Here is a 111752-nt window from a genome sequence, read left to right as displayed (position 1 = left end):
GCCATACCTTACTCTCCTCACTTCGGGGCGCGCTTCAGCCGCGGCCTGATCATATGCAGGCCTAACGGTGCCACTTGATTATTCATTACACCAGTTCCCATTCGACGGTGAACAGCGTTCGCTCCTCGACCTGCTGCTGGAGCTGCGCTTCAAGCTGTCCGATCAAATCGTTGCGCTGCGCCTCAACTTCGTCCTGCCGGGCGAAAAGCTCGCGGCGCAGCTTGCTGCGCTTGGCTTCCAGTTCGCGCTGCTTCTTCTGCCATGACAGCTTTTCTTCCAGCGTCGGCGAGGTTGCGGCGGTGCGGCGCACTTCCTTGATCTCGCGGTCGATTTCCTTGATCTCCTGCTCCAGGCCGAGCTTCAGGTCATCCGCCCAGGCATCCAGCTTCTGGACTTCCTGCTCGAAGTAGCCGAGGTTGCGCTGGTTGATTTCCCGCAGGATTGCCGTTCGCCTGCTTTCAATATCGGCGGTCAACGCAGGAGACTCCGCGCTGTCGAGCAGTTCTGCGGGCTGCTCGGTGGCCGGCAGGCGCAGCAGTTTTTCCGGGTCGTCCTCTGCCAGGACAATGTCATCGGTGGTGACGGCCGAGACCAGAAGGTGCTGCTCCTGATTGCCCAGGGCTTCGACTGAAATCAGCTTGCAGGTGAGCCAGCCAGTCTTGCCGCGATAGGGCTCCAGGGTGCTGACTTTGGTGCCATATCCGTCGTAGTCGAACATCAGCCGCGCACTGCCCAGCTGGCGGGACTTGGCCCGTTCCACGACCCAGACGGCCAGCGGGTGATTGATACGGTACAGGTGCGCTTCGCCGGAGCGGCGCGGCAATTCGTAGCGGCCGAGGCTGAGGTCAGGCTCTGACAGACCTTGAGGCAAACGATGCAGGCTGAAGCCGTCATTGTCGAAACTGGCGTAATGGCCCAGTTCTGTGCGACTCAGCTCGATCAGCATGCGCTCGAAGCGGCTGCGGGCGTTTCGACCTTCGTCTGCCCTTATGCGTAGCTTCTCCTGCACCTCCTCGTCGAAGTTTTCCAGCAGTACCTGGCGTGTCTTGACCATCGCCTCGTTGATCTCGGCAGAGAGATCGAGCTGGAGCTGCTCAAAGCTGAACTTGATCTCGTCCGGGTCACGGCAGTTCTGGTAGATCTCGGCGATGCGGCGCTCGAAATCGACACCGGAGCCGATGGCACCCAGCACCTCGTCGCTCGCCCCAAACACACCTTCGAACAGCTGGAACTTCTGCGACAGCAGTTCGTAGACCCGCTTGTCCGCCTCGTTGCTGAGGTCAACGAAGTTCACAACCACTACGTCGTGCTTCTGGCCATAGCGGTGGCAGCGCCCGATGCGCTGTTCGATGCGCTGCGGGTTCCACGGCAGGTCGTAATTGATGACGAGCGAGCAGAACTGCAGGTTGATGCCTTCGGCCCCGGCCTCGGTGGCAATCATCACCTTGCCGCGCTCCTTGAAGTGCTCGACCAGTGCCGCACGGGTGTCGGCGGTCCTGGAGCCGGTGATGCGGTCAGTGCCTTCGTGGCGCTTGAGCCAATCCTTGTAGATCGCCTGCGCGCGCTGGTCGCTATTGGTGCCGTTGAAGAGCACGATGCCGTCGCCGTATGGCGTGTCAGCCAGCAAGTGGAGCAGGTATTCCTGCGTGCGCTTGGACTCGGTGAAGATGATGGCCTTCCGCGCCGCTCCAAGCCGGTCCAGTTCCGCAAAAGCCCGATCCAGCGCGGTGAGCAGCGCCTTGCCCTTGGCGTTCTCGCGGATGCTGGAGGCCAGCTCTTTGAAGTGGCGAAGCTCTTTGATTTCCTGCGCGATGGCATCCCGCTCCGAGCGGTTCAGCGCCGTAGAGCCGGGGCCTTGAACGCTCCATTCGTCCGCGGTTTCGTCGAGCGACTCGTAGTCCTCATCCAGTTCCTCGACGAGATCGGGGATTTCAGCCGTTTCGTCGAGCACTCCCTGAAGGCGCTTGGCCATCGTCTCCAGCGCACCTGCGATGGCGTGTGAGCTGGACGCGAGCAGCTTCCACAGCACCAGTGAAATCAGCTGGCGCTGCCCCTCGGGCAGAGCCTTGAGGTTGGGGCGGCGCAGGTAATCGGCGACGAGCCTGGACAGTTCCTGCTCTTTGCTCGTTGGCGTGAACTCCTGAACGATGGCCTTGCGCGCTGTGTAGGACACATAGGGCTGCACCTGTTTGCGCAGGGTGCGCTTGCAGATGGGGGCCAGCCGATTACGCAGGCCGCTGAAAGCCTGTTCCCGGCCAGTGAATTGCGCGCGGAAACTGTCAAGGTCTCCGAATACGCGGTCATCGATGAAGCTGACCAGTCCGTAGAGTTCAAGCAGTGAATTCTGCAACGGCGTCGCAGTCAGGAGCACCTTGGAGTGAACATGCGACAGCGCCTCTTTGAGAGCCTTGGCAATGACGTTGCTGGTTCTGTAGACGTTGCGCAGGCGATGCGCTTCATCGAGTACAACCAGGTCCCAGTCGATGCCTTTGATATCGTCAGCCTTTGCCTTTGCGAACTGGTAGGAGCAGATGACTGGACCAGAGGCGAACAGAAATGGGTTCTGTCGATCCTGCTTGCGAATTGCGTTGTAGCTTTTGGCTTCGAGAATCAATCCTTGCAGGCCGAACTTGTCTTGCAGTTCCTGGTGCCACTGCTTGCGCAGGTTGGCCGGGACGATGATGAGAACCTTGCGGCGTCGCTCGGCCCAACGCTGAGAGATGACCAACCCTGCTTCAATGGTCTTGCCGAGCCCCACTTCGTCAGCGAGGAGCACACCGCGCGAAAGGGGATTGCGGCAGGCGAAGAGAGCGGCATCCACCTGATGTGGATTGAGATCAACCTGCGAGTCGACCAGTGTTGAGGCCAGCGATTCCACGGAGTCACCTGTCGCGCGGCGCGTCAGAAGCCATGCGTAGTACTGGCTCTGATACTGCGTAAGGGGCTGTTGCATCAGTTTCCCCCCTCTACCTTGACTTGTTTCCACTTCGCCCCTCGCCCCTTGCCCATGGACTCGATCAATCCCTCTGACTTCATTGCCCGCAATACCAGCCGTACCATGTCCCGGCTCACGCCCGGGCAGGCCTCTTCGATCTCAGAGATCGAAAACGGCAGGCAGCGCCCCAGCACTTCCGCTCGCACCCGGTCGCCTTTACTGCCACGGCCACGTTCGATGGTGCCGACACGCTCCTCGAACTCGCGGTATGCCCGCAGCAAGGCACCCCAGAAGTAGTCGAGCCAAGGCTTTGCGTCGTGCTGCCCCTGGTGCCAGCCCTGCGAGCTGGCTTCCAGCGTCTCGTAATAGCTTTCCTTGGTATCTTCGAAGATGCGTTCCAAGCTGATGTAGCGGCCCACGGCATAGTCGAAGTGGTAGAGCAGCAGCAGGGTCAGCAGGCGGGACATGCGGCCATTGCCATCGGGGAAAGGGTGGATGCACAGGAAGTCGAGCATCGCCAGCGGCACCAGTATGAGGGGGTCGGCCAGGTGTTGATCCAGCGCGGTAGCGTAGCGCCCGGCCAGACCGGTCATAGCCATGGGTGTGAGGTGCGCAGCGACCGGCTGGAAGCGTAGACGTGACGTGCCGTCCGGGTGACGCTCGATGATGTCGTTATTGGTAGCCTTCCAGCGCCCGCCCGCCTGTGGCATGTAACGGTACAGCAGGGTGTGGAGTTGCAGCACAACACCCTCGCTGAAGGGCATGTGCGCGGCAGACTCGTGGATCAGCGCCAGGGCATCGCGGTAGCCGGCGATCTCCTGTTCGGAACGGCTCTTTGGCGTTGCGTTGCGGATGACCAGCGACTTCAACCGCGAGGGTGCGACGACAACGCCTTCCAGCCGGTTAGATGACTCGGTGGACTCCAACACCGCGATCTGGCACAGACCCTTGAGGGCTTCGGGCGACTGCGCGGCATAGAGTTGCTGCTTGCCCTGATACTCGCCCAGTGTGCGCAACGTGGCGGCCTGGGTGCCATCGAAGCGAAGCGCGGCAAGGTACTCGGGTGTGAGCGAGTGCATGGAATGTAGGCCCAGGCCGTCTAAATGGGGTAATCATAGCCATTAAATGGGGTACTGTCTCTACAAATACCCTGTTATCAGTCTCTGACTACTCCATTTCCTCAGCTTCTTGATTTTGACGTGCGCTTGCACCTCCTCGGCATTCGCCACCCTCATATATTTCCCTTTACTGGCAGACCTTGAGGATCAGGTCATACGTACGAGCGTATTCCAGCACCAGAATTTCGATCATTGAAGCCACCGAGCGACGCTCGCGATCAGCAGCCAAGCGCAGAAGTTGCTTGATCTCAGCGGAGGTGCGGATGGATAGGGTTTCGTCCTTCAGGCGTGACATGGCAGCGTCTCATCAGTGATGTCCCGCAAATGAACTGCGTTTTCCCTCCCCCCGCCATGATTCTCTTCAGGGGGGGCTGTCTTGCTTGAGGCTGCTCGATGGCGCGGCGCCTTAGCGGTAGCCGGCCTCACGGAGCGCTCAGCCTCGATGGCGATGGGATGCAGGGCATGCCGGCTGCTGGCCTGATTGGCTTGCCCGTAGTGTCGCCGTGTCTTGGCGCTGGCATGTCCCAGCCCCTGGCTGACTGAATCCGCTGCAGCATGCCGTTTCAGGTCGGCCGCCCATTGGTGACGCAGGCAGTAAGCCGTGACAGTGTGCTTGTGCTTCGGCCAGAGGCTACGTGCCAGCCGACGGACTTCGACGGTGAAGTTGACCGGGCTGTCAATGCAAACGAGCAATTCCCGCCGCCCCGCTAGCCGGATGCGCAGAGCCTCCAGCAATGGATGGGGATCGTGTGCGCCATAGGCGATCAAGCGGTGCGGCTGACCTTGATGCGCCTTGACCTTGGCGCCATCGATCTCGAACCTGATCTCGCCCATGCCGCTGCGCGGATTGTCCACCCGGCGAATGAGCACGCCGCGCCGCAGTTCTTCCGGGCGGCAGCCGGTCAGCGCGGCGACCAGAATTGCATCGGCATACTTGCCTTTTGCAGCGCGCTGATACAGTTGCTCGCGCCAGTCGCCGGGGAGGCCGCGCAAGGCTTGCCGCTTGCTGGCACGCTTGCGGCGCTCTCCGGGATGGCCGCTTTGCCGGGTTATATCGAACTCGCGCAGAAATGTACGCTGTTGTTGCAATTGGGCTTGGATGGCCATTACTTGCAACCTGTCCATAGGTCGAGTAGAGAGCGCGGAACGCAGGCTTTTCAGCTGCTCGACAAGATCGGCGTAGAGGCAGTAGCGAAGCGCTGCGACGCGCTTGTAGTAGGTTGTCGGACGCTGGGTGGCCGTGATTACTTCGGCCACCCCGCCTTCGGCGTAGCGAGCGCGCTGTAATAGCGTGCGGCCAAGCTGGCGATAGTCTTGCCTGGTCTTGCTACTCAAGCTGGCAAATTCATCGGCCGGAAGCATGGCTTGCATCTCGCGCCGGCACGATTCGATCAGCGCAACCATCTCATCCGCGTCGATCATTTCGTTCACCGTGGAACATCGCTTTCAAATCGGCGATGGCCTTTATGCGTTCAGCCTTTGCTTTTTGACGCTCGGCTTCTGACTGTTGCACAGGGGCGCGCAATTGCATTGCCTCCATCGCCTCCTGTCGGTTCTTTCGCCAGCGGACGATATTCGGCGCGAACTCAGGAATGAATTCCCCCGCGACAGCGCTATTCATCACGGCCAGCAACCATGAGCGGACGGAGCGGATGCCCGCATGCTTGCCACTGCCGGCCGCCGATAGCACGCCAGCCAATTCGTCAGCGGCAAGCTGTATCTGTTTGAATCGACCAGTCGTAGGAAAGCATTTACACATTGCTCGCGACGCTGAACGCCGTATCAGTCGCAGGCTGCCTCCGCTCTGGTGCGCAGCTCGGCGACGGCATCGGAGTTGGGAATATCTGGAGCCATGATCTTTGTGGTCATGCCTGTGCTTGCTCTTTCCATTCGTCCAATCTGTCCGCCCATTCCTGCATCATGGCGCGACGCTCATCGAAATAGGTGGCGTGGTTGTAGGTACGACGCACATTGTTCTGGTCAGCATGGGCAAGCTGCGCTTCGATGGCATCGGGACGGTAGCCCATCTCGTTAAGGCGGGTACTGCCGGTGGTCCGCGTGGCGTGTGGGCTATAAGCGCCACTCCACCCCAAAACCTTGAGCGCCTGGCGAAGCGATGCGGCGGACATAGGGGCGTTGCGATCATCCCGGCCAGGAAACAGGTGCTTGCGGTTGCCGGTAATGGCATGCAGTCCTTTGAGCATCTCCACTGCCTGTCGTGGCAGAGGCACGACGTGCTCCTTGCGTGCTTTCATGCGCTGCGCCGGGATACGCCAAACAGCCTTCTCAAGGTCAAACTCATCCCAGGCCGCCTCGGCCACTTCGGTCGGTCGCGCCAGGGTCCACCACATCAGTTGCATGCAATGACTTACCTGAAAGCTGCAGCGGTGGTTTGCGAAGTCGCTCAGCAGTTTGCCGATCTGCTCTTTACTCAGCGCCGGTTTGTGCTGGGTCTTGTTTGCTGGTAGCGCCTTGCGTACCGGCCAAACCGGGTCGCTGTCGGCTCGCAGGGTGGCGACGGCGAACTCGAATACGGCGGACATGGTGCGCCGCGCCTCGGCGGCGACCGTGGGGGCGCCACGCTTTGCTGTTTTCTGCAGGATGTCCAGGACATGGGCTGGCGTTATTTCGCGAACCGGCATATTGCCGATACTGGGGAATACCACGCGCTCCAGCATATCCAGACGGCGGTTCTTGGTGACATCTTCCCAGTCCTTTGTCTGCAGCCACTCCTTGGCGACGATCTCGAAGGTGTTCTTTGCTTCGCTGGCTTTCCGGATGCGGTCGAGCTGCCTTTGCTGCGCGGGATTGATGCCTTGCTTGACCAGTTTGCGTGCGGCCTCGCTGCGTTCCCTGGCTTCAGAGAGCGTAACAGCAGGGTATTCGCCAAGCGCAAACATGCTGGCCTTGCCATTCAGTGTGAAGCGGTATCGCCAAGCCTTGACTCCGTTGGGCTTGACTTCGAGGTAGAGCCCGCGCTGGTCATTCAAGCGGTAGAGCTTCTCCCTGGGCTTGGCGTTGCGGCAGTGCGCGTCGGTAAGCATGGTGGCTGACTCCTTGTCATGGCGACAGCGGCACTATACTCATTTATTCGCACGCCATCCAAAAACTGTACTCACCATCGTACTCAGGCATGCTTTGACTGCTCGGGAAACTTGGAGCAGCACCATGAAACAATAAAACCGCGCAACTGCGCGGTTTTATTGGGATTTACATACCTTCCCGGTGTTTCATGAAACATCAGGAAAACGGCTTGGCGACTCAGACGTTGAAGCGGAAGTGCATCACGTCGCCGTCCTTGACGATGTAGTCCTTGCCTTCCAGGCGCCATTTGCCGGCCTCCTTGGCGCCGGCTTCGCCCTTGTACTGGATGAAGTCGTCGTAGGAGATCACCTCGGCGCGGATGAAGCCCTTCTCGAAGTCGGTGTGGATCACCCCGGCGGCCTGCGGTGCGGTGGCGCCGACCTTGACGGTCCAGGCGCGGACTTCCTTGACCCCGGCGGTGAAGTAGGTCTGCAGGTTGAGCAGCTGGTAGCCGGCGCGGATCACGCGGTTCAGGCCGGGCTCTTCCATACCCATGGACTCGAGGAACATCTGCATTTCCTCGGGATCGTCAAGCTCGGCGATCTCCGCCTCGATCTTGTTGCACACCGGCACCACGATGGCGCCTTCCTCCTCGGCGATGGCCTTGACCGTGTCGAGGTGCGGGTTGTTCTCGAAGCCGTCCTCGGCGACGTTGGCGATGTACATCACCGGCTTGGTGGTCAGCAGATGGAAGCTGCGCGCCAGAGCCTTCTGCTCGTCGCCGAGCGTCTTCAGCAGGCTGCGTGCCGGCTTGCCTGCGGTGAGATGGGGGATCAACTGCTCGAGCAGGTTCTTCTGCGCCACGGCCTCCTTGTCGCCGCCCTTGGCGACGCGGGCGACGCGCTGCAGCTGCTTCTCGCAGCTCTCCAAGTCGGCCATGATCAGCTCGAGGTCGATGATCTCGATGTCGCGCTTGGGATCCACGCTGTTGGCCACATGGATCACGTTGTCGTCCTCGAAGCAGCGCACCACGTGGGCGATGGCATCCGTCTCGCGGATATTGGCGAGGAACTTGTTGCCCAGACCTTCACCTTTCGACGCGCCAGCCACCAGGCCGGCGATGTCGACGAATTCCATGGTGGTAGGGATGACCCGCTCCGGCTTGACGATCTCGGCCAGCGCATCCAGGCGTGGATCGGGCATCGGCACGATGCCGCTGTTCGGCTCGATGGTGCAGAAGGGGAAGTTTTCCGCCGCGATGCCGGATTTGGTCAGGGCGTTGAACAGGGTGGATTTGCCGACGTTGGGCAAACCTACGATGCCGCAGTTGAATCCCATGCTTGGTCCCTCGGAATAGGGGGTCAGGCCTTCTGGCTGTGCAGGGCCTGCATCGCCCGGTTCCATTCACCGGCAAGGATGTCAGGCAGCACGCCGAGGGCGAAGTCGATGCTCGCGTCCAGCTTTTCCTGCTCGCTGCGCGGGGCGCGGCCGAGGACGTAGCCGGTGACCAGGCTGGCGTGGCCAGGATGGCCGATGCCCAGTCGGAGGCGATGGAAGCCGTTCTGGTTGCCGAGCTGCGCGATGATGTCGCGCAGGCCGTTGTGGCCGCCGTGGCCGCCGCCGGTCTTGAGTCGGGCGACCCCGGGGGGCAGGTCGAGTTCGTCGTGAGCCACCAGAATGGCGTCCGCGGGAATACGGAAGAAGTTCGCCAGTGCCGCCACGGCTTGGCCGCTGCGGTTCATGTAGGTGGTGGGGACGAGCAGACGAACGTCGCGACCTTGGTGGCTGAACTTGCCCACCAGGCCGAAATACTTCTTGTCGAGGCTCAGGCCGACGCCTTTCAGGTCGGCCAGTCGCTCGACGAAAAGAGCCCCCGCGTTGTGCCGGGTCTGGTCGTATTCGGGGCCCGGATTTCCCAGGCCGACGATCAGTTGGACGGCAGTCACGACAGGGGCTCCCTCAGGCGGACGAGATTACTCGGCAGCGCCTTCTTCTTTGCGAGAGGCGTGGATGTTGGCGACCGGCAGGTCGTTGCCGTGGGCCAGGGCCACCAGCTCGACGCCCTGCGGCAGCTTCAGGTCGGACAGGTGGACGATCTGACCGACTTCCACGTTGGCGAGGTCGACTTCGATGAACTCCGGCAGGTCCTTCGGCAGGCAGGAGACTTCGACTTCGGCCAGGGTGTGGGAAACCTCACCGCCCTGCTGCTTGACGCCGATGGAGGTGGCTTCGTTGACGAAGTGCAGCGGAACCACGGCGGTCAGCTTGTGGTCGGCGACCACGCGCAGGAAGTCGGCGTGCATCACGAAGCCCTTGGCCGGGTGACGCTGCAGGGCCTTGATCAGCACGGACTCGGTGGTGCCGTCGATGTTCAGGGCCAGCACGTGGGTGAAGGCGCTTTCGTTTTCCAGCAGCTTGGCCAGTTCGTTGGCAGCCAGGCTGATGGACTGCGGGGCCTTGTCGCCACCGTAGACCACGGCGGGAACCAGGTTGGCGTTACGACGCAGGCGGCGGCTCGCACCTTTCCCCAGGTCGGAACGCACTTGGGCATTCAGGACGAAGTCGGTCATTTCATGTTCTCCAAAATAGCCAAACCGTCCTGCGCGCTTGCGACCAGCGCCGGACGGTTGGAGTGAGCCCTGTCAGAATTCCGGCAGGGCGGTTGTCGTCAGGGATGTCCCTTAGCGGAACATCGCGCTGATCGATTCTTCGTTGCTGATACGGCGGACCGCCTCGGCGACCACCGGGGCGATATCCAGCTGACGGATACGGCCGCAGGCCTGCGCCGCGGCGGACAGCGGGATGGTGTTGGTCACCACCAGCTCGTCCAGCATGGAATTTTCGATGTTCTCGATGGCGCGACCGGACAGCACCGGGTGAGTGCAGTAGGCGTACACCTTGGCGGCGCCGTGCTCCTTGAGGGCCTTGGCGGCATTGCACAGGGTGCCGGCGGTGTCGACCATGTCGTCGACCAGGATGCAGGTACGACCGTCGACGTCGCCGATGATGTGCATCACTTCCGAGTGGTTGGCCTTCTCGCGGCGCTTGTCGATGATCGCCAGGTCGACGCCCAGGGATTTGGCCACGGCACGTGCACGGACCACGCCGCCGATGTCCGGGGAGACGATCATCAGGTTCTCGAAGCGCTGGTCCTCAATGTCGTCGACCAGGACTGGCGAACCGTAGATGTTGTCCACCGGAATGTCGAAGAAGCCCTGGATCTGGTCGGCGTGCAGGTCGACGGTGAGCACGCGGTTGATACCCACCACGGTCAGCATGTCGGCCACTACCTTGGCGCTGATGGCCACGCGGGCGGAACGCGGGCGGCGGTCCTGGCGGGCGTAGCCGAAGTAGGGGATCACGGCAGTGATGCGCGAGGCGGAGGAACGGCGGAAGGCGTCGGCCATCACCACCAGTTCCATCAGGTTGTCGTTGGTGGGGGCGCAGGTCGGCTGGATCAGGAACACATCCTTGCCGCGGACGTTCTCGTTGATTTCGACGCTGACTTCGCCGTCGGAGAATTTGCCGACGGAGGCATCACCGAGAGGGATGTGAAGCTGACGAACGATGCGCCGCGCCAGATCGGGGTTGGCGTTCCCCGTGAAGACCATCATCTTGGACACAGCGAAGTACCTGTCGGCTGAGGTCAGACCTGGATGAGTCTAGAAAAGAAAATGGCAGGGGCGGCTGGATTCGAACCAACGCATGGCAGGGTCAGAACCTGCTGCCTTACCGCTTGGCTACGCCCCTGTATCGTGTCACTCCGCTGTTCCCGATGGCACCTTCTTCCCCGAAGGGAATGGCAGGGGCGGCTGGATTCGAACCAACGCATGGCAGGATCAAAACCTGCTGCCTTACCGCTTGGCGACGCCCCTGTGAAGAGCTTTCGAAACAACGAACTTCAGGCCAGTTCTTTGAGCCTTCGGTGCAGCATTGATATGTTGCAGCCTCGAGCTACAAAGCTCGGCAGAGTGGCTGGAAGTTGGCGGGCGACTTTATCAGCATCGTCCCGATTTGGGAAGCTCCCAAATACGCAAGCTCCAGTGCCGGTTAATCTAGCTGAAACGAACTTGTTCAACAAGATCAAAGCGTTACGAACTTCCGGGTAACGCTTCTCGACGACCGGCTGGCAGTCGTTACGACCACCCCCCTCAAGAAGGCTGCGCACTGTACTGGCCGGCGTATCCCTTGTCAACTCGGGGTCGTTGAATACCGCTGCGGTGCTGATCGCGACCTGGGGCACGGCGACGAGGAACCAGGGTTCCTCCAGCTCGACCGGCTGGAGCTTCTCGCCGACCCCTTCGGCGAAGGCCGCGTGGCCGCGCACGAACACCGGCACGTCGGCGCCCAGGGTCAGGCCCAGGGCGGCCAGACGGTCCAGATCCCAGCCCAGGCGCCAGAGACGCTCGAGGCCGAGCAGGGTGGTTGCCGCGTCCGAGCTGCCGCCGCCGATGCCGCCGCCCATCGGCAGGCGTTTGTCCAGCCAGATGTCGGCGCCGAGCCGACAACCGGACGCCTCTTGCAGGCGGCGGGCGGCGCGGACGATCAGGTTGCTGTCGTGGGGCACTCCGGCGATGGCGGTGTGCAGACGGATTTCGCCGTCCTCGCGCAGGGCGAAGCCCAGCTCGTCGCCGTGGTCGAGGAACTGGAAGAGGGTCTGCAGCTCGTGGTAGCCGTCGGCGCGCCGGCCGAGGATGTGCAGCAGCAGGTTGAGCTTGGCCGGGGCGGGCAGGACGAGCTGGGCGCTGTCGGGAATCGGACGAGCGGTCATGGTCAGTCGTGGTTCGGATGGGTGGATGAGCCGGGCGGAGACCTTACTGGCCGAGACGGCGCGGCTGCCAGTCCTTGATCACTAGGGTGACGTCGAGGTCGTGGCCGTGCAGCTTGATGCGCTGCGGCAGCCAGTAGCCGTTCTGCTCGGCGTAGCTCAGGTAGTCCACCTGCCAGTCGTCCTGTTCCAGGCGGGCCAGGCGGCTGTCGCCGTCGAGGGTCAGGCGGCTGCGGCTGTCCGGGGCGGGCAGGCCGCGCACCCACCAGATCAGGTGGGAGACCGGCAGGCGCCAGCCCATCTGCTCTTCCAGCAGGGCTTCCGGCGACGCGGCCTGGTAGCGGCCCTGGTTGGCCACCTCCAGCACCACCTCGCCGCGGTGCCCGGTCAGCCGCGAGGCGCCACGGCCCAGCGGGCCGGACAGGCGGATGTCGAAGTAGTCCCGGCGCTGCAGCCAGAACAGGGTGCCGCTGCCGGAGTCCCTGGGCGCGCGGATGCCCACCTTGCCGTTGATCTGCCAGCCGTCGAGGGCTTCGGTCTGCTGCTTGTGGGCTTTCCAGCGGGCTGGGTCGCCGTGGCCCTGCAAGGCTTCCTGGGGGGCGAAGGCGGCGCAGCCGCCCAGTACGGTGAACAGAACGATGGCGAAAAGATGCTTGAGGCGCATGGCTCAGAGGGTCTCGGCGCCGGTCAGGCGCAGCAGGGTCTTGCGCAGGATGCCGTTGTCGGGCTGCTTTTCCAGGGCCGCGGCCCAGACCTTGCGAGCCTCGTCCCGCTTGCCGGTGGTCCAGAGCACCTCGCCCAGGTGGGCGATCACCTCGGGATCGGGGTACAGCTCGGCGGCGCGGCGCAGCAGGCGCTCGGCCTCGGCGAGGTTGCCCAGGCGGTAGTGGGCCCAGCCGAGGCTGTCGAGGATCGCCGGGTCGTCCGGGTCGAGCTGGTAGGCCTTCTCGATCAGTTCCTTGCCTTCGTCGTATCGGGTGGTGCGGTCCACCAGGGTGTAGCCGAGGGCGTTGAGGGCCATGGCGTTGTCCGGTTCGCGCTCGAGGATGAAGCGCAGGTCGCGCTCCATCTGGCCCAGATCGTTGCGCTTCTCGGCCAGCATGGAGCGGGTGTAGAGCAGGTTGAGGTCCTCGGGGAACTGCTCCAGGGCTTGCTGGATGGTGTTCCAGGCGGCGTCGTACTGCTGGTGGTTGGACTGCGCCTCGGTCTCGATCAGGTACAGTTGGATGGCGTAGTCGGGCTGGCTGTCGCGGGCCTCGGCCAGGCGTCGGGCGGCCTCGTCGCCGCGGCCCAGCTTGAACAGCAGCTCGGTCTGGCGCAGTTGTGCGGAGAGGTAGTCGTTGCCGGCGCCGACTTGGCTGTACTCGGCCAGGGCGCTTTCCAGCTCGCCTAGCTCCTCGTAGGCGCGGCCCATGTTGAAGTGCGCGGCGTCGACGTGGCTCTGGCGCTCCACCAGCTCCTCCAGGTAGACGATGGCTTCCCGCCAGGCCTTGGCTTCCAGGTGCACCAGAGCCAGGGAGAAGCGCAGGTCGTCGTCTTCCGGCGACTGCTGGAGCAGGGTGGTGAACTGTTCCTGGGCGTCGTCCAGGCGGCCCCGTTCGACCAGCAGGCGTGCGTAGGTCAGGCGCAGGCGGCGCTCCTCGGGGTGCTGGCGGATGCCCTTCTTGAGTAGGGCCAGGGCCTCGTCGCTGCGCTGCATGCCCTGCAGCAGGCGGGCGCGCAGCAGCAGCGGGGCGACGTCGTGGGTCGCCGCCGGCTGGTCCTCGAGCAACTCCAGGGCTTCCTCCGGGCGGCCGTCCTGCTGGAGCAGCAGGGCCTTGCCGAACAGCAGCTGACCGTTGTCCGGGTAACGGGCGAGCAGGCGGTCGAAGCTCTGCAGCAGGCCGTTGCGGGTCTCCGGGTCGGTCTCGGCGGCGGACAGGGCGAGGAAGTCGAAGTGGGTGTCGCCCTGGCCCCTGAGGACTCGTTCCATGTATTCCATGGAGTCGTCGTAGCGACCGGCGCGGGCCAGCTGGATGGCTGCGGCGCGCTGGGCGTCGATGTTTTCCGGGGCATTCTTCGCCCAGATCAGCGAGGTCTCCAGGGCTGCCTGGTCGGAGCCCAGGTATTCGGCGATGCGGAAGCCGCGCTCGGCGACACCAGCGTCCTGGGTGGCCTTGGCCTGCTCGACGTAGTTGTTGAGGGCGATGTCGAAGCGGTTGCGCTGGCCGGCCAGCTCGGCGGTGAGCAGGGCGTACAGGGTGTCCGCACTGAACGAGCCGTAGCTTTCCGCTTTCTTGCTCTCGTCCGGTGCCGAGGCGGCATCTTCCAGCGGCGGGGTGCCGTCGGCGGAGGGCGAGGTGAAGGATTGGCAGCCGCCAAGGAGGGTCAGGGCGGCGAGCAGCGCAAACGATCTGTTCATATGAGCGTCAAAGGGTGACTAGCCAGCAGTCCGAGCATGATGACACAAGACGTCGGGCAAACCCATCGTGGCATGCAGGCTCCAGTCGGAATCCTTGATTAGGACAATCGGTCGCAGTGGTTGTTCTCGACAGGGGGACGTAGGAGAATTAGCGGCTTCCGATTTTCATCAGCGACTCTGCATGGCCTTCCTCGCCCTCGGTATCAACCATAAGACTGCCCCGGTGGAAATCCGCGAACGCGTGGCTTTCAGCCCCGAGCAGCTGGTCGATGCCCTGAAGCAGCTCTGCCAGCGCACCGCCAGTCGCGAGGCGGCGATCCTCTCCACCTGCAACCGCAGCGAGCTGTACCTCGAGCAGGAGACGGTGGCCGCCGAGCAGGTGCTGGCCTGGCTGGCCGACTACCACCAGCTCGATCTCGACGACCTGCGCGCCTGCGCCTACATCCATGCGGACGATTCGGCGGTGCGCCACATGATGCGCGTGGCCTCCGGGCTGGATTCCATGGTCCTCGGCGAGCCGCAGATCCTTGGTCAGATGAAGTCCGCCTTCGCCGTGGCGCGCGAGGCCGGCACCATCGGCCCGCTGCTCGGCCGGCTGTTCCAGGCCACCTTCAACACCGCCAAGCTGGTGCGCACCGATACCGCCATCGGCGAGAACCCGGTGTCCGTGGCCTTCGCCGCGGTGAGCCTGGCCAAGCAAATCTTCAGCGACCTGCAGCGCAGCCAGGCGCTGCTGATTGGCGCCGGCGAGACCATCAGCCTGGTGGCCCGCCACCTGCACGATCAGGGCGTCGGGCGCATCGTGGTGGCCAACCGTACCCTGGAGCGCGCCAGCCTGGTGGCCGAACAGTTCGGCGCCCGCGCGGTGCTGCTTTCCGACATTCCCCACGAACTGGTGAACAGCGACATCGTCATCAGCTCGACTGCCAGCCAGCTGCCGATCCTCGGCAAGGGCGCCGTGGAAAGCGCCCTGAAGCAGCGCAAGCACAAGCCGATCTTCATGGTCGACATCGCCGTGCCGCGCGACATCGAGGCCGAGGTAGGCGAGCTGGACGACGTCTACCTCTATACCGTGGATGACCTCCACGAGGTCATCGCCGAGAATCTCAAGAGCCGCCAGGGCGCGGCGCAGGCCGCCGAGGAGCTGGTCGCCGCCGGCACCGAGGACTTCATGCAGCGCCTGCGCGAGCTGGCCGCGGTGGACGTGCTCAAGGCCTACCGCCAGCAGGCTGAGCGGCTGCGCGACGAGGAGCTGGCCAAGGCGCGCCGCCAGCTGGCCAACGGCTCCCCGGCCGAGGAAGTGCTGGCCCAACTGGCCCGCGGGCTGACCAACAAGCTGCTGCACGCGCCCAGCGTGCAGCTGAAGAAGCTCTCCGCCGACGGGCGGATCGACGCGCTGGCCCTGGCCCAGGAACTGTTTTGCCTCGACGAAGGCCATCCGAAACCATGAAAGCTTCCCTGCTGAACAAGCTGGATACCCTCAAGGATCGCTTCGAGGAGCTCACGGCGCTGCTCGGCGATGCCGAGGTGATCGCCGACCAGAGCCGCTTCCGCGCCTATTCCAAGGAGTATGCGGAGGTCGAGCCGGTGGTCGAGGCGTTCCGTGCCTGGCGCAAGGTCCAGGACGACCTGGAGAGCGCCCAGGCCCTGCTCAAGGACAGTGATCCGGACCTGCGCGAGATGGCCGAGGAGGAAGTCGCCCAGGCCAAGGCGCAGCTGGTCGAGCTGGAGGACCGCCTGCAGCGCATGCTGCTGCCCAGGGACCCCAACGACAGCCGCAACGTGTTCCTGGAAATCCGCGCCGGTACCGGCGGCGACGAGGCGGCGATCTTCTCCGGCGACCTGTTCCGCATGTACTCGCGCTATGCCGAGCGCCAGGGCTGGCGCGTGGAGATCCTCTCCGAAAGCGAGGGCGAGCACGGCGGCTACAAGGAGGTGATTGCCCGCGTCGAGGGCGACAACGTCTACGGCAAGCTCAAGTTCGAGTCCGGCGCGCACCGCGTGCAGCGCGTGCCGGAAACCGAGTCCCAGGGGCGCATCCACACCTCGGCCTGCACCGTGGCGGTGCTCCCCGAGCCGGACGAGCAGCAGGCGGTGGAGATCAACCCGGCCGACCTGCGCATCGACACCTTCCGCGCCTCCGGGGCCGGCGGTCAGCACGTCAACAAGACCGACTCGGCGATCCGCATCACCCACCTGCCCACCGGCATCGTGGTGGAATGCCAGGACGAGCGCTCGCAGCACAAGAACCGCGCCAAGGCCATGGCCTGGCTAGCGGCCAAGCTGCAGGACATGCAGGACGCCGCCGCGCACAAGGAGCTCTCCGAGACTCGCCGCCTGCTGGTGGGTTCCGGCGACCGCTCCGAGCGCATCCGCACCTACAACTATCCGCAGGGGCGGGTCACCGACCATCGCATCAACCTGACCCTCTACTGCCTGGACGAGGTGCTGGATGGCGGCGTCGACGCGGTGATCGAGCCGCTGCTCAGCGAATACCAGGCCGACCAGCTGGCCGCCCTGGGCGACTGATCTCTCCAGGGGACGAGGGGTTGGTTGCGTCAGACCCTCGCCCCAACCCTCTCCCCGAAGGAGAGGGAGCCAGGCATAGGAGCCTCCCGTATGGCTACCATCCACTCCCTGCTCGCCAGCGCCGAGCTGCCGGATTCGCCGACCCCGCGGCTGGATGCCGAGCTGCTGCTCGCTGCGGCCCTTGGTAAGCCGCGCAGCTACCTGCGCACCTGGCCGGAGCGCGAGCTGGCGCCCGACGTCGTCGAGCGCTTCGCCGCCTGGCTGGAGCGCCGCCGGGCCGGCGAGCCGGTGGCTTACATCCTCGGCCGCCAGGGCTTCTGGAGCCTGGAGCTGGAGGTCAGCGCACACACCCTGATTCCGCGCCCGGACACCGAGCTACTGGTGGAGACCACCCTGGCCCTGCTGCCCGTCACGCCGGCGCGGCTGCTCGACCTCGGCACCGGCAGCGGAGCCATCGCCCTGGCCCTGGCCAGCGAACGGCCGGCCTGGCGGATCACCGGTGTGGACCGGGTGCCCGAGGCGGTGGCCCTCGCCGAGCGCAACCGCCGGCGCCTGGGGCTGGATAATGCCGAATTCCGCCAGAGCGAGTGGTTCACGGCGCTGGCCGGCGAGCGCTACACGGCGATCGTCGGCAACCCGCCGTACATCGCCGCCGGCGACCGCCACCTGGGCGAGGGCGACGTGCGCTTCGAGCCGGCCAGCGCACTGGTCTCCGGGGCTGACGGACTGGACGACATCCGTGCGATCATTCGCGGCGCGCCGGCGCACCTGGAACCCGGTGGCTGGCTGCTCCTCGAACACGGCTACGACCAGGGCGCGGCGGTGCGCGAGCTGCTCGGCGCCGCCGGCTTCCAGGCGGTGGAGAGCCGCCGCGACCTGGGCGGCCACGAGCGCATCAGTCTGGGACGCCGGCCATGACAAGCGAGGTGACCATGCTCACTGACCAAGAGCTGCTGCGCTACAGCCGGCAGATCCTCCTCAAGCAGATCGACATCGACGGCCAGAGGCGCCTCAAGGCGGCCCGGGTGCTGATCGTCGGCCTCGGCGGCCTGGGCTCGCCGGTGGCCCTGTATCTGGCCGCCGCCGGGGTGGGCGAGCTGCACCTGGCCGACTTCGATCAGGTCGACCTGACCAACCTGCAGCGGCAGATCCTCCACGACACGCCGAGCATCGGCCGGGCCAAGGTGGATTCGGCCATGGCCCGCCTCGCCGCGCTCAATCCCGAGGTGCGACTGGTGGCGCAGTGCGGCGCCCTGGACTCCGACTCCCTGGGGACGGCGGTGGCGGCGGTCGATCTGGTGCTCGACTGCTCCGACAACTTCACCACCCGCGAGGCGGTCAACGCCGCCTGCGTGGCCGCCCGCAAGCCGCTGGTCAGCGGCGCGGCGATCCGCCTGGAAGGCCAGCTTTCGGTGTTCGACCCGCGACGGGACGACAGCCCCTGCTACCACTGTCTGTACGGCCACGGCAGCGAGGCCGAGCTGACCTGCAGCGAGGCCGGAGTGGTCGGGCCGCTGGTCGGCCTGGTGGGCAGCCTGCAGGCCCTGGAGGCGCTCAAGCTGCTGGCTGGCTTCGGCGAGCCCCTGGTTGGCCGTCTGCTCCTGGTGGACGCGCTGGGCAGCCGCTTCCGCGAACTGCGGGTCAAGCGCGATCCGGCCTGCGTCGTATGCGGGGGCGGCCATGGCGAGTGACGCGCCGGTCGGCGTGTTCGATTCCGGGGTCGGCGGCCTTTCGGTGCTGCGCGAGATCCGCCAGTTGCTACCCGCCGAATCGCTGCTCTATGTCGCAGACAGCGGCCACGTGCCCTACGGCGAGAAGTCTCCGGACTACATCCGAGCGCGCAGCCTGGCGATCAGCGAGTTCCTCCTCGGCCAGGGCGCCAAGGCCCTGGTGCTGGCCTGCAACACCGCCACTGCGGCGGCGGTGGCCGAGCTGCGCGGTCGCTACCCGCAGCTGCCGATCATCGGCATGGAGCCGGCGGTCAAGCCGGCGGCGGCGGCTACCCGCAGCGGCGTGGTCGGCGTGCTGGCCACCACCGGCACCCTGAAGAGCGCCAAGTTCGCCGCGCTGCTCGACCGCTTCGCTGGCAACGTGCGGGTCATCACCCGGCCCTGCCCGGGGCTGGTGGAGCGAATCGAGGCCGGCGAGCTGAACGGGGCCGGCACCCGCGAGCTGCTGCGCAGCTGGGTCGAGCCGCTGCTCGCCGAAGGCTGCGACACCCTGATCCTTGGCTGCACCCACTACCCCTTCATCAAGCCACTGCTGCGCGAGCTGGTCCCGGCATCGGTGAGCCTGATCGATACTGGCGCCGCGGTGGCACGTCGACTGCGCCAGCTGCTCGCCGAGCGCGACCTGCTGGCGGTGGGCGGGGAGGGGAAGCTGCGCTTCTGGTCGACTGGTCGCCCGGAGGAAATGGCCGCGGTGCTGCCGCGCCTTTGGGGCGAGGCACTGCCGGTGGAAGCTCTGCTGGCATGAAGTTTGCCAGCGTGTCGGGCGAGTCCGTCTACTCTGATCGGATGTAAAAGCAGGCTCGCTTAGAGCGGCTGCCCCTATTTATACTTGGTGGCCGTTAGCCTGATTCCCTGACTTCACGAAGAAGGAAGTTATTTATGCAGTTTCGTTCCCTGGCTGCGTTGGCAGCATTGTCCTTGGGGGTCGCTGTTTCGGCGCAGGCCGCGGACGTGACGGTAGCGATTGGCCAGACCGGCGATTCGACCATGGCCTATCGTCTAGGCACCCAATTCGATTTCGGTACCAGCTGGCTGGAAAGCGACACCGGTCGCCTGACCGGTTACTGGGATGCCGGTTACACCTACTGGCAGGGTGATGACACCGCCAGCAACCACAGCATCTCCTTCGCTCCGGTGTTCGTCTACGAATTCGCCGGCCAGAGCGTCCGCCCCTACGTCGAGGCGGGCATCGGCGTGGCGCTGTTCTCCAGCACCGAGCTGGAAGACAACGACCTGGGCTCCTCCTTCCAGTTCGAGGATCGCCTCGGCTTCGGCCTGCGCTTCGCCGGCCAGGAAGTCGGTCTGCGTGCGATCCACTACTCCAACGCCGGCATCAAGCAGCCGAACGATGGCGTGGAGGTCTACAGCCTGCACTACCGCACCAGCTTCTGAGCCGGGCGGCGACCGCACGAGGCTGTCGCGGCAGTCAGAAAAAACCGGGCCCTGTGCCCGGTTTTTTCATGTCCGTGGCTCTAGCGCTGGTGCTCCAGCAGCCGGCGCGCCGCTTCCTGGCCGCTCAGCCAGGCGCCTTCCACCCGCCCCGACAGGCACCAGTCGCCGCAGGCGTAGAGCCCCAGGTCGGCGTCGGCCAGCACGCCCCACTGGTGGGCCTGGGCCGGACGGGCATACAGCCAGCGGTGGGCGAGGCCGAAGGCCGGTGGCGGTACGGCGCAGCCGATCAGTTCGGCGAAGGCCCCGTGCAGCTGTTCGATGATCAGCTCCTTCGATAGGTCGAGGTGCTGCTTGCTCCACTCGCTGCTGGCGTGCAGCACCCAGGTGTCCAGCGCGCCGTCGCGGCCCGGCTTGCTGCGGTTGCGGGCCAGCCAGGACAGCGGGCTGTCCTGGACGAAGCAGCCTTCGATGTCGGTCTCCAGCGGCCGCTCGAAGCCCAGGGCCACGGCCCACACCGGCTCCATGGCGACGCTGGCGGCGGCGCTGGCCAGCTTGGGGGCGGCGGCCAGCAGGGTGGTGGCCTGCGGCGCCGGGGTGGCGATCACCACCTGGCTGAAGGGGCCGTGGACCTGCCCTTCGGTGTCCTGTAGCTGCCAGTGGCGGCGGCCGCGGAACACCTCGCTGATCCGGCAGCTGAACTGCACCGGCAGGCCGCCGAGCAGGGCGCGAGTGATCGAGCTCATGCGCGGCGTGCCGACCCAGCGGGTCTGCTCGTCCGGCGAGTAACTGAGCCGGCCATCGCTGAAGTTGTAGAGGGACGGTGACCACTCGGCCACCCAGCCGCGGCTCTGCCAGTGCTGCACGGTTTCCAGGAAGCGGCGGTCGCGGGCCGTGAAGTACTGGGCGCCGAGATCCAGGGAGCCGGCATCGCTGCGCCGGCTGGCCATGCGGCCGCCGCTGCCTCGGCTCTTGTCGAAGAGTTGTACGCGAAGCCCGGCGCCGGTCAGGCTCTGGGCTGCGGAGAGACCGGCCAGGCCGGTCCCGATGATGGCGATGCACGAACTCATGGTCTACCTCGTCAGCTCATATATCCGGCTAGGTTTTAGACAGGTCCCTGGGCGCAGGTTGGGACGCCCTGGGCCGATCCGGCCTGTTCCGCACCTTGGCGCCCGGGGCATCGGCTCGTCCGGACCAGGCACGCGGTGGTTGCCTGAACCACGCTTTCCTCTATTCAGCCTAGGCCATGCGAGGAGGTTGCCATGCATATCTTGTTGACCGGAGGGACCGGACTCATCGGCCGGGCCCTGTGCCGCCAATGGACGGCACAGGGCGAGCAACTGAGCGTGTGGAGCCGTCGTCCGCAGCAGGTGCCGGAACTCTGCGGCGAGACGGTGCGCGGCATCGCTCGCCTCGAGGAGCTGGGCGATGCGCCGCTGGATGCGGTGGTCAACCTGGCCGGCGCGCCCATCGCCGACCGGCCCTGGACCCACAGACGCAAGGTCGAGCTGTGGGGCAGCCGGATCCACCTCACCGAGCAACTGGTGGCCTGGCTGGCCGCCCGCGCGCAGCGCCCGGCGGTGCTGGTGTCCGGCTCGGCGGTGGGCTGGTACGGCGACGGCGGCGAGCGCGAGCTGCGTGAGGACATGTCGCCGGTCTGCGACGACTTTCCCAGCCAGTTGTGCGGGGCCTGGGAGGAGGCCGCGCAGGCCGCCGGGGAGTTGGGCATCCGCGTGGTGCTGGTGCGTACCGGGCTGGTGTTGGCCCGCGACGGCGGCTTCCTGAAGCGCCTGCTGCCGTTGTTCCGCCTGGGGCTCGGCGGGCCGCTGGGCAGAGGCCGGCAGTGGATGCCGTGGATCCATCTACGGGACGAAATCACCGCGATAGATTTTCTTCTCCGCCATTCCGCGGCCGAGGGTCCCTATAATGCCTGCGCACCGCAAGCGGTCCGCAACAAGGCTTTCGCCCGCGCCCTGGGGCGCGCCCTGCACCGCCCGGCGCTGCTGCCGGTGCCGGCGCTGGCCCTCAAGGCGACCCTCGGCGAACTGTCCGGCCTGCTGCTCGGCGGTCAGCGTGCGGTGCCGGCCCGCCTGCTGGAGGCCGGCTTCACCTTTCACTACAGCGATCTGGACCGGGCCCTGGCCGACCTCCTGGGCCCGCACTGACTAGGAATGCGCATGACCGATCACGCTCTGCTGCTCGTCAACCTAGGGTCGCCCGCGTCCACCGATGTGGCCGACGTGCGGCGTTACCTCGATCAGTTCCTCATGGACCCCTACGTGATCGATCTGCCCTGGGCGTTGCGCCGCCTGCTGGTGTCGTTGATCCTCCGCCAGCGCCCGGCGCAGTCGGCGCATGCCTACTCGTCGATCTGGTGGCCGGAAGGCTCGCCGCTGATCGTCATCAGCCGCCAGCTGCAGGAAGCGGTGCGCGCCCACTGGCCGCACGGTCCGGTGGAGCTGGCGATGCGCTATGGCGAGCCGTCCCTCGAGGGCGCGCTGCGCGACCTGGCCGCCAGAGGCGTGCGCCGGCTGACCCTGGCGCCGCTCTATCCGCAGTTCGCCGACAGCACCACCACTACGGTGATCGCCGAGGCGCGGCGGGTGATCGAGCGCTTCGGCCTGGCCCTGGAGGTCTGCGTGCTGCCGCCGTTCTACGACCAGCTGGAGTACCTGGAGGCGCTGGTGGAAAGCGCCAGGCCCTATCTGGCGGGGGACTTCGACCACCTGCTGCTGAGCTTCCACGGCATTCCGGAGCGGCACATCCGCAAGCTGGTCAAGCGCATCGACCCGCACCACGACCTGAGCGCCGCCAGCAGCCGCGGCGTGCGTCCCGAGGTGCTGGCGCTCTGCTACCGCAGCCAGTGCCTGCGCACCGCCGAGCTGTTCGCCGAGCGCGCCGGCTTGCGCCCCGAGCAGTGGTCGGTGTCCTTCCAGTCACGGCTGGGCCGCGACAAATGGATCGAGCCCTACACCGACGCGCGCCTCGACGCCCTGGCCCGGCAGGGGGTGAAGAAACTCCTGGTGATGTGCCCGGCGTTCGTGGTGGACTGCATCGAGACCCTGGAGGAGATCGGCATGCGCGGCCGCGAGCAGTTCGAGACGGCCAGCGGCGGCCAGCTGCAGCTGATCCCCTGCCTGAACAGCGATGCGCGCTGGGCGGCGACCCTGGCGCGGCTTGCCGAGCGCGCCGACGGCGAGCTGTAGGGGGGAGCGGGCCGGCGGAAGCGCTTCCGCCGGCGCGAGGGGGTCAGAGGTCCGGGGCCTGGTCCGGGACCTTGTGCTTCCAGGTCTGGTGCCCGGGCAGCAGCAGGTTGAGGGCGATGGCCACCACGGCGCACAGGGCGATGCCCTTGAGGCCGAAGTCCTCCTGGCCGGCACCGGTGCCGATCAGCATGCCGCCGATGCCGAACACCAGGGTCACCGAGACGATCACCAGGTTGCGCGCCTCGGCCAGGTCCACCTGGTGGCGGATCATGGTGTTCATGCCTACCGCGGCGATGGAGCTGAACAGCAGGCAGAGGATGCCGCCCATCACCGGCACCGGGATGCTCTGCAGGATGGCGCCGAACTTGCCGATGAAGGCCAGGCCGATGGCGAAGATCGCCGCCCAGGTCATGATCTTCGGGTTGTAGTTCTTGGTCAGCATCACCGCGCCGGTGACCTCGGCGTAGGTGGTGTTCGGCGGGCCGCCGAACAGCCCGGCGGCCGAGGTGGCCAGACCGTCGCCGAGCAGGGTGCGGTGCAGGCCGGGTTGCTTCAGGTAGTTGCGCCCGGTCACGCTGCCCACCGCGATCACCCCGCCGATGTGCTCGATGGCCGGCGCCAGGGCCACCGGGACGATGAACAGGATGGCCTGCAGGTTGAATTCCGGGGCGGTGAACTTGGGCAGTTCCAACCAGGGCGCGGCGGCGATCTTCGCGGTGTCCACCACGCCGAACCAAAAGGCCAGGGCGAAGCCCACCAGCACCCCGCAGATGATCGGCACCAGGCGGAACAGCCCCTTGCCGAACACCGCCACTATCAGTGTGGTGAGCAGCGCCGGCATGGAGATCAGCAGGGCGGTGTCGTAGGCGATCAGCTCGGCGCTGCCGTCACCGCTCTTGCCCATGGCCATGTTGGCGGCGATCGGCGCCATGGCCAGACCGATGGAGATCACCACCGGGCCGATCACCACCGGCGGCAGCAGGCGGTCGATGAAACCGGTGCCCTTGAGCTTCACCATCAGGCCCAGGAAGGTGTAGACGAAGCCCGCGGCGACCACCCCGCCCATGGTCGCGGCCAGGCCGAACTGGCCCTTGGCGAGGATGATCGGGGTGATGAAGGCGAACGAGGAGGCCAGGAACACCGGCACCTGGCGGCCGGTGACCAGCTGGAACAGCAGGGTGCCGAGGCCGGCGGTGAACAGCGCCACGTTGGGATCCAGGCCGGTGATCAGCGGCATCAGGATCAGCGCGCCGAACGCCACGAAGAGCATCTGCGCCCCGGAGACCATCTGCCTCCAGAGCGGGTCCTTGAATTCATCCATGGATCAGGCGTCCTTCTGTTTGGTGCCGAAGATCTTGTCGCCGGCATCGCCGAGGCCGGGGATGATGTAGCCCTGCGCATTCAGACCCTGGTCGATGGACGCGGTGTAGATGGTCACGTCCGGATGGGCATCGCTGACCGCCTGGATGCCTTCCGGGGCGGCGACCAGCACCATGGCGCGGATGTCCTTGCAGCCGGCCTTCTTCAGCAGATCGATGGTGGCCACCATGGAGCCGCCGGTGGCCAGCATGGGATCGATGATCAGCGCCAGGCGCTCGTTGATCTCCGGGGCCAGCTTCTCCAGGTAGGTACGTGCTTCCAGGGTTTCCTCGTTGCGCGCCACGCCCACGGCACTGACCTTGGCGCCGGGGATCAGGCTGAGCACGCCGTCGAGCATGCCGATGCCGGCACGCAGGATGGGCACCACGGTGATCTTCTTGCCGGCGATCTTCTCCACCTGCACCGGGCCGGCCCAGCCCTGGATCTCGTAGTGCTCCAGGGGCAGGTCGTTGGTCGCCTCGTAGGTGAGCAGGGCGCCCACTTCCTGGGCGAGTTCGCGGAAGTTCTTGGTACTGATGTCGTGGCGGCGCATCAGGCCGAGCTTGTGGCGGATCAGCGGATGGCGGATCTCTCGGACGGGCATGGCAGGGTCTCCGGCAGACGGGCAAAAAATCGCCATAGAATAAAGCATTGGCCATGCCAGGCGCTGCGTCGACCGGACTGTCACGAAAAAAATCCTGTCCGGATGGCCAGGAAATGGACCGGCGGGCTTGCCCGCGGCTGGCCGGATCAGTACCTTTCGCGGTTTTTACCAAGCGTCCGGAAGCCACCCGCTGGCCCTTCCGCCGCCAGATGAGGAACGCGCCATGCCCGTCGATCTCGCCCACATCCGCCAGGTGATGGCGGAAGCCGACTGCCTGTATTCCGAAGCCGAGGTCGAAGCGGCGATCGACCGCGTGGCCGCCGCCATCAACGAAGAGATGGCCGAACGCAATCCGGTGGTGTTCTGCGTGATGAACGGCGGACTGATCTTCGCCGGCAAGCTCCTGCCGAAGCTCGGCTTCCCGCTGGAAATGTCCTACCTGCACGCCACCCGCTACCGCAACCAGACCTCCGGCGGCGAACTGTTCTGGAAGGCCAAGCCGGAGCTGTCGTTCATCGACCGTGACGTACTGATCCTCGACGACATCCTTGACGAGGGCCACACCCTGGGTGCCATCGCAGACTTCTGCCGGCGCGCCGGCGCCGCCTCGGTACGCATCGCCGTGCTGATCGACAAGGACCACGACCGCAAGGCGCGCCCGGACCTCAAGGCCGACTACGTGGGACTGTCCTGCGTAGACCGCTACATCTTCGGTTACGGCATGGACTACAAGGGCTACTGGCGCAACGCGCCGGGCATCTTCGCGGTCAAGGGCCTGTAAGGGCGTGGGACGTGCATTGAGCGCGGCGCGACGGCAGGGGTAAACTGCCGCCCCCTGAAGCTTTCGGCCGGAGTACGTGATGCGCAAAGACAAGAAACAGGTGATTGGCGAAGAGATCAGCGATGAGCAGATCAAACTGTTCCTCGCCGTCGAGCCGGCGGACGACACCCCGCCGTCCTTGCACAAGCTGATCAAGGCCTACCGCGGCCTGCGCGTCGACGACTTCGAGCGCTTCATCGGCTTCTTCGTCGAGGCCGGCTACGACCTGAACGCCAAGGACGCCAAGGGCAACGACTTCGTCGCCCTGATCCGCGACCAGCGCCAGGCCGCTCCCTATATCGAAATCGTCGAAGCCGCCCGTCGCTAAAGGCGCAATCGATCCAAGCAGGCCCGCGCGTGTCGCGGGCTTTTCGTTTCCGGGCTTCTAGACTGATCTGCCAGAGCCATTGTCGGTCGGGAGGTCGCCATGCAAGTCCAGCCCTACCTGTTCTTCAACGGTCGCGCCGAGGAGGCGCTGGCCTTCTATGCCCGGGCTGTGGGGGCGCAGACCACGTTCCTGCTGCGTTTCGGGGACGCCCCCGAACAGCCGTCGAGCGAGGCGTGCAACTGGCAGCCGGAGCAGATCATGCACGCCAATATGAGCATCGGCGACAGCCAGATCATGGTCTCCGACGGCGCCGAGCCGGAGGCCGGCTTCAGCGGCTTCAGCCTAGCCATCTCGGCAGCTACCCCAGAGGAGGCGCAGCGTCTCTACGACGCGCTCGCCGAGGGCGGCCAGGCCACCATGCCGCTGCAGGAGACCTTCTGGGCCCTGTCCTTCGGCATGCTCACCGACAGGTTCGGAGTGAACTGGATGGTCAACTGCGAGCGGCCGAACTTTCCCGGCTAGACCTTCCCGCAGACATGAAAGAACCGCCCCGAGGGACGGTTCTTTCTGGGGGGGGGCGGGCTCAGGCAGTGACCGCTGCCGGGCTGGTCAGTTCGAGCAGCTCGTTGCTGCGCGCGCTGACCTCGTGGTACAGCTTGGCGTCGTCCTGCAGAGCCTTCTCGCGGGCCGGGAAGATTTCCGCCAGCTTGGCGCTCCATTCGTTGCCGCGGTGGGCGAAGCAGCGCTCGATCAGCTGCAGCATGATCGACACGGTCACCGAGGCGCCCGGCGAGGCGCCCAGCAGGGCGGCGATGGAGCCGTCGCCGGCGGACACCAGCTCGGTGCCGAACTGCAGGATGCCGCCTTTCTTCGGGTCCTTCTTGATGATCTGCACGCGCTGGCCGGCGATCTCCAGGCGCCAGTCCGCCGGATTCAGGGTCGGATAGAACTTGCGCAGGGTCTCCAGGCGTTGCTCCTGGGACTGCATCACTTCCTTGATCAGGTAGCGGGTCAGGTCCATGTTGTCGCGTGCCACGGCGAGCATCGGGCCGAGGTTGCTCGGGCGTACCGAGAGCGGCAGGTCGAGGATCGAGCCGTGTTTGAGGAACTTGGTGCTGAAGCCGGCGTAGGGGCCGAACAGCAGGGACTTCTTGCCGTCCACCACGCGGGTGTCGAGGTGCGGCACGGACATCGGCGGTGCACCCACTTCGGCCTGGCTGTAGACCTTGGCCTGGTGGCGCTCGACCACTGCCGGGTTGTCGCAGCGCAGCCACTGGCCGCTCACCGGGAAGCCGCCGAAGCCCTTGCCTTCCGGGATGCCGGAGAGCTGCAGGAGCGGCAGGGCACCGCCGCCGGCGCCGAGGAACACGAAGCGTGCCTGCACTTCGCGGCCGGCGCCGCTCTTGGTGTCCTTGATGGAAACGCGCCAGCCGTCGGCGTTGCGCTTGAGGTCGGTGACCTTCTGGTTGCAGGTGACGGTGGCGTTGCCCAGGGTGGCGAGATAGGCCAGAAGCTGGTTGGTCAGGGCGCCGAAGTTGACGTCGGTACCGCCTTCCACACGGGTCGCGGCGAGACGTTCGCTGCCGTCGCGGCCGTCCATCATCAGCGGCATCCAGGCCTTCAGGGTGGCGAAGTCCTCGCTGTACTCCATGGCGGCGAAGGCATGGTGCTGGCGCAGGGCCTCGTAGCGAGTCTTCAGAAAGGCGATGTCCTTGTCGCCGCGCACGAAGCTCAGGTGCGGAATGGGGTTGATGAAGTTCTTCGGCGACCCGAACACGCCTTTGGCGATCAGGTAGGCCCAGAACTGCTTGGACACCTCGAACTGGCTGTTGATGTGCACAGCCTTCTTGATGTCCACCGAGCCATCAGCGGCCTGCGGGGTGTAGTTCAGCTCGCAGAGGCCGGCGTGGCCGGTGCCGGCGTTGTTCCAGGGGTTGGAGCTCTCCACGGCTCCGGATTCCTGCAGCTCGACGATCTCCAGCTTCAGGGCCGGGTCGAGTTCCTTGAGCAGGACAGCCAGGGTGGCACTCATGATGCCGGCGCCGACCAGCAGGGCATCCACGGTTTCGATGTTCTGCGCCATTAACGCTTCTCCGGGAATTTCAGCACTAGGGGGGTGTCATGCCGGCCGCTCAGGAGCGGGACGTGGATCGACAGGGGTGCCGGGGAGCCGGGGGAGGGTTATCAGCGCACTGTCCAGACGCAAAACTGTTCATTTCTCGCCACACTCTTTTGAAGTTGTACAAACCCGTTTCTTCACGCTCTTTTGGAGACGTGAACCTCGAAAAGTCGTGCGCAGGCACTGGCGGCCATCGGGACTCGGAGGGCGGGTACGCCGGAGCGACGGGCGCAGCGCGGAGGCAGCACGAAGTGGGCGGCTCTCTGTGGGCTGTGGGCGGGGACGTGGCTGATGCTCTGCTCAGCAGGTCGGATGCGGGGCCCGATCAGGAGGCGTCCTTATAATCGGGGCGCGATTATAACGGTGATTGCGGGGGATGGGGCGATTCTTTTGGCTAATGTCGAATCGCCAGCCCCCGTTTCGACAGGCGTACGGCCTCCCGCCGCGCCGCGTCAGGCAGCGGCTGGTGCCGCCAACTGGCCTGGCATCCGCGCACCGCCACCCAGCCGTCGCCTGCGGGGATCTGGGGGATACTTCCGCGCCAAGGTGCGCTCGGCCTTGACCCAGCCGTCGCCTGCGGGGATCTGGGGGGCCTGGCGCAGGGCGCGGCAGATGCCCTGGGCATCGAGCAGGGCGTAGGCGCGTCAGAGCAGCAGGCCGGGCCGGGAGGTGGCGGTCATGGCCTTCTCCAGGGGGCGCCGGGCCGCATCGCCTCCCCGGGTGAGCGGCGGGCGAGGTGAGGTAAAGGTGCAACCCGGGAGGGCCCGCCTGTCGGCAGCCGGCGTGGCTGGTTATACTGCCGCCATCCCGCCGTTATCCCACCTCTGGAGAGCATCAAGATGCTGCATCGTCGTCTGTTGTTTGGTCTGCTGGCTGCCACCAGTCTGGTTCTCGGCGGCTGCGCCCTCAGCCCGCAACAACTGCACCCGGAGCCCAAGCTGAACGCTAGCCTCACCGCCGTCGGCCAGGGCCAGCCGGTGGTGGTCCGCGTGGTCGACGGGCGTCCCTCGCCGGTGCTCGGCACCCGCGGTGGCCTGTATGCGGAAACCAGCAACCTGAGCGTGGCCAGCGCCGACATCCTGCCCAAGCTGCAGGCCCAGGCCGAGGCTGCGGTGCGCCTGCTTGGCTTCACTCCGACGCCGAACGCGGTGAACGCCCCGCAGCTGACCATCACCCTGGCCGAGCTGAAGTACCAGTCGCCGAAGGACAGTCTGTACGTCACCGAGGCGGACATCAGCGCCACTATCCGCGCCGAGGTGCAGAACGCCACCCGCCGCTACGCCGGCCGCTACGGCGCCTCGCTGAACCAGCGCTTCGGCACCGCGCCGAACCAACAGACCAACAGCAAGCTGGTCGGCGACGTGCTCAGCGATGCCTTGACCCGCGCCTTCAAGGACCCGGCCATCGGTCAGCTGCTGGCCCAGTGAAGCCGTCGGCACGCCAGGCACACAAAGCAAAAAGGCCGGTCGACTGTCCGGCCTTTTTCGTTGCCGCTAGTCGCTGGGGGAGCTGGTGGCGGCGTGGCTGGGCTGCGGCTGCGGCGGACGGCGCCACTGCCAGAGGATCATGATCAGGGTCGGCACACCGAGCAGTGCGGTGAACAAGAAGAACTGCGCGTAGCCGAACTTCTCCACCATGACCCCCGAGTAGCCGCCGATCAGCCGCGGCAGCAGCAGCATGATGGAGCTGAGCAGGGCGTACTGGGTCGCGGAGAACTTCAGGTTGGTCAGGCTCGACAGGTAGGCGACGAAGGCCGCAGTGGCCAGGCCGGCGCTGAAGTTGTCGCAGGAGATGGTCACCACCAGCATCGCCAGGTTCGGCCCCATGCCGGCGAGCAGCAGGAACAGCAGGTTGGTGGCCGCCGAGGCGGCGCCGCCGATGAACAGGATTGGCAGGATGCCGAAGCGGATGATCAGCACTCCGCCGAAGCCGGCGCCGAGCAGGGTCATGACCAGGCCGAACAGCTTGCTGACGCTGGCGATCTGGTCCTTGGTGAAGCCCTGGTCGATGTAGAAGACGTTGGCCATCACCCCCATCACCGTATCCGACAGCCGGTAGGTGGCGATCAGTCCGAGCAGCAGCAGCGCCTGCCAGCGGTAGCGCACCACGAAGTCGCTGACCGGGGTGAGCACCGGAGCCAGGCCGCGGCGGCCCATGGACGACAGGCACAGCCAGGTGAGGATCAGGTACAGCAGAGCGCGCAGGAAGGCGCGATCCTCGAGCAGCAGGTCGAGCAGGGTGGCGCCTTCGTAGAACAGGCTGTGCCAGTCGGTGTTGTACAGCTGGGTGAACAGCGCCGGCACCGAGACCAGCAGGACGATCAGCACCAGCACAGAGACCAGCTGGTGGGCCAGGCCGTACTTGGCGGCTTCCAGCTGGGTGCGCAGGGCCACCGGGGGCTCGCGGATCAGCAGGCTGGTGACTAGCGCGGGAATCATCAGCAGGGCGAACACCAGGTAGGTGCCAGTCCAGGCGCTGAACTGGTAGCTGTGTCCGGTGGAGCCGAACCATTCGGCGAAGTACAGGGCGCCAGCGGTGGCCAGCAGGGCGGCGACCCGGTAGCCGGCCATGTAGCTGGCGGCCAGGGTGGCCTGGCGGGTGTCTTCGGCGATCTCCAGACGATAGGCGTCCACCGCGATGTCCTGGGTGGCCGAGGCGAAGGCCACCAGCACGGCCAGGGCGATCAGCCAGGCGAGGTGCTGCTGCGGGTCGCTCAGGGCCATGCCGGCCAGGCCAATGGTCACCAGCGCCTGGGAGAGCACCAGCCAGGAGCGTCGCCGACCGAGCGCACCGAGCAGCGGCAGGCGCCACTGGTCGAGCATCGGCGCCCAGACCCACTTGAAGGCGTAGGCCAAGCCGATCAGGCTGGCGAAGCCGATGGTCTCACGGGCCACGCCGGCCTCGCGCAGCCACACCGAGAGGGTGGAGAACACCAGCATATAAGGCAGGCCGGCGGCGAATCCCAGCAACAGCAGGGCCAGGGTGGCCGGGGTGGCATAGGCGGCGAGGGCAGCGCGCCAGGATTGCTTGGACTGCGTGGACATGGACCGTGGATCTGCCTGAAGCAAAGCGCGCACTCTAACCGTTGTCTTCCATCGGGCGCCAGCCGTGCCGACGCATGTCCACCCGATCGTCGTGGATGGTCACGCCCTCGGCACGCAGTCGGGCGCGCTGTTCGGCGCCGGCCGGGCTGCCGGCGGGCAGGCTGATGCGCCCGCTGGCGGCGATCACCCGATGCCAGGGCAGGCGGGTATCGGCCGGCAGCTGGCCGAGGATCCGTCCGACCCAGCGGGCGGCACGGCCCAGACCGGCCAGGGCGGCCAGCTCGCCGTAGCTGACCACCTTGCCGGGGGGCACCTGCTGGAGGGTCAGGTAGAGCGCCGTGCGGCGCATTTCGGCGGGGTTGTCCTCGGGAACTGGCTGCATGGGGAGTCCTGTTGGGGAAGCCGTCGCGCGCTGCCGACCGGAAACGGACGGGCAGCGCCAGCGCTAGTATGCCGTCGCCTCTCGGCTATCGACAGTCCGCCGGGCGGGAGGTTCGCGGAGCCCCGTGGGGAACTCGGGTACGCCGGTCCGGTCAGTCTTTGCTCTATGTGCCGGGCTTGGGATAATTCCCGGTTCCCTTGGAACTCAGCAGTGGTCCAACCACCATGTCAGCCATCCGCAGTACCCACTTCCCGTGGCCACGGCTCCTTCTGTGCCTGGCCGTCAGCAGCGCATCCGCTTCCGTCCTGGCCGATACCGTATGGTTGAAGAACGGCGATCGTCTGAGCGGCACTATCCGCGTCTTCGACGGCGGTAAACTCGTGCTGCAGACCAGCTACGGCGGCAACATCGCCATCGACTGGAAGCAGGTGGCCACCCTGGAAAGCGACCAGGACCTGCTGGTCAAGCAGGACAATGTTTCCGGCGAGCGCGCCAAGGCACTGGTGCCGGCCGAGCCCGGCAAGGTGACCCTGGCCAACGACGGCGCGCCGAAGACCGTCGAGCTGGCCAGCATCGAGCAGATCATGAAGCCCAAGCCGCTCATCGAGGACTTCACCTGGAAGGGCAACATCGACCTGGGCATCGACTACAAGCGCGCCGACAAGGACACCGACGACTACGAGGTGGACATCAAGACCCAGGCGCGCCACGGCCTCTGGCGGCACAACGTGGAAGCGGAATACAACCGCGAGAAGCAGAATCAGGAGGAGACCACCAACAACTGGAGCGCCGACTACGCCTTGGACCGCTTCCTCGACGAGAAGTGGTTCTGGCAGGGACGTCTGGGCTACAAGCGCGACTACATCGAGGACATCGCCCGCCAGCGCACCATCGGTACCGGTCCCGGCTACCAGTTCTGGGACGACGAGCTGGGGGCCTTCTCCCTGGCCGGGCTGGTCAACCGCCGCGACTTCGAATATGCCACCGGCGAGAAGGACAACTTCTACGCCCTGACCGTGCGCTGGGACTACAACCGCTACCTGCTCGGCAAGACCGTCGAGCTGTTCAGCAATGGTGAGGTGGGCAAGCCGCTGGAAGGCGTGGCGGACTACTCCCTGGATGCCGAGGCAGGCCTGCGCTACAAGGTCACCGACTGGGCCTCGTTGAATATCAAGGCCGAGAAGGACATCGTCAGCGGCTCCGACGGCGATACCGACGAGACCCGCTACAGCCTGGGCTTCGGGGTGGGCTGGTAAGCCTGACGGGCGGTCTCTCTTCTGAGGAAAGGCCGGGGCTGCCCCTGTGGGCGGCCCCGGCCTCGTTCTTTTCGGCTCAGACCAGACGCAGGTGGTTGTCCCAGAGGCCGGCCGGCAGCTCCAGCGGCTGCATGGTGATCTGCGCGCCACGGCAGTCGTAGAAGCGGCAGCGGCCCTGGCCCGAGGTGACCACGAAGCCGTCTTTTACCGCGCCGACCCCGGCGCAGTCCGGCAGCGGGGCGTCAAGGCGCAGGGCGCCGCTGTCCAGGTCCCAGACGAAGAAGCGGTTGCCGCGCGGCGCGGTGACTGCCACCAGGCGCAACGCATCGTGGACCGCCACGCTGGCGGTGTACTGGTTCATCGCCAGGCGCTGTTCCTCGCCCACCGGGAAGGCCTGGAGGGCCTCGCCGGGACGCTTGATGGCGAGCAGATCGGCGTGCTCTCCGGGCTCGCCCATGTACTGCTGGCCGGCCAGCACGGTGCCGTCGGCGGCTACCGCCAGGTGGCGGATGCTGTTCATCTGCTGCGGCAGGCTCTCCTTGGAGAGTAGCGTGCCGTCGCGGCGCATCAGCACCAGGCTCGGCTCCATGGCGTCGAGGTTCATCTCCACCCGGCTTTCCGCCTCGGTACGGATGCCGCCGTTGGCCACCACCAGGGTTTCGCCGTCCGGCAGCCAGGCGAGCTGGTGCGGGCCGAGACCGTGGGTCGGCAGCTCATGGTCGTGCATCAGGCGCTCGCCTTGGAAACGGTAGACGCCGAGCACCCCGCGGCCGGGATCGCGGGTGTCGTTCTCGGTGGCGTACAGCCATTCGCCGCCGCGGTGGAACACCGCATGGCCGTAGAAGTGGCGGTCCGGCCGGGAGACGATGGTCTGCAGCAGGCGGCCGTCGCGCAGGTCGATCAGGTAGCTCTCGGTGCCCGGGCGGCGGGCCACGAACAGGGCGAGCGGCTGTTGCGGATGTTCGACGATGTCGTGGCAGCGCTGGGCCACCCGGGTGGCGAACGCCCGGGTGCCGTCCAGGCGGTAGCCGACCGCGTAGTGGTTGCCGTCGCCGTCGTCGCGGGCGGAGAGCAGCAGCGGCTCTTCCGGCTGGTGGCCGAACAGCTTCCAGGCACCGAGGCCGAGGGCGCCCAGCAGGACGCTGCCGAGGGTCAGGGCGTGGCGGCGCAGCATGGCGGTCACCTCGTCAGTCGCCATCGTTGGCGTTGAAGCCCAGCTGCACGCCCAGCGCTTTGGCCAGGTCGCCTTCCTGCAGGCGGTGGACGCGGTTGAGGCTGTCGTAGAAGTCGCTCAGCTGCTGGCGGCCGGCCTCGCTGGCGAGCAGCTCGGCGAGCGGCGGGCGCAGCGCCTCGAGCTTGCCGCGGGCCTCGGCGTAGGCAGCGTCGATGCGCTGTACCAGCTCCTGTTGGTCACGGCCCAGCAGGGCGCGGATGCCCTGCCGGTCGGCGCCGTGCCAGAGCGCCTCGGCGCTGTTCAGGGCGGCGCCGATGTTGGCCAGTGAGGCCTCGCTGCGCCAGGCCTCGGCCTGCAGCGGCTGGGGAATGCCCTTGCTAAAGCGGCCCAGCGGGGTGCCGAGCTTCTTCTTCAGGGTGTCGATGGCGGTGACCTGGGCGCGCAAGAGCTCGGCGATCGCCTCCTGGGCATCGGCGTAGCGCGGGTTGGGGAACTTGCTGAGCTGCTCGAGCATGCCGTCCTTGGCATTCCAGCTGACGAGGATTTCCTCGGCGAGGCGCTGCTGGTGCTGGCCGATGGCTTCCAGCAGGGGGCAGTAGCGGGCTCGGGTGGCGTCGTCGGCCAGGTCGATGTTGCTGTCGAAGAGGATGTACTCGTAGGCCGAGAGGCCCTGGACCACCACGCTGCTCTTGGCCAGTACCGCGGCGTTGATCTCCGGCTTGCTGTCGAGCAACTGTTCGACCTGGCGGGCCACCAGGTTCTTCTTGTCCGGCCAGAACTGCACCTGCCAGGTGCGGTTGCCTTCCGCCAGCGGGCCGACCATCAGCGGCTGCAGCTCCGCCCAGGCCTTCTGCGCGGCGTAGAAGTCGGCACGCGCCCGTTCCAGGTCGAGCTGGCCGGAGCAGTAGGCCAGGGCGCTCTGCGCCAGCCGGCGGTCGGCTTCGACCCAGCGGCTGTAGGTAGGCAGGATCACCTGCTGGGCCAGGGCGGCGGCGGTTTTCGCCTGCTGGTCCTGGGGCGAGCAGGCGCCGAGGAGCACGGCGGCGAGGCTGGTGAACAGCAGTTTGGGTCGGAACATGGGGGGATTCCTCATAGCGAATTCAGGAAGGCCAGTAGCGCGTCACGCTGTTCGGCGTTGAAACGGAGCACCTGCTGCCTGGCGGCTTCCGCCTCGCCACCGTGCCAGAGGATGGCTTCCAGCAGGTTGCGGGCGCGACCGTCGTGGAGGAACTGGGTATGGCCGCTGACCGTCTCGGTCAGGCCGATGCCCCAGAGCGGTGCGGTGCGCCACTGGCGGCCGCTGGCCAGGAACTCGGGACGGCCGTCGGCCAGGCCCTCGCCCATGTCGTGCAGCAGCAGGTCGGTGTAGGGGCGGATCACCTGGTTGGCCAGCTCCGGCTCGGCGGCCTCGGCGGCTGTGGTGAACTGCGGGGTGTGGCACTGCGCGCAGCCGGCCTGGTGGAACAGTCCCTTGCCGCGCAGCACCTGGGGATCCTCGACGTTGCGCCGCGCCGGCACGCCCAGGTTGCGGGTATAGAACAGCATCAGGCGCATGATGTTGTCGCTGACCTCCGGCTCGCCACCGCTGGGCGCCTCGCGGCAGAGGCTCTGCGCCGCGGTGCACTCGTCGTGGGGCAGCAGGCTGGTGGTCAGGCCCAGGTCGGCGGAGAAGGCGTGGGCATTCTGCTGGTTGAGGCTGGGCTGGCCGGCCTTCCAGCCGAAGCGGCCGAGCACGGTCCGCCCATGGGTGGCGTCCCAGACCCGGTTGGGCTGGCCGGCGACGCCGGTGCCGCTGCGCTTTTGCGCCTCGGCGTTGGCAAGGATGGCTTCCTCGGGGATGGCTTCGAGCAGGCCCAGGCCGATCATCGGCGGGGCGATGCGCGCGGAGAACAGGGTCTGCGGATGCAGGGGGCCGTAGCCCAGGCGGTCGATGCGCAGCACGGGCTTGCGCAGCTCCACTTCGTGGCCGTCGGCGAAGCGCACCCGCTCGCTTCGGTAGTCGACGCGCACCCGGCCTTCCGGGGTGAAGCCGGGGTTGGCCATGTCCTGCAGCTGGGTGCCGTAGACAGGCTCGGGGACCACGCCGAGGCGTTCCAGCAGTCGGCCGTGCTCCTCGGTCGTGGCCGGGATCGACAGGCGCACCAGCATGGACACCGCGTTGCTCGCACCGGGCGCCGGCGGATGGCCGCGGCCGTCGCGCACGTGGCAGTTCTGGCAGGCGTTGGTGTTGAACAGCGGGCCCAGGCCGTCACGGGCGGTAGTGGTGGCGGGGGCGGCCACCCAGGGGTTGCGGAAGAAGCTGTTGCCCGCCGCGAAGTCCACGCGGCGTGCCCCGGAGAGATTGGCCGAGGGCTGGGCGAAGGCGTTCCGGTCGTACTGGCGGACGCTGGCGGTGCCAGCCGACAGCGCCTCGCCGGGTTCGGCACGGTCGAAGCGCGGCGCCTGATCGCAGGCCGCAAGACCCAGGGTCAGCAACAGCGGCGAGAGTCGGCGGAGCTTGGCGTGCATCGCGGGTATCCAGGGATGGGGCCGCAAGCTTAGCAGGCTAACGAGCTTTGAATAAGATCAATTCGCAGCACAGCGGGAGGCAACGGATAGCGCTGCTGCCGCGGCGGAAAAGCAAAAGCCGCCGCGCCCGGGTAAGGCACAGCGGCTTGGGCGGGCACGGCGATCAGAACTGGTGATCGGCGCTGTCCGGCTGCAGGTCGGTGATGCCCAGCGCGCTGGCGGCCTGCTCGATCGCGCGGGTCTGCTTGACCAGAGCGGCGATGGCGTCGCGAATCAACTGCTGGCCGGCTTCGTTCTCCGGGGCGATCAACTGGTCGAAGTGCTGGCCGTTGTTGGCCGCGTCGACCAAGGCCTGGAGCCTCTGCTCGGTGGCGGCGAGGTCGGCCTTGAGGGTCTCGTCGACCTGCGGGTCGGCCTTGGCGACCAGCGCGGAGAGGCTCGGACCGCTGATGGTGCTGCCGTCGACGCGCTGGTACTCGCCGAGGTAGACGTTGCGGATGCCCTTGCCGTTGTAGAAGTGCGAGTTGTGGGTGTTGTCACTGAAGCAGTCGTGCTCGTCCTCGGTGGAGTTGGCCTCCAGGGCGACCTTCATGCGCTCGCCGGCCAGCTCGCCGAGGGACAGGCTGCCCATGCCGAACAGCATCTTGCGCAGGCCGCTTTCCGCCGGCTCGGCTTCCAGCTTGGCGCGGTAGTTGTCGGCGACGCCCGGCTGCCACTGGCCGACCATCCACTCCAGATCCTTGACCAGCAGGTCGGTGACCGCTTTCAGGTAGGTGCGGCGGCGCTCGTTGTGGCCGCCGGTGGCGCCCTCGCCGACTAGGTAGTCGGTGTAAGGGCGTTCGCCAGCGCCGGCCTCGGTGCCGTGCAGGTCCTGGCCCCAGAGCAGGAACTCGATGGCGTGGTAGCCGGTGGCCACGTTGGCCTCGGAGCCGCCCAGCTCGTTCAGCTCGGCGAGCTTCTCGCCGGTCAGCTCGCTGACGTCGATCCTGTCCTCGCCCACCTGGATCTCGGTGTTGGCGATGATGTTGGCCTTGGCCGCCGGGTTGCCCTGGGCCTCGGCGGTGCCTTCGGCGACGTAGTCGATCAGGCCCTCGTCCAGCGGCCAGGCGTTGAGTTGGCCTTCCCAGTCGTCCACCACGGGGTTGCCGAAGCGGAACACCTCACTTTGCATGTACGGCACCCGGGCGGCCAGCCAGGCGTCCTTGGCGGCCTGGTGGGTTTCCGCGCTGGGGTTGGCGAGGAAGGCGTCGATGGCGGCCTGCAGGGCCTTGCCGGTGCTGGCGGCGTCGCTGAACACCGCGAAGGCCAGGTCGGCATAGTGGCTGACCACCGCCTTGGCGGCGGCCTCGTCGACTTTGCCGCTGGCGGCTTCGGCCGGGGCGCTGGCGGCCGCCGGGGTGGCCGGCGCAGCGGCCTGCTGGGCCGGAGCCTGGTCATCGCCGCAGCCGGCGAGGGAAATGGCGATTGCCAGCAAGCTGGCGGAAGCCAGGGGCATACGTGTCATGGCGTAATCCTTTGCATCTGGTGAGTGGCTGCGCAGGGCGCATCTAAAACCGCGACATAATGCGAAAGATTTGCATTTTGTGTAAAGGCCCGATGATGTCGCCTTGTCGTGATCGACGTCCTCGGAGCCGGCCGGGCTTCCCGCTAGAATGCCGTCGTCCTCTTTCGTTCCCTGTCCCGGAGAAAACGCATGAGCCTGACCGCCGTCGTGCTGCTCGTCGCCCTCGTTCTGCTGGCCGCCTACGCGGTGTCGCTATACAACGGCCTGGTGCGCCTCAAGCACGGGGTGAGCAAGGCCTGGGCGAACATCGACGTGCTGCTCAGGCAGCGCCACGAGGAGCTGCCCAAGCTGGTGGAGACCTGCAAGCAGTACATGCGCTATGAGCAGGCCACCCTGGAGAAGGTGATCGCCGCCCGCTCCGCGGTGGCCAGCGCCCGCGAGCAGCATGACCTCGGCGCCCTGGGCAAGGCGGAGAGCGGCTTGCGCGCCGGTCTTGGTCAGCTGTTCGCCCTCGCCGAGAACTATCCGGAGTTGAAGGCCAACGACGGCTTCCGACACCTGCAGCAGCGCATCAGCGGCCTGGAGAGCGGTATCGCCGACCGCCGCGAGCTGTACAACGAGGCGGTCAATCTCAACAACGTGCGCATCGAGCAGTTCCCCGACGTGCTGCTGGCCCGGCTGTTCGGTTTCCAGCCCGCCGAGTTGCTGGTGTTCAGCGAGGCGGAGAAGGCCGACCTGGACCTCAAGAGCCTGTTCGACTGAGTATGCAGGATCTCGCCGGACAGGCCGTTTCTCTGGCCTTCAGCGTCGGCGCCTGCCTCGGCGGCGCCTGGTGGACCCTGCGCCACTGGTCGCGGGCGCGCCACCTGCAGGACACCCCCACCTCGAAGATCCGTTCCGCGGCGCAGGGCTACGTGGAGCTGTACGGCGTGCTCAAGGCGCTGCCCGAGGCGCAGGTCCAGGCACCGCTGAGCGGCAAGCCCTGCCTGTGGTGGCGCTACCGCATCGAGGAGCTCCGCTCCACGCAGAGCGGTCGCAAGCACTGGCGGCTGCTGGAAAGCGGCAGCAGCGAGGCCTGGTTGCGGCTCGACGATGGCACCGGCGAATGCCTGATCGACCCGCGCGGCGCCGAGGTACGGCCCATGGTGCGGGAGCGCTGGCAGGGCAGCCAGCGCCATCCGCGCGGCCCGGCGGCCAGAGGCCTGCTCGCCTGGCTGTCGGCCGGCAAGCGCTACCGCTACGTCGAGGAGCGCCTGCACGCCGGTCAGCCGCTGTATGCCATCGGTGAGTTCCGTACCCTGGGTGGCGCCCACCAGGGCTTCGATGCGGTCGCCGCGCAGAAGGCGTTGATCCGTGAATGGAAGGAGGATTTTTCCGCCCTGCTGGCGCGCTTCGACCGCGACGGCGACGGCCGGCTGAGCGAGTCGGAGTGGGCCCAGGTACGCCTGGCCGCGCAGCTGGAGGCCGAGCAGCGGTACCGCGAGGCCTGCGCCCGGCCGGCGCTGAACCTCATGGCCAAGCCCGGCGAATCACGTCCCTTCATCCTCGCCAACGCCGGCGAGGACGAGATCATTCGCGGCATCTATTGGCAGGCCGCCGCCGGCGTGGTGCTGTGCTTCGGCGGCGCGCTGGCCACCGCCTGGCTGCTCGGCATCCGCCACTTCTAGGCGGCGCTACCCGGCGATTCAGAGCGCGGCCGGCTTGGAGGCGGCCGGGGCGAGGCTCAGGCGCTGGGCGTGCTTGAGGAGCTGGGTCAGCTCTCGGGCCGGCAGCGGCTTGCTGTACAGGTACCCCTGACCCTCGTTGCAGCCCTGGGCGATGATGTAGGCCTCCTGCTCGGCGGTTTCCACGCCCTCGGCGATCACCTGCATGCCGAGGCTCTTGCCGAGCTGGATGATGGCGCGAACGATGGTGGCGTCGTCCTCGTCTTCCAGAAGGTCCTGGACGAAGCTCTTGTCGATCTTGATCTTGTCCAGCGGCAGGCTCTTCAGGTAGCTCAGCGAGGAGTAGCCGGTCCCGAAGTCGTCGATGGCGATCAGCGCGCCGGTGCGCCGCAGGCTGAGCAGGTGCTGGGCGGCGGTGCTGATGTCGTCCATCAGGCCGGTCTCGGTGACCTCCAGCTCCAGGCAGCCGTGCGGCAGGCGGTAGATCTGCATGAGGTTGTGTACCACCCGCGGCAGCTCGGCGTGGTGCAGCTGCACGGTGGACAGGTTGATGGCCATGCGCAGGTCGCTGAAGCCCAGATCGTGCCATTCGCGCAGCTGCCTGCAGGCCTGGTCGAGGATCCACTCGCCGATCGGGATGATGCTGCCGTTCTGCTCGGCCAGTGGGATGAACAGGTCCGGGGCGACGAAGCCGTGCACCGGGTGTTGCCAGCGCAGCAGGGCCTCGACGCCGACCACCCGGTGGTCGCGGTAGTCCACCTGGGGCTGGTAGACCAGGTGCAACTGGTTCTGCGCCAGGGCCTCGCGCAGGTCCTTCTCCAGCTCGCGGCGCCGGCGCATCTCGCTGTCCACGCTGGCGATGTAGAACTGGTAGCGGTTGCGCGAGCGACTCTTGGCCAGGGTCATGGTCTGCTCGGCCTTCTGCAGCAGCTTCTCGGTGCTGTCACCGTCCTCGGGGAACAGGGTAATGCCGATGGTGGCGCGCAGACGTACTTCCTGCTGGTCGAGCCGGAAGGGCGCCTCGAGGTCGTCGAGCACGCTCTGCGCCAACTCGGCGGCTTCGTAGGGCTGCTCGATGTCGGCCTGGACCAGGGCGAACTGGTCGCCGCCGAGGCGCGCTAGGGCTCCGAGCCGGCCGCTGTGGCTGCGCAGACGGTCGGAGAGGGCGAGCAGCAGTTGGTCGCCGGTCTGGTAGCTGAACTGCTCGTTGATGCCCTTGAAGTCGTCGAGGCCGACGCACAGCACCGCCACACGGCGTTGCAGGCGGCCGGCGTCGGCGAGGATCTGGTCGAGCTGCTGCTGCAGCTGCTGGCGGTTCGGCAGTCCGGTGAGGAAGTCGTACTGGGACATGCGCAGCAGGCTGTTCTCCGCCTCGCGGCGCAGCTGGGTGTTGCGCTCGATGGAGGCGAGCAGTTGGTTGGCGGTGTTGATCCACAGGCCCAGCTCGTTGTTCTCGTGGCCGCGCAGCATTGGCAGCTTGTGTTCGCTGGGGCGGTCCGGGTTGATGCTGGAGAGGTGCTCGATGATCTTCGACAGCGGGCGGGTCAGCAGCCAGTGGTAGACGAGGTAGAGCACCAAGGCCATGGCCAGGGCGCGCAGCACCCCGGAGATGAAGATGATCACCGAGCTGGCGACGAAGTCCTGGCCGTACGGGGCGGTGTCCAGGGTGATGGTCAGGTCGCCGTAGTACTCGCTGTAGGGGGCGCGGCCGATCAGCGGGGTGGTGAAGGTACGCTCCTTGCCGAGGATCGGATCGGTCAGCCAGCGGGTTGGCAGGGCGGACAGCTTGCGGCTCTTCTCCGCCAGCATGGGCTCGTTGGGGTGGCCGATGGCCGCGTGGCGGATCGCCTCGTTCTGGAACAGGCCCTCGATGACCTGCATGCCCATCTCGCGGTCCAGGCTGTACACCGCCTGGGTCGAGGGGTCGCGGAACATGTCGAGGATTCGCTGGGCGTCGGTGGCGATGGCGCTGCGGGTCTTGTAGGCGTCGAAAGTGATCTGTCCGCAGCTGAGCACCACCCCGACGATCAGCGCCGACAGCAGCACCACGCGCAGCAGCTTGAGTGACAGGCTGTGTCCGGATTCCAGCTTCAAGTGCCTATTTCCTTGTTCCGTGCCGGCAGCGAGGCGCAACCGCATGAGTATTGGCAAACGGCAGCGTGCAGTCAAAGGGCCATTACGGCTGCGCCTGACGGAATGCGGCGGCAATGTCCTTAAATTGTCTGCTGCTATGTGTCGGTGCCAGTGACCAGGTCTTGAGACGCCTGTCCGACAATTATCTCCTATCGGGCATTTGCAAGGGGCGTGCCGCACCCCTGACTTTAGTGGCTGTCCGACGAACTGTCTTGCTGGCGCGGAGCGGCCGACGGCCTTTTCGCGGGCAAAGAAAAAGGATCATCGCACCTTCCGGGGAAGGCGGCTTTGATCTTGAGGAAGAAACAGGCCGGGTCGCGGAAACCGTAGGCCATGCGCTTGATGACCTCGATGCGGTCGTTGACGCCCTCGAGGACCCGGTGTCGAGGGGGAAGATGGCCGAGGCGAGGATGCCGCCATCGATCGCCATCCGATACCACGGCCGCCAGCGCCGCGCGCCTTCCTGAACGGAGGGGCAACCAGATGTCCTTGGCGCTTCTGAGCAGATGGACGATGGCCAGAGGGGCATGGGTCGCCAGCAACTCCTCGAGCCTGACCGCCTGCGGTGATCGACCATCTGCGCTGTGGCTCGCTGGAGTCGGCCAGCGGCCGTGCCTCGGTGATGTCGTCCCCCGGCGACCGGGGCCGGCAGGTCATGTCCGGTCGGATGAACCCCCCAAGGGTGGCTCCGTGGCTGCGAGCAGCGTCTCGACCCGCTCCACGGCGGCCTGCGCGCAGGTCCTGTCGAGTTCCTCGGAGGCGCCCGAGACGCCGATGGCGCCGATGACCTGGCCGGCATGCCGGAAGGGCTTGCCGCCCCCGAACAGCGCCAGCCCCGGCTGCAGCGGCAGCCCCTGACGCACGGCTGCCGAGCAGCGCTCCAGGCGTTGCGTCCAGGCCGAGGTGGGAAGGCCGAAGCCCACGGCGGTGCGCGCTTTGTTCAGGGCGATCTCCTGCGAGGGCAGGGGCGCACCGTCCATGTGCGCGGTATGGATCGGTCGGCCGGCGGCATCGACCACCACTATGCTGATGCGTACGCCCTGGCGTTCGGCTTCATCCACGGCGGCCTGCAGGGCGTGCATGGCCAGACGCAGGCTGATGGAGACTTGCTGACGAAGAAGGGGATGCATGCTGGGGCTCCGTCATGATGTCGGTGAATGGGAGTGCGGCTTGCCGGTAGGCGGGCCGGACATAAAAAAGGCCCGAGGTAGGGCTGAAACGAGTAACGAGGAAAGGGCCGCTCCGGGCCTCAGACGCTGCCGAGGCCCAGGCACATGTATTTCTGTTCGATGTAGTCGTCGATGCCGTACTTGGAGCCCTCGCGGCCCAGGCCGGATTGCTTGATACCGCCGAAGGGCGCCAGCTCGGTGGAGATCAGCCCTTCGTTGAGGCCCACCATGCCGTATTCCAGCGCCTCGCTGACCCGCCATGCGCGGGCCAGGTCGCGGGTGTAGACATAGGCGGCCAGACCGAACTCGCTGTCGTTGGCCATGGCGATGGCCTCGGCTTCGCTGCTGAAGCGGAACACCGGAGCCAGGGGGCCGAAGGTCTCCTCGCGGGCCACCCGCATCTGCGGGGTCACCTCGCCGAGCACGGTGGGTTCGAAGAAATTGCCGCCCAGAGCATGGGGTTTGCCTCCGCTCAGCAGTTTGGCCCCCTTGTCCAGGGCATCGGCGATATGGGCTTCCACCTTGGCCACCGCCCGGGCATTGATGAGCGGCCCCTGCTGGGCCTCCTCGTCCTCAGCCGGGGCGACCTTGAGGGCCTGCACCGCGGCGACCAGGCGCTGGGTGAAAGCCTCGTAGATGCCGTCCTGGACCAGCAGGCGGTTGGTGCACACGCAGGTCTGCCCGCTGTTGCGGAACTTGGAGGCCAGGGCGCCCTGCACTGCGGCATCCAGGTCGGCGTCCGCGAAGACGATGAAGGGGGCGTTGCCGCCCAGCTCCAGGCTGACCTTCTTGACGGTCTCGGCGCACTGCGCCATGAGCAGCTTGCCGACCGCGGTGGAGCCGGTGAAGGACAGCTTGCGCACCTCCGGGTTGCGGGTCAGCTCTCCGCCGATGGCCTGGGCATCGGTACCGGTGACGACGTTCAGCACCCCGGCCGGCAGGCCGGCGCGCTCGCCCAGCGCGGCCAGGGCTAGGGCCGACAGCGGGGTTTCCGGAGCCGGCTTGAGCACCACGCTGCAGCCGGCGGCCAGGGCCGGGCCCACCTTGCGGGTGATCATGGCATTGGGGAAGTTCCAGGGGGTGATGGCGGCCACCACGCCGATGGGCTGCTTGAGCACCACCAGGCGGCGGCTCTGCCGGTCGGTGGGAATGAGGTCGCCATAGATCCGCTTGGCCTCCTCGGCGAACCATTCGATGAAGCTGGCGCCATAGGCGATCTCGCCGCGGCTCTCCGCCAGGGGCTTGCCCTGTTCCCAGCTGAGCAGGCGAGCCAGATCCTCGCGGTTGGCCATGATCAGTTCGTACCAGCGGCGCAGGATGGCGCTGCGCTCCTTGGCGGTCATGGCGCTCCAGGCGGGCAGGGCGGCCCTGGCGGCGGCGATGGCCCGTGCGGTCTCTGCCCGGCCGAGGTCGGCCACCCGGGCGATGGGCTCGCCGTTGGCCGGGTTGCTGACGACGAAGCGCGCGCCGTCGTCGGCCTCCAGCCACTGGCCGTCGATATAGGCCTGCTCGTGCAGCAGGGACGGATCGCTGAGTTGCATGGCGTTCTCTTTTGGTCGATGGATCAGTAGACGCTGCCGCCGCTGGCCGGGGCTTCCTGGGCATTGCCCTTGAAGGCCGCCGCCAGGCTCTGCAGGCCGCGCATCAGGATGGTGGTGTCGACGCCCACGGCGACGAAGCGGGCACCGAGCTCCAGGTAGCGGCGGGCCAGCTGCTGGTCGGCGCTGAGAATGCCGGCGGCCTTGCCGGCCTTGCCGATGCGCACTATGGCGTCCTCGATGGCGGCCTGCACCTCGGGATGCCCGGGGTTGCCGCGGTGGCCCATGGCCGCGCTGAGGTCGGCCGGACCGATGAACACGCCGTCGACGCCGTCCACCGCGAGTATCTCGTCCAGGTTGGCCAGACCGGTGAGGTTCTCGATCTGCACCAGCAGGCACATCTGTTCGTCGGCCTTGTCCAGGTAGCCGGGGATGCTGTTCCAGCGCGAGGCGCGGGCCAGGGCGCTGCCCACCCCGCGGATGCCCTGTGGTGGATAGCGCATGGCGCGGGCCAGCTCGCGGGCCTGGGCGGCACTTTCCACCATGGGCACCAGCAGGGTCTGCGCGCCGATGTCGAGCAGTTGCTTGATCAGCGCGGTGTCGCCGATTACCGGGCGGATCACCGCCTGGCTGGGGTAGGGGGCGATGGCCTGCAGCTGGCCGAGCATGCCGCGCAGGTCGTTGGGGGCGTGCTCGCCGTCGATCAGCAGCCAGTCGAAGCCGGCGTTGGCGGCCAGCTCGGCGCAGTAGGGATCGGCCAGGCCGAGCCACAGGCCGATCAGCGGCTCGCCGGCTTGCAGGCGCTGTTTGAAGGTGTTGATGGGCATGTCCATGGTGGGCTCCTGCGCGGTGCGGCGGACTCCGGGCCGGGAATCCGCCGCGCGGGACTCAGACGAAGCGGCAGGCGATGCAGCCGAGCTGGTCGTAGTCGACGTGGAAGGTGTCGCCGGGGCGGGCGGCCACCGGGCGGGTGAAGGAGCCGCCGAGGATGATCTGCCCGGCTTCCAGGGTGACGTCGTAGGGGGCCAGCTTGTTGGCCAGCCAGGCGACGCCCTTGGCCGGGTGATTGAGCACCGCGGCGGAGACGCCGGACTCCTCGATCACGCCGTTGCGGTAGAGCACCGCGGCGACGCGGCGCAGGTCGATGTCGGTGGGACGTACCGCGCGCCCGCCCATGACCACGCCGGCGTTGGCGGCGTTGTCGGAGATGGTGTCGAACACCTTGCGGGTAACCTGGGTGTCCGGGTCGATCTGCTGGATGCGCGCGTCGATGATCTCCAGGGCCGGGATCACCCATTCGGTGGCCTCGAGCACGTCGAACAGGGTCACGTTGGGGCCCTTCAGCGGCTTGCCGAGGATGAAGGCCAGCTCCACCTCGACGCGCGGCACGATGAAGCGCTGGAAGGGGATGTCGCTGCCTTCCTCGAAGAACATGTCGTCCAGCAGGGCGCCGTAGTCCGGCTCGGTGATGTTCGAGGAGACCTGCATGGCGCGCGAGGTCAGGCCGATCTTGTGGCCGACCAGCTTGCGCCCGTCGCGGATCTTCTGGGCTACCCAGGCGCGCTGGATGGCATAGGCGTCGTCGATGTCGATTTCCGGGTAGTCCAGGGAGAACTGGCGGATCTGCTGGCGGGTGCGTTCGGCGACGTCCAGACGCGCCGCGGCCTGTTGGATGATGGATGCGTCGAGCATGTTCAGGGTGCCTTGTTGAAAAGCGGGTGCAGGGAACTGTGCTTGGCGTCGTAGACCTGACCGGGGCTTTCGTCGATCTGCAGGGTGACGCCCACCGGGCGCTGCGCGAGCAGGGCGTCGAGGTGCTCGCGCAGAACCTTCAGCAGGCTGTCGCCGACCTGTTTGTGCACCAGCTGGCTACGCCCAGCCCCCATGCGCAGGTTGGCATAGAGGAAGCCGTAGTCGCCCTTGCCGTCGGCCACCGCGCAGTGCGCCGCCGGGTAGGCCAGCACGCGGGTGCCGCCGGTGGGGAATGCCGCCCTGCCGTTCTCGTCGCGCTGTTCCAGCATGCAGTCCGCCAGTGCCCGGCACAGGCGGCTGATGTCCACATCCCGCTCGACGTCGGGGGTATAGAGCAAAACCAGATGGGGCATGGTCGGTGCTTCCTCAGAGACGGCTGCCGGCGACGGCGGAAGCCTGGGCGGGCGGGAGTACGCTGCAGTCAGCCTGAGGGGTGACCGGGAACAGGGCATTGATCTGGCCGGTGCCGGAGGCGCCGAAGTAGGGGGTGATCACCTCCACCTTGGCGTCGTAGTTGCTCCAGCCCAGGGCGCCCAGCAGCATGGCGGTGTCGTGCATGAAGCCTTCGCCGTGGCCCTTGACCGCGTATTCCGGGAGCATGGCGCAGAAGTCCTGCCATTCGCCGTTCTGCCACATCTCGATCACCTGCCGGTCGAGGCGCTCGAGGAAGGGGCTCCAGATTTTGGTGGCGAATTCCGGGGCCTGGCCGTTCTGGGCGAAGCGGTGGGACAGGGAACCGCTGGCGAGGAAGGCCACGGTGCCGTCGTAGTGCTCTTCCACTGCCTTGCGCATGGCCCAGCCGAGCCGCACGCTGTCGTTCAGGTAGTGGGAGGTACACAGCGCCGAGACCGAGATCACCTTGAAGTGCTGGTCCTGGTTCATGTAGCGCATCGGCACCAGGGTGCCGTATTCCGGGGCCAGGGAAGTGGCGTCATGGGCCAGGGTTTCCACGCCCAGCTCGGTGGCGGCGGCGGCCAGCAGCTTGCCCAGCGCGGGGTTGCCGGGGAACTCGAACGCCATGTTGCTGATGAAGTGCGGCAGTTCGTTGCTGGTGTACAGGCCCTTGAAGTGCGGCGCGCAGTTGACGTGGTAGCCGGCGTTGACCAGCCAGTGGGTGTCGAACACCACGATGGTGTCCACGCCCAGTTCGCGGCAGCGGCGGCCGATCTCGATGTGGCCGTCGATGGCTTCCTGGCGGAAACCCTGGCGCGGGCCAGGTAGCTCGCTCAGGTACATGGACGGGACGTGAGTGATTTTGGCAGCCAGTGCGAGTTTGCCCATGGTGATTCTCCGTTCAAGGCCGCGGCGGGCCTGGGTGATCTTGTGATTGTCTGCGCACGCCCGGCGATTCCCGGCTTTGGCCCCTTCCGCGGCGCGAAAGGGGCCTTATCGGTTACAGCCCCCAGCGCGGGATGTGGTGGCTGCCCATGGAGATGCAGACGTTCTTCACTTCGGTGAAGACCTCGAAGCTGTAGTGGCCGCCTTCGCGTCCGGTGCCCGAGCTCTTCATGCCGCCGAACGGCTGACGCAGGTCGCGAACGTTCTGGCTGTTGATGAACACCATGCCGGCCTCGATGCCGCGGGCCAGACGGTGTGCCTTGCCGATGTCCTGGGTCCAGATGTAGGAGGCCAGACCGTATTCGGTGTCGTTGGCCAGGCGCAAGGCTTCCGCCTCGTCCTTGAATTTCATCAGGCAGACCACCGGGCCGAAGATCTCTTCCTGGGCGATGCGCATGCGGTTGTCCACGTTGGCGAACACCGTGGGCTGGATGAACTGGCCCTTGGACAGGTGCTCGGGCAGACCGGCCGGACGCTCCAGGCCGCCGGCCAGCAGCTCGGCGCCTTCCTCGATGCCCAGCTTGATGTAGCCGGTGACCTTGTCGTAGTGGGCCTTGGTGATCATCGAGCCGACCTGGGTCTTGGGATCGGTGGGGTCGCCGACGATCAGGCGCTTGGCGCGGGCGGCGAACTCGGCGACGAACTGGTCGTAGACGCTCTCCTGGATGAAGATGCGGCTGCCGGCGGTGCAGCGTTCACCGTTCAGGGAGAAGATGGTGAACAGCGCGGCGTCCAGGGCGCGGCCCAGGTCGGCGTCGTCGAAGATCAGCACCGGGCTCTTGCCGCCCAGCTCCATGGAGTACTTCTTCAGGCCGCCGGCCTGCATGATCTTGCGCCCGGTGACGGTGCCGCCGGTGAAGGAGATGGCGCGCACGTCGGGATGGCGGACCAGCGCATCGCCGGCGGTGGCGCCGTAGCCCTGCACCACGTTGAGCACGCCGGCCGGGATGCCGGCTTCCATGGCCAGGCGGCCCAGCTCGTTGGCGGTCAGCGGCGACAGCTCGCTCATCTTCAGCACCGCGGTGTTGCCCAGGGCCAGGCAGGGCGCGGTCTTCCAGGTGGCGGTCATGAACGGCACGTTCCACGGCGAGACCAGGGCGCAGACCCCCACCGGCTGGTACAGGGTGTAGTTGAGCATCTGGTCGTCCACCGGGTAGGTGTGGCCGTCCATGCGGGTGCAGACCTCGGCGAAGAATTCGAAGTTGTGCGAGGCGCGGGGGATCAGCACGTTGCGGGTCTGATGGATCGGCAGGCCGGTGTCCAGGGTTTCCAGCTCGGCCAGCTTGGGCACGTTCTGGTCGATCAGCTCACCCAGCTTGCGCATCAGGCGGGCGCGCTCCTTGGCCGGGGTGTTGGCCCATTTCGGGAAGGCTTCCTTGGCCGCGGCCACGGCCATGGCGATTTCCTTCTCGCCACCGCTGGCCACCTCGCCGATGGCTTCGCCGGTGGCCGGGTTGTAGTTGGTGAAGGTTTCCTGGCTTTCGACTTCCTGGCCGTTGATCCAGTGCTTGATCATGGTTTGTCTCTCTTGTCTCGATTAGCTGCGCGCGGCAAAGAATTCGGATTCGCTGACGATGCGGTTGACCAGCCGGCCAACCCCTTCCACCTCGACCACCACCTCATCACCGGGGCGCACGTCGGCCAGGCCCTGGGGCGTGCCGGTGGCGATCATGTCGCCCGGCTGCAGGGTCATGAAGCTGGACAGGTATTCGATCAGGTAGGGGATGTCGAAGATCATGTCGGCGGTGCTGCCTTCCTGTTTCAGCTCGCCGTTGACCCAGGTGCGCAGGGTCAGCTTCGAGGGATCCGCCACGTCGGCGGCGTCCACGATCCAGGGGCCGACCGGGGTGGTGCAGTCGCGGTTCTTCACCCGCAGGTTGGGCCGGTAGTAGTTCTCCAGGAAGTCGCGGATGGCGTAGTCGTTGCAGACGGTGTAGCCGGCCAGGTAGTCCATGGCCTCCTCGCGCTTGACGTTGCGCGCCGGCTTGCCGATCACCGCCACCAGCTCGCACTCGTAGTGCATGTAGTCGACGTTGTCCGGGCGCCAGCTGACCTGGTTGTGGCCGGTGTAGGTGCCCGGCGACTTGATGAACACCAGCGGCTCGGTGGGCGCCTTGAAGGCCAGCTCGGCGGCGTGGTCGGCGTAGTTGAGGCCGAGGGCGAACATGCTGCCGGTGGCCGGCGGCAGCCACTCGACTTCCTGTTCGCCGAGCAGCCGGCCATCGGCCAGGCGTACGGCATTGTCGGCTTCCACGGTGACCGCGTGGATTTGGTTCTGGTAGCGGATGCGTGCGTGTTTCATCGGTGGTTCCTCACTCCGCCACGATGCGGTTGGTCAGGCGGCCCAGGCCGTCGATCTCGACGACCACCTCGTCGCCAGGCTGAACGTCGACACGCCCTTCCGGGGTGCCAGTGATCAGCACGTCGCCGGCGTGCAGGGTCATGAACTCGCTGATTTCGGCGATCAGCCGGGGAATGCTGCGCACCAGGTTGCGGGTGCTGTTCGCCTGGCGGAGCTCGCCGTTGACCAGCAGGCGGATGTCCAGGGCGTGCGGGTCGGCCAGCTCGACCACCTCGCTGCCCAGGGCGCAGAAGCCGTCGCGGCACTTGGCCTTGACCGCCGGGCGGTAGTAGCTGTCCTCCGGCAGGCTGAATTCGTTGACGATCAGGTAGCCAGCCACGTGGGCCAGGGCTTCATCCTCGGTGATCCGGCTGGCGCTCCTGCCGATCACCACGCCGAGCGCCGGGCCCGGCTGCAGACGCTCGCCGGCCGGCATGGTCACCGGCTGGCCGTCGGCGTTGCGAGTATTGGGCGTCTTGATGAACAGCACCGGCTTGACCGGCGGCTTCACGTAGGGCGGCTGGTGGAACTCGGCCAGACGGCTTTCCAGCAGTCCTTGGTAGTTCAGGGCGACACCGAACAGAGTGCCGGTGGCGATTTCGCTAGTAGGGCGACGCATGCTTGGCTCCTGGAGCGAACTGGGTGGACCCAGCGGATGGCGACGGTTGCCCTGGGGCACGCGAGGCGCCGGGCAAAATTATCGTTAACATGGAAACATTTTTGGTTAATATGTTAACTATTGTCAAGCACGCTACCTGTGGCTGCCGCACCCGGTCGTTCAGCGGCTGTCGGTCGGCCGTCCGGGGTTCTCCCGGGCCCGGCCGCGGCCTCTGTCGGGCCGCCCCGGAGGATCGCCAGGTTTGCGTCTGCCCGGCGGATGTTGCTTAATTTTTCCGCCCGTCATCCATGCCAACCAGGAGACCTTGCTCGCACATGCCTTCTGCCCGCCCCTCTCTGACCCTCACTCTGCTGCAAGCGCGCGAAGCGGCTATGGCGTTCTTCCGGCCCTCGCTCAATCAGCATGGGTTGACCGAGCAGCAGTGGCGGATCATCCGTATCCTTCGCCAGTGCGGAGAGATGGAGATTCATCAGCTGGCCAGCCAGGCTTGCATCCTCAAGCCGAGCATGACCGGCGTGCTGTCGCGCATGGAGCGTGACGGCGTGGTGCGGCGCTGGCGCTCGCCGCAGGACCAGCGGCGCGTCTACGTCGGGCTGACCGAGCGAGGGCAGCAGTGCTTCGTGTCGATGAGCGAGGATATGGAGCGCAACTACCAGCGCATCCTCGAGCAGTTCGGCGCCGAGAAGCTGGATCAACTGCTGGCCCTGCTCGACGATCTGAAGCAGATCAAACCCTGAACGGCTGGCGCCCGGGCGTCCGGCCGGCAGCCAGGCCGAGACGCCGTGCGGCGGCGCAGCGTTCCGGAGGGCGGTTCATGCCAGGCCCGCAACCCATCCCCAACATCAACATCGGCCAGGTCTACGACCAGCGCTACGCCGACTCGGACGTGCACTACGAGTCGCTGGGCAAGCTGGCCGAGTTCTTCGGCCGCAACATGCCGGTGCATCGCCACGACCGTTTCTTCCAGGTGCACTACGTGAAGAGCGGCACGGTGCGCGTCTACCTGGACGACCAGAGCTACCTGCAGCAGGGGCCGATGTTCTTCCTGACGCCGCCCACGGTGCCGCACGCCTTCGTCACCGAGGCGGGCAGTGACGGCCATGTGCTGACCGTGCGCCAGCAGCTGGTCTGGCCGCTCTTGGAAGGGCCGTTCGGCCTGGCCCAGGGGCCGCGCATCGCGCCGCTGTGCGTGGCGCTGGGGGCGCTGGGGGAGGAGTACCGCGGCGAGGTGGCGCGGCTGGACCTGCTGTTCGACGAGCTGAGTCGCGAGTTCGCCGCCGCCTGGGCGGGGCGCGAGCCGGCGCTGGCCAGCCTGACCCGGCTGATCTTCATCAGCCTGTTGCGCCTCTCCGCGCGCTCCCTGGCGGCGCAGCCGGCGCGCCGCGAGGACATTCACATCTTCCAGCGCTTCAACATGGAGATCGAGGCGCACTACCTCGAGCACTGGCCGCTCGGCGAATACGCCAAGCGCCTGGGGGTCACCGAGGCGCGCCTCAACGAGGTCTGCCGACGCATCGCCGACATGCCGTCCAAGCGCCTGGTGTTCGCCCGCCTGATGCAGGAGGCCAAGCGCCTGCTGCTGTTCGGCGGCGGCTCGGTGAACGAGATCTGCTACCGGCTGGGCTTCAAGGATCCGGCCTACTTCAGTCGCTTCTTCTCCCGGCATGCCGGCATGACGCCGGGGGAATACCGCCAGCGTCATGCCGAACGCGGAGACTAGCGCCGATCAGAACAGCGGCAGGGTGTAGCCGAGGATGATGCGGTTCTCGTCCACGTCGGTGGTCAGGCCGTCGCCGGAGCGGAAGGTGGCGTTGCGCAGTCGCACGTTGAAGCCCTTCAGCATGCCGCTCTGGAACACGTAGACCAGGTCGGTGTCGCGTTCCCACTCACGACCGTTCTCCACGCTGGCGGTGTTGATGTCCTTGGCGCTGACGTAGCGGGTCATGAAGCTCAGGCCGGGGATTCCCAGGCTGGCGAAGTCGTAGTCGTAGCGGACCTGCCAGGCATCGGTCTCGGCCTTGGTGAACACGTTGAAGGTCACCAGGTTGATCGAATAGGGATCGAGGCCCGGGTAGGCGAAGTCGCCGTCGCCGGACAGCCGCTGGTAGCCGAGGCCGAACTTGTGGGCACCCACGCCGAGGGTCAGCATGCCGTTGAAGAAGCGGTTGTCGATCCGTCCGTCGTCGACCCGATTGGGGTTGCGGAAGCGCTGGTCGCCGTGTTCGCCAGTGTCGAAGAAGCGCAGGTCGGTCTTCAGCGTCACGCCTTCGCCGAGGGTCGCGTTGTGCACCAGGCCGACGAAGTGCTGGCGGTAGATGTCCTCCATCTCGGCGTAGTAGTAGCTGAGGCTCAGGTTGGGGGTGAGCGCGTAGCTACCGCCGGCCAGGTCGAGGTGGGCGCTGGCCACGCCGCCGTAGTTCATCTCGTCGTTGCTCGACGAGTCACGCAGGTTGATCTTGTCCAGGCGGCCGAGGTTCAGGGTCAGGCCGTCGATTTCCTGGGAGGTCAGCAGGCCGCCGGAATAGGTGGAGGACAGCAGGCGCACGTCGTTGTAGGCGGCTACCGGCAGCTGCGGTTGCAGGGTGCCGACCTTGAGCACGCTCTTCGAGACGCGCAGCTTGGCGGTCAGGCCCAGCTCGCTGTAGTCGTCCTCCGGCTCCAGGCTGTCCGCGCCGAACGGCAGCAGGCCGGTGTTGCGGCGGTCGCGGCTGGAGTCCAGCTTGAGGCCGACCTGGCCGATGGCGTCCAGACCGACGCCGACGGTGCCTTCGGTGAAGCCGGATTCGAAGCGCAGCGTGAAGCCCTGGGCCCACTCTTCGGCCTTCGCCTGCGGAGCGCCGTGCTGGCGAAAGTCCCGGCTCAGGTACATGTTGCGGGCCTCGAGGCTGGCCTTGGAGTCGCCAATCAGGTCGGCCAGCGCGGAGCTGCTGAAGGTGCTGGCGATGCAGAGTGGTCCGGCGAGTGCCAGGGCGGTGCGTGAGGATTTGGTCATTGTTCTTGTTTCCTGGTGTGTTGGTTGGTCTCCCCGCGCGGGGGAGCCAATTATCTAGACACAACATTAACTTGTTAACAATATCCTGGCGAAAGCGACGGTCGGCCTCTCCCCGCCTTGGGCTCGGCATGTGGTTTTTGTTGTCTGATAAGTCTTTGTATTTAAAAGAGTTTTTTGGGGCGTGCTGGACGGCCTGTCAGGAGGCATACCTTGGTGGCGGTTGACAGTGCTTGCGAAAAAGTTAATTTGTTAATATTTTGATGCAACTACAACAACAACGCGGAGCCCCTCCCATGAATACGCTTCGAATCCCTGCCCTGTGCCTGGCCCTGGCCGGCGCGGTGCTCCAGTCGGCGGCGGCGCATGCCGAAACCGTTACCCTCAAGGTCGCGCACTTCTTGCCTTCCACGTCCAACGCCCAGGTCAACGTCATCGAGCCTTGGTGCGAGCAGCTTCGCCAGGAATCGGGCGACCGTCTCAAGTGCCAGCTCTATCCCTCGATGCAGCTGGGCGGCACCCCGGCCAAGCTGGCCGACATGGTGCGCAACGGAGTGGCCGACATCGTCTGGACTGGGCCGTCCTATTCCCCCGGCAAGTTCCCGCGCGTCGAGGCCCTGGAGCTGCCCTTCGTCCTGCCCTACGGCGGCGCGGCCGGCAACGCCATCGTCTGGGACTACTACGAGCGTTACGCCCATGACGACTTCAAGGGCTACAAGGTGCTGGTGGTGCACGGCGACGGTGGCATGGTCCCGCACACCCGCGGTACCCCGGTGCGCACCCTGGAGGATCTGAAGGGTCTCAAGCTGCGCGCCTCAAGCCGCGCCGCGGCGAGCATCATCGAGAGCCTGGGCGCCACCCCGGTGAGCATGCCGCCGGCGCAGATGACCGAGGCGATCTCCAAGGGCGTGGTGGATGGCGCGCTGGCCACCTGGGAAGTGGTGCCAGGTACCAAGCTGGACGAAGTCACCCGCTACCACAGCGTTCCGCCTGCCGGGCAGCCGGCCTTCGGCTACACCGTGCTGGCCATGCTGATGAACCAGCGCAAGTTCGACAGTCTGCCCAAGGATCTCCAGGAAATCATCGAGCGCAACAGCGGCAAGGCGCTTTCGGAACGCTTCGCGGCGTCCTGGGACAAGGTCATGGACAGTGCCAGCAAGGCCACTCCGGAAGGCGGCCTGGTGCCGATCGAGGCAGCCGAGTACGCACGGATGCGCGCGGCCACTGCCGGCGTGGTGGAGCAGTGGATCAAGGAGGCCAATCAGAAGGGGCTTGATGGCCAGGCTCTGATCGACGGCGTGCGCGCCCTGGCCGGCACGGAGCTCTAATCGATCATGAAGGAGTCCCTGGATTTCGGCCTCGTCGCCGGAACCGACCACGGCATCCTGCGCCGCGCTCTGCACCAAGTGGTGCAGAGCTTCGCGCTGGCCGGCGGCCTGGTGGTCATCGCTCTGATTGGCATGTCGGTGGTATCCCTGGTGGGGCGCAAGCTGTTTTCCACGCCGATCCGTGGCGACATGGAACTGATGGAGGTGGGCGCGGCGGTGGCCGTGGCCGCCTTCCTGCCGCTCTGCGAGTTGCGCGGCATGCACATCAAGGTGGACGTGTTGACCGCCTGGCTGCCGGTGCGAGCCCGCCGGTCGCTGGATGGCCTGGGGCATCTGCTGTGCGCCCTGGCGGCCTGGGTGCTGGCCTGGCGCACCTGGCTGCAGATGCACGACAGCCGCGAGTACGGCGACGTCACCACCCTGCTGTCGTTCCCGCTGTGGGTTCCGCTGCTGCTGATCGTGCCCAGTCTGCTGCTGCTGGGGATCTGCGGCCTGGTGCGCGCCTACGATGCATTCCGTTTCCAGGGAGGTGAAGCATGAGTGGTCTGGCCCTGGGCTCGATCGCGCTGGGTCTGACCATGGCCCTGCTGATTCTCCGCGTGCACGTCGGTATCACCATGCTGGTGGGCGGCGCGGCCTGTTTCTGGGCAGCCAACGACGGTGATCTGTCGAGTCTGCTGTTCACCCTCAACGATCTGGTCTATTCGCGGTTCTCCAACTACGACCTGGCGGTGATTCCGCTGTTCGTGCTGATGGGCCAGTTCGCCACCCACGGCGGCCTGTCGCGGGCCATCTTCCGCTGCGCCTCGGCCTTCATCGGCCACTGGAAGGGCGGCATGGGCCTCTCCGCGATCGGCGCCTGCGCCGGCTTCGGGGCGATCTGCGGCTCCTCCCTGGCCACCGCGGCGACCATGAGCCACGTGGCCCTGCCGGAACTGCGCCGGCACAACTATTCCGGGCGGCTGGCCACCGCCACGGTGGCGGCTGGCGGCACCCTGGGCATCCTGATCCCGCCGTCGGTACCGCTGATCATCTATGCGGTGCTGACCCAGGAGTCCATCGCCAAGCTGTTCATCGCTGCGGTCATGCCCGGGGTGATCGCCATCGTCGGCTACATGCTGGTGCTGCGCATCATGGTCGCCCGCGACGAGAGCCAGGCCACGGTGTCGCCCAAGGCCAGCCTGGCCGAGCGTGGCAAGGCGCTGCTCGGGGTATCGCCGATGATCGGCGTGTTCCTGGTGGTGATCGTCGGTATCTACGGCGGCTGGGCCAACCCCACCGAGGCGGCCTCCATCGGCGCGGCGGCCTGCGGCCTCCTCGCCGTGGCCCAGGGCGGCCTGCGCTGGCAGGGGATCCGCACCTGCCTGCTGGGCACCGCGGAAACCTCGGCGATGATCTTCCTGGTGCTGATCGGCGCCGACCTGCTCAACTCCGGCCTGGCCCTGACCCAGATGCCCGGCGAGCTGGCCGACTGGGTGATCAACAGCGGTCTGTCGCCGATGCTAGTGCTGATCCTGATCCTCGGCCTGTACCTGCTGCTCGGCTGCGTGATGGATTCCCTGGCGATGATCCTGCTGACCATCCCGATCTTCTATCCGATGATCATGGGCCTGGACTACTTCGGCCTGAGCGCCACCGACAAGTCCATCTGGTTCGGCATCCTCGCCCTGATGGTGGTGGAGATCGGCCTGATCCATCCGCCCCTGGGGATGAACCTGTTCATCGTCCAGCGTGCCGCTGGCGACGTGCCCTATGGCGAGACCGCGCGGGGGATAGTCCCCTTCCTCTGCTCGGACCTGCTGCGCATCGCGCTACTGGTAGCCTTCCCGCCACTGACCCTGTGGCTGCTGTCCTTCTGATCCACGCCCGGTGAGCCGTCTTCCCGACGGCTCACTGCCTTTAGGGGTATCGCTTTCATGTCCGTCGTCGAACGTCCCCAGCGACTGATCCTGCTGCTTGCCGCCCTGGTGGCCTTCGGGCCGCTGTCCATCGACATGTACCTGCCGAGCCTGCCGCTGATCGCCCGCGAGCTGGGCGCCAGCGAGCCCCAGGTGCAGATGACCATCGGCGTGTTCCTGTCCGGGCTGTGCCTGGGCATGCTCTTCTATGGCCCCCTCTCGGACCGCTTCGGCCGGCGCCGCCTGCTGCTCGGCGGCATCGCCCTGTACATCCTCGCCAGCCTGGGCTGCGCGTTGGCCGACAGCGCCGCCCAACTGCTGCTCTGGCGCCTGCTCCAGGCCCTGGGCGGGGCGGCCGCCTCGGTGCTGGCGCGGACCATCGTCCGTGACCTCTTCCCGCTCAACGATGCCGCCCGGGTGCTCTCGCTGATGCACCTGGTGACCATGTTCGCCGCTCTGGTGGCGCCGCTGCTCGGTGGCTACCTGATGCAGTTCGCCGGCTGGCGCGCGCAGTTCGTACTGCTGCTGGGCTTCGCCGGGCTCTGCCTGCTGCTGGTGGCCTGGAAGATCCCCGAGACCCTCCCGGCCAGCGCCCGCGGTGCCTCTCTCAAGCAGGCCTTCCTGGCTTACGGGATGATGGCCCGGCAGCCCCTGGCCCTGGGCTATATCCTGTGCATGGGCCTGGGCTTCGCCGGGATGTTTGCCTTCATCACCGCCTCGCCTTTCGTCTACATCGAGTATTTCGGGGTCAGCTCCCTGGGCTACGGCCTGCTGTTCGCCCTCAATATCAGCGGGATCATGCTCATCACCCTGCTCAACTCGCGGCTGGTCGGCCGCCTCGGCGCGCCGCGCCTGCTGGTCTGGGGCTCCAGCCTGGCGGCGCTGTCCGGGCTGCTCCTGCTGCTGGCCGGGGTGACTGGCTGGGGCGGTCTGCCCCTGATAGTGGCGGCGGTGGTGGGCTTCGTCGGGGTCACCGGGATGCTCGGCGCCAACTGCCTAGCCTGCCTGCTCGCCGCCTATCCCCGGCAAGCCGGCGCCGCGGCCGGGCTGGCGGTGGCCTGCCAGTTCGGCCTGGGCACCCTGTGCAGCGCCCTGGTGGGCACCCTCTACGACGGCAGCCCGCTGCCCATGTGCTTGGTGATGGCCGGCGTCGGCCTGGGCTGCCGCCTGGTCCTGGGCCTGACCAGGCGGCCGGCCTGAGAGCAGGCGGCTTTCATCAGCCCGCCGTGCGGGCGAAGCCGCGGCGAGCCGCCCAGGCGCAATAGACCAGCAGCAGCGCCCCGCTGGCCGCCAACACCGGCGGCGCGCCCAGGCTGGCGGCGAGCAGCCCGGCGAGCAGCCCGCCGATGGCGTCGAAGCCGAAGCGCAACGAGGTGTACATGGCCACTACGCGGCCGCGCAGGGTTTCCGGCGCCGAGCTCTGCAGGATGATGTTGGTGCCCACGTTGTTGACGGTGATGCTGAAGCCCAGCACGGTCATGGCCAGTAGCGACAGGGGCAGGTTGCTGCTCAGGGCGAAGACCGGCATGGCCAGGCCGCAGGCCGTGGCGGAGCCGAGGATCAGACGGGGCAGGGCGGCGGGCGAGCGGTAGTTGGCCAGCAGCAGGGTGGACAGCAGCGAGCCCAGCCCGGCCGCGCCCCACAGCCAACCCAGGGTGGTGGCGTCGCCGGCGAAGATGTCCTTGGCGAACACCGGCAGCAGCACCACGTAGTTGGAGGCGCTCAGGTTGACCATCACCACCCCCAGCATCAGGCCGCGGATCCGCGGTTCGCCCAGGGCATAGGCCAGGCCCTCGCCGAACACGTTGCGCAGCGAACCGCTGGCCCGGGGCGCCGCGCGCAGGCGCATCAGCAGCAGGCCTGTGACCAGCCCCAGGTAGGAGAGGCCGTTCAGGGCGAAGCACAGCGCCTCGCTGACCATCCCGAGGAGCAGCCCGGCCAGCGGCGGACCGATGAACCGCGACAGGGTGAACAGCATGGCGTTCAAGGCCAGGGCGTTGGGCAGGTCCTGCCGGTCGTCCACCAGCTGGCTGAGCAGCGACTGGCGCAGCGGTGTGTCCACGGCGTTGAGCACGCCGAGCAGGGCGGCCATGGCGACGATCGGCAGCGGGCCGATCAGCTCGCAGGCGGTAAGCAGGGCGAGCAGCAGGGCCTGCACGCCGAGCAGCGCCTCCACGCCGATCAGCAGGCGCCGCTTGTCGTGGCGGTCGATCCAGGCGCCGGCGATAGGCCCCAGCAGCAGCTGCGGCAGCAGCGCCACGCAGGTAGTGATGCCGAGTAGAGCGGCGGAGCCGGTGAGGCGGTAGACCAGCCAGGCCAGGGCCACCTGCTGGATCCAGGTGCCCAGGGTGGAAATGGCATGGCCGAGGAAGTACAGGCGGAAATTGCGGTGGCGCAGGGCGCGCAAGGCGTCGGGCCAGGTACTCATGGGGCTAGTGGGGATGGTTGCTCGGAACGGCGGCCATCCTAAAGCCAAGCCCGAATAATTAATAGATTAATGTTTTAGGGGCGGGAAAATCCATGAAAAGTACAATCTTGTCCGTGGATTGTACATTTAGGATTGTCGTTAACATATTCATAATCAGCCCATGGCCTCTGTGCTTCGGCTTACAACCGTCTTCCTTCCTGAGGACGGCGAGGCGAAAGAGGGCATCGATCATCCAACAAGAAACTAGGTCGTTCAATGAAAAAGCCAAACCCGCTGCTCGATGCACTGAGGGAAATCCTGCCCACCATCGCCGCCAACGCCCCCGAGGCCGAACGCCTGCGCCGGGTACCGGACGAAAACATCGCCCTGCTGAAGGGCATCGGTATGCACCGTGCCTTCCAGCCCAAGGCCTATGGCGGCTTGGAAATCTCCCTGCCGGAGTTCGCCGACTGCGTGGCCGCCCTGGCCGGCGCCTGCGGCGGTACCGCCTGGGCCTTCAGCCTGCTGTGCACCCACAGTCACCAGTTGGCGATGTTTCCCAAGCAGCTGCAGGACGAGATCTGGGGTGAGAACCCGGATGCCACCGCCAGCAGCAGCATCGCGCCTTTCGGCCGCATCCAGGAAGTCGAGGGCGGCATCATCTTCAACGGCGAGATGGGCTGGAGCAGCGGCTGCGATCACGCCGAATGGGCGATCGTCGGCTTCAACCGTTTCAACGAGCAGGGCGAGAAGAGCTACTGCTTCGCGGTGATTCCGCGCCGCGACTACGAGATCCGCGACAACTGGTATGCCATCGGCATGCGCGGCAGCGGCTCCAAGACCCTGGTGATCAAGGACGCCTTCGTCCCCGAGCACCGCATCCAGGCGGCCAAGGACATGATGGAAGGCCGTTCCGCCGGATACGGCCTGTACCCGGACAGCAAGATCTTCTACGCCCCCTACCGGCCCTACTTCGCCAGCGGCTTCGCGGCGATCAGTCTGGGCATCGCCGAGCGCATGCTGGAGGCCTTCAAGGAGAAAACCCGCAACCGCGTGCGCGCCTACACCGGTGCCAGCGTAGGCACCGCGACTCCGGCACTGATGCGCCTGGCCGAGTCCACCCACCAGGTGGCCGCCGCCCGCGCCTTCCTCGAGAAGACCTGGCAGGAGCACGCGGAACACGGCGAGCGCAAGCAGTACCCGAGCCGCGAGACCCTGGCCTTCTGGCGTACCAACCAGGCCTACGCGGTGAAGATGTGCATCGAGGCGGTGGACCGCCTGTTCAGCGCCGCCGGCGCCACCAGCTGGTTCGATGACAACGAGCTGCAGCGCCTGTTCCGCGACTCCCACATGACCGGTGCCCACGCCTACACCGACTACGACGTCTGTGCTCAGATCCTCGGCCGCGAGCTGATGGGGCTGGAACCCGACCCGACCATGGTCTGATCGGGCCTTCATTCGCAATCCAGTCTTCGTGCAAGTCATGCCGGGGCGCCAGCCCCGGCATTGGGGAACAACATGACCACTCGACAAGAAGCGGCAATCGATTCGCGTGCCTTCCGCCGTGCCCTGGGCAACTTCGCCACCGGCGTGACCATCATGACCGCAGCCGCTGGCGGCAAGCGCGTCGGCGTCACCGCCAACAGTTTCAACTCGGTGTCCCTGGATCCGCCGCTGATCCTCTGGAGCATCGACAAGCGTTCCACCAGCTACGAGGTGTTCGCCGCTGCCAGCCATTTCGCGGTGAACATCCTGGCTGCCGACCAGATCGACCTGTCCAACCAGTTCGCCCGGCCCAGCGACGACAAGTTCGCCGGCATCGAGGTGGAGGAGGGCGCCGGGGGGGCGCCGCTGTTCGCCGGCTGCGCGGCGCGCTTCCAGTGCGAGCTGTACCAGCAGGTGGACGGCGGCGACCACTGGATCCTGATCGGGAAGGTGGTGGCCTTCGACGACCTCGGCCGTGCGCCACTGGTCTACCACCAAGGGGTCTATTCCTCGGTGCTGCCCCATCCGCGTCTGTTGAAGAAGAGCGGCAGCGTCGGCAAGACCGCCTTCCAGGGCCGCCTCAGCCACAACCTCTACTACCTGATGACCCAGGCGGTGCGCAGCTACCAGGCCGACTACCAGCCGCGGCAGCTGGCCACGGGGCTGAGAACCAGCGAGGCGCGAATGCTGATGGTGCTGGAGAAGGACGCCAGCCTCGGCCTTGCCGAGCTGCAGCAACTGGTCGCCATGCCGGTCCGGGAGATCGACGAGGCGCTAGAGAACCTCAAGCGCAAGGGACTGCTGCAGGATGCCGGCGACGGCTACGGGATGACCGAGCTGGGCCTCGAACAGGCGGAACTGCTCTGGAGCATCGCCGAGGAGCAGCAGCAGCGGGTGTTCGCCGCGTTCTCCCCGAAACAGGTGGAAGCCTTCAAGCAGGTACTGCGCGGGATCGTCGGCGGCCTCTGAGGCTTGGGCCGCCCGGCAGCAAGATCGAGACCGCCTTTCCCGGAAAGGCGCGATGAAACAAAAAACCCGGCCGAAGCCGGGTTTTTTTGCGGGTCGAAGCGCGGGATCAGGCAGCGTAGTTGGCGGCCACGAAGTCCCAGTTGACCAGGTTCCAGAACGCCTCGACGTACTTCGGACGCAGGTTGCGGTAGTCGATGTAGTAGGCGTGTTCCCAGACGTCGCAGGTCAGCAGCGGGGTGTCGCCGCTGGTCAGCGGGTTGCCAGCGCCGATGGTGCTGGCCAGGGCCAGGGAACCGTCCGGCTTCTTGACCAGCCAGGCCCAGCCGGAACCGAAGGTGCCGATGGCCACCTTGGTGAACTCTTCCTTGAACTTCTCGAAGGAACCGAAGGCCTTGTTGATGGCTTCGGCCAGAGCGCCGGTGGGCTCGCCGCCACCATTGGGCTTCAGGCCGTTCCAGTAGAAGGTGTGGTTCCACACCTGGGCGGCGTTGTTGAAGATGCCACCCGAGGAAGTCTTGATGATCTCTTCCAGCGACTTGCCTTCGAACTCGGTGCCGGGCACCAGGTTGTTCAGGTTGACCACGTAGCTGTTGTGGTGCTTGCCGTAGTGGTATTCCAGGGTCTCGGCGGAAATGTAGGGTTCGAGGGCGTTCTTCTCGTACGGCAGCGGCGGCAATTCAAAAGCCATGGTGTATCTCCTCAGGTCTGGGCTGGGTGTCGGTCGTATTGGGTTCGACCGCTCACCGGGCGAGGCCGTTCACGGGCGGCCAGAAGTGCGGCGTAGTCGTCTACTCGTTGCCGCGGGCCTTCGATCATAGCATCCGGCAGGCGTCATAACCACGCAGCATCTGTGTGGGAAAGCCCCGATTCAGAGCCTGCCGGCGGGGCTCATGCGAGTTTCAGCAGCACCGCGCCGGCGAGAATCACCGCGCCGGCCAGCAGGCGCGCCGGTGGCAGCGGTTCCTTCAGGCACAGCCAGCCGACCAGCAGGGCGAACACCACGCTGCTTTCCCGCAGTGCGGAGACCAGCGCTACCGGGGCCTGGGTCATGGCCCAGATGACGATGGCGTAGGCGGCCAGCGACATCAGTCCGCCGCCCAGGCCGCTGCGCCAGTGCCCGCGCAGCCGGCTGAGCACCGCTGGGCCGCGCTGCAGGACCAGCGCCGCAGTCATCACCGCGCCGTTCACCGCGAATAGCCACAGCGCGTAGCCGAGCGCGTCGCGGTTGGCCCGTGCGCCGGCGGCATCGGACAGGGTGTAGCCGGCGATGAAGGCCGCGGTCATCAGCGCATTGCTCAGCAGGGCGGCGTTCAGGCGGGCGCCCTGGGCGCCGCGCAGGGCCATCAGCCAGATACCGGCGACCAGGACCAGCAGGCCGGCCAACTGCCCGGCGGCCAGGCGGTCGTGGAGCAGCAGGAGCGACAGCAGGGCGATCAGCAGCGGCGAGCTGCCACGGGCCAGGGGATAGGCCTGGCCGAGGTCGCCATGCTGGTAGACGCGGGCCAGGAAGGCGTTGTAGCCGATGTGCAGCAGCGCGGAGAGCAGCAGCCAGGGCCAGGCGCCGGCGGCGGGCACGGCCACCAGGGGCAGGGCGACGAGGGCTGCCAGCCCGGCGCCGATCTGGATCAGCGCCGCGGTGAGGAAGCGGTCCAAGCCGATCTTCAGCAGCGCGTTCCAGCCCGCGTGCAGAGCGGCGGCGAGTAGCACGGCAAGAAAGACTGGGGTGTCCAGGGCGCGGTCTCCCAAGGGCAAGAGGCGCCGAGCATAGCATCGGCCTGGGACCCGCCCCCAGAGGCTCAGGCGCCCTGCAGCAGCTGCCAGGCCACGGCGAACATCATCAGCGCCACGCCTAGGTCCAGCAGTCGCCAGGTGGCCGGGCGGGCCAGCAGCGGGGCCAGCCAGGCGGCGCCCAGAGCCAGGCCGAAGAACCACAGCGCCGAGGCGCTGGCTGCACCCAGGGCATAGGCGCCGGGCTCCGGCTGCTGGGCGCCGAGGGCGCCGATCAGCAGCACGGTGTCCAGGTAAACGTGCGGGTTGAGCAGGGTCACCGCGAGGGTGGCGAGCAACACCGCGCGCCGCGAGCGCCGTCCGGCATCCGCCGCGCCCTGCAGAGCCTGCGGGATGAAGGTGCGGCGCAGGGCCTGGATGCCGTACCAGATCAGGAAGGCCGCACCGCCCCAGCGGGCGACGCCGAGCAGCAGCGGGCTCTGTACCAGCAGGCTGGCCAGGCCGAACACCCCGGCGCCGATCAGCACGGCGTCGCACAGCACGCAGAGCGCGGCCACCGGCAGGTGATGCTCACGGCGCAGGCTCTGGGCCAGTACGAAGGCGTTCTGCGCGCCGATGGCGACGATCAGCCCGGCGGCCACCAGCAGACCGTTGAGGTAGCTCTGCCACATGGTGGTCACTCCGGGCGGGACGCGTTGCGGCGCACCGGGTTCAGCGGGAAACGGGAAGGGCGGCCGGGCCGCCGCGGCCAGAAGGTTTCGCAAGTCATGGAAAGCATCCGGGGATAGAGGAGAGGTGGTGGTGAGTCTGGGGTCGGCGGGTGTATAAGGAAAACGAATTTTCGATATGGATCATTAGAAAAACAGATGTTCGACTACAAGCTGCTCGCCGCCCTGGCGGCGGTGATCGAACAGGGGGGGTTCGAGCGTGCCGCCCAGGCGTTGGGCCTGTCCCAGTCGGCGGTGTCGCAGCGCATCAAGCTGCTCGAGGCGCGGGTCGGCCAGCCGGTGCTGTTGCGCCTCACCCCGCCGGAGCCCACGGAGATCGGCCGCCGCCTGCTCAACCACGTGCAGCAGGTGCGTCTCTTGGAGCGCGATCTGCAGAGCCAGGTGCCGGCTCTCGCTGAGGAGCACCGCGCGGAGCGCCTGCGCATCGCCCTGAACGCCGACAGCCTGGCCACCTGGTGGGCCGATGCGGTGGGCGGCTTCTGCGTCGAGCGCGGCCTTTTGCTGGAGCTGGTGGTGGAAGACCAGGACGTCGGCCTCAAGCGCATGCGCGCCGGCGAGGTGGCCGCTTGCGTGTGCGCCGGCGACCGCCCGGTGGCCGGGGCGCGCTGCATCCTCCTTGGCGCCATGCGTTACCGGGCGCTGGCCAGCCCGGCATTCTTCGCCCGGCACTTCGCCGAGGGGGTGAGCGCCGCGGCCCTGGCCAGGGCGCCGGCCATCGTGTTCGGTCCGGACGACCAGTTGCAGCACCGCTACTTCGCCATGCTCGGCGGCGAGGGCGGCTTCCTCCATCACCTCTGCCCGTCCTCGGAGGGCTTCGTGCGCCTGACGGTGAGCGGCTTCGGCTGGGGGCTGGTGCCCGAGCAGCAGGTGCGCGGTGAGCTGGCGCGCGGCGAGCTGGTCGAGCTGCTGCCCGGCCGGGTGATCGACGTGCCGCTGTACTGGCATTACTGGCGCAACGGCGGCGAGTTGCTCGCCAGCCTGACTCGCCATCTGGAGCGTCATATCGGCCAGTGGCTGGTGCCGGTGGAGCGCCACCCGCGCCCGGCCTGAGCACGGCCACTCGCTTGGCGCGCTGCGCCAGCGCGAGCGGTGCGCGGACCTGCTAGGCTCGCCCGCAGCCGTGGCGAAACGTACTCAACAACAGGGAAGCGAGCATGAGGATACTGGTCACCGGAGCAAGCGGATTCATCGGCGGGCGCTTCGCCCGCTTCGCCTTGGAACAGGGGCTCGAGGTGCGCATCAACGGCCGCCGGGCGGAGGCGGTGGAGGCCCTGGTGGCACGCGGCGCCGAGTTCGTCCAGGGCGATCTGTCCGACCTGGCGCTGGTGCAGCGCCTGTGCCAGGGCGTGGACATGGTGGTGCACTGCGCCGGCGCGGTCGGCGTGTGGGGCAGCTACGACTACTTCCACCAGGCCAACGTGACCGTCACCGAGCACGTGGTGGAGGCCTGCCTGCGTCAGGGAGTGCGCCGCCTGGTGCACCTGTCCTCGCCCTCGGTGTACTTCGACGGCAAGTCCCATGTCGGGCTGCGCGAGGAGCAGGTGCCCCGCAAGTTCGTCGACCACTACGGCGCCACCAAGTACCTGGCCGAGCAGAAGGTGTTCGGTGCCGCCGAGCGCGGCCTCGAGGTGATCGCCCTGCGTCCGCGCTTCGTCACCGGCGCCGGCGACACCAGCATCTTCCCGCGGATGGTCGAGATGCACCGCAAGGGGCGTCTGTGGATCGTCGGCAACGGCCTCAACAAGGTCGACTTCACCAGCATCCACAACCTCAATGACGCGCTGTTCAGCTGCCTGACCGCCGGCGGCGAGGCGCTCGGGCGGGTCTACAACATCAGCAACGGTGCACCCGTACCGCTCTGGGACGTGGTCAACTACGTGCTGCGCCGCTTCGGCCTGGCGCCGGTCGGCCGCCACCTGCCGTTCGGCCTGGCCTATGGACTGGCGACTCTCAACGAGGGCATCTGCCGGCTGCTGCCCGGACGGCCGGAACCGGCGTTGTTCCGCCTCGGCGTGGCGGTGATGGCTCGCGACTTCAGCCTGGACATCAGCCGTGCGCGCCAGTACCTCGACTACGAGCCGCGGGTCAGCCTGTGGACCGCGGTGGACGAGTTCTGCGACTGGTGGCAGGCCCGCCAAGCAGGCTGAGTCCTCAGCCGCGCAGCGGGCCGGCGTAGCGCATGTACTGGGCGACCAGTTGTTCCTCGCTGAGCACCGGCGGGGTCGGCTGAATGCCGCTGAGACTGCTGAGCTTCTCGCCCAGGGCGCGGGTTTCCTCGGATTCGGACTTGCAGCAGGCGTCGAGCATCTGCTTGATCGAGCCGGGCTGGCTCAGGCGGATGTCCACACCCTGTTCTTCCCGCAAACGCCGCCGCAGCGTCTGCATGCAGTCGAGTACAGCCTTGGTCAGTTCCATAGCGCAACCTCCTCTACAGCGGGAAAGAGGACTTCGAGCCGTTCGTCCGTGAAACGCTCGAAGGCGGCCGGTACCAAGCTCCCCCTCTCGGTCCGGCGGGTGGGCGGCGGTGAGCGGACCGCCCCAATGCTCCATGCTAGACGCGTCGCGGCGTCCTGGAGGCCTTACAGCAATAGACGTGCCAGGTCTTCTGCCACGAAACTTCTCGGCCTGGCGCAGGTCGATCCGCTCCAGGCTGCCCTGTGCCGGTGCAGGCCGCACCGTGGCGGCGCGGCCCTGCCCGGTTCGGCGCAGCTGGGGCCGGTGCGAGTCGGTATACTGGCCGGCACCGCGCCTTGCGGAGCTCTCGAAGGTTTTTGCCATGCGTAATGATGCACTCGACGAACTGGACAGCGTGCCCAGTCTTACCACCGACGCAAGGGATCATGACTTCGGCCGTTCCGGGCTGAACGATTACGAGCCCTCCGCGGCGCGCCGACCGGTCAGGGTGCCGAGCACCGGCCCGCTGTGGGCGCTGGTCGGTGCGCTGCTGATCGCCCTCGGCGGACTCGGCTGGTGGAGCCACCAGCAGATCAGCCTGATGAGCCAGCAACTGGTGGCCACCCAGGAGAGCTTCGCGCGGATCAGCGAGGAGGCCGCTGGGCGCATCCAGGACATCTCCGGCAAGGTAGTGGCCACCGAATCCAGCATCACCAGCGGCAGCGAGGCGCTGCGCCTGCAGGTCCGCCAGCTGGACACCAAGCTCGCCGACCTGGGCCGCCAGGTACAGCTGCTGGCCAGCCAGCAGAGCGGCCACGCCAAGCGCTTCGAGCAGCTGACCGCCGACCTCAAGGCCCAGCAGGAGACCAGCGCAAAGCTGGACGCGCGGCTGCAGGGCCTGGCCGGCGAACAGGCGGCGCTGAAGAGCGTCCAGGACGAGCAGGCCAGGCTCGCCGAGCAGCTCAAGAGCCTGAGTGGCGACGTGGCAGCACTGAAGAAGCAGGGCAACCCGAGTCAGGCCATCGGGCGCCTGGAGCAGGAGCTGCTGATCCTCAAGAGCGAGCTGGAGAACCGCAACGCCTCGAACGGTACCGCCGAGTTCGACCTGTTCCGTGCGCAGATGACCCGCAACATCAATGCCCTGCAGACCCAGATGCAGAGTCTCCAGCAGCAGCTGAACGCACGCCAGTGAGTTGTGCTGTGGAATGCAGGACGCCGGCCTTGGGCCGGCGTCCTGCTTTGGGGAATGCCTACAGCCGCGGATAGTCGATATAGCCCACCGGCCCCGGGGTGTAGAAGGTTTCCGGGTCGGCCGGGTTGAGCGGTGCGTGGCGGGCGAAGCGCTCCGGTAGGTCGGGGTTGGCGATGAAGGGCACGCCGAAGGCCACCGCATCGGCCCGCCCCTCGGCGAGCAGGGCGTTGGCGCTCTCCAGGGTGAAGCGCTCGTTGGCGATGTAGACGCCGCCAAAGGCCGTTTTCAGCTCGTCCAGCAGGCTGTCCTCGGCCAGGTACTCGCGGGCGCAGATGAAGGCCACCCCGCGCCGGCCCAGCTCGCGGGCCACGTAGCCGAAGGTCGCCGCGCGGTTGGAGTCGCCCATGTCATGAGCGTCGGCGCGCGGCGCCAGATGCACGCCGACCCGGCCGGCGCCCCACACCGAGATCACCGCGTCGGTGACTTCCAGCAGCAGCCGTGCGCGGTTCTCGATGGAGCCGCCGTAGCGGTCGCTGCGCTGATTGGTGCTGTCCTGCAGGAACTGGTCGAGCAGGTAGCCGTTCGCGCCGTGGATCTCCACCCCATCGAAGCCGGCGGCCCGGGCGTTCTCCGCGCCGATCCGGTAGGCCTCGACGATCTCGGGGATCTCCTCCAGCGCCAGGGCGCGCGGGGTGACGTATTCCTTCTGTGGACGCACCAGGCTGACGTGTCCGGCCGGCTTGACGGCGCTGGGCGCCACCGGCAGCTCGCCGTTCAGGTAGAGAGGGTCGGAGATGCGTCCGACGTGCCAGAGCTGCAGGACGATGCGCCCACCGTTGGCATGCACCGCCTTGGTGACGTTGCTCCAGCCGCGCACCTGGTCGTCGGACCAGATGCCGGGGGTGTTCGGGTAGCCGACGCCCATCGGGGTTACCGAGGTGGCCTCGCTGATGATCAGCCCCGCTGAGGCGCGCTGCGCGTAGTACTCGGCCATCAGGGCGTTGGGCACCCGGTCCGCGTCGGCGCGGCAGCGGGTCAGCGGCGCCATGACGATGCGGTTGGGCAGTTCCAGGTCGCCGATGCGGATGGGATCGAACAGGGTGGTCATGCTGGGTCCTCCTTGGGATCAAGGGATGAGGTCAGGCGGAAGGCGTTTCAAGTCGGGCGACGTCGCGGGGCATGGGCGGTGGGGCGCTCACAGGGTTTCGCCCAACTGGTGGAGAAAGGCGGCGATGGTGGCCTCGTCGCGGCGGAAGAAATGCCACTGGCCGATCCTGTGGCGGCTGACCAGCCCGGCGCGCTGCAGGGTCGCCAGGTGTGCCGAGACGGTGGACTGCGACAGGCCGCATCGCCGGTCGAACTGGCCGGCGCAGACGCCGATCTCGAACGGATGCGTCTGGGCCGGGCAATGCCGCTCCGGCTCCTGCAGCCAGTGCAGCATCTGACGGCGCAGCGGGTGGGCGAGGGCCTTGAGGACGGCGTCGAGGTCGATGGGCATGGCAATGGGCCTTTGGCTGGTGTCTTGGCGCGAACTGTATATCGGCCGGAGGCGATGGACAGTTCGTTTCGCCCGATAGTAATCATCGAGCGCAGCAATGTTTGCCGAAGCCGTCCGCCTCGCGCACCATGGTGGAATGAACTACCTCGCTCACCTGCATCTCGGCGGCCAGCGGCCGGAACAACTGCTCGGCAGTCTCTACGGCGACTTCGTCAAGGGCGCCCTGGCCGGGCGTTTCGCTCCGGAGACCGAGGCGGCCATCCGCCTGCACCGGCGCATCGACGCGTTCACCGACCGGCACCCCGTGGTGATCGCCGCCCGGGAGCGCTTTCCCGGCGCACGGCGGCGTATGGCCGGGATCGTTCTCGACCTGTTCTTCGACCACTGCCTGGCCCGCGACTGGGCGCGCTATGCCGAGGAGCCGCTGCCGGCCTTCACCGCGCGGGTCTACCGCGCCCTGGATGCGGCGGACGGCCTGCCCGGGCGCCTGGCGTTGATCGCCCCGCGTATGGCGGCGCAGGACTGGCTGGGTAGCTACCGCGAGTTCGACAGCGTCGAGCTGGCTCTGGAGGGCATGCGCCGGCGTCTGTCGCGCCCCGAGCTGCTGAACGGTGCCTGGGAGGAGCTGGCGCGCCTCTACGAGCCACTCGGCGAGGACTTCCGGCGCTTCTATCCCGAGCTGCAACGCTTCGCCCGGAACGAGCTGGCGCGCCGTTGAGCGGCGGTCGCCCGCGTCCGGGCGCCACTCGCCTTGCGGTCGCCTGCCGCCATGGGCAACCTAGGAAATCCCGGTGTCCGCCCGATGACCTGCCTGACGAGGAGAATTCGCCATGCCCTGGCAGCGCCTGCTGGAAACCCCCGAGCCCCTGCCTGCCCGTCCTTTGGCCGACTGGTACGCACAGCTCGTCGAGCGCCTCGGCGGACGGCCCTCCTCCTTCGAGCTGGCACTGCTTGGCGGGCGGCTGGCGCCCAGCCCGGGGCTGGCCTTCTTCGTCGGCTACCAGGCGGCGTTGCGCGCCCTCTGGCCGGCGGCGCCGAGGACCCCCGGAGCACTGTGCGTCACCGAGAACCGCAGCGTGCGCCCGGCCGAGCTGCAGACCCGCCTGGACGGGGAGGCGTTGCACGGCCGCAAGGATTTCGTCACCGCAGTGGAGGCGGCCGCCTGGATGCTGGTCGCCGCCCGTGCCGAGGGCCCCGGCGAGGCGCCGCGCCTGGCGCTCTGCGTGGTGCGGGCCGGCAGCGCCGGAGTGCGCCTGGAGCCCTTGCCGGCCCTGCCGCTGATGCCCGAGGTGGGCCATGGCCGCCTGCATCTGGATGGCGTGGGCTGCGAAGTGCTGGAGGGCGACGGCTGGGACGATTACGTCAAGCCGTTCCGCACCCTCGAGGATCTGCACGTGCTGACCGCGGTGACGGCCTGGCAGCTGGGGATCGCCACCCTGCACGGCTGGCCCCAGGCGCTGCGCCTGCGCCTGCTCGCCCTGCTCGTCGGCTGCTCCGAGGTGGCCCGCCAGCCGGCCCGTGCCGCGGCCAGCCATGTGCTGCTCGGTGGTCTGTTCGCCCAGCAGGCGGCGCTCAGGGACGAGGTGAACGCCGCCTTCGCCAGTGGCTCGGCGGAGCTGGCGGCCGTATGGCAGCGTGACCAGCGTCTGCTGGAGGTGGCCCGCGGTGCCCGTGAAAAACGCCTGGACAAGGCCCTGGCCAGCTTCGCCCGGCGCAAGGACGCCTAGCCGGGGCATTCAGGCCCGGCGGCGCACTGGCTTCGCTCTGCGCATGGGTTTGCAACGGCGAAGCGGAGGGCTATCGTTCACCGCCTGAGTTTGGCCCGCCCCAAGGATGCCCATGCGTCTACTGTCGACCCTTCTGCTCGCCTGCTGCCTGGCGCTGCCCGCCCAGGCCGCCTGGTACCTGGACAACGAATCCTCGCGGATCTCCTTCATCTCCACCCGCTCCGGCAATCTCTCCGAGGTACACCGCTTCCTCACCCTGCACGGGCGCATCAGCGACACGGGCCAGGCGCGCCTGCGCATCGAGCTGGACTCGGTGAGCACCGGCATCCCCCGGCGCGATGAGTACCTGCGCAAGCTGCTGTTCGAGGTTGAGCGCTTCGCCGACGCGCAGATCAGCACGCAGATCGACCTCGGTCCGATCACCGATCTGGCGCCTGGCGCCCAGCTGGAGCTGAACCTGCCGCTGACCGTCAGCCTGCGCGGCCAGGAGCACCGCTACGACGCCGAGCTGCTGGCCACCCGCCTGGACGACCGGCGCTTTCAGGTGGTCAGCTTGGCGCCGCTGGTCCTGCACCTCGACGACTTCGCCCTCGGCCAGGGCGTCGAGGCCCTGCGCCGGGCCGGTGGCATCGATGCCATCAGCCCATCGGTGCCGGTGAGTGCGGTGCTGATCTTCACCGAACGCTGATGGGCCACATCTTCCCCTGGCGCTCCGGCAACCGCTTTGCCCTGCTGATCGACGGGCCGAGCTTCTTTCCGGCGATGCTCGAGGCCATCGCCGGGGCTGAGCGGGAAGTGCTGCTGGAGCTCTACCTGGTGGAGGACGGCCGCTGCAGCGAGGTGCTGGTGGAGGCGCTGGCCGCCGCTGCGCGACGCGGGGTGGAGGTGCGCTGCCTGTTCGACGGCTTCGGCAGTCTGCGTTTCGGCAGCCGCCTGCGCCAGTGCCTGAGCGAGGCCGGCGTGGCGCTGCGCCTGTACAACCCGCTGCGCTGGAGGCGCGGCCTGCACAACCTGCATCGCGACCACCGCAAGCTGTTGGTGGTCGACCGGCGCATCGCCTTCGTCGGCGGTACCGGCGCCACCGACGAGTTCTGGCGTCCGGGCGAGGCGAAAAGTCTCTGGCATGAGGTGATGGTCAGCATCGAGGGGCCGCTGGTTGCCCATTGGCAGCTGCTGTTCGACTACCAGTGGCAGGCCAACGTCGGCCGGCGGCCCTGGAGGCCCGAGGAGGCGCCGGGACTGGACCGCCTGCCGCCGCTGCCTCCCCAGGGGCATGGCATGGGCCGGCTGGCCTACGCCGATGCCCGGCAGAACCGCGACATAGTCCAGTCGCTGGTGCGCAGCTTGCGCCGCGCCAAGCGGCGGATCTGGCTGGCCACGCCCTATTTCCTGCCCAGCTGGAAGGTGCGCCGGGCGCTACAGCATGCCGCGCGGCGCGGCGTCGAGGTGCGCCTACTGCTGACCAGCCACAACACCGACCACCCGCCGGTGCGCTACGCCGGGCAGCGCTACTACCACCGTCTGCTGCGCGCGGGGGTGCGCATCCACGAGTACGGGCCACGCTTCCTGCACCTGAAAATGGTTCTGGTGGACGACTGGGTGAGCGTCGGCTCCTGCAACTTCGACCACTGGAACCTGCGCTTCAACCTGGAGGCCAATCTGGAGGCCCTGGACCGCAGCCTGACCCGGGAGGTGGAGGCCTGTCTGGCGGCCGACTTCGCCAGCAGCCGGGAGGTGACCCTAGAAGCCTGGCGTCAGCGGCCACTGCACAAGCGCCTCCGCCAATACCTGTGGGGCTGGATGGACCGCCTGGTGGTGAACCTGCTGTACCGCCGCCAGTAACGACGACGGCCCCCGCAGGGGCCGTCGCGCCGTGCCGCTCGGGGCTGCCGAGGCAGCCCGGGGCCTTCATAGGTTCAGGCGTTTATCGATCAGCCCCTGGACCACGCTGGGGTCGGCCAGGGTGGTGGTGTCGCCGAGGTTCTCCAGCTCGTTGCAGGCGATCTTGCGCAGGATGCGGCGCATGATCTTGCCCGAGCGGGTCTTCGGCAGGGCCGGTGCCCACTGGATCAGGTCCGGCTTGGCGAAGCTGCCAATCTCCCGGGTGACCAGGCCCAGCAGCTCCTGCTTCAGCGCCTCGTCCGGCTCGACGCCGAGCATCGGGGTGACGAAGGCGTAGATGCCCTGGCCCTTGACGTCGTGGGGGTAGCCGACCACCGCCGCCTCGGCCACCGCGTCGTGGAGCACCAGAGCGCTTTCCACCTCGGCGGTGCCGATGCGGTGCCCGGAGACGTTGATCACGTCATCGACGCGGCCGGTGATCCAGTAGTAACCGTCCTCGTCGCGGCGCGCGCCGTCGCCGGTGAAGTAGTAGCCAGGGTAGGCCTTGTAGTAGGTGTCGATCATCCGCTGGTGGTCGCCGTAGACGGTGCGGATCTGGCTCGGCCAACTGGCCTTGATGGCCAGCACGCCGCTGCCGGGGCCCTCGATCTCGCGGCCTTTGTCATCCAGCAGCACCGGCTGCACACCGAAGAACGGGCGGGTCGCCGAGCCGGGCTTGAGAGTGGTGGCGCCGGGCAGCGGGGCGATCATGATGGCGCCGGTCTCGGTCTGCCACCAGGTGTCGACGATCGGGCAGCGTCCTTCGCCGACCACGTGGTAGTACCACTCCCAGGCTTCCGGGTTGATCGGCTCGCCGACCGTGCCAAGCAGGCGCAGGCTGGCCCGCGAGGTCCTTTTCACCGGTTCTTCGCCCTCGCGCATCAGCGCACGCAGGGCGGTGGGCGCGGTGTAGAAGATGTTCACCTGGTGCTTGTCGACCACCTGCCAGAAGCGCGAGGCGTCCGGGTAGCTGGGGACGCCCTCGAAGATCAGGCTGGTGGCGCCGTTGGCCAGCGGGCCGTAGACGATGTAGCTGTGCCCGGTGACCCAACCGACGTCCGCGGTGCACCAGAAGATGTCGCCGTCGTGGTAGTCGAACACGTACTTGTGGGTCATCGCCGCCTGCAGCAGATAGCCGCCGGTGGTGTGCAGCACGCCCTTGGGCTTGCCGGTGCTGCCGGAGGTGTAGAGGATGAACAGCGGGTCCTCGGCGTCCATCGGCTCCGGCGGGCAGTCGGCATCGGCCTTGCGCAGCGCCTCGTGGTACCAGATGTCGCGGCCTTCCACCCAGTCGATCTTGCCCTGGGTACGCTCCACAACGATCACCGTGGAGACGTTCGGGCAGTTCTGCAGGGCCTTGTCGACGTTGGCCTTGAGTGGGATGTACTTGCCGCCGCGCACCCCTTCGTCGGCGGTGATCACCGTGCGGCAGTCTGCGTCGAGGATGCGGTCGCGCAGCGAGTCTGGCGAGAAGCCGCCGAACACCACCGAGTGGATGGCGCCGATCCGCGCGCAGGCGAGCATGGCGTAGGCGGTCTCGGGGATCATCGGCATGTAGATGCACACCCGGTCGCCCTTCTTCACCCCGCGGCTCTTCAACACGTTGGCCAGGCGGCAGACGTGGTGGTGCAGCTTGTTGTAGGTGATGTGCGCGGACTCACTGGGGTTGTCGCCTTCCCAGATGAAGGCGACCTGCTCGCCGCGCTTCTCTAGATGGCGGTCGATGCAGTTGTAGGCGACGTTCAACTTGCCGCCCCGGAACCAGCTCACCTGGCCTCGGTGGAGGTCGGCGTGGTGCACGCTCTGCCAGGGCTTGAACCAGTCCAGGAAGGCTTTCGCCTGTTCCGCCCAGAAGGTTTCGGGTTGCTCGACGGACTGCCGGTACAGGCGCTGGTAGTCCTCTTCTTTGAGGTGGGCGCGCTGGCGCACGGCCTCGGGAACCGGATGGGTGGTGATTTCGAACATGGCAGGGCCTACTTGTCTTGTTGTTGTTGGCTGGGGAAATAGGGTGGTCGATGCCGGTGTCGGGTTCAACCCCTAGACTGTAGAACATTGCGGCGGGCACGAACCCGGCGCCGAGCCGGGTTCGCGAGGGAGGCGGTGAGCGTTCAGCCGCGGTGATGGGCGCGGAAGAAGTCGATCAGGCCCTGTGTGGAAGCGTCGGCGGTGTGGCGCTCGTCGTGGCCGGTCAGGCACTGGTAGACGTCCCTGCCCAGCTCCTTGCCGAGCTCCACGCCCCACTGGTCGAAGGCGTTGATGCCCCAGAGCACGCTCTGCACGAACACCTTGTGCTCGTACATGGCCACCAGTGCGCCCAGGCGGCGCGGGCTGACCCGTTCCATGACCAGGGTGTTGCTCGGCCGGTTGCCGGGAATCACCTTGTGCGGCGCCAGACGCTGCACTTCCTCTTCCGGCAGGCCCTTGGCGCGTAGTTCCGCTTCGGCCTCCGCGCGGGTCTTGCCGAGCATCAGCGCCTGGCTCTGCGACAGGCAGTTGGCGTACAGCCACTGTTGGTGGTCGGCCACCGGGTTGTGGCTGGCCACCGGGACGATGAAGTCTGCGGGGATCAGCAGGGTGCCCTGATGCAGCAGCTGGTGGTAGGCGTGCTGGCCGTTGCAGCCCACACCGCCCCAGATTACCGGGCCGGTGGCACAGCTTACCGGAGCGCCGTCTTGGCGCACGCTCTTGCCGTTGGACTCCATGTCCAGCTGCTGCAGGTGCTGGGTGATGTTCCGCAGGTAGTGATCGTAGGGCAGGATCGCGTGGCTCTGCGCGCCCCAGAAGTTGCCGTACCAGAGACCCAGCAGGGCCAGCAGCACTGGCATGTTGCGTTCGAAGGGGGCGCTCAGGAAGTGCTGGTCCATGCTGTAGGCACCGGACAGCAGCTCCTTGAAGTTGGACATGCCGATGGCCAGGGCGATCGGCAGGCCTATGGCCGACCACAGCGAATAGCGCCCGCCGACCCAGTCCCACATGGGGAAGATGTTCTCCGCGCGGATGCCGAATTCCAGTGCCGCCGCCTGGTTGCTGGTGACGGCGATGAAGTGGCGGTGCAGCTCAGCCTGCGAGCCGCCCTGGGCCAGGTACCAGGTGCGCGCGGCCTGGGCGTTCTTCAGGGTCTCCAGGGTGCCGAAGGACTTCGAGGAAACGATGAACAGAGTGGTCTCCGCCCTGAGGCGGGCGGACAGCTCGTGGAACTCGCTGCCGTCGATATTGGCCAGGTAGTGGCAGCGCACGCCGCGCTGGGCGAACGGCAGCAGCGCCTCGGAGACCAGCTGCGGGCCGAGGAAGGAGCCGCCGATGCCGATGTTCACCACGTCGGTGATCGGCTTCTCGCTGTAGCCGCGCCATAGGCCGTCGTGGATGCGTCCGACCAGCTCGGTCATCTGGCCGAGCACGCGGTGCACCTCCGGCATCACGTCCGTGCCGTTGACCTCGAGACGGTCGGCGACCGGACGGCGCAGGGCGGTGTGCAGGGCCGGGCGGCCTTCCGAGGCGTTGACCGGCTCGCCGCGGAACAGTGCCTCGATGGCGCTCCTGAGTCTGGCTTCCTCGGCCAGGCGCACCAGCAGGTCGCGGGTTTCACGGGTGATCAGGTTCTTCGAGTAGTCGAGCAGCAGACCGCAGGCGCTGAGCGAGAATTCCTGGAAGCGCCCGGGGTCGGCGGCGAAGGCCTCGCGCATGCTGAAACCTTGCATCGCACGCCGGTGCTCGACCAGGGATTGCCACGCGGGCAGGCGGGTGACGTCGAGTGGTTGTTGGTAATGCGACATGTCGGGTTCCTTCAGCGGATACAGGCTTCGGATAGCAAAGAGCCCGGAAGTCCTCTCCGGGCTCGGTGTCTGCTCAGGAGGGATTCGGTCCGCCTGAGCGAGAAGGCAGTACCGAGCCGGCTCGACCCGTTGCCCAAGGCTCAGTACAGAATACGTGCTTTGCGGCAGGAGCGCTGGCTTCGAACGGCATGGCCCGGTGTTCCGCCGCGTCAGGGGGCGCTGGCGAGCTCCACTTCGAGGTTGTCGATCAACCGGGTGTTGCCCAGGTAGGCGGCGGCGGCGATCACCAGATGACGGTCGTCGGGCTGCGCCGGGCGCAGGCTGTCAGCCTGGCAGATATCCAGGTAGTCGGGACGGAAGCCGGCGTCGGTGAGGCGCTGTCTGCCTTCGCCGCAGAGCTGCGCGTAGTCGCGGCGCCCGCCGCGGACCTCCTCGCCCAGCCACTGCAGGGTGCGGTACAGCTGCGGGGCGATGGCGCGCTCCTCGGGGCTCAGGTAGCCGTTGCGCGAGGACAGCGCCAGACCGTCCTCGGCGCGCACCGTAGGCATGCCGAGGATCTGTACCGGAATGTTCAGGTCGCGTACCAGGGTGCGGATCACCGCCAGCTGCTGGAAGTCCTTCTGGCCGAAGATCGCCAGGTCCGGCTGGACCATCTGGAACAGCTTGGTGACCACGGTGGCCACGCCGTCGAAGTGGCCAGGGCGGCTAGCCCCGCAGAGCCCCTCGGAGACGCCACTGACGTGCACGATGGTCTGGCTCTGCATGCCCTGGGGATACATTTCCTCCACGCTGGGGGCGAACAGCAGGTCGCAGCCGGCGTCAAGGAGTTTCTTCTGGTCGTCAGCCAGGGTTCGCGGGTAGCTGGCCAGGTCCTCGTTGGGCCCGAACTGCAGCGGGTTGACGAAGATGCTGGCGACCACGAAGCCGGTGCGCTGGGCGGCCTGCTCGACCAGGGCGATGTGCCCGGCGTGCAGGTTGCCCATGGTCGGCACCAGGCCGATGTCCTTGCCCTCGGCGCGTGCCTGGGCGACCGCGGCGCGCAGCTCGCGGACGGTGGTAACGGTGTTCATGCGGAGAATCCGTGCTCGGCGGCAGGGAAGGAGCCGTCCTTGACGGCCTTGACGTAGGCGGCGAAGGCGTCCTGGATGGATCCCTGGCCGGCCATGAAGTTCTTGACGAATTTCGGCGTGCGGCCGGTCAGCGACAGTCCGAGCATGTCGTGTAGCACCAGCACCTGGCCGTCGGTACCGGCGCCGGCGCCGATGCCGATCACCGGGACCCGCGCCGTGCGGGCGATCTCGCTGGCCAGGTCGCTGGGCACGCACTCCAGCAGCAGCATGGCCGCGCCGGCCTGTTCCAGGGCCAGGGCGTCCTCGCGCAGGCGGCGCGCCTGGGCGTCGCCGCGGCCCTGCACCTTGTAACCGCCGAAGAGGTTCACCGACTGCGGGGTCAGGCCCAGGTGCGCGCACACCGGCACGCCGTTCTCGGCCAGGCGCTGTACCGCCGGAACCAGGTTGGCGCCGCCCTCCAGCTTGACCATGTGCGCGCCGGCCTGCATGACCCGGGCGCAGTTGGCCAGGGTCTGCTCGAGGGTCGCGTAGCTCATGAAGGGCAGGTCGGTGGCGATCAGCGCCCCCTGATTGCCGCGCTTCACGCAGGCAGTGTGGTAGGCCATCTCCTCGACGCTGACCGGCAGGGTGCTGTCGTTGCCCTGGACGACCATGCCCAGGGAGTCGCCGACCAGCAGCACTTCGACGCCGGCCTGGCAGGCGGCACGGGCGAAGGTGGCATCGTAGGCGGTGAGCATGGTGATCTTGTCACCATTCCGCTTCATCTCCTGAAGGGTGGTCAGGGTTACATCAGGCATGAAATGTTCCTCGATCGGGCCCTTTCTCGCCCGGTTGGGGCGGCGGGAGGCCTATAGTCCAGATGGGCGGACGGGAAGTCAATTGCGGGTGTTACCGGTCTGTTACCGCCACGTTACCCGGGCTGCCTGGTATGCGGGCGCCAGAGTGGAACGGTGCGTGGCGCCTGGTGCTCAGGCAGGCGCCGGCAGGCGCTCGAGCCCTGCGAAGGGGCAGGCGGCCAGCCAATCGACCAGCGGTCGGCCGTCGGGCATCACCAGGTCCTCGGCGATCTCCGCCAGCGGGTAGAGGACGAAGGCGCGGGCGTGCATGTGGTAGTGCGGCACGGTGAGGCGTGGCTCGTCGATGATCCGGCTGCCGAACAGCAGGATGTCCAGGTCCAGGGTGCGCGGCCCCCAGCGCTCGGCCTTGCGCTGGCGCCCCTGCTCCTGCTCGATGCGCTGCAGGGCATCGAGCAGCTCCAGGGGGGCGAGTCCAGTGTCCAGGGCGGCTACGGCGTTGACGTAGCGCGGCTGGTCCGGCGGGCCCAGCGGGTCGCTGGCGTACAGCGAGGAGTGGCGCACCAGCTGCGAGGCGGGCAGGGCGGCGAGGGCGGTCAGCGCCTGGCGCAGTTGCTCGGCCGGTTCGGCCAGGTTGCTGCCGAGGCCGATGTAGACCCGTTCCATCACTGGTCGTCGCTCACCGGCGTTGCCGCGTTGCTGCCGCGACGCCTGCGGCCACCGCGCCGGCGCTTGCGCTGGCCGCCTTCGCCGGCATCCTTGCTGGACAGCTCGCGGATCATCTGCCGGCGCACGCTGTCGCTGGCTTCTTGGTAGACGGTCCACCAGGCGCCGAGGCCGCCGGTGTCGTCGCCGGCGCTCTCACGCAGCAACAGGAAGTCGTAGCCGGCGCGGAAGCGCGGGCTTTCCAGCAGCAGGTCGGCGCGTTTGCCGGTGCGCCGAGGCAGGCGTTCCTGCATGTCCCAGATCTCGCGGATCGGGATGGTGAAGCGCTTGGGTACGGCGATGCGCTGGCACTGCTCGCTGATCAGCTCGTGGGCGGCCTCCTGCAGGGCCGGAATCGGCGGCATGCCGCGTTCTTGGAGACGCGCTACCCGTGCCGGCAACGCCGGCCAGAGCAGCGCGGCGAACAGGAAGGCCGGGGTGACCGGCTTGCCCAGGCGGATGCGCTCGTCGGTGTTGATCAGCGCCTGGCGGATCAGCCGGTGGGTGTACTCGGGGTTCTGCTCGAGGGCGGCGGCGCTGGCCGGGAACAGTGGGGCGAACAGGTCGTACTGGAGGAGCAGCTGGTAGGTGCGTTCGGCGTAGCCGGAGAGGAACAGCTTGAGCACTTCGTCGAACAGTCGCGCGGGAGGGATCTCGCGCAGCATGGGCGCCAGCTTGGGAATGGGGGCGGCGGTGTGCTTCTCGATCTCGAAGCCCAGCTTGGCGGCGAAGCGCACCGCGCGCAGCATGCGCACGGGGTCCTCAAGGTAGCGCTGCTCGGGATCGCCGATCAGACGGATTAGGCGGTTGCGGATGTCGTGGACGCCGCGGGCGTAGTCGAGGATGCGCTCGGCGGTGACGTCGAAGTACAGCGCGTTGATGGTGAAGTCGCGGCGCTGGGCGTCGTCCTCCAGGGTCCCGTAGACATTGTCGCGGAGGATCCGGCCGCTCTCGTTGCGCGCAGCCTGGGCGCTGTCGACCTCCTCGTCACCCTGCGGGTGCTGGGCGCGGAAGGTGGCCACCTCGATGATCTCGCGGCCGAAGTGCACATGGACCAGCTTGAAGCGCCGGCCGATCACCCGGGCGTTACGGAATTCGGCACGGACCTGCTCGGGAGTGGCGTTGGTGGCAACGTCGAAGTCCTTCGGCTCGAGGTCGAGCAGCAGGTCGCGCACGCAGCCGCCGACCAGATAGGCCTGGTAGCCCGCCTGTTGCAGGCGCTCGACCACGCTGACGGCGTGACGGCTGATCCGCTGGCCGCGACGCAACGGATGCTGGCGGCTGGTCAGCACTTCGGGAGTGGTGCGCGGGGGCCTGGCGCGGCGCAGGGGCAGGCGGAGAGTCTGGAACAGCTTCTTCAGCATGAGAGATTCTGTTTGACGGGCTGGAAGTGTACGGCCAGAACGGAGAATGACCGCGGAATTGGCGCGGATTCTAGCATCGAGTGGGGGGAAGGTGTGCGAGGAGGGGAGCGGAAGCTACTGGGGGAGCTTTCGTTCCCCCCCGAATTGGTTCGTGCTTTGTTCTTGTTGTTATGCCGGGCTTGTTGTTTTTGTTTGTCGACCCGTTCCTTCTGCCCAGTGGCATCCGGAAAGGACTCCCAATCTCGGGAGTCAGTAGCGAACGGATTGCTTTGGAAGCTGATGCAGCCGCTTTTCGAGGATTCCAACCAGTTCGGTGCTGCCTTGAGGAGCAGTTTTGTTGTTCTCTACCTGGCTGTGGGGTGAACCCCCAACGGCTAGTCCTCTCCAAAAGAATCAGTTAGCTGCGTCCCCTGCGTTGTTGTTTTTGTTATGCCGGAGTCGTTTCGTCTTGTTCTTATTGTGAAGGGCGTTGCTTGTTATTGTTGTTGTGCCAGAGATATAGCAGGTGTCGTGCCAATTTTTTGAAATCCTTGTAAATCAAGGACTTGGGTGAGAGGAGGGGAGGGGCGGTGCGCTGCGGGAGGGCCGAATTCGTTACCCAATGCCCCGCTTTTTGTTACGGGATGTGAGGGCGGTAACAACTCGGGGAACCTGAGAGGTTACCGGTTGTCACCGCTGCACGCTCAGTTGTCGACGGTGTTACCAGCCTTGCGACGCGGGATGCCCAGGCGCTGACGGCGCTCCCACAGGCACTTGCGGCTGATGCCCAGCTTGCGGGCCAGCTCGGTCTCGGTCATGTGGTCCTGGTGCTCGAGCACGAAGTGCTGGAAGTAGTCCTCCAGGGACAGATCCTCGGTGGGCTCGTGGGCGCTGCTGCCAGCCGGCGTGGCGGCGCTGGGGACGGGCGTTTCCTCTTCCTCCAGGTCGCTCAGCTCGATGTCGATGCCCAGCAGGTCGGCGGAAATTTCCGGCCCCTCGCAGAGGATCACCGCGCGCTCCACGGCGTTCTCCAGCTCGCGGACGTTGCCCGGCCAGCTGTAGTGGCGGATGGCCTGCTCGGCGTCGGCGGCGAAGCGCAGCTCGCCGCGGCCCATCTGTGCGGCCTGGCGGGCGAGGAACAGGCGGGCGATCTCGATCACGTCGTTGCCGCGCTCGCGCAGTGGCGGCAGCTTCAGGCTGATGACGTTGAGCCGGTAGAACAGGTCCTCGCGGAACTGCCCGGTCTTGGCCAGACTCTTCAGATCGCGGTGGGTGGCGGCGATCAGGCGCACGTCGACCTTCTGCGACTGTACCGAGCCGACCCGGCGGATCTCGCCCTCCTGCAGTACGCGGAGCAGGCGCGCCTGGGCTTCCAGAGGCAGCTCGCCGATCTCGTCGAGGAACAGAGTGCCGCCGTCGGCGGCTTCTACCAGGCCGGCGCGGCCGGCGCTGGCGCCGGTGAAGGCGCCCTTCTCGTGGCCGAACAACTCGGACTCGATCAGGGTTTCCGGGATGGCCGCGCAGTTCACCGAGATCATCGGCGCCTTGGCTCGGCGCGACAGATTGTGCAGGGCGCGGGCCACCAGTTCCTTGCCGGTGCCGGACTCGCCCTGGATCAGCACGGTGGAGTCGGTGGGGGCCACCTTGCGGATCTTGCCGTACAGCTCCTGCATGGCCGGGCAGGAGCCGATGATGCCGATCTCGCCTTGGGCGGTCTCGGCGGGGCGTCCGGCACTACGCGCCGGGGTCGCCGGCGCGGCGCGCTCGGCGGCCTGGGTGTGCTGGCTCTCCTGACGTTCGCGGAGGATGCGCGCCACCGCCTGGAGCATCTCGTCGTGGTCGAAGGGTTTGGCGATGTAGTCCACTGCGCCCATCTTCATGGAGTCCACCGCCGAGCGCAGGCTGGCGTAGCTGGTCATGATCAGCACCGGGGTGCCCTGGGCGAGCTTGATCAGCTCGGTGCCGGGCGCGCCCGGCAGGCGCAGGTCGCTGATGATCAGGTCAAAACCGGGAATGCTGAAGCGTTCCTGGGCCTCCTGCACCGAACCGGCTTCGCTCACTTCGTACTGGTTGCGCTCGAGCAGTCGGCGCAGGGCGGAGCGGATGATGGTTTCGTCTTCGACGATCAGGATGTGTGGCATGAATTCAGCTCTCTCGACGGTCTCTGGTCACTGCGGACGTCGTGTCGACATAGCGCGGAAGTGTCACCCGAATGCGGGTGCCGCGCTGCTGCTCGGGATCGGCCGGGCTGTCGATGGTGATCTGCCCATAATGCTCTTCCACGATGGAATAGACCAGTGCGAGTCCCAGACCGGTGCCCTTGCCGGGGTCCTTGGTGGTGAAGAAGGGTTCGAACAGGCGGTCCATGATCGCCTTGGGAATGCCGCTGCCCTCGTCCTCGACGATGAGGTCGACGGTCTGCTCCGAGGCCTCGCTGCGCACCCGGATGATGCCGCCGGGCGGCGAGGCGTCGCGGGCGTTGGAGAGCAGGTTGATCAGCACCTGGGCGAGGCGCTGCGGGTCGCCCTCCACCCAGTGCTCGGGATCGCAGAGGTTGAGGAACTGCACTTCGACGCCCTGCCGGTTCAGGGACAGCAGGGAGATCGCCTCGCGGGTCACCTCGGCCAGGCACACCGGCTCGTCGCTCTGCTGGCGGCCGCCGGCGTGGGCGAAGCTCATCAGCGACTGGACGATGCGCGAGACGCGCTTGGTCTGCTGGATGATCTGCGCGCTGATCTCGGCGATCTCCTCGTCGCCCTCGCGCTCCTCGCGGAGGTTCTGAGCCAGGCAGGCGATGCCGGTGATCGGGTTGCCGATCTCGTGGGCCACCCCGGCGGCCAGCCGACCGATGCTGGCCAGGCGCTCGGAGTGGATCAGCTTGTCTTCGAGCATCTGCGTCTCGGTCACGTCCTCGACCAGCAGCACCAGGCCGGTGTTGCCGGGGGCCAGAGGCTCGTCGATGGCTGCCTTGTGCAGGTTCAGCCAGCGGATCTGGCCGTCGAGTGCCAGGCGCTGTTTGTGGAGGTGCTCGTCGGGCAGGTTGATGAAGCCTTCCAGCAGGCCCCTCCAGGGCTCGGCGATGGTCGCCAGGCGCGAGCCGACCAGGCGCTGGGCGGGAATCCCGGTTAGCTCCTCCATGGCGCGGTTCCACATGAGTATCTCCTGGTCCTTGGCCAGCGAGCAGACGCCCATCGGCAGCTCCTGAAGGGTCTGCCGGTGGTAGCGGCGCAGGGCGTCCAGTTCGGCGGCCAGGCCGGTGAGCCGCGAGTGGTAGTCCTCCAGACGGCTCTCTATGAAGTGGATGTCCTCGGTGACGTAGCCCTCGCTGCCGCTCTTGTAGGGTAGGAAGGTTTCGACAATGTCCTGTGCCACGTTGGGGCCCATCAGCCCGGAGAGGTTGGCCTCCAGGCGGTCGCGCAGTCGGCGCAGGGCGTAGGGGCGGTTCTCGTCGAACGGCAGGTGCAGGTCGCGCAGCGCCTGCTCCACCTCGCGCTGGGCGATCTTGGCACCGAGCGGCTTGGCCAGCTGGGCGGCGAATTCCTGCGGCGAGCTGGCCTGCAGTTCGCGGCGCTGCGGGCGGCGCACGTTGTCCACCGCGCAGGCCTCGGCGGCGCTCTGCTCCTCGGGGCTGGTCTCGGTGAACAGCGATACTAGCGTGAACACCAGCACGTTGGCGGCCAGCGAGGCGATCGCCGCCAGGTGCCAGCTGGTGTCGTCGAGCACGTAGACGATGTCGAAGACCGGCAGGTAGATCCCCTGGATGTTCCCCAGTAGCGGCAGCAGCATGCTCACCAGCCAGACGCCGATACCGGTCAGCACGCCCGCGATGAAGCCGCGCCGGTTGGCGGTCTGCCAGTAGAGCACCGAGAGCGCGCCGGGGAGGAACTGCAGGGTGGCGACGAAGGCGACGATACCCAGGTTGGCGAGGTCCTGCTCGGAGCCGAGCAGCAGATAGAAACCGTAGCCGGCGGCGATGATGGCGATGATCAGCGCGCGGCGGGTCCACTTCAGCCAGCGGTAGATGTTGCCCTCGGCCGGCGGTTGGTAGAGCGGCAGCACCAGATGGTTGAGCGCCATCCCGGAGAGCGCCAGGGTGGTAACGATGATCACCCCGCTGGACGCAGACAGGCCGCCGACGTAGGCGAGCAGGGCCAGGGTCGGATTGTTCAGGGAGATGCCTACCCCTAGGGTGAAGTAGTCCGGGGGCGTATTGCTGCCCAGTTTGAGGCCGGCCCAGAGGATTAGCGGCACTGCCAGGCTGATCAGCAGCAGGTACAGCGGCAGGCCCCAGCTGGCGCTGACCAGGGCGCGTGGGTTGAGGTTCTCGGTGAAGGCCATGTGGTACATGTGTGGCATCACGATGGCCGCGGCGAAGAACACCAGCAGCAGGGTGCGCCAGGGCCCTTCCTGCAGCGGGGTGTGCAGCGAGCTGAGCACCTGCTGGTTGCTGAGCAGCCAGTCCTCCAGGCCCTGGGCGCCGCCGAACACCTGGTAGAAGGCGTACAGGCCGATGCCGCCCAGGGCCAGCAGCTTGACCACCGACTCGAAGGCGATGGCGAACACCAGTCCCTCGTGCTTCTCGCGGGTGGCGACGTGCCGGGAACCGAACAGGATGGTGAAGAGGATGATCAGCGCGCAGTAGCTGAGCGCCACCCGCTCGTGGACGGTCTCCCGGGTGAGGATGCTGATCGAGTCGGCGATCGCCTGCATCTGCAGGGCCAGCAGCGGCAGCATGCCGATCAGCATGAACAGGGTGGTCAGGGTGCCGGCCCAGGTGCTGCGGAAGCGGAAGGCGAACAGGTCGGCCAGTGAGGACAGCTGGTAGGTACGGGTGATGCGCAGGATCGGGTAGAGCAGCACCGGGGCCAGCAGGTAGGCGCCGGACACCCCCAGGTAGCTGGCCAGGAAGCCGAAACCGTACTGGTAGGCCATGCCCACCGTGCCGTAGAACGCCCAGGCGCTGGCGTAGACGCCCAGCGACAGGGTGTAGGTCAGCGGGTGGTAGATGATCCGTCGCGGGATCATGCCGCGTTCGCTGAGCCAGGCGACGCCGAACAGGGCGAACAGGTAGAGGGCGCTGATCAGGATCAGCTGGGTCAGGTTAAAGCTCGTCAGCATCGCGTTGGCTCTGCAGGATGAGGGTCACCACGATGAGGATCAGCCAGAGCAGGTAGGGACGGTACCAGGAGCCGCTCGGATCGACCCACCAATCCATGATGGCGGGGGAGAACAGGTAGATGCCTACCACCAGGAGCAGGACCAAGCGATAGATGTACATGGCTGGCTATGGGCCTCGGGTTGCGAGCCGCCAGTTATAAGTGTTGTGGCGGCGGTTGGCGAGTTTATGCCGCTTGAGATCGCCTCAGCGCAACTGCTCTTCAGGCAGGGTGCGGCATGCCGGGATGCGCGTGGGGTCCCAGTGAGCGATACCCCAGGCCAGCACCTGGCGCGGGCTGGCGGCGTCCAGCTCGGCGGGCGCCGGCTGGCCGAGGGCGCGCAGGGCGCGGCCGAGCAGCGGCGCGGCGCGGTCGGCGGGCAGCGGCGGCGAGCGGTAGGACTTGCCCAGCTTGTGGCCGTCCGGCTGGATCAGCAGCGGGATGTGCAGGTAGCGCGGCTGCGGCAGGCCGAGCAGCTCCTGCAGGTACAGTTGGCGCGGAGTGGAGTCCAGCAGGTCGGCACCGCGCACGATGTCGGTAACCCCCTGCCAGGCGTCGTCGAGGACCACCGCCAACTGGTAGGCGTAGAGGCCGTCGCGGCGGCGGATCACGAAGTCGCCCACCTCGCGGCCGAGGTGCTGGCGGAACTCGCCCTGCACTCGGTCGAGGAAGCGGTATTCCAGCTCCGGCACGCGCAGGCGGATGGCGGCGCCCGTCATGGGGTGGGCGGCGTTGCGGCAGGTGCCGGGGTAGATGCCGCCGTGGGCCTCGAGCTGCTTGCGCGAGCAGGTACAGGCGTAGGCCAGGCCCTGTTGCAGCAGGTGGTCGATCACTGCCTGGTAGGCGGCATGGCGGTCGCTCTGGCGGACCATGGTGCCGTCCCACTCGAAGCCGTAGCGTTCCAGGGTGCGCAGGATGGCGTCCTGGGCGCCGGGCATCTCCCGTGGCGGGTCGAGATCCTCCATGCGCAGCAGCCAGCGACCGCCGCAGGCGCGGGCGTCAAGGTAGGAGGCGAGGGCTGCGACCAGCGAGCCGAAGTGCAGGAAGCCGCTGGGGGTGGGGGCGAAACGGCCGACGTAGGTGGGGTTGGGCATCGACGAGGGCTGCAAACGAAGCGGGGCGCCGAGGCGCCCCGTATCCGGTCAGGAACCGATCTGCTTTTCCTTGATCTCCGCCAGGGTCTTGCAGTCGATGCACAGGGTGGCGGTGGGACGGGCCTCCAGGCGGCGGATGCCGATTTCCACGCCACAGGATTCGCACCAGCCGTACTCGTTGTCCTCGATCAGCTGGAGGGTCTCGTCGATCTTCTTGATCAGTTTGCGCTCGCGATCGCGGGTGCGCAGTTCCAGGCTGAACTCCTCTTCCTGGCTGGCACGGTCGGCCGGATCAGGGAAGTTCGCCGCCTCGTCCTGCATGTGGTGCACGGTACGGTCGACTTCCTGCATCAGCTCCATCTTCCACCGGTTGAGGATGTTGGTGAAATGAGCGCGCATGGCCTCGCTCATGTACTCCTCGCCCTCGGTTTCCTTGTAGGGCTCGAAACCACGGGTCAGTTGGCTGCTCTTTTCTTTTGCGTCGGTAGGCATGGATGACCGCCTCTTATATTCACTGATCCACTGCGCAGGATGTGTCCATTGCCGTCATGGTGCCGGCCCTGCGGCTGCAAGCGGGCGAACTTACCAGAACGATCCTGCTGGCGCTACTCCCGGTTGTCGAGCCTCGCTGGGGTTCGCCGTACCAGTCGGCTAGAATCCTCCGTTCCGTCTTCAAAGGGAAGGCCTATGGCCCATCGTTACAGTGCGCGCAGCCGCGCCATCGAACCCTTCCACGTCATGGCCCTGCTGGCCCGCGCCAACGAGCTGCAGGCCGCCGGCCACGATGTCATACACCTGGAGATCGGCGAGCCGGACTTCACCACCGCCGCGCCCATCGTCGCCGCCGGGCAGGCCGCGCTGGCCGCCGGGCATACCCGCTACACCGCGGCCCGCGGCCTGCCGGCGCTGCGCGAGGCGATTGCCGGGTTTTACGCCGAGCGCTACCGGGTAAGGATAGATCCGGAGCGCATCCTGATTACCCCGGGCGGCTCCGGGGCCCTGCTGCTGGCGGCGAGCCTGCTGGTCGACCCCGGCAGGCACTGGCTGCTGGCCGATCCCGGCTACCCTTGCAACCGCCACTTCCTGCGCCTGGTGGAAGGCTGCGCGCAGCTGGTGCCGGTGGGCCCGGAGGAGCGCTACCAGCTCACTCCGCAGCTGGTCGAGCGGCACTGGGACGCCGCCAGCGTCGGCGCCCTGGTGGCCTCGCCGGCCAACCCGACCGGGACCCTGCTGCACCGCGACGAGCTGGCCGCGCTCTCCGCGGCGATCAAGGCGCGTGGCGGCCATCTGGTGGTGGACGAGATCTACCATGGCCTGACCTACGGGGTGGATGCCGCCAGCGTGCTGGAGGTGGACGACGAGGCCTTCGTGCTGAACAGCTTCTCCAAGTACTTCGGGATGACCGGCTGGCGTCTTGGCTGGCTGGTGGCCCCGGAGCCGGCCGTCGGCGAGTTGGAGAAGCTGGCGCAGAACCTCTACATCAGCGCCCCCTCCATGGCCCAGCACGCCGCGCTGGCCTGTTTCGCCCCGGAGACTCTGGCGATCCTCGAGGAGCGCCGCGCCGAGTTCGCCCGGCGCCGCGACTACCTGCTGCCGGCGTTGCGCGAGCTGGGCTTCGGCATCGCCGTGGAGCCGGAGGGCGCCTTCTATTTATATGCGGACATCTCCGCCTTCGGCGGCGACGCTTTCGCCTTCTGCCGGCACTTCATCGAGACGGAACACGTGGCCTTCACCCCGGGGGTGGACTTCGGCCGCCACCAGGCCGGTCACCATGTGCGCTTCGCCTACACCCAGAGCCTGCCGCGCCTCGAGGAGGCGGTGGCGCGCATCGCCCGCGGTCTGCAGAGCTGGAGGCCGGATGCGCTTTGAGCCGCCGCTCGAGGAAGGCCGCCTGCTGCAGCGCTACAAACGCTTTCTCGCCGACATCGAGACTTCCTGTGGCGAGCGTCTGACCATCCACTGCCCGAACACCGGCTCCATGCTCAACTGCATGGAGGAAGGCGGACGGGTGTGGTTCAGCCGCTCCGCCGACCCGAAGCGCAGGCTGCCGGGCACCTGGGAGCTGAGCGAGACGCCCCAGGGCCGCCTGGCCTGCGTGAACACCGCGCGGGCCAACGCTCTGGTCGAGGAGGCCCTGCGCGGCGGGCTGATCGAGGAGCTCTCCGGCTTCACCGCGCTGCGCCGCGAGGTGCCCTACGGCGAGGAGCGCAGTCGCGCCGACTTCCGCCTCGACTATCCTCAGGGGCCGGCCTTCGTCGAGGTGAAGAGCGTCACCCTGGGCTTCGATGCCTCGCCGGTGGCGGCCTTTCCCGATGCGGTGACCCAGCGCGGCAGCAAGCACCTGCGCGAACTGGCGGCGCTGGCCCGCCGGGGCGTGCGCGCCGTGCAGCTGTACTGCGTGAACCTCAGCGGCATCGAGGCGGTGCGCCCGGCGCAGGAGATCGACCCCGGCTATGCCGCAGCCTTGCGCGAGGCGCTGGCGGCCGGGGTGGAGGTGCTGGCCTACGGCGCCAGCCTGAGCCCCGAGGCGATCCGCCTGGAACGGCGCCTGGCGGTCTACCCCTAGCGGTCCTCGGCGGGCACGTCGAGCAGCCAGATGCCGTCGCGGTCTTCCCGGCAGGGCAGAGCCTGCAGATAGTCACCGGCGCAGGGGCCGGTGACGCACTCGCCCGTTTCGATCAGGAACAGCGCGCCGTGCTGGGCGCAGCGCAGCAGGCTGCGGCTGTCGTCGAGGAACTGGTTGGCGTGCCAGTCGAGCGACACCCCGCGGTGCGGGCAGCGGTTGCGGTACAGGTAGACCCGGTCGTGACGGCGCACGGCGAGCAACTGCAGGTCCTGTAGGGAGAAGCCCCGGCTCTGGCCTTCGGCCAGCTCGTCCGGGGCACAAAGCCGGAGCATGGCGGCACCTCGTGCGGATGGACCGCGGGATTATCCGGCAGACCTCCCCCGTGGGCTAGGGCGCGCGTCCCTGCGCGTTGAAGAGCTCAGATCTCCCAGACCAGGTTGATCGCCGCGTGACGGCCCGGCTGGGTGTAGCGGGTCAGGCCCGGGCTGTTCTCGGAGAGGCCGCGAACGTCGCCCCACTGCCAGTACTGCTTGTCGGCGAGGTTGAACAGGCCGGCATTGATGGACAGTTCCTCGCTCACCTGCCACCAGGCGCTGAGGTCGAGCAGTCCGTAGCCCGGGGTCTGGAATTGGTCGCTGGTTTCGCTGCGGTCGACGCGCTCCTTGGCGGCCACCAGGGTCCAGCTCAGCTCGGCGCCGAAGCGCCCGTTGGGCTGGCTGTAGCCGAGGCTGAACACGCCCTTGAGCGGGTCGACGCTGTTGATCGGCTCGCCGGTGCCTTCGTCCTTGCCACGGGCGTAGGACACCGCGCCCAGGGCCCTCCAGCCACTCGGCAGCAGGCCCAGCCTGTCGAGGAACAGCTCGCCCTTGGCCTCGGCACCGCGGATGATCACCCGGTCGCGGTTGACGTACTGGAATTCGCCGAAGGGGAAGCCGGGCACGCTGGACGGCCGGCTGACCTGTTCGATGAAGTCGTCGTAGCGGTTGTAGAACAGCGCTACGCCGAAGCTGCCGGCCTCGTACTGGCCGCGCAGGCCCAGCTCGTAGCTGTCGCTGGTTTCCGCCTTCAGGTTGGTGTTGGCCAGGGTACGGTACATGCCGGGGTTGACGAACTCGCCGAAGATCTCGATGGCCTGGGGCGCGCGGAAGCCGGCCGCGTACTGGCCGTAGACGCTGTGGCGGTCATCCAGGCGGTAGGTGATGCCGAGCTTGGGCGACAGAGCCGAGTCGGTGAAGTCACCCGGAGCGCCATCGGTGGCCTGGCTGTTCAGGTACTCGTCGGTGACGTGCGGCTGCATCTTGTAGTAGTCGTAGCGCAGCCCCGGCAGCAGGGTCCAGTTGCCGATGTCGATGCTGTCCTGGGCGAACAGGGCGTACTCGGAGGTGGTCGGGTCGGGGAAGTCGCTGGTGGGCAGGACCGGCGTGTGCACCCCGGTGGCCAGCATGGTTTCGCCGCCTTCGCGCAGGTCGGAGTTCTTCAGGCGCTTGACGTCCAGGCCGTAGATCAGCGCGTGGCTGCTGTCGCCCAGCGTGAAGGCCTTGTCCAGCTTGCTGTTGAGCACCCAGAGGCGTTCCTGGTAGTGGGAGTCGCGGGTGCGGAAGCGTGGCTGGCTGGCGAGCACGCGGTTCTCGTAGGTGCGCTGGCGGGTCTGGCTGTCCTGGTAGCTGAGCTGGGTCTGCATGCGGTCGGCCAGCAGGCCGTCGAGCTGCCAGCTGTGCGCCAGGGAGTAGCGCTCGCGATCGACGCTGTCGCGGGCATCCTGGGTGCGGATGGTCGCGGTGCGGCTGTAGTTGCTCAGCACGCGGGTGTCGACCTCGTCCTGGTAGCGTTCGTAGGTCAGCTGCAGGCGGTCGCCGTCTGTGTAGCCCCAGCCGAGCTTGGCGAGCAGGTTGTCGGTGGTGTAATCGAGGGGGTTGGCCTTCTCCCGGGCGCTGCCGATGCCGCCGTCGTCGCCGTAGCTGTCCACCGCCTGGCCGGTGCGTCGGCCCAGATGCAGCAGGCCGTCGACCCGGCCCTGACGGAAGGCCAGGGTGGCGCTGCGCAGCCAGCTGTCGTCGGCGCCGTCGTAGCCGGTCTTCAGCCGCGCGTAGGCGTCGTCACCTGCGTCGAGGTAGTCGGCGGCGTCCTTGGTCAGGAAGCTCACCGCGCCACCGATGGCGTCGCTGCCGTACAGCGAGGAGGCCGGGCCACGGATGATCTCCACCTGCTTGACGGTGTCCAGGTCAACGTAGTCGCGCTGGGCGCTGAGGAAGCCGCCGAAGGAGAATTCGTCGGGCATGCTCACGCCGTCCACCTGGGTCAGCACCCGGTTGCCGCCGATGCCGCGAATGGTGAAGCCGGACAGGCCGAAGCGGCTGCCGGTGCCGCTCACCGAGACGCCGGGCTCGTAGCGGATCAGCTCCTGGATGTTGTTCACGTTCTTCTGGTCGATGTCCCGTTCGGTCTGCACCGACACGGTGCTCGGCACCTGGTCGAGGGTGGCCTCGGCGCGGGTGGCGGTGACCGTCACGGTGTCGAACTGGGTCGCGGTCCTGGCTTCCTCGGCGGCCAGGGCGAGGGACGGGTAGAGCAGCAACAGGGCTAGCAAGGGGCGACGGGCGAAAGGTGGGCGAACCGGCATGGGCGACTCCTGATCTTCAAGTGTTGCCTGCACGCCACGGGCGCTCGCTCTTGTCTGGCGGCTTTCCGCCGGCGGTCTGGCCGGGACGCTGGCCCGGCCGGTTTGCACGGCATGGAGATCGGTCGTGCAGGGCTGTCTTGGCAGCGGGGCAAGACCTTAAATCAGCTTGACTCTCAAATGCAAATAAATATCAAATAGTTTATCGTTATTGAGAGATGCAAGGATGACGCGGATACCTTTCTATGCGCTGCTCTCCATGGTCCTGCACCTGGCCGCGATCTGGCTGGTGCAGGGGCAGTGGTCGGCGCATGCGGGTTCGCGGCATCCGCCGGTGCTGTCCCAGGCCATGCTGGTGACCCTGGCGCAGCTGCCGGCCCCTGCGTCCGAGTCGGCGCCAGCGCTCGCCAAGGCCGTACCCGAAGCGCCGCGTCGCGAGTCGCCGCGAGCGCCGGCCAGGCCCATCGCCCGGGCGGAGCCGCAGGCCAAGGCGTCGCCGCCCAAGGCCCGCCCGGGGACGGCCGAGCCGGCGCCACCGCGGCCCGAGACGCTGGCCGCCGCACGACCCGCCGTCCAGGCAGGCGAGTCCCGACAGGCCGTCGCCTCGCCGCCCGCGCCGCAGGAGGTCTTCAGCCGCGCGCCGTCCTTCCTGGAGTCGCCGCGGCCGCCGATCTACCCGAGCCAGGCGCGTCGGCGCAATCAGCAGGGCGTGGTGCTGGTAGAAGTGTGCCTGGATGACCGGGGCGCCCAGCGCGAGCTCAAGGTGCTGCGCTCTTCGGGGGTCGAGAGTCTCGACCGGGCGGCGCTGGAGGCGGTGTCGCGCTGGCGCTTCCGCCCCGAGACCCTGAATGGAAGAACGGTTCCGAGCCGTGTGCACATCCCTATAGAGTTCGCCCTGACGGCGAGCCGATGAGCGAGAAGGAGTACGAGATGACCACCCAAGCCCGAATCCCTGCCAGTCAGGGGCACTCGCTGTATCAGGCCTGGCAGGCGCTGCGTCGCGAACAGCCGAAGCTGCATGCCCGCGATGCCGCCGCCCGCCTGGCGGTGAGCGAGGCGGAGCTGGTCGCCAGCCGCCTCGGCGTCGACGCCGTGCGCCTGCGGCCCGACTGGGCGCAGCTGCTGCCGGCGCTCGGCGAGCTGGGCTACCTCATGGTGCTGACCCGCAACGAGCACTGCGTCCACGAGCGCAAGGGCTACTACCGCGAGGTCACGGTGAGCGCCAACGGGAAGATGGGCCTGGTGGTCTCCGCGGACATCGACCTGCGCCTGTTCCTCGACGGCTGGGCCAGCGTGTTCGCCATCGAGGAGCTGACCGGGCGCGGCGTGCAGCGCAGCATCCAGGTGTTCGACCGCCAGGGCGTGGCGGTGCACAAGGTGTTCCTCACCGACCGCAGCGAGCTCGCCGCTTGGGCGCAGCTCCTCGAGCGCTTCCGCGCTGAGGAGCAGAGCAGTGGACTGGGTCTGCAGCCGCTGCCGGAACGCCCGCTGCCCCGTGCCGATGCGGAGATCGACGTGGCGTCGCTGCGCCATGGCTGGGCGAACCTCAAGGACACCCACCACTTCTTCGCCCTGCTGAAGAAGCACGGCGCCGAGCGTACCCAGGCGCTGCGTCTGGCCGGCCGCGAGTGGGCCGAGCCGCTGGCGCCGGAGGCGCTGCCGCGGCTGCTGGAAGAGGCCGGCCGCCGCGAGGTGCCGATCATGGTGTTCGTCGGCAACCGGCATTGCATCCAGATCCACAGCGGCACGGTGCGCAACCTGAGCTGGCTGGACAGCTGGCTCAACGTGCTGGATCCGGAGTTCAACCTGCACCTGCAGACCCACGGGGTCCACGAGCTGTGGCGGGTGCGCAAGCCGACCAGCGACGGGCTGATCACCAGTTGGGAAGCCTTCGACGCCAACGGCGAGCTGGTGATTCAGCTGTTCGGCGCCCGCAAGCCGGGGGCTCCCGAGCGCAGCGACTGGCGCCAGCTGGCCGAGGCCGCTCCGGCGCTGCCCGCCTGAGGCGGCGTGTCTTTCCACCGACGCCGAGATTTATGCGCGGCGTTGCGTTATAACCAGCCGCAGGATGCCGCATCGGACGCCGGGGTTGCCCGGCATTCTGCCGCCTGCGCAGGGCCCATGTCCCATCGATGGAGTCGATCGACCATGCGTCTCAACCCTTACCTCGCCGGCCTTTGCGCCGCTTTCCTGTGTGCCCGGGCGCTGGCCGCCGAGCCCCTGCCGCAGCGTTGGGTCAGCGTCGGCAGCTCGCTCAGCGAGTGGATCGTCGCCCTCGGCGGCCAGGACAAGCTGGTCGGTGTCGACAGCACCAGCCAGCACCCCGCGGCGATCAAGGCACTGGCGAGCATCGGTTATCAGCGCCAGCTGGCTGCCGAAGGCATCCTCTCGCTCGAGCCGGATATCCTGGTCGGTACCGAGGAAATGGGGCCGCCGCCGGTCCTCGAGCAGCTCGAGGACGCCGGGGTGCGTATCGAGACCCTCTCCGCCAGGGCGGACCTGACGACCCTGGAGCGCAACCTGGGGCGTCTCGGTGAGCTGCTGGGCGACCAGCCGCGTGCCGCCCGGGTGCTCGCCGGCTTCCGCCAGACCCTGGAGCGCCAGGCCGCCTGGGTGGCCGCGGCGCAGCGTGACCAGGAAGCGCCGTGGGTGCTGCTGCTGCTCGGGCATGCCGGCAGCCGGCCAATGGCGGCGGGGAGGGACACCGCGGCGGCCTGGCTGATCGAGCATGCCGGCGGGCGCAACGTCAGCGAGCACGCCGGCTACAGGGCCCTGTCCAGCGAGGCGCTGATGGCCCTCGACCCGCAGGTGCTGATCTTCACCGACCGTAGCCTGGACGGGGAAGCGGCCAGGGCCGCGCTGTTCAGGGAGAACCCAGCCCTGGCGGCGACCCGTGCCGCTAAGGACGGCCGTCTGCTGGTCATCGACCCGACCCTGCTGGTCGGCGGCCTGGGCCCGCGCCTGCCGGCAGCCCTGGCGGAGCTCTCGGCGGCCTTCTACCCGACTGCGCGCAAGGTCAGCCAGCAGCCATGAGACCCGTGCTGAGTCCGCGCAGCCTGTTCGTCGCCCTGGCCCTGGCCCTGTTCCTGGCGCTCTGGCTGTCCCTGGCCCTGGGCCCGGTGAGCCTGCCGCCGGGCGACACCCTCCGCGCCCTGCTGCGCCTGTTCGGCCTGCCGCTGGATGGCGAGGGGGCCGGCCAGGCGGAGCTGATCCTCGGCCAGATCCGCCTGCCGCGTACCCTGCTCGGCCTCGCGGTGGGCACGGTGCTGGCGCTCGCCGGGGTGGCCATGCAGGGCCTGTTCCGCAACCCCCTGGCCGATCCCGGGCTGGTCGGGGTGTCCAGCGGCGCGGCGCTCGGCGCGGCCTTCGCCATCGTCGTCGGTGCCTCCCTGGGCGGATTGCCGGAAGCCCTCGCGCCCTACCTGCTGTCGCTGTGCGCCTTCGCCGGGGGCCTGGCGGTGACCGCCGTGGTTTATCGCCTGGGACGCCGCGACGGGCAGACCAACGTGGCCATCATGCTCCTCGCCGGCGTCGCCCTGACCGCTCTGGCCGGGGCGCTCATCGGCCTGTTCACCTACCTGGCCGACGACGCCACCCTGCGCACCCTGACCTTCTGGAATCTGGGCAGCCTCAACGGTGCCAGCTACGCGCGGCTCTGGCCGCTGCTGCTGGTTACCGTCGTGGTGGCGCTGTGGCTGCCGCGACGCGCCCGGGCGCTCAACGCCCTGCTGCTTGGCGAGTCGGAGGCCCGTCACCTGGGCTTCGACGTCGAGCGCCTGAAGCGCGAGCTGGTGCTCTGCACCGCCTTCGGGGTCGGCGCGGCGGTGGCGGCGGCCGGGCTGATCGGCTTCATCGGCCTGGTGGTGCCGCACCTGATGCGCCTGCTGGTCGGTCCGGACCACCGCGTGTTGCTGCCGGCTTCGGCGCTGGCCGGTGCCAGCCTGCTGCTGTTCGCCGATCTGGCCGCGCGCCTGGTCCTGGCCCCGGCGGAGCTGCCGATCGGCATAGTCACCGCCCTGCTCGGGGCGCCTTTCTTCCTTTATTTGCTGGTACGGGGGCGGGCCTGATGCTGCGCGTGGAGAACCTCGGCGTCTGCCGCGGCGCCAAGACGGTGCTGAGCGATGTCCAGCTGGAGCTGCGTCCTGGCGAGGTGCTCGGCGTGCTCGGCCCCAACGGCGCGGGCAAGAGCACCCTGCTCGGCGCCCTGTGCGGCGAGCTGCAGCCGAGCGGTGGCGCGGTGCTCCTCGACGAGCGACCACTTGGCGCCTGGAGCGGCCCGGAACGTGCCCGACGCCTGGCGGTGCTGCCGCAGAGCTCGACCCTGAGCTTCGCCTTCCGCGTCGAGGAGGTGGTGGGCATGGGCCGCCTGCCGCACGCCAGTGGCCGTCAGCGCGACGCGGAGATCATCGCCGCGGCGCTGGCCTCCGCGGATGCGGGGCACCTGGTCGGGCGCAGCTATCTGGAACTGTCCGGCGGCGAGCGCCAGCGCGTGCATCTGGCCCGGGTGCTGGCCCAGCTGTGGCCGGGCGCGACGGGACAGAGCCTGCTGCTCGACGAGCCCACCTCGATGCTCGACCCGCTGCACCAGCACACCACCCTACAGGCGGCGCGCGACTTCGCCGGGCGCGGCGTGGCGGTGCTGGTGATCCTCCATGACCTCAACCTGGCGGCGCGCTACTGCGACCGCATCCTGCTGCTCGACCGGGGCCGTCCTCATGCCTTGGGTACGCCGGAGGAGGTGCTGCGCGCCGAGCCGCTGCAGGCGGTGTTCGGCCTCGAGGTGCTGGTGCAGACGCACCCCGAGCGCGGCCATCCGCTGATCGTCGCCCGCTGAGCTGTACAGCGACGGCGCAGCCGGCGATCATCCGCTGCACGCCCGAAGAAGGAGACTTCCATGCGTCTCGTCGTTCTGCTCTGCCTGACCCTGTTGGCGGCCTGCCAGTCGGTTTCCCTGCCGCCGCTGCCGGCCTGGCAGAGTCCCGAGGGCCGGGAGGCTCCCGGGGCAGGCAGGATCGTCGACCTGCGCAGCGGCGAGGTGCTGAGCCCCGGGCAACTGGTCGAGCGTCTGGCCGTGGCGCCGCGGGTGCTGGTCGGCGAGCGTCATGACAACCCTGATCACCATGCCCTGCAGCTCTGGCTACTGCGTGCCCTGGCCGAGCACCGCGCAACAGGCAGCCTGCTTCTGGAAATGCTCAATCCCGACCAGCAGGCTGCGGTCGACCGGGTGCGCGGGGAACTGGCCGCGGGGAGGCGCCCCGCCGATCTGCCGGCGGCGCTGGCCTGGCAGCCGGGCTGGGACTGGGCGTTGTACGGGCCGCTGGTCAGCCATGCCTTGGCTCAGCCCTATCCGCTCCTGGCGGCGAACCTGGACCGCCGCGAGATCACCCGGGTCTACCGCGCCAGCCCGGCACTCGATGGCCACCTCTCCACCGCGTCGCGCGTGCAGGACCAACTGCTGGCGCAGATCCGCGAGTCGCACTGCGGCATGCTTCCGGACAGCCAGCTGCCGGCCATGCTGGCCGTACAGCAGCAGCGCGACCGGCGAATGGCCGAACGTCTGCTGGCCGCGCCGACTCCGGCGCTGCTGTTCGCCGGCGCCTTCCACGTACGCCGCGACCTGGGTGTGCCGCTGCACCTGGCGGATTTGGACAGCCGCGGCGAGCTGGTGCTGATTCTTGCCGAGGCGGGTCGGGCGGTCGAGGCCGCGGCGGCCGATTTCGTCTGGTACACCCCGGCGCGCCCTGAGGAGGACCACTGCGCTCGGTTCCGCAAGTCCTGAGCAGATCGCGCGCAGGCCGCCAGCGGCGGCCGTTTTCGTGGACGACAGAAGCGCAGGCAAAAAAAGACCCGGCAGAGCCGGGTCAAAAACCGTGATTAGCCTGATGAGGAGATAATCTGAAAAGTCCGACTGAATGGTCTCTCAGCTTATCGAACTGATCTCGCGACCAGTTGTGAAAATAATAACAATTCTCATTTTGAAGTCAACAGTTTTCTTCGCCAAATTTTTCGCCGCCCGATAAACGGAAAACCCGGCGCTAGGGCCGGGTCCTCGTGGGCGGCGCAGCGGCTCAGCCGTTGCTCTGGGCGGCCAGGCGCAGTTGGGTGACCTCCTTGTTCAGCAGGTCGATGCGTCGCGCCATGCTTTCCACCAGGCTGTGAGCGATCCGCGGGTTGCTCTGCATCAGACAGAGGAACTGCTCCTTGGGAATTACCATCACCGTGCAGGGCTCGCTGGCCACCACGGTGGCGCTGCGCTTTTCGCGGGTGAACACCGCCATGGCGCCGAAGATCTCGTCCTTCTGCACGTCGCCGACCTTGTGGCCGTCCACGTAGGCTTCGGCGTGGCCATCGATGATGATGAACACGTGGTCCGCCTCGTCGCCCTGGCGGATCAGCTCCTCGCCGGCGGCGAAGTGCTGGAAGCCGGTGGCCGGGCGGATCTCTGGCTGCTTGAGGCGGGCCAGGGCATCGGAGAGCAGGGCGGTGTGGCCGACCAGGTACTGAATGAACAGCTCCTGGCGCTGCTCGTCGGCATAGATGTGGCGGAACACCTCGCTGCGCGGATAGGGGATCAGGCTGAGCGGCTCCTCGTTGGCGTAGCGGCAGCTCGGCAGGTCCAGCCCCTGGCGCAGGCCGAGCAGGTCGCCCTCCTGCAGGTAGAACAGCGGGCGCTCCTCGACCAGGGCATGCAGCAGACCGTTCTCGATCAGGTACAGCTGGTTGCCGGGCAGGACCCTGGTCAGATCATCGCTGCGCTCGATCCGGATAGGCTCGCCAGCCGGGGCGAGGCCTTCCAGCAACTGGCTGGGGATACGCTGGAGACGGTTGATCAGCTGGTCGGCGTAGGCCGGTTGCTCCCCGAGTAGGTACATACAGTAATTCCTTGACCTGACTGAACGGACTGAAGGGGCCTGCGCCCTCGCACACGATATGCGTCGGCACGGTCGGCGTAAATGCCCCGTGCCGGAGGTTGTGAGCTAGCTCTTGTTACGTGAGGCGAGGGCGTTGAGCTGGTCGTTCAGGGCTTCCTTATGGGCGCGGGGCAACTGGTTCCAGTGCACGTCGAGCAGGGCGCCCTCAATGGCATAGAGGAGTACCCGCGAGGCGCGGAAGCCGCGGGCCAGCACGGCTCGATAGGCATTCACCGCGCCGATGCGGCGCAGGTCGGTGACGCTGTGGATGCCTACCGCGTGCAGCCACTGCGCCGAGGTCTTGCCAAGGTTCTTCAGGCTTTGCAGTTCGTCGCTCATGACGCCTCCTCTCCCTAGGGGTCGTCGGTACGGGGCGCGAGGCGGGTGCCGCGCCGCCGGGCGCGAAGCCCTGTGGCCGCTTGCGGAGATAGTGTAGCGGCCCGCTGGGAAAGCGCCCTGGGAGCTGGCTCAGAACCCTGGGAGGCGCTGGCGGATGGCGGCGATCAGCGCTTCCAGGCTGGTGCCGTCCTGGGTGTCGATGCGCCGGCTGCGTGGCTGTTCCTCGACGGAGAGCGGCTCGCGTGCGGCCTGTTGGGCGGCGATCACCTCCAGGGTGGCGTCGGATGGATCGCCGCCGGCGGCCTGACGCTGCTGCAGCCAGCTGGCGATCACCGCCTCGGGGGCCTGGCAGTCGAGAATCAGGAAGGGCACGCCGTTGTCCTCGGCGACCTGCCAGGCGGCCAGGCGCTGCTCGCGCTTCAGGTAGGTGGCGTCGATCACTACCGGGAAGCCCGCCTGCAGGGCGCGGCCGGCCAGCTCGTGCAGGCGCTGGTAGGTGGCGACGCTGGCCTCCGCGGAATAGATGCCGGCGTGCAGCTCGCCGCGGGCGGACTCGGTTTGGGCACCGAACAGGCGCTTGCGCTCCACGTCCGAGCGCAGGCGGATGGCGCCCAGCGCCTCGACCAGCTTGAGGGCCACCTGGCTCTTGCCTACCGCCGAGACCCCGTGGGTGATCATCAGCAGGCGCGAGGGGATGGCGCTGTAGCTCTCCGCCAGGGTGGCGTAGCTGCGGTACTGGCGGAGGATGGCCGCGCGCTGCACCGCATCCTGTTCCTGGGCCAGACGGAACAGGCTGACCTTGCCGCGCACCAGGGCGCGGTAGGCCTTGTAGAAGTTGATCAGCTCCAGGGCTGCGTAGTCGCCGGTGTGCTCCAGCCACTGGCTGACGAAGCGCCGAGCCAGCGGTTTGAGGCCGCGGTCCTCGAGGTCCATGGCGAGGAAGGCGGCATCCGAGGCGATGTCGATCAGGCGGAACGGCTCGTTGAACTCGATGCAGTCGAACAGCACCACCTCGTCGTCCAGCACGCAGGCGTTGCCGAGGTGGAGGTCGCCGTGGCACTCGCGGATCGCGCCGCTGGCCGCGCGGCTGGCGAGCAGCGGCTCGAGACGCTGGAAGCTGGCCTCGGTCCAGGCCTGCAGGACGTCCAGGCGTTGCAGGTCGGCCGGGTCGCTGAGCAATGGGCGGATCTGCTCGAAGTTCTGGAGCATGGGCGCGACTATGGCCTGTGGCGAGCACAGCGGATGCTCGGCTGGCACCGCCGGGGTGCGGGCGTGGAACTCGGCGATCTGCCGGGCCAGAGCGTCGATGTGCGCTGGGGTCAGCTCGCCGCAGGCCTGCATGGCGCTGAGCAACTGGTTCTGCGGGAACTGGCGCATCTTCAGCGCGTACTCGATGACCGGGCCCTCGCCGCCCAGCTGCGGCGCCTCGGCGCTGCCGGTGATCGGCAACACTTCCAGGTAGAGGCCCTGGGTGAGGCGCTGGTTGAGACGCAGCTCCTCCTCGCAGAAGTGCCGGCGGGCCTCCAGGGTGGTGAAGTCGAGGAAGCCGAAGTTCATCGGCTTCTTGATCTTGTAGGCATAGGGCCCGGTGAGCAGCACCCAAGAGATGTGCGTTTCGATGACCTGGAAACCTTCCACCGGGTGCGGGTAGAGCGCGGGATTTTGCAGGGCGGCGATCAGGGTCTGGCTCACGGTGGGGTCCTTGCGGCAGCAGTTGGTCGAACTGCGCATTATGGCTGCCGGGGCCGGGACTGCAAACCGCCGGGCTGCACCTTGCGGGCAGGGCAAAGTGCGTATAATGCGCCGCCATGACTCGATCCCGATCCCCCCGAAGTTCCCGTTCCCGCGGCCGCCGCGGCTCTTCAGGCATAGGTCGCTGGCTGGGCTGGGCGCTCAAGCTCGGACTGGTCGGCCTGGTGCTGCTGGCCGGTTTCGCCGTCTACCTCGACGCCGTGGTGCAGGAGAAATTCTCCGGCAAGCGCTGGACCATTCCCGCCAAGGTCTATGCCCGGCCTCTGGAGCTGTTCGTCGGCCAGAAGCTCAGCAAGGAGGACTTCCTCACCGAGCTGGATGCCCTCGGCTACCGCCGCGAATCGGCGGCCAGCGGCCCCGGCGCTGTGGCGCTAGCGGGAAATCAGGTGGAGCTGCACACTCGCGGCTTCCAGTTCTACGAGGGGGCCGAGCCCGCCCAGCGCATTCGCGTGCGCTTCTCCGGCGACTACGTGGCCGGTCTGAGCCAGGCCAACGGCGCCGAGCTGGCAGTGGCGCGCCTCGAGCCGCTGTTGATCGGCGGCCTGTACCCGGCGCACAACGAGGACCGCATCCTGATCCAGCTGGACCAGGTGCCGCCCTATCTGGTCGAGACCTTGCTGGCCGTGGAGGACCGCGACTTCTACAAGCACCACGGCGTTTCCCTGAAATCCATCGTCCGTGCCCTGTGGGTCAACACCACCAGCGGCCAGGTGCGTCAGGGCGGCAGCACCCTGACCCAGCAGTTGGTCAAGAACTTCTACCTGAGCAACGAACGCAGCCTGGTGCGCAAGCTCAACGAGGCCATGATGGCTGTGCTGCTCGAGCTGCACTACGACAAGCAGGAGATCCTCGAGGCCTACCTCAACGAAGTGTTCCTCGGCCAGGACGGCAACCGCGCGGTACACGGCTTCGGCCTGGCCAGCCAATACTTCTTCAGTCAGCCGCTGGCGGAGCTGAAGCTGCACCAGGTGGCGCTGCTGGTCGGCATGGTCAAGGGGCCCACCTACTACAACCCGCGCCGCTATCCCGAGCGCGCCCTGGCGCGCCGTAACCTGGTGCTCGACATGCTCGCCGAGCAGGGCGTGGTCAGCGCCGAGGTGGCTGCCTCCGCCAAGCAGCAGCCGCTTGGCGTCAGTCAGCGCGGCAGTCTGGCGAACAGCTCCTATCCGGCCTTCCTCGATCTGGTCAAGCGTCAGCTGCGCCAGGACTACCGCGAGGAGGACCTCACCGAGGAAGGGCTGCGCATCTTCACCAGTTTCGATCCCATCCTGCAGTCCAAGGCCGAGGCGGCCCTGGCCCAGACCTTCAAGTCCATGGCGGGGCGCAAGGGCATCGAGCAGGTGGAGGCGGCCATGGTGGTCACCAACCCGGAAACCGGCGAGATTCAGGCCATGATCGGCAGTCGCCAGCCACGCTTCGCCGGTTTCAACCGCGCCCTGGACGCGGTGCGGCCGATCGGTTCGCTGGTCAAGCCGGCGGTCTACCTGACCGCCCTGGAGCGTCCCAGCCAGTACACCCTGACCAGTTGGCTGGTCGACGAGCCCTTCTCGGTGAAGGGCCAGGACGGCCAGGTCTGGCGCCCGCAGAACTATGACCGCAGGGCCCACGGCACCATCTACCTGTACCAGGGGCTGGCCAACTCCTACAACCTGTCCACCGCCAAGCTGGGCCTGGAGGTGGGTGTGCCCACGGTGCTCAAGACCCTCGAACGGCTGGGGGTGTCGCGCAGCTGGCCGGCCTTTCCGTCGATGCTGCTGGGCGCCGGCGCGCTGACCCCGGTCGAGGTGGCGACCATGTACCAGACCATCGCCAACGGTGGCTTCAACACTCCGCTGCGGGCTATCCGCAACGTGCTCACCGCCGACGGCCAGCCGCTCAAGCGCTACCCCTTCCAGGTCCAGCAGCGATTCGACCCGGGCGCCATCTATCTGGTGCAGACCGCCATGCAGCGGGTGATGAGCGAGGGCACCGGACGTTCGGTGTACAACCAGCTGCCGCGTTCCCTCAATCTGGCCGGCAAGACCGGCACCAGCAACGATTCCCGCGACAGCTGGTTCGCCGGCTTCAGTCAGGACCTCCTGGCCGTGGTGTGGATGGGGCGCGACGACAACGGCCCGACCCCGCTGACCGGTGCCACCGGCGCGCTGCAGGTGTGGACCGGCTTCATGCGTCGTGCCGACCCGCTGCCGCTGAACATGCCGATGCCCGACAACGTGGTGATGGCCTGGGTGGACGCCGCCACTGGCCAGGGCTCGGCGGCCGGCTGCCCGAATGCGGTGCAGATGCCTTATATTCGGGGAAGTGAGCCGGCGCCTGGTCCGGCCTGCGGTCAGACCCCGGCGGACACCGTGATGGACTGGGTGCGCGGCTGGCTGAACTGATGCCCTGCGGCCTGCGCCGCCAACTGACGAGGTAATGTTGTGAGCAAGTGGTTGATTCCCGTGCTGACGTCCGGTGCGCTGCTGGCCGGCTGTGCGACTAACCCGCACGGTTCCATTCCGGTCGTGGAGTCCGGATCGTCGATCACGGAGGAGCAGGAAGGTGGTCCGGTCTACCAGGCCCAGGCCCCGGCGGCCGGTCCAGCGGTCCAGGCACTGCCGGAGGACTCCGGCGTGGTGGTGATGGTGCCCCAGCAGTCCTCCAGCCGGATCTACCCGGCCGGCGAAACCCCGCTCTCCGGCACCGTCGACGCCCAGCCGGCCACTTCCAGCGGCATTGTCCCCGGTCCGGTGACCGACGGCAGCTCCAGCTATGCGCCGTCATCCAGCTACAGTCCCCCTGGCCATGACGGCAGTTCCAGCTACACGCCCCCGGTCGCCAGCGCGCCGAGCGGTATTCCGCAGAGCGGCAGCCTGGCCGCCGACGAGCAGTTGGACGGTCCGGTGCTGGCCCTGCTGACCACCGCCCAGCAGCAACAGGGCAGCGGCGACCTGAACGGTGCGGCCTCCAGTCTTGAGCGCGCCCAGCGCATCGCCCCGCGCGAGCCCCAGGTGCTCTACCGGCTGGCCGAGGTCCGCCTGGCCCAGGGCGATGCCGCCCAGGCCGAACAGGTCGCTCAGCGCGCCCTGACCTACGCCGGCGGTCGCCCGACCCTGCAGGCCAGCCTGTGGGAGCTGATCGCCCAGGCCCGCGAACGTCAGGGCAATGCCGCTGGTGCCGCCCAGGCGCGCGAGCGGGCGCGAGTGAGCCTCTGATGGACGCCCGGGCCCCGGCGCTGGCCGAGCAGCTGCTGCTGATCGAACGGGAGATGCGCCAGCTCGGCTACTGGTCGGAAACCCCGCCGTCCGACCAGGCACTGGCCAGTTCGCAGCCATTCTGCGTGGATACCCTGCGCTTCGAGGAGTGGCTGCAGTGGATCTTCCTGCCGCGGATGAAGGTGCTGATCGAACAGGAGTTGGAATTGCCCTCGGTGTCCGGTATCCGCGCCATGGCGGAGGTGGTCTACCGCGAGGAGCCGGTGGAGAACCGCAGGCTGGTGGAACTGCTCGGCGAGTTCGACCGGCTTATCAATCGCAAGGTCTGAAGTCCCGACGGGCCTCAGCGGCAGTTCTTGGCGATCGCCTCTTCCGCCTCGCGGATGCGCTGCTGGCGCTCCTCCTCGCCGAGACGACGCGGTGCGCCATTTTCGTCGGTGACCCGCACGCGCGGGTTGTTGCGCAGCTGGGCCAGGTTGTTGCGGGTGGTCTCGCAGTACTTCTTGCGTTCCGCTTCCTGCCTGGCGACCTCCCGACGGACCTTCTCGTCGGCGGCCTTCTGCTCGGGGTCTTCCTGGCTGCCCGCGGCGGCGGTGGGCGCCACCGAGCGGATCTGCGGCACCTTGGTGTCGATCTGCTCGGCGGTCTGGCCCTGGGGCGGCTGGGCGCCGAAGTGGGTGATGCCCTTCTCGTCGACCCACTTGTAGACCTGGCTGGCCATGGCGGAGGCACTTAGGGCGAGCAGCAAGCTGCCGGTGAGGATCATGCGTCCCATTGCGGTTTCCTTGACGGTGGGCGGGATGACGATGGCGCCTACTATACCCAAAAGCCGGGCGCCCTCATGCTGCTGCAGATCACAGCGCCGGCGTCAATTGAACGCCGGCACGGCTTGACTTGGCCAGGCCATATCCGAACAATTCGAAATTCGCTGTAGTGGGCCAGCCGTGGGCGGACTTGCACAGCAGACCATGAGGTGCATACCCGCGCCGACCTGCTTTACCCGAACCGCGTTACCTCGCGCTGGGTGGGAGGGTCCCTCAACATCCGGGACGCTCCCGATACTTGCTCAGTCAGTAGCTGACGTAGTCGGCGACCACACGTCGCTCATGCTCTCTGCTTGGCAGTAAACCTACTCCGATTGCCGTCAGGTATTGACGGTCTTCTAGCGTTCCAGAGGTGAAAAACGTGGAGCTTCTATCCGGCGCTGAAATGGTCGTTCGCGCTTTGCGGGACGAGGGCGTTAAGTACGTTTACGGGTACCCGGGCGGTGCCCTCCTGCACATTTACGATGCGTTGTTCCGTCAGAACGACGTGACCCATATCCTGGTCCGCCACGAACAGGCCGCCACCCACATGGCCGACGGCTACGCCCGGGCCACTGGCAAGGCTGGTGTGGTCATGGTGACCTCCGGCCCCGGTGCCACCAACGCCATCACCGGCATTGCCACCGCCTACGCGGATTCCATTCCAATGGTGGTGATCTCTGGCCAGGTGCCTAGCACCATGGTCGGCACCGACGCCTTCCAGGAGACCGACATGGTCGGCATCTCCCGGCCAATCGTGAAGCACAGCTTCATCGTCAAGCATCCCTCGGAAATCCCCGAGGTAATCAAGAAGGCCTTCTACATTGCCCAGTCCGGCCGCCCAGGCCCGGTGGTAATCGACATTCCGAAGGACATGGGCGATCCGACCCAGAAGTTCGAGTACAGCTATCCGAAGAAGGTCAAGCTGCGCTCCTACAGCCCGGCGGTGCGCGGCCACTCCGGCCAGATCCGCAAGGCCGTGGAGATGCTCCTCGCCGCCAAGCGTCCGATCCTCTATTCCGGTGGCGGCGTGATCATGGGCGGCGCCTCGGAGCAGCTGACTGCCCTGGCGCGTCTGCTCAACCTGCCGGTGACCAACACCCTGATGGGGCTCGGCGGCTATCCGGGCAGCGACCGCCAGTTCCTCGGCATGCTCGGCATGCACGGCAGCTACACCGCCAACCTGGCCATGCACCACTCCGACGTGATCCTCGCCGTGGGTGCGCGCTTCGATGACCGGGTGATCAACGGTGCCAGCAAGTTCTGTCCGAACGCCAAGATCATCCACGTCGATATCGACCCGGCCTCCATCTCCAAAACCATCCGTGCCGACATCCCGATCGTCGGCCCGGTGGACAGCGTGCTGAGAGAGATGCTGGCCATCCTCGCCGAGATCGGCGGAGCCCCGAACAAGGAAAGCATGGCCAGTTGGTGGAAGCAGATCGACGAGTGGCGCGGTACCGGCCGGCTGTTCCCTTACAACGAGGGCGACGGCTCGATCATCAAGCCACAGAAGGTCATCGAGACCCTCTACGAGGTCACCAAGGGCGACGCCTACATCGCCTCCGATGTGGGCCAGCACCAGATGTTCGCCGCCCAGTACTACAAGTTTGACAAGCCCAACCGCTGGATCAACTCCGGTGGCCTCGGCACCATGGGCTTCGGCTTCCCGGCCGCCATGGGCATCAAGCTGAGCTTCCCGGATGCGGAAGTGGCCTGCGTTACCGGCGAGGGCAGCATCCAGATGAACATCCAGGAGCTGTCGACCTGTCTGCAGTACGACCTGCCGGTGAAGATCGTCAACCTCAACAACGGTGCGCTGGGCATGGTCCGCCAGTGGCAGGACATGCAGTACAACAGCCGCTACTCGCACTCCTACATGGAGTCGTTGCCCGACTTCGTCAAACTGGTCGAGGCCTATGGTCATGTGGGCATCCGCATCACCGACCTGAAGGACCTCAAGCCGAAGATGGAAGAAGCCTTCGCCCTGAAGAATCGCCTGGTCTTCCTGGACATCCAGGTGGACACTAGCGAGCACGTCTACCCGATGCAGATCCGGGACGGCTCCATGCGCGATATGTGGCTGAGCAAGACGGAGCGGACCTGATATGCGACACATCATTTCCCTGCTGCTGGAAAACGAACCGGGCGCCCTGTCGCGCGTGGTGGGGTTGTTCTCCCAGCGCAACTACAACATCGAAACTCTGACCGTGGCACCGACCGAGGACCCGACCCTGTCGCGTCTGACCCTGACCACCGTCGGTCAGGATGAGGTGATCGAGCAGATCACCAAAAACCTCAACAAGCTGATCGAAGTGGTCAAGCTGGTGAACCTGTCGGAAAGTGCCCACATCGAGCGCGAGCTGATGCTGGTCAAGGTCAAGGCCACCGGTGCCCAGCGCGCCGAGATCAAGCGCACCACCGACATCTTCCGCGGGCAGATCGTCGACGTGACCAGTAGCGTCTACACCATCCAGATGGCCGGCACCAGCGAGAAGCTGGACAGCTTCCTCCAGGCCATCGGCACTGCCGCGATCCTGGAAACCGTACGCAGCGGCGTCACCGGCATCGCCCGTGGCGACAAAGTGCTGAGCATCTGAATCAGTGAGTGGCCACAGCGGCCAATAGATAGGGGAACTCCCATGAAAGTGTATTACGACAAAGACTGTGACCTCTCGATCATCCAGGGCAAGAAAGTGGCCATCATCGGCTACGGCTCCCAGGGCCACGCCCACGCCTGCAACCTGAAGGATTCCGGCGTCGACGTCACCGTCGGTCTGCGTCCCGGCTCGTCCTCCATCGCCAAGGCCGAGGCCCATGGTCTGAAAGTCGCCGACGTGCCGACCGCCGTTGCTGCTGCCGATCTGGTCATGGTCCTGACCCCGGACGAATTCCAGGGCCGCCTGTACAAGGAAGAGCTGGAGCCGAACCTGAAGAAAGGCGCCACCCTGGCCTTCGCCCACGGCTTCTCCATCCATTACAACCAGGTGGTGCCGCGCGCCGACCTGGACGTGATCATGATCGCGCCCAAGGCCCCGGGTCATACCGTGCGCTCCGAGTTCGTCAAAGGCGGCGGCATCCCTGACCTGATTGCCGTCTACCAGGACGCCTCCGGCAACGCCAAGAACGTCGCCCTGTCCTACGCCTGCGGCGTGGGTGGCGGTCGTACCGGGATCATCGAGACCACCTTCAAGGACGAAACCGAAACCGACCTGTTCGGTGAGCAGGCCGTGCTCTGCGGTGGCTGCGTGGAGCTGGTCAAGGCCGGCTTCGAGACCCTGGTGGAAGCTGGTTACGCGCCGGAAATGGCCTACTTCGAGTGCCTGCACGAGCTGAAGCTGATCGTCGACCTGATGTACGAAGGCGGCATCGCCAACATGAACTACTCGATTTCCAACAACGCCGAGTACGGTGAGTACATCACCGGTCCGGAGGTGATCAACGAGCAGTCCCGTGCCGCCATGCGCAACGCTCTGAAGCGCATTCAGAACGGCGAGTACGCCAAGATGTTCATCACCGAGGGTGCCGCCAACTATCCGTCGATGACCGCCTATCGCCGCAACAACGCTGCTCACCCGATCGAGCAGATCGGCGAGAAGCTGCGTGCCATGATGCCGTGGATCGCGGCCAACAAGATCGTCGACAAGTCCAAGAACTAAGGACCGGCGAGAGAAAAGACGCGGCTTCGGCCGCGTTTTTTCGTTTCGGGTCGGGCTTCTGGTATAAAGCCTGTGCGCCGGAGGTGCAGCTTCCGGCCGAATCCTTCCAATCGTTGCAAGGTGCTGTACATGAGCGAACGCCCCGAGGAGTCCAACCAGGCTCCAGAAGCAGAAAGCCTGTTGCCCATCGACGAGCACGTCGAGGAGGGGCAGGATGCCGACGGCCGCAAGGTCCGCCACCGTGGCATCTATCTGCTGCCGAACCTGTTCACCACGGCCAACCTGTTCGCCGGCTTCTACTCCATCATCAACGCCATGAGCGGCCACTTTTCGGTGGCGGCGGCGACCATCTTCTTCGCCATGGTGCTGGATAGTTTGGATGGCCGCGTGGCTCGTCTGACCAATACCCAGAGCGCCTTCGGCGCCGAATACGACTCGCTGTCGGACATGGTCGCCTTCGGTCTGGCGCCGGCCCTGCTGGCCTACGAATGGGCGCTCACCGAGATGCGCAGCGTCGGCCTGGCGGTGGCCTTCATCTATGTGGCCGGCGCGGCCCTGCGTCTGGCGCGCTTCAATACCCAGATCGGCAAGATCGACAAGAAGTGGTTCATCGGTCTGGCCAGCCCGGCGGCGGCCGGCGTAGTGGCCGGCATCGTCTGGGCCTTCAGCGACTTCGGCATCAAGGGCACCAACATGTCCTTCCTGGTCGCCCTGATCGTCGCTCTGGCCGGTGCGCTGATGGTCAGCAACATCAAGTACTACAGCTTCAAGGATCTCGACCTCAAGGGTCGCGTGCCCTTCGTGGCCATCCTCGTGGTGGTGCTGGCCTTCGCCGTGGTATTCAGCGATCCGCCGCGCATCCTGCTGCTGATCTTCCTCGCCTACGCGGCGTCCGGCCCGGTCCAATATTTGTTGCAACTGCGCCGCCGCAAGCAGGCCAGCTGAAGCAATTTTCTCCCGGCTCCGCAGTCCATGTAGTGAACCCCTCTTTGCTGCTGCGGAGCCGCCATGCTGATCCAGATCCCCCCACCCTCGGCCTGCCGTGAATCGGAGGTCACCCCGGAATCCGTCTATCTGTCCCGTCGCCAACTGCTGGGCGCCGCCGCTGGGCTGGTCGCAGCGACTCTGCTGCCGGTTGCCCAGGGGGAGGGTGGTGACTATGCCGACGTGGAGCCGGTCGCGGCGCCGGCCTGGTTCAGGGAAAAGCTGCCCGGCGTACACTGGCGGGCGGTGACGCCGGGCGACGAGGCGGTGACCCCCTTCAAGACCGTCAGCCAGTACAACAACTTCTACGAGTTCGGTCCCAACAAGACCGACCCCGCCACTCGGGCGGCTGGCCTGGTGACCGAGCCCCGGACATTGCTGGTCGACGGGGAGGTGGCCAGGCCGGGGCGTCATGCCCTGGAGGATCTGGTCAGGCCGCAGCGTCTGGAGGAGCGCATCTACCGGCTGCGCTGCGTCGAGGGCTGGTCCATGGTCATCCCCTGGCTGGGTTTTCCGCTGGGCAGCCTGCTCGAGAGAGTGGAACCGACGAGTCGAGCGAGGTTCGTGCGCTTCGAGACTCTGGTCGATCCCGAGCGCATGCCCGGGCAGCGCTCGGGCTTCTCCCTGCTCGACTGGCCCTATGTGGAGGGCCTCCGCATTGACGAGGCCATGCATCCGCTGACCTTGCTGGCAGTGGGGATGTACGGACGCATCCTGCCCAACCAGAACGGTGCGCCGCTGCGGCTGGTAGTGCCCTGGAAGTACGGTTTCAAGAGCATCAAGTCGATTGTCCGGATCAGTTTGGTTGAGGAGCGGCCGCGCACCACCTGGGAGCTGGTGGCCTCCCATGAATACGGCTTCTACGCCAACGTCAATCCACAGGTCGACCATCCGCGCTGGAGTCAGGCTCGCGAACGCAGGCTGCCGAGCGGCCTGTTCAGTCCGAACATCATTCCGACTCGGCTGTTTAACGGCTACGACGAGGTGGCCGGGCTCTATGCCGGTCTGGATCTGCGGGAGAACTTCTGATGCGCTACGTTCCCTGGCGTCTCGCCGTGTTCTTCGCCGCCCTGCAGCCGGTCGTGCTGTGGGGGTACCAGGCCTGGATCCTGGCCCTGGGAGGCGACCCCGGCAAGGTGTTGGTCGATCGCCTCGGCCTGGCGGCGCTTAGCCTGTTGCTGATCACGCTGGCCATGACGCCGTTGCAGCGGCTCACCGGCTGGGGTGGCTGGCTCGCGGTGCGCCGTCAGCTGGGGCTGTGGTGCTTCGCCTATGCCAGCCTGCACATTGCCGGTTACGCGATCTTCCTACTGGGGCTGGATTTGCAGCAGCTGCTCGTCGATTTCGCCAAGCGCCCTTACATCTTCGTCGGCACTCTGGCCTTTCTTGGCCTGCTCTCCTTGGCGCTCACCTCCAACCGCTTCAGCGTACGCCGCTTGGGGCGCCGCTGGAAGCGTCTGCACCGCCTGATCTACCCCGTCCTGGGGCTGGTGCTGCTGCACATGCTCTGGGGAGTGCGAGCCGATCTGGGGGAGTGGCTGCTCTATGCGGTGCTCGGGGCGGGGCTGCTGGCCCTGCGCCTGCCGGGGCTGTCCGGTCGGTGGCATTTCGGAGCATCTGCGGATGCCGAAAAGAAAATGCAATAAGTGCTTGACGCACCAATTTGGGGCCCTATAATGCGCACCACTTCCGGCGCGCAGCCAACGAAAAACACTTGATAATCAAAGAGTTATCGATGTTTTTTGGAGGGGCGGAAGGCCAGTTTGGCCGGTGCGGGAAGTGAGCTTCGGGAGGTTGACAGCAGGAATTGATGCTGTATGATTCGCCTCCCGCTGCCGGGCGGAGCGAAGAGCGAAGAGTTCGGTGGCACGCAAGCGGTTGAAGTAGAAAAGAAATTTTCGAAAAGCGCTTGACGGGGAGTAGGGCTGCTGTAGAATGCGCGGCCTTGGTTGAGGCGAAAGGCTCACCCAACTGTTCTTTAACAAGTGAATCAAGCAATTCGTGTGGGTGCTTGTG

106 protein-coding genes, 2 tRNA genes and 1 pseudogene (1 of these 109 running past the window's edge) are annotated in these 111752 nt (G+C 67.1%); 47 read left to right on the top strand and 62 right to left on the bottom strand.

Annotation, left to right across the window (positions count from 1 at the left end; all coding sequences use genetic code 11):
- From H165_RS0100535 to H165_RS0100465, 16 genes are all read right to left on the bottom strand, one after another.
- Positions 1–5 carry the start of an AAA family ATPase gene (locus H165_RS0100535; RefSeq protein WP_026146250.1) on the bottom strand. The gene continues 982 nt to the left of window position 1, outside the view, so 5 of the gene's 987 nt are visible here — the first part of the coding sequence; its start codon is at positions 3–5; its stop codon lies beyond the left edge, outside the window.
- 80 nt (positions 6–85) lie between these two features.
- Positions 86–2953, bottom strand: a complete 2868-nt coding sequence (locus tag H165_RS0100530; protein ID WP_081609306.1) for an SNF2-related protein — start codon at positions 2951–2953, stop codon at positions 86–88.
- Positions 2953–4014: a Fic family protein gene (locus H165_RS0100525; RefSeq protein WP_017936934.1), complete on the bottom strand. Its 1062-nt coding sequence runs from the start codon at positions 4012–4014 to the stop codon at positions 2953–2955. The genes H165_RS0100530 and H165_RS0100525 overlap by 1 nt, the downstream gene beginning before the upstream one ends.
- Before the next feature lie 166 nt (positions 4015–4180).
- Positions 4181–4348 (bottom strand): hypothetical protein, encoded by a 168-nt coding sequence (locus H165_RS19720; RefSeq protein WP_017936933.1) that lies wholly within the window; start codon positions 4346–4348, stop codon positions 4181–4183.
- A complete protein-coding gene (locus H165_RS18985) occupies positions 4336–5475 on the bottom strand; it encodes a site-specific integrase (RefSeq protein ID WP_211206277.1) in 1140 nt (379 codons plus the stop codon). Before H165_RS18985 ends, H165_RS19720 begins: the two co-directional genes overlap by 13 nt.
- A complete protein-coding gene (locus H165_RS18980; protein ID WP_211206276.1) occupies positions 5459–5743 on the bottom strand; it encodes a hypothetical protein in 285 nt (94 codons plus the stop codon). Before H165_RS18980 ends, H165_RS18985 begins: the two co-directional genes overlap by 17 nt.
- A 175-nt stretch (positions 5744–5918) precedes the next feature.
- Positions 5919–7097, bottom strand: coding sequence for a tyrosine-type recombinase/integrase (locus H165_RS0100510; protein WP_017936930.1), 1179 nt, complete (start codon positions 7095–7097; stop codon positions 5919–5921).
- Between the two features lie 217 nt (positions 7098–7314).
- Complete coding sequence (ychF, locus tag H165_RS0100505) at positions 7315–8415, bottom strand: redox-regulated ATPase YchF (protein ID WP_017936929.1); 1101 nt, start codon at positions 8413–8415, stop codon at positions 7315–7317.
- A gap of 23 nt (positions 8416–8438) precedes the next feature.
- The gene (gene pth, locus H165_RS0100500; RefSeq protein WP_017936928.1) at positions 8439–9023 is read right to left on the bottom strand and encodes an aminoacyl-tRNA hydrolase; all 585 of its coding nucleotides are present in this window, start codon (positions 9021–9023) and stop codon (positions 8439–8441) included.
- Positions 9024–9050: 27 nt separating this feature from the next.
- The gene (locus tag H165_RS0100495) at positions 9051–9647 is read right to left on the bottom strand and encodes a 50S ribosomal protein L25/general stress protein Ctc (protein WP_017936927.1); all 597 of its coding nucleotides are present in this window, start codon (positions 9645–9647) and stop codon (positions 9051–9053) included.
- A gap of 111 nt (positions 9648–9758) precedes the next feature.
- Positions 9759–10700, bottom strand: a complete 942-nt coding sequence (locus H165_RS0100490; protein ID WP_017936926.1) for a ribose-phosphate pyrophosphokinase — start codon at positions 10698–10700, stop codon at positions 9759–9761.
- Positions 10701–10752: 52 nt separating this feature from the next.
- A tRNA-Gln gene (locus tag H165_RS0100485) sits at positions 10753–10827 on the bottom strand.
- Positions 10828–10877: 50 nt separating this feature from the next.
- A tRNA-Gln gene (locus H165_RS0100480) sits at positions 10878–10952 on the bottom strand.
- Positions 10953–10978: 26 nt separating this feature from the next.
- Positions 10979–11848 carry a 4-(cytidine 5'-diphospho)-2-C-methyl-D-erythritol kinase gene (gene ispE, locus H165_RS0100475; RefSeq protein ID WP_017936925.1) on the bottom strand — a complete coding sequence of 290 codons (870 nt, stop codon included), beginning with the start codon at positions 11846–11848 and terminating at the stop codon, positions 10979–10981.
- A 43-nt stretch (positions 11849–11891) separates the two neighbouring features.
- A complete protein-coding gene (lolB, locus tag H165_RS0100470) occupies positions 11892–12509 on the bottom strand; it encodes a lipoprotein insertase outer membrane protein LolB (RefSeq protein ID WP_017936924.1) in 618 nt (205 codons plus the stop codon).
- A 3-nt stretch (positions 12510–12512) separates the two neighbouring features.
- On the bottom strand, positions 12513–14246 hold the full coding sequence (locus tag H165_RS0100465) for a tetratricopeptide repeat protein (protein ID WP_017936923.1): 1734 nt from the start codon (positions 14244–14246) through the stop codon (positions 12513–12515).
- Between the two features lie 181 nt (positions 14247–14427).
- Between H165_RS0100465 and hemA the strand changes: the two genes are divergently transcribed.
- The 6 genes from hemA (at position 14428) to H165_RS0100435 (ending at position 19897) form a co-directional block, all read left to right on the top strand.
- Positions 14428–15696 (top strand): glutamyl-tRNA reductase, encoded by a 1269-nt coding sequence (hemA, locus tag H165_RS0100460; protein ID WP_017936922.1) that lies wholly within the window; start codon positions 14428–14430, stop codon positions 15694–15696.
- Complete coding sequence (gene prfA / locus H165_RS0100455) at positions 15693–16775, top strand: peptide chain release factor 1 (RefSeq protein ID WP_017936921.1); 1083 nt, start codon at positions 15693–15695, stop codon at positions 16773–16775. Before hemA ends, prfA begins: the two co-directional genes overlap by 4 nt.
- Positions 16776–16865: 90 nt before the next feature.
- Positions 16866–17693 (top strand): peptide chain release factor N(5)-glutamine methyltransferase, encoded by an 828-nt coding sequence (gene prmC, locus H165_RS0100450; protein WP_017936920.1) that lies wholly within the window; start codon positions 16866–16868, stop codon positions 17691–17693.
- A gap of 14 nt (positions 17694–17707) precedes the next feature.
- The gene (locus H165_RS0100445) at positions 17708–18466 is read left to right on the top strand and encodes a molybdopterin-synthase adenylyltransferase MoeB (protein WP_026146248.1); all 759 of its coding nucleotides are present in this window, start codon (positions 17708–17710) and stop codon (positions 18464–18466) included.
- The gene (murI, locus tag H165_RS0100440) at positions 18456–19250 is read left to right on the top strand and encodes a glutamate racemase (RefSeq protein ID WP_017936918.1); all 795 of its coding nucleotides are present in this window, start codon (positions 18456–18458) and stop codon (positions 19248–19250) included. Before H165_RS0100445 ends, murI begins: the two co-directional genes overlap by 11 nt.
- Before the next feature lie 134 nt (positions 19251–19384).
- A complete protein-coding gene (locus H165_RS0100435; RefSeq protein WP_026146247.1) occupies positions 19385–19897 on the top strand; it encodes an acyloxyacyl hydrolase in 513 nt (170 codons plus the stop codon).
- Between the two features lie 80 nt (positions 19898–19977).
- Here H165_RS0100435 and H165_RS0100430 read toward each other — a convergent pair whose 3' ends face one another.
- Positions 19978–20964: an NAD(P)/FAD-dependent oxidoreductase gene (locus tag H165_RS0100430; protein ID WP_017936916.1), complete on the bottom strand. Its 987-nt coding sequence runs from the start codon at positions 20962–20964 to the stop codon at positions 19978–19980.
- 192 nt (positions 20965–21156) lie between these two features.
- Between H165_RS0100430 and H165_RS0100425 the strand changes: the two genes are divergently transcribed.
- Both H165_RS0100425 and hemH read left to right on the top strand, forming a co-directional pair.
- Positions 21157–22059 (top strand): TIGR01777 family oxidoreductase, encoded by a 903-nt coding sequence (locus H165_RS0100425; RefSeq protein ID WP_017936915.1) that lies wholly within the window; start codon positions 21157–21159, stop codon positions 22057–22059.
- Positions 22060–22071: 12 nt separating this feature from the next.
- Positions 22072–23100 (top strand): ferrochelatase, encoded by a 1029-nt coding sequence (gene hemH / locus H165_RS0100420; protein ID WP_017936914.1) that lies wholly within the window; start codon positions 22072–22074, stop codon positions 23098–23100.
- 43 nt (positions 23101–23143) lie between these two features.
- Here hemH and H165_RS0100415 read toward each other — a convergent pair whose 3' ends face one another.
- Positions 23144–24421, bottom strand: coding sequence for a uracil-xanthine permease family protein (locus H165_RS0100415; protein ID WP_017936913.1), 1278 nt, complete (start codon positions 24419–24421; stop codon positions 23144–23146).
- A 3-nt stretch (positions 24422–24424) separates the two neighbouring features.
- Positions 24425–25063 (bottom strand): uracil phosphoribosyltransferase, encoded by a 639-nt coding sequence (upp, locus tag H165_RS0100410; protein WP_017936912.1) that lies wholly within the window; start codon positions 25061–25063, stop codon positions 24425–24427.
- A 223-nt stretch (positions 25064–25286) separates the two neighbouring features.
- On the opposite strand from upp, the gene H165_RS0100405 reads away from it, so the two are divergent.
- From H165_RS0100405 to H165_RS0100395, 3 genes are all read left to right on the top strand, one after another.
- On the top strand, positions 25287–25844 hold the full coding sequence (locus H165_RS0100405; protein ID WP_017936911.1) for a hypoxanthine-guanine phosphoribosyltransferase: 558 nt from the start codon (positions 25287–25289) through the stop codon (positions 25842–25844).
- Between the two features lie 79 nt (positions 25845–25923).
- Positions 25924–26211: a PA4642 family protein gene (locus tag H165_RS0100400; protein WP_017936910.1), complete on the top strand. Its 288-nt coding sequence runs from the start codon at positions 25924–25926 to the stop codon at positions 26209–26211.
- 99 nt (positions 26212–26310) lie between these two features.
- Positions 26311–26733: a VOC family protein gene (locus H165_RS0100395; RefSeq protein ID WP_017936909.1), complete on the top strand. Its 423-nt coding sequence runs from the start codon at positions 26311–26313 to the stop codon at positions 26731–26733.
- A 61-nt stretch (positions 26734–26794) separates the two neighbouring features.
- Here H165_RS0100395 and mqo read toward each other — a convergent pair whose 3' ends face one another.
- Positions 26795–28294, bottom strand: coding sequence for a malate dehydrogenase (quinone) (gene mqo / locus H165_RS0100390; RefSeq protein WP_017936908.1), 1500 nt, complete (start codon positions 28292–28294; stop codon positions 26795–26797).
- Between the two features lie 878 nt (positions 28295–29172).
- Here mqo and H165_RS0100385 point away from each other — a divergent pair.
- Entirely contained in the window at positions 29173–29757 is a 585-nt protein-coding gene (locus tag H165_RS0100385; RefSeq protein WP_026146246.1) for a YajG family lipoprotein, read from the top strand.
- Between the two features lie 66 nt (positions 29758–29823).
- Here the strand turns inward: H165_RS0100385 and H165_RS0100380 are convergent, their stop codons facing one another.
- Both H165_RS0100380 and H165_RS0100375 read right to left on the bottom strand, forming a co-directional pair.
- Positions 29824–31374: an AmpG family muropeptide MFS transporter gene (locus tag H165_RS0100380; RefSeq protein WP_017936906.1), complete on the bottom strand. Its 1551-nt coding sequence runs from the start codon at positions 31372–31374 to the stop codon at positions 29824–29826.
- Positions 31375–31408: 34 nt separating this feature from the next.
- Positions 31409–31756: an MGMT family protein gene (locus H165_RS0100375; RefSeq protein WP_017936905.1), complete on the bottom strand. Its 348-nt coding sequence runs from the start codon at positions 31754–31756 to the stop codon at positions 31409–31411.
- Between the two features lie 224 nt (positions 31757–31980).
- Here H165_RS0100375 and H165_RS0100370 point away from each other — a divergent pair, with 224 nt between their 5' ends.
- Entirely contained in the window at positions 31981–33012 is a 1032-nt protein-coding gene (locus H165_RS0100370; protein WP_040640547.1) for a DUF481 domain-containing protein, read from the top strand.
- A 76-nt stretch (positions 33013–33088) separates the two neighbouring features.
- On the opposite strand, the gene H165_RS0100365 is transcribed toward H165_RS0100370, so the two are convergent.
- The 4 genes from H165_RS0100365 to H165_RS0100350 all read right to left on the bottom strand — a co-directional run bounded on the left by H165_RS0100365 (position 33089) and on the right by H165_RS0100350 (position 38198).
- A complete protein-coding gene (locus H165_RS0100365; RefSeq protein WP_026146245.1) occupies positions 33089–34186 on the bottom strand; it encodes a DUF1513 domain-containing protein in 1098 nt (365 codons plus the stop codon).
- A gap of 13 nt (positions 34187–34199) precedes the next feature.
- The gene (locus tag H165_RS0100360; protein WP_017936902.1) at positions 34200–35264 is read right to left on the bottom strand and encodes an imelysin family protein; all 1065 of its coding nucleotides are present in this window, start codon (positions 35262–35264) and stop codon (positions 34200–34202) included.
- Positions 35265–35275: 11 nt separating this feature from the next.
- On the bottom strand, positions 35276–36694 hold the full coding sequence (locus H165_RS0100355) for a di-heme oxidoreductase family protein (RefSeq protein WP_017936901.1): 1419 nt from the start codon (positions 36692–36694) through the stop codon (positions 35276–35278).
- 163 nt (positions 36695–36857) lie between these two features.
- Positions 36858–38198 (bottom strand): imelysin family protein, encoded by a 1341-nt coding sequence (locus H165_RS0100350; RefSeq protein WP_026146244.1) that lies wholly within the window; start codon positions 38196–38198, stop codon positions 36858–36860.
- A gap of 189 nt (positions 38199–38387) precedes the next feature.
- Here H165_RS0100350 and H165_RS0100345 point away from each other — a divergent pair, with 189 nt between their 5' ends.
- Both H165_RS0100345 and H165_RS0100340 read left to right on the top strand, forming a co-directional pair.
- Positions 38388–38960 (top strand): LemA family protein, encoded by a 573-nt coding sequence (locus H165_RS0100345; protein ID WP_017936899.1) that lies wholly within the window; start codon positions 38388–38390, stop codon positions 38958–38960.
- Between the two features lie 2 nt (positions 38961–38962).
- On the top strand, positions 38963–39865 hold the full coding sequence (locus H165_RS0100340) for a GIDE domain-containing protein (RefSeq protein ID WP_017936898.1): 903 nt from the start codon (positions 38963–38965) through the stop codon (positions 39863–39865).
- Between the two features lie 18 nt (positions 39866–39883).
- Here the strand turns inward: H165_RS0100340 and H165_RS0100335 are convergent, their stop codons facing one another.
- The 11 genes and pseudogenes from H165_RS0100335 to H165_RS0100290 form a co-directional block, all read right to left on the bottom strand.
- Positions 39884–41956: a putative bifunctional diguanylate cyclase/phosphodiesterase gene (locus H165_RS0100335; protein WP_017936897.1), complete on the bottom strand. Its 2073-nt coding sequence runs from the start codon at positions 41954–41956 to the stop codon at positions 39884–39886.
- 308 nt (positions 41957–42264) lie between these two features.
- Positions 42265–42410, bottom strand: a pseudogene (locus tag H165_RS19855) (transposase); the annotation flags it as partial.
- Positions 42411–42648: 238 nt separating this feature from the next.
- Positions 42649–43125, bottom strand: coding sequence for a GlcG/HbpS family heme-binding protein (locus H165_RS18140; RefSeq protein WP_017936896.1), 477 nt, complete (start codon positions 43123–43125; stop codon positions 42649–42651).
- Between the two features lie 119 nt (positions 43126–43244).
- Positions 43245–44705 carry an NAD-dependent succinate-semialdehyde dehydrogenase gene (locus H165_RS0100325; RefSeq protein ID WP_017936895.1) on the bottom strand — a complete coding sequence of 487 codons (1461 nt, stop codon included), beginning with the start codon at positions 44703–44705 and terminating at the stop codon, positions 43245–43247.
- A gap of 23 nt (positions 44706–44728) precedes the next feature.
- Positions 44729–45535 (bottom strand): 4-hydroxy-2-oxoheptanedioate aldolase, encoded by an 807-nt coding sequence (gene hpaI / locus H165_RS0100320; RefSeq protein WP_017936894.1) that lies wholly within the window; start codon positions 45533–45535, stop codon positions 44729–44731.
- A gap of 55 nt (positions 45536–45590) precedes the next feature.
- The gene (hpaH, locus tag H165_RS0100315; protein WP_017936893.1) at positions 45591–46394 is read right to left on the bottom strand and encodes a 2-oxo-hept-4-ene-1,7-dioate hydratase; all 804 of its coding nucleotides are present in this window, start codon (positions 46392–46394) and stop codon (positions 45591–45593) included.
- A gap of 2 nt (positions 46395–46396) precedes the next feature.
- On the bottom strand, positions 46397–46807 hold the full coding sequence (locus tag H165_RS0100310; RefSeq protein ID WP_017936892.1) for a 5-carboxymethyl-2-hydroxymuconate Delta-isomerase: 411 nt from the start codon (positions 46805–46807) through the stop codon (positions 46397–46399).
- 13 nt (positions 46808–46820) lie between these two features.
- The gene (gene hpaD / locus H165_RS0100305) at positions 46821–47735 is read right to left on the bottom strand and encodes a 3,4-dihydroxyphenylacetate 2,3-dioxygenase (RefSeq protein WP_017936891.1); all 915 of its coding nucleotides are present in this window, start codon (positions 47733–47735) and stop codon (positions 46821–46823) included.
- A gap of 112 nt (positions 47736–47847) precedes the next feature.
- Entirely contained in the window at positions 47848–49308 is a 1461-nt protein-coding gene (hpaE, locus tag H165_RS0100300) for a 5-carboxymethyl-2-hydroxymuconate semialdehyde dehydrogenase (protein WP_017936890.1), read from the bottom strand.
- Positions 49309–49329: 21 nt separating this feature from the next.
- Positions 49330–50094 carry a fumarylacetoacetate hydrolase family protein gene (locus H165_RS0100295; RefSeq protein WP_017936889.1) on the bottom strand — a complete coding sequence of 255 codons (765 nt, stop codon included), beginning with the start codon at positions 50092–50094 and terminating at the stop codon, positions 49330–49332.
- A 10-nt stretch (positions 50095–50104) separates the two neighbouring features.
- A complete protein-coding gene (locus H165_RS0100290) occupies positions 50105–50752 on the bottom strand; it encodes a fumarylacetoacetate hydrolase family protein (protein ID WP_017936888.1) in 648 nt (215 codons plus the stop codon).
- A 314-nt stretch (positions 50753–51066) separates the two neighbouring features.
- Between H165_RS0100290 and hpaR the strand changes: the two genes are divergently transcribed.
- Both hpaR and hpaA read left to right on the top strand, forming a co-directional pair.
- Entirely contained in the window at positions 51067–51489 is a 423-nt protein-coding gene (hpaR, locus tag H165_RS0100285; protein WP_026146243.1) for a homoprotocatechuate degradation operon regulator HpaR, read from the top strand.
- 77 nt (positions 51490–51566) lie between these two features.
- On the top strand, positions 51567–52472 hold the full coding sequence (hpaA, locus tag H165_RS0100280; RefSeq protein ID WP_017936886.1) for a 4-hydroxyphenylacetate catabolism regulatory protein HpaA: 906 nt from the start codon (positions 51567–51569) through the stop codon (positions 52470–52472).
- A gap of 6 nt (positions 52473–52478) precedes the next feature.
- On the opposite strand, the gene H165_RS0100275 is transcribed toward hpaA, so the two are convergent.
- On the bottom strand, positions 52479–53744 hold the full coding sequence (locus H165_RS0100275) for an OprD family porin (RefSeq protein WP_017936885.1): 1266 nt from the start codon (positions 53742–53744) through the stop codon (positions 52479–52481).
- A 293-nt stretch (positions 53745–54037) separates the two neighbouring features.
- On the opposite strand from H165_RS0100275, the gene H165_RS0100270 reads away from it, so the two are divergent.
- From H165_RS0100270 to H165_RS0100255, 4 genes are read left to right on the top strand one after another with little or no spacing between them, the layout of a single operon-like run.
- Complete coding sequence (locus tag H165_RS0100270) at positions 54038–55069, top strand: TRAP transporter substrate-binding protein (protein ID WP_017936884.1); 1032 nt, start codon at positions 54038–54040, stop codon at positions 55067–55069.
- A 6-nt stretch (positions 55070–55075) separates the two neighbouring features.
- A complete protein-coding gene (locus tag H165_RS0100265) occupies positions 55076–55609 on the top strand; it encodes a TRAP transporter small permease (protein WP_017936883.1) in 534 nt (177 codons plus the stop codon).
- Positions 55606–56928, top strand: coding sequence for a TRAP transporter large permease (locus H165_RS0100260; protein ID WP_017936882.1), 1323 nt, complete (start codon positions 55606–55608; stop codon positions 56926–56928). Before H165_RS0100265 ends, H165_RS0100260 begins: the two co-directional genes overlap by 4 nt.
- Positions 56929–56985: 57 nt before the next feature.
- Positions 56986–58167, top strand: coding sequence for a Bcr/CflA family multidrug efflux MFS transporter (locus H165_RS0100255; protein ID WP_017936881.1), 1182 nt, complete (start codon positions 56986–56988; stop codon positions 58165–58167).
- A gap of 16 nt (positions 58168–58183) precedes the next feature.
- Here H165_RS0100255 and H165_RS18135 read toward each other — a convergent pair whose 3' ends face one another.
- Entirely contained in the window at positions 58184–59395 is a 1212-nt protein-coding gene (locus tag H165_RS18135) for an MFS transporter (RefSeq protein ID WP_017936880.1), read from the bottom strand.
- Between the two features lie 255 nt (positions 59396–59650).
- Here H165_RS18135 and H165_RS0100245 point away from each other — a divergent pair, with 255 nt between their 5' ends.
- Both H165_RS0100245 and H165_RS0100240 read left to right on the top strand, forming a co-directional pair.
- The gene (locus H165_RS0100245) at positions 59651–60820 is read left to right on the top strand and encodes a p-hydroxyphenylacetate 3-hydroxylase oxygenase component (protein ID WP_017936879.1); all 1170 of its coding nucleotides are present in this window, start codon (positions 59651–59653) and stop codon (positions 60818–60820) included.
- Positions 60821–60892: 72 nt separating this feature from the next.
- Positions 60893–61828 (top strand): p-hydroxyphenylacetate 3-hydroxylase reductase component, encoded by a 936-nt coding sequence (locus H165_RS0100240; protein ID WP_017936878.1) that lies wholly within the window; start codon positions 60893–60895, stop codon positions 61826–61828.
- 106 nt (positions 61829–61934) lie between these two features.
- Here the strand turns inward: H165_RS0100240 and sodB are convergent, their stop codons facing one another.
- The 3 genes from sodB to H165_RS0100225 form a co-directional block, all read right to left on the bottom strand.
- Positions 61935–62516, bottom strand: a complete 582-nt coding sequence (gene sodB, locus H165_RS0100235; protein ID WP_017936877.1) for a superoxide dismutase [Fe] — start codon at positions 62514–62516, stop codon at positions 61935–61937.
- A gap of 200 nt (positions 62517–62716) precedes the next feature.
- The gene (locus tag H165_RS0100230) at positions 62717–63559 is read right to left on the bottom strand and encodes an EamA family transporter (RefSeq protein WP_026146242.1); all 843 of its coding nucleotides are present in this window, start codon (positions 63557–63559) and stop codon (positions 62717–62719) included.
- A 65-nt stretch (positions 63560–63624) separates the two neighbouring features.
- Complete coding sequence (locus H165_RS0100225; protein WP_017936875.1) at positions 63625–64227, bottom strand: LysE/ArgO family amino acid transporter; 603 nt, start codon at positions 64225–64227, stop codon at positions 63625–63627.
- 195 nt (positions 64228–64422) lie between these two features.
- Between H165_RS0100225 and H165_RS0100220 the strand changes: the two genes are divergently transcribed.
- A complete protein-coding gene (locus H165_RS0100220; RefSeq protein ID WP_017936874.1) occupies positions 64423–65334 on the top strand; it encodes a LysR family transcriptional regulator ArgP in 912 nt (303 codons plus the stop codon).
- A 104-nt stretch (positions 65335–65438) separates the two neighbouring features.
- Positions 65439–66431 carry an NAD-dependent epimerase/dehydratase family protein gene (locus H165_RS0100215; protein ID WP_017936873.1) on the top strand — a complete coding sequence of 331 codons (993 nt, stop codon included), beginning with the start codon at positions 65439–65441 and terminating at the stop codon, positions 66429–66431.
- Between the two features lie 4 nt (positions 66432–66435).
- Here H165_RS0100215 and H165_RS0100210 read toward each other — a convergent pair whose 3' ends face one another.
- Positions 66436–66699 carry a hypothetical protein gene (locus tag H165_RS0100210; RefSeq protein WP_017936872.1) on the bottom strand — a complete coding sequence of 88 codons (264 nt, stop codon included), beginning with the start codon at positions 66697–66699 and terminating at the stop codon, positions 66436–66438.
- A gap of 361 nt (positions 66700–67060) precedes the next feature.
- On the opposite strand from H165_RS0100210, the gene H165_RS0100205 reads away from it, so the two are divergent.
- On the top strand, positions 67061–67870 hold the full coding sequence (locus H165_RS0100205) for a hypothetical protein (protein WP_017936871.1): 810 nt from the start codon (positions 67061–67063) through the stop codon (positions 67868–67870).
- A 58-nt stretch (positions 67871–67928) separates the two neighbouring features.
- On the opposite strand, the gene H165_RS0100200 is transcribed toward H165_RS0100205, so the two are convergent.
- Positions 67929–68978 carry an alkene reductase gene (locus H165_RS0100200; RefSeq protein WP_017936870.1) on the bottom strand — a complete coding sequence of 350 codons (1050 nt, stop codon included), beginning with the start codon at positions 68976–68978 and terminating at the stop codon, positions 67929–67931.
- Positions 68979–69065: 87 nt separating this feature from the next.
- A complete protein-coding gene (locus H165_RS0100195; RefSeq protein ID WP_017936869.1) occupies positions 69066–69368 on the bottom strand; it encodes an ArsR/SmtB family transcription factor in 303 nt (100 codons plus the stop codon).
- A gap of 136 nt (positions 69369–69504) precedes the next feature.
- On the opposite strand from H165_RS0100195, the gene H165_RS0100190 reads away from it, so the two are divergent.
- The 4 genes from H165_RS0100190 to H165_RS0100175 all read left to right on the top strand — a co-directional run bounded on the left by H165_RS0100190 (position 69505) and on the right by H165_RS0100175 (position 72937).
- Positions 69505–70086, top strand: coding sequence for an acyl carrier protein phosphodiesterase (locus H165_RS0100190; RefSeq protein WP_026146241.1), 582 nt, complete (start codon positions 69505–69507; stop codon positions 70084–70086).
- 112 nt (positions 70087–70198) lie between these two features.
- Positions 70199–71095, top strand: coding sequence for an acyl-CoA dehydrogenase middle domain-containing protein (locus H165_RS0100185; RefSeq protein ID WP_017936867.1), 897 nt, complete (start codon positions 70199–70201; stop codon positions 71093–71095).
- A 112-nt stretch (positions 71096–71207) separates the two neighbouring features.
- Positions 71208–71783: a YceI family protein gene (locus H165_RS0100180; protein ID WP_017936866.1), complete on the top strand. Its 576-nt coding sequence runs from the start codon at positions 71208–71210 to the stop codon at positions 71781–71783.
- Positions 71780–72937, top strand: coding sequence for a phospholipase D-like domain-containing protein (locus H165_RS0100175; protein WP_026146240.1), 1158 nt, complete (start codon positions 71780–71782; stop codon positions 72935–72937). The genes H165_RS0100180 and H165_RS0100175 overlap by 4 nt, the downstream gene beginning before the upstream one ends.
- Before the next feature lie 66 nt (positions 72938–73003).
- On the opposite strand, the gene acs is transcribed toward H165_RS0100175, so the two are convergent.
- The 11 genes from acs to dksA form a co-directional block, all read right to left on the bottom strand.
- Positions 73004–74941, bottom strand: coding sequence for an acetate--CoA ligase (gene acs, locus H165_RS0100170; RefSeq protein ID WP_017936864.1), 1938 nt, complete (start codon positions 74939–74941; stop codon positions 73004–73006).
- 143 nt (positions 74942–75084) lie between these two features.
- Positions 75085–76749, bottom strand: a complete 1665-nt coding sequence (gene pgi, locus H165_RS0100165; RefSeq protein ID WP_017936863.1) for a glucose-6-phosphate isomerase — start codon at positions 76747–76749, stop codon at positions 75085–75087.
- Positions 76750–76958: 209 nt separating this feature from the next.
- Positions 76959–77819 carry a pantoate--beta-alanine ligase gene (panC, locus tag H165_RS0100160; RefSeq protein WP_017936862.1) on the bottom strand — a complete coding sequence of 287 codons (861 nt, stop codon included), beginning with the start codon at positions 77817–77819 and terminating at the stop codon, positions 76959–76961.
- Positions 77816–78616 (bottom strand): 3-methyl-2-oxobutanoate hydroxymethyltransferase, encoded by an 801-nt coding sequence (panB, locus tag H165_RS0100155; protein ID WP_017936861.1) that lies wholly within the window; start codon positions 78614–78616, stop codon positions 77816–77818. The genes panC and panB overlap by 4 nt, the downstream gene beginning before the upstream one ends.
- 171 nt (positions 78617–78787) lie before the next feature.
- The gene (folK, locus tag H165_RS0100150) at positions 78788–79279 is read right to left on the bottom strand and encodes a 2-amino-4-hydroxy-6-hydroxymethyldihydropteridine diphosphokinase (RefSeq protein WP_017936860.1); all 492 of its coding nucleotides are present in this window, start codon (positions 79277–79279) and stop codon (positions 78788–78790) included.
- A complete protein-coding gene (locus tag H165_RS0100145) occupies positions 79279–80682 on the bottom strand; it encodes a polynucleotide adenylyltransferase PcnB (RefSeq protein WP_017936859.1) in 1404 nt (467 codons plus the stop codon). Before H165_RS0100145 ends, folK begins: the two co-directional genes overlap by 1 nt.
- Positions 80683–81365: 683 nt before the next feature.
- On the bottom strand, positions 81366–82802 hold the full coding sequence (locus tag H165_RS0100135) for a sigma-54-dependent transcriptional regulator (protein WP_017936858.1): 1437 nt from the start codon (positions 82800–82802) through the stop codon (positions 81366–81368).
- Positions 82803–82806: 4 nt separating this feature from the next.
- On the bottom strand, positions 82807–85779 hold the full coding sequence (locus H165_RS0100130) for a sensor histidine kinase (RefSeq protein WP_017936857.1): 2973 nt from the start codon (positions 85777–85779) through the stop codon (positions 82807–82809).
- Complete coding sequence (locus H165_RS19505; protein WP_027897717.1) at positions 85763–85939, bottom strand: hypothetical protein; 177 nt, start codon at positions 85937–85939, stop codon at positions 85763–85765. The genes H165_RS0100130 and H165_RS19505 overlap by 17 nt, the downstream gene beginning before the upstream one ends.
- A gap of 84 nt (positions 85940–86023) precedes the next feature.
- Entirely contained in the window at positions 86024–86911 is an 888-nt protein-coding gene (gene gluQRS, locus H165_RS0100125; RefSeq protein ID WP_017936856.1) for a tRNA glutamyl-Q(34) synthetase GluQRS, read from the bottom strand.
- 48 nt (positions 86912–86959) lie between these two features.
- Positions 86960–87403, bottom strand: a complete 444-nt coding sequence (gene dksA / locus H165_RS0100120) for an RNA polymerase-binding protein DksA (protein ID WP_017936855.1) — start codon at positions 87401–87403, stop codon at positions 86960–86962.
- A gap of 195 nt (positions 87404–87598) precedes the next feature.
- Between dksA and H165_RS0100115 the strand changes: the two genes are divergently transcribed.
- Positions 87599–88780, top strand: coding sequence for a pyridoxal phosphate-dependent aminotransferase (locus tag H165_RS0100115; protein WP_017936854.1), 1182 nt, complete (start codon positions 87599–87601; stop codon positions 88778–88780).
- A complete protein-coding gene (sfsA, locus tag H165_RS0100110; protein ID WP_017936853.1) occupies positions 88770–89477 on the top strand; it encodes a DNA/RNA nuclease SfsA in 708 nt (235 codons plus the stop codon). The genes H165_RS0100115 and sfsA overlap by 11 nt, the downstream gene beginning before the upstream one ends.
- On the opposite strand, the gene H165_RS0100105 is transcribed toward sfsA, so the two are convergent.
- A complete protein-coding gene (locus H165_RS0100105) occupies positions 89474–89809 on the bottom strand; it encodes a Rieske (2Fe-2S) protein (RefSeq protein ID WP_017936852.1) in 336 nt (111 codons plus the stop codon). The genes sfsA and H165_RS0100105 overlap by 4 nt on opposite strands.
- Before the next feature lie 86 nt (positions 89810–89895).
- On the bottom strand, positions 89896–92097 hold the full coding sequence (locus H165_RS0100100; protein ID WP_017936851.1) for a TonB-dependent hemoglobin/transferrin/lactoferrin family receptor: 2202 nt from the start codon (positions 92095–92097) through the stop codon (positions 89896–89898).
- A gap of 223 nt (positions 92098–92320) precedes the next feature.
- Here H165_RS0100100 and H165_RS18905 point away from each other — a divergent pair, with 223 nt between their 5' ends.
- The 6 genes from H165_RS18905 (at position 92321) to H165_RS0100070 (ending at position 97873) form a co-directional block, all read left to right on the top strand.
- Positions 92321–93007 carry an energy transducer TonB gene (locus tag H165_RS18905; RefSeq protein ID WP_017936850.1) on the top strand — a complete coding sequence of 229 codons (687 nt, stop codon included), beginning with the start codon at positions 92321–92323 and terminating at the stop codon, positions 93005–93007.
- 17 nt (positions 93008–93024) lie between these two features.
- Complete coding sequence (locus tag H165_RS0100090; RefSeq protein ID WP_026146239.1) at positions 93025–94098, top strand: hemin-degrading factor; 1074 nt, start codon at positions 93025–93027, stop codon at positions 94096–94098.
- A gap of 144 nt (positions 94099–94242) precedes the next feature.
- Positions 94243–95127, top strand: coding sequence for a heme/hemin ABC transporter substrate-binding protein (locus H165_RS0100085; protein WP_017936848.1), 885 nt, complete (start codon positions 94243–94245; stop codon positions 95125–95127).
- Complete coding sequence (locus H165_RS0100080) at positions 95124–96161, top strand: FecCD family ABC transporter permease (protein ID WP_026146238.1); 1038 nt, start codon at positions 95124–95126, stop codon at positions 96159–96161. Before H165_RS0100085 ends, H165_RS0100080 begins: the two co-directional genes overlap by 4 nt.
- Positions 96161–96928: a heme ABC transporter ATP-binding protein gene (locus tag H165_RS0100075; protein WP_017936846.1), complete on the top strand. Its 768-nt coding sequence runs from the start codon at positions 96161–96163 to the stop codon at positions 96926–96928. The genes H165_RS0100080 and H165_RS0100075 overlap by 1 nt, the downstream gene beginning before the upstream one ends.
- Positions 96929–96988: 60 nt before the next feature.
- The gene (locus H165_RS0100070) at positions 96989–97873 is read left to right on the top strand and encodes a ChaN family lipoprotein (protein WP_017936845.1); all 885 of its coding nucleotides are present in this window, start codon (positions 96989–96991) and stop codon (positions 97871–97873) included.
- A 289-nt stretch (positions 97874–98162) separates the two neighbouring features.
- Here H165_RS0100070 and H165_RS0100065 read toward each other — a convergent pair whose 3' ends face one another.
- From H165_RS0100065 to H165_RS0100055, 3 genes are all read right to left on the bottom strand, one after another.
- The gene (locus H165_RS0100065) at positions 98163–98966 is read right to left on the bottom strand and encodes a cyclic nucleotide-binding domain-containing protein (RefSeq protein WP_017936844.1); all 804 of its coding nucleotides are present in this window, start codon (positions 98964–98966) and stop codon (positions 98163–98165) included.
- A gap of 105 nt (positions 98967–99071) precedes the next feature.
- Positions 99072–99344 carry a TfoX/Sxy family protein gene (locus H165_RS0100060; RefSeq protein ID WP_017936843.1) on the bottom strand — a complete coding sequence of 91 codons (273 nt, stop codon included), beginning with the start codon at positions 99342–99344 and terminating at the stop codon, positions 99072–99074.
- 129 nt (positions 99345–99473) lie between these two features.
- Complete coding sequence (locus H165_RS0100055) at positions 99474–101036, bottom strand: bifunctional aminoglycoside phosphotransferase/ATP-binding protein (protein WP_026146237.1); 1563 nt, start codon at positions 101034–101036, stop codon at positions 99474–99476.
- Between the two features lie 116 nt (positions 101037–101152).
- Between H165_RS0100055 and mrcB the strand changes: the two genes are divergently transcribed.
- The 3 genes from mrcB to H165_RS0100040 are packed head-to-tail and all read left to right on the top strand — an operon-like array spanning position 101153 to position 104619.
- Positions 101153–103477, top strand: a complete 2325-nt coding sequence (mrcB, locus tag H165_RS0100050; RefSeq protein WP_026146236.1) for a penicillin-binding protein 1B — start codon at positions 101153–101155, stop codon at positions 103475–103477.
- 39 nt (positions 103478–103516) lie between these two features.
- Positions 103517–104290, top strand: a complete 774-nt coding sequence (locus H165_RS0100045) for a tetratricopeptide repeat protein (RefSeq protein ID WP_017936840.1) — start codon at positions 103517–103519, stop codon at positions 104288–104290.
- Positions 104290–104619, top strand: a complete 330-nt coding sequence (locus H165_RS0100040; protein ID WP_017936839.1) for a YqcC family protein — start codon at positions 104290–104292, stop codon at positions 104617–104619. Before H165_RS0100045 ends, H165_RS0100040 begins: the two co-directional genes overlap by 1 nt.
- Before the next feature lie 14 nt (positions 104620–104633).
- Here the strand turns inward: H165_RS0100040 and H165_RS0100035 are convergent, their stop codons facing one another.
- On the bottom strand, positions 104634–105065 hold the full coding sequence (locus H165_RS0100035; RefSeq protein ID WP_017936838.1) for a DUF4124 domain-containing protein: 432 nt from the start codon (positions 105063–105065) through the stop codon (positions 104634–104636).
- 410 nt (positions 105066–105475) lie between these two features.
- Here H165_RS0100035 and H165_RS0100030 point away from each other — a divergent pair, with 410 nt between their 5' ends.
- The 6 genes from H165_RS0100030 (at position 105476) to msrQ (ending at position 111382) form a co-directional block, all read left to right on the top strand.
- Positions 105476–107200, top strand: a complete 1725-nt coding sequence (locus tag H165_RS0100030) for an acetolactate synthase 3 large subunit (protein WP_026146235.1) — start codon at positions 105476–105478, stop codon at positions 107198–107200.
- 1 nt (position 107201) lies between these two features.
- Positions 107202–107693: an acetolactate synthase small subunit gene (ilvN, locus tag H165_RS0100025; RefSeq protein ID WP_017936836.1), complete on the top strand. Its 492-nt coding sequence runs from the start codon at positions 107202–107204 to the stop codon at positions 107691–107693.
- 42 nt (positions 107694–107735) lie between these two features.
- Positions 107736–108752, top strand: a complete 1017-nt coding sequence (ilvC, locus tag H165_RS0100020; protein ID WP_017936835.1) for a ketol-acid reductoisomerase — start codon at positions 107736–107738, stop codon at positions 108750–108752.
- Positions 108753–108881: 129 nt separating this feature from the next.
- On the top strand, positions 108882–109697 hold the full coding sequence (pssA, locus tag H165_RS0100015; protein ID WP_017936834.1) for a CDP-diacylglycerol--serine O-phosphatidyltransferase: 816 nt from the start codon (positions 108882–108884) through the stop codon (positions 109695–109697).
- Positions 109698–109760: 63 nt separating this feature from the next.
- Positions 109761–110765 (top strand): protein-methionine-sulfoxide reductase catalytic subunit MsrP, encoded by a 1005-nt coding sequence (msrP, locus tag H165_RS0100010; protein WP_017936833.1) that lies wholly within the window; start codon positions 109761–109763, stop codon positions 110763–110765.
- Positions 110765–111382 carry a protein-methionine-sulfoxide reductase heme-binding subunit MsrQ gene (gene msrQ / locus H165_RS0100005; RefSeq protein ID WP_017936832.1) on the top strand — a complete coding sequence of 206 codons (618 nt, stop codon included), beginning with the start codon at positions 110765–110767 and terminating at the stop codon, positions 111380–111382. Before msrP ends, msrQ begins: the two co-directional genes overlap by 1 nt.
- The last annotated feature ends 370 nt before the right edge of the window (positions 111383–111752 follow it).

Source organism: Pseudomonas thermotolerans DSM 14292 (assembly GCF_000364625.1).
GTDB lineage: Bacteria > Pseudomonadota > Gammaproteobacteria > Pseudomonadales > Pseudomonadaceae > Aquipseudomonas > Aquipseudomonas thermotolerans.
The sequence above is the reverse complement of the archived record's forward strand: the minus strand, read 5'-3'. Positions and strand labels throughout refer to the sequence as shown.

Bases quoted from the DNA above. Each gene is read 5' to 3' on its own strand.
- H165_RS0100530 (WP_081609306.1), bottom strand. From the start codon at position 2,953: ATGCAACAGCCCCTTACGCAGTATCAGAGCCAGTACTACGCATGGCTT.
- H165_RS0100525 (WP_017936934.1), bottom strand. From the start codon at position 4,014: ATGCACTCGCTCACACCCGAGTACCTTGCCGCGCTTCGCTTCGATGGC.
- H165_RS19720 (WP_017936933.1), bottom strand. From the start codon at position 4,348: ATGTCACGCCTGAAGGACGAAACCCTATCCATCCGCACCTCCGCTGAG.
- H165_RS18985 (WP_211206277.1), bottom strand. From the start codon at position 5,475: ATGATCGACGCGGATGAGATGGTTGCGCTGATCGAATCGTGCCGGCGC.
- H165_RS0100510 (WP_017936930.1), bottom strand. From the start codon at position 7,097: ATGCTTACCGACGCGCACTGCCGCAACGCCAAGCCCAGGGAGAAGCTC.
- ychF (WP_017936929.1), bottom strand. From the start codon at position 8,415: ATGGGATTCAACTGCGGCATCGTAGGTTTGCCCAACGTCGGCAAATCC.
- H165_RS0100495 (WP_017936927.1), bottom strand. From the start codon at position 9,647: ATGACCGACTTCGTCCTGAATGCCCAAGTGCGTTCCGACCTGGGGAAA.
- ispE (WP_017936925.1), bottom strand. From the start codon at position 11,848: ATGACCGCTCGTCCGATTCCCGACAGCGCCCAGCTCGTCCTGCCCGCC.
- lolB (WP_017936924.1), bottom strand. From the start codon at position 12,509: ATGCGCCTCAAGCATCTTTTCGCCATCGTTCTGTTCACCGTACTGGGC.
- H165_RS0100465 (WP_017936923.1), bottom strand. From the start codon at position 14,246: ATGAACAGATCGTTTGCGCTGCTCGCCGCCCTGACCCTCCTTGGCGGC.
- hemA (WP_017936922.1), top strand. From the start codon at position 14,428: ATGGCCTTCCTCGCCCTCGGTATCAACCATAAGACTGCCCCGGTGGAA.
- prfA (WP_017936921.1), top strand. From the start codon at position 15,693: ATGAAAGCTTCCCTGCTGAACAAGCTGGATACCCTCAAGGATCGCTTC.
- prmC (WP_017936920.1), top strand. From the start codon at position 16,866: ATGGCTACCATCCACTCCCTGCTCGCCAGCGCCGAGCTGCCGGATTCG.
- H165_RS0100445 (WP_026146248.1), top strand. From the start codon at position 17,708: ATGCTCACTGACCAAGAGCTGCTGCGCTACAGCCGGCAGATCCTCCTC.
- murI (WP_017936918.1), top strand. From the start codon at position 18,456: ATGGCGAGTGACGCGCCGGTCGGCGTGTTCGATTCCGGGGTCGGCGGC.
- H165_RS0100435 (WP_026146247.1), top strand. From the start codon at position 19,385: ATGCAGTTTCGTTCCCTGGCTGCGTTGGCAGCATTGTCCTTGGGGGTC.
- H165_RS0100430 (WP_017936916.1), bottom strand. From the start codon at position 20,964: ATGAGTTCGTGCATCGCCATCATCGGGACCGGCCTGGCCGGTCTCTCC.
- H165_RS0100425 (WP_017936915.1), top strand. From the start codon at position 21,157: ATGCATATCTTGTTGACCGGAGGGACCGGACTCATCGGCCGGGCCCTG.
- hemH (WP_017936914.1), top strand. From the start codon at position 22,072: ATGACCGATCACGCTCTGCTGCTCGTCAACCTAGGGTCGCCCGCGTCC.
- H165_RS0100415 (WP_017936913.1), bottom strand. From the start codon at position 24,421: ATGGATGAATTCAAGGACCCGCTCTGGAGGCAGATGGTCTCCGGGGCG.
- upp (WP_017936912.1), bottom strand. From the start codon at position 25,063: ATGCCCGTCCGAGAGATCCGCCATCCGCTGATCCGCCACAAGCTCGGC.
- H165_RS0100405 (WP_017936911.1), top strand. From the start codon at position 25,287: ATGCCCGTCGATCTCGCCCACATCCGCCAGGTGATGGCGGAAGCCGAC.
- H165_RS0100400 (WP_017936910.1), top strand. From the start codon at position 25,924: ATGCGCAAAGACAAGAAACAGGTGATTGGCGAAGAGATCAGCGATGAG.
- H165_RS0100395 (WP_017936909.1), top strand. From the start codon at position 26,311: ATGCAAGTCCAGCCCTACCTGTTCTTCAACGGTCGCGCCGAGGAGGCG.
- mqo (WP_017936908.1), bottom strand. From the start codon at position 28,294: ATGGCGCAGAACATCGAAACCGTGGATGCCCTGCTGGTCGGCGCCGGC.
- H165_RS0100380 (WP_017936906.1), bottom strand. From the start codon at position 31,374: ATGTCCACGCAGTCCAAGCAATCCTGGCGCGCTGCCCTCGCCGCCTAT.
- H165_RS0100375 (WP_017936905.1), bottom strand. From the start codon at position 31,756: ATGCAGCCAGTTCCCGAGGACAACCCCGCCGAAATGCGCCGCACGGCG.
- H165_RS0100370 (WP_040640547.1), top strand. From the start codon at position 31,981: ATGTCAGCCATCCGCAGTACCCACTTCCCGTGGCCACGGCTCCTTCTG.
- H165_RS0100365 (WP_026146245.1), bottom strand. From the start codon at position 34,186: ATGCTGCGCCGCCACGCCCTGACCCTCGGCAGCGTCCTGCTGGGCGCC.
- H165_RS0100360 (WP_017936902.1), bottom strand. From the start codon at position 35,264: ATGTTCCGACCCAAACTGCTGTTCACCAGCCTCGCCGCCGTGCTCCTC.
- H165_RS0100355 (WP_017936901.1), bottom strand. From the start codon at position 36,694: ATGCACGCCAAGCTCCGCCGACTCTCGCCGCTGTTGCTGACCCTGGGT.
- H165_RS0100350 (WP_026146244.1), bottom strand. From the start codon at position 38,198: ATGACACGTATGCCCCTGGCTTCCGCCAGCTTGCTGGCAATCGCCATT.
- H165_RS0100345 (WP_017936899.1), top strand. From the start codon at position 38,388: ATGAGCCTGACCGCCGTCGTGCTGCTCGTCGCCCTCGTTCTGCTGGCC.
- H165_RS0100340 (WP_017936898.1), top strand. From the start codon at position 38,963: ATGCAGGATCTCGCCGGACAGGCCGTTTCTCTGGCCTTCAGCGTCGGC.
- H165_RS18140 (WP_017936896.1), bottom strand. From the start codon at position 43,125: ATGCATCCCCTTCTTCGTCAGCAAGTCTCCATCAGCCTGCGTCTGGCC.
- H165_RS0100325 (WP_017936895.1), bottom strand. From the start codon at position 44,705: ATGCAACTCAGCGATCCGTCCCTGCTGCACGAGCAGGCCTATATCGAC.
- hpaI (WP_017936894.1), bottom strand. From the start codon at position 45,535: ATGGACATGCCCATCAACACCTTCAAACAGCGCCTGCAAGCCGGCGAG.
- hpaH (WP_017936893.1), bottom strand. From the start codon at position 46,394: ATGCTCGACGCATCCATCATCCAACAGGCCGCGGCGCGTCTGGACGTC.
- H165_RS0100310 (WP_017936892.1), bottom strand. From the start codon at position 46,807: ATGCCCCATCTGGTTTTGCTCTATACCCCCGACGTCGAGCGGGATGTG.
- hpaD (WP_017936891.1), bottom strand. From the start codon at position 47,735: ATGGGCAAACTCGCACTGGCTGCCAAAATCACTCACGTCCCGTCCATG.
- hpaE (WP_017936890.1), bottom strand. From the start codon at position 49,308: ATGATCAAGCACTGGATCAACGGCCAGGAAGTCGAAAGCCAGGAAACC.
- H165_RS0100295 (WP_017936889.1), bottom strand. From the start codon at position 50,094: ATGAAACACGCACGCATCCGCTACCAGAACCAAATCCACGCGGTCACC.
- H165_RS0100290 (WP_017936888.1), bottom strand. From the start codon at position 50,752: ATGCGTCGCCCTACTAGCGAAATCGCCACCGGCACTCTGTTCGGTGTC.
- hpaR (WP_026146243.1), top strand. From the start codon at position 51,067: ATGCCTTCTGCCCGCCCCTCTCTGACCCTCACTCTGCTGCAAGCGCGC.
- hpaA (WP_017936886.1), top strand. From the start codon at position 51,567: ATGCCAGGCCCGCAACCCATCCCCAACATCAACATCGGCCAGGTCTAC.
- H165_RS0100275 (WP_017936885.1), bottom strand. From the start codon at position 53,744: ATGACCAAATCCTCACGCACCGCCCTGGCACTCGCCGGACCACTCTGC.
- H165_RS0100270 (WP_017936884.1), top strand. From the start codon at position 54,038: ATGAATACGCTTCGAATCCCTGCCCTGTGCCTGGCCCTGGCCGGCGCG.
- H165_RS0100265 (WP_017936883.1), top strand. From the start codon at position 55,076: ATGAAGGAGTCCCTGGATTTCGGCCTCGTCGCCGGAACCGACCACGGC.
- H165_RS0100260 (WP_017936882.1), top strand. From the start codon at position 55,606: ATGAGTGGTCTGGCCCTGGGCTCGATCGCGCTGGGTCTGACCATGGCC.
- H165_RS0100255 (WP_017936881.1), top strand. From the start codon at position 56,986: ATGTCCGTCGTCGAACGTCCCCAGCGACTGATCCTGCTGCTTGCCGCC.
- H165_RS18135 (WP_017936880.1), bottom strand. From the start codon at position 59,395: ATGAGTACCTGGCCCGACGCCTTGCGCGCCCTGCGCCACCGCAATTTC.
- H165_RS0100245 (WP_017936879.1), top strand. From the start codon at position 59,651: ATGAAAAAGCCAAACCCGCTGCTCGATGCACTGAGGGAAATCCTGCCC.
- H165_RS0100240 (WP_017936878.1), top strand. From the start codon at position 60,893: ATGACCACTCGACAAGAAGCGGCAATCGATTCGCGTGCCTTCCGCCGT.
- sodB (WP_017936877.1), bottom strand. From the start codon at position 62,516: ATGGCTTTTGAATTGCCGCCGCTGCCGTACGAGAAGAACGCCCTCGAA.
- H165_RS0100225 (WP_017936875.1), bottom strand. From the start codon at position 64,227: ATGTGGCAGAGCTACCTCAACGGTCTGCTGGTGGCCGCCGGGCTGATC.
- H165_RS0100220 (WP_017936874.1), top strand. From the start codon at position 64,423: ATGTTCGACTACAAGCTGCTCGCCGCCCTGGCGGCGGTGATCGAACAG.
- H165_RS0100215 (WP_017936873.1), top strand. From the start codon at position 65,439: ATGAGGATACTGGTCACCGGAGCAAGCGGATTCATCGGCGGGCGCTTC.
- H165_RS0100210 (WP_017936872.1), bottom strand. From the start codon at position 66,699: ATGGAACTGACCAAGGCTGTACTCGACTGCATGCAGACGCTGCGGCGG.
- H165_RS0100205 (WP_017936871.1), top strand. From the start codon at position 67,061: ATGCGTAATGATGCACTCGACGAACTGGACAGCGTGCCCAGTCTTACC.
- H165_RS0100200 (WP_017936870.1), bottom strand. From the start codon at position 68,978: ATGACCACCCTGTTCGATCCCATCCGCATCGGCGACCTGGAACTGCCC.
- H165_RS0100195 (WP_017936869.1), bottom strand. From the start codon at position 69,368: ATGCCCATCGACCTCGACGCCGTCCTCAAGGCCCTCGCCCACCCGCTG.
- H165_RS0100190 (WP_026146241.1), top strand. From the start codon at position 69,505: ATGAACTACCTCGCTCACCTGCATCTCGGCGGCCAGCGGCCGGAACAA.
- H165_RS0100185 (WP_017936867.1), top strand. From the start codon at position 70,199: ATGCCCTGGCAGCGCCTGCTGGAAACCCCCGAGCCCCTGCCTGCCCGT.
- H165_RS0100180 (WP_017936866.1), top strand. From the start codon at position 71,208: ATGCGTCTACTGTCGACCCTTCTGCTCGCCTGCTGCCTGGCGCTGCCC.
- acs (WP_017936864.1), bottom strand. From the start codon at position 74,941: ATGTTCGAAATCACCACCCATCCGGTTCCCGAGGCCGTGCGCCAGCGC.
- pgi (WP_017936863.1), bottom strand. From the start codon at position 76,749: ATGTCGCATTACCAACAACCACTCGACGTCACCCGCCTGCCCGCGTGG.
- panC (WP_017936862.1), bottom strand. From the start codon at position 77,819: ATGAACACCGTTACCACCGTCCGCGAGCTGCGCGCCGCGGTCGCCCAG.
- panB (WP_017936861.1), bottom strand. From the start codon at position 78,616: ATGCCTGATGTAACCCTGACCACCCTTCAGGAGATGAAGCGGAATGGT.
- folK (WP_017936860.1), bottom strand. From the start codon at position 79,279: ATGGAACGGGTCTACATCGGCCTCGGCAGCAACCTGGCCGAACCGGCC.
- H165_RS0100145 (WP_017936859.1), bottom strand. From the start codon at position 80,682: ATGCTGAAGAAGCTGTTCCAGACTCTCCGCCTGCCCCTGCGCCGCGCC.
- H165_RS0100135 (WP_017936858.1), bottom strand. From the start codon at position 82,802: ATGCCACACATCCTGATCGTCGAAGACGAAACCATCATCCGCTCCGCC.
- H165_RS0100130 (WP_017936857.1), bottom strand. From the start codon at position 85,779: ATGCTGACGAGCTTTAACCTGACCCAGCTGATCCTGATCAGCGCCCTC.
- H165_RS19505 (WP_027897717.1), bottom strand. From the start codon at position 85,939: ATGTACATCTATCGCTTGGTCCTGCTCCTGGTGGTAGGCATCTACCTG.
- gluQRS (WP_017936856.1), bottom strand. From the start codon at position 86,911: ATGCCCAACCCCACCTACGTCGGCCGTTTCGCCCCCACCCCCAGCGGC.
- dksA (WP_017936855.1), bottom strand. From the start codon at position 87,403: ATGCCTACCGACGCAAAAGAAAAGAGCAGCCAACTGACCCGTGGTTTC.
- H165_RS0100115 (WP_017936854.1), top strand. From the start codon at position 87,599: ATGGCCCATCGTTACAGTGCGCGCAGCCGCGCCATCGAACCCTTCCAC.
- sfsA (WP_017936853.1), top strand. From the start codon at position 88,770: ATGCGCTTTGAGCCGCCGCTCGAGGAAGGCCGCCTGCTGCAGCGCTAC.
- H165_RS0100105 (WP_017936852.1), bottom strand. From the start codon at position 89,809: ATGCTCCGGCTTTGTGCCCCGGACGAGCTGGCCGAAGGCCAGAGCCGG.
- H165_RS0100100 (WP_017936851.1), bottom strand. From the start codon at position 92,097: ATGCCGGTTCGCCCACCTTTCGCCCGTCGCCCCTTGCTAGCCCTGTTG.
- H165_RS18905 (WP_017936850.1), top strand. From the start codon at position 92,321: ATGACGCGGATACCTTTCTATGCGCTGCTCTCCATGGTCCTGCACCTG.
- H165_RS0100090 (WP_026146239.1), top strand. From the start codon at position 93,025: ATGACCACCCAAGCCCGAATCCCTGCCAGTCAGGGGCACTCGCTGTAT.
- H165_RS0100085 (WP_017936848.1), top strand. From the start codon at position 94,243: ATGCGTCTCAACCCTTACCTCGCCGGCCTTTGCGCCGCTTTCCTGTGT.
- H165_RS0100080 (WP_026146238.1), top strand. From the start codon at position 95,124: ATGAGACCCGTGCTGAGTCCGCGCAGCCTGTTCGTCGCCCTGGCCCTG.
- H165_RS0100075 (WP_017936846.1), top strand. From the start codon at position 96,161: ATGCTGCGCGTGGAGAACCTCGGCGTCTGCCGCGGCGCCAAGACGGTG.
- H165_RS0100070 (WP_017936845.1), top strand. From the start codon at position 96,989: ATGCGTCTCGTCGTTCTGCTCTGCCTGACCCTGTTGGCGGCCTGCCAG.
- H165_RS0100065 (WP_017936844.1), bottom strand. From the start codon at position 98,966: ATGTACCTACTCGGGGAGCAACCGGCCTACGCCGACCAGCTGATCAAC.
- H165_RS0100060 (WP_017936843.1), bottom strand. From the start codon at position 99,344: ATGAGCGACGAACTGCAAAGCCTGAAGAACCTTGGCAAGACCTCGGCG.
- mrcB (WP_026146236.1), top strand. From the start codon at position 101,153: ATGACTCGATCCCGATCCCCCCGAAGTTCCCGTTCCCGCGGCCGCCGC.
- H165_RS0100040 (WP_017936839.1), top strand. From the start codon at position 104,290: ATGGACGCCCGGGCCCCGGCGCTGGCCGAGCAGCTGCTGCTGATCGAA.
- H165_RS0100035 (WP_017936838.1), bottom strand. From the start codon at position 105,065: ATGGGACGCATGATCCTCACCGGCAGCTTGCTGCTCGCCCTAAGTGCC.
- ilvN (WP_017936836.1), top strand. From the start codon at position 107,202: ATGCGACACATCATTTCCCTGCTGCTGGAAAACGAACCGGGCGCCCTG.
- ilvC (WP_017936835.1), top strand. From the start codon at position 107,736: ATGAAAGTGTATTACGACAAAGACTGTGACCTCTCGATCATCCAGGGC.
- pssA (WP_017936834.1), top strand. From the start codon at position 108,882: ATGAGCGAACGCCCCGAGGAGTCCAACCAGGCTCCAGAAGCAGAAAGC.
- msrP (WP_017936833.1), top strand. From the start codon at position 109,761: ATGCTGATCCAGATCCCCCCACCCTCGGCCTGCCGTGAATCGGAGGTC.
- msrQ (WP_017936832.1), top strand. From the start codon at position 110,765: ATGCGCTACGTTCCCTGGCGTCTCGCCGTGTTCTTCGCCGCCCTGCAG.